The following is a 115,343-nucleotide window of genomic DNA, read 5'->3' as shown; positions in this document are numbered from 1 at the left end:
GAGGTTGAGTGAGCGCGGCGGCGATTGGTGGCCGCCCACGGGTCTTGCCTTTGGCAAGCCCGAGGACAGGCTCCGCGGCCGGAGAGGGGGACGGTTGTGCGACCCTCCACCATTCGAGACGTTCAAGTCAGCTCCTCCTCGGTTTGTCGGCGCAGACCCCCTCTCCGTCTCGGCTGCGCCGAGCCACCTCTCCCCCGCTTCGCGGGGGCGAGGAACCGAGCGCCTCGAAAATGACGAACAAATCAATTTGCCTGTGGCAACACCCCCGCCTATCGTCCCACCCCATGACAACCGGAGCCATTGATGACATCTCAGGCTGAATGGCTGCGCGGAACGCTTTTGGCGCTGGCTCTCGTGATGACCGGCCCGGTTCTGGCCGACAACAAGCCGGACGACGGCAAGGTGACGAATTTCCTGCTCGACAACGGCATGGAGGTTGTCGTCATTCCCGATCACCGGGCGCCGATCGTCACCCATATGGTATGGTACAAGATCGGCAGCGCGGATGAGCCGCCCGGCAAGTCCGGCATCGCCCATTTCTTCGAGCATCTGATGTTCAAGGCGACGACCAATCAGGCGGCCGGCGCGTTCGACCGCGCCGTCTCCGCCATCGGCGGTTCGAACAACGCTTTCACCTCCTATGACTACACCGCCTTTTACGAGACGGTGGTGCCGCAGGCGCTCGAGCAGATGATGGATTTCGAGGCCGATCGCATGCGCAACCTCATCCTCAACGACAATGTCATCGCCACTGAGCGCGACGTGATCCTCGAGGAACGCAGCTCGCGCATTGACAGCAATCCGCAGGCGGTGCTCGGCGAGGAGGTCGATGCCACGCTCTGGCAGAACCAGCCCTATCGCATTCCGGTGATCGGCTGGATGCAGGAGATGGAGAAGCTGAACCGCGCCGACGCCAAGGCTTTCTACGACAAGTATTACACGCCCAACAACGCCGTGCTGGTGGTCGCCGGCGATGTCGACCCGGAGGTGGTCAAGGCGCTGGCCGAAAAGACCTATGGCAAGATTGCGCGTGGTCCGGACCTGCCGCCGCGCATCCGTCCGGTCGAACCCGAGCAGAACACCAGGCGCACGGTGACGCTCACTGACGCGCGTGTCAGCGTGCCGAACTTTTCGACGCAATGGGTGGTTCCCTCCTATCACACTGCAAAGCCGGGGGAAGCCGAAGCGCTGGACCTCCTGGCGGAGATCCTCGGCGGCGGTAGCCGCAGCCGGCTCCACCAGCAGCTTGTCGTCAAGCAGGGTATTGCCGCCGAGGCTGGCGCCTTCTTCCAGGGCACTATGCTCGATGCCACCAACTTCACCGTCTATGGCGCGCCGCGCGGCGACGCCAAGCTGGCCGATGTCCAGGCGGCGATCGAGGTCGAGGTTGCCCGCATCGCCAGGGACGGCGTCACATCAGGCGAGTTGGAGAAGGCCAAGGATCGTTTCGTCCGCTCGATGATCTTCGCCCGCGACAAGCAGGATTCGATGGCCAACATCTACGGCGCGACGCTCGCCACCGGCGGCAGCGTCCGGGACGTCGAGGAATGGCCGGGCCGCATCCGCAAGGTCACCGCCGACGAAGTCAGGGGCGTTGCCGCGCGCTATCTCAATCTCAACCATTCGACATCAGGCTATCTCTTGCCGCAGACACAGGCAGGGAATTGATCGATGACGAGCTTGAGCGTTTGCGCTGCCCCTCACCTGCCTGCCGGCATCCTCTCCCCGTATAGTGACGGGGAGAGGGGCGCTCTCGTCGGCGGTTTCGCCAACCACCAGCGTTGCAGAAACAGCGCCTGGGTTGCGGCCAGTCCCGTTCTCCCCGTCACTATACGGGGAGAAGTGCCCGGCAGGGCGATGAGGGGCGGCGCTAACACCGACAGCTATTCGTCTCGAACATCAGTTGGAAGCTACCATTTGTCCGAAGCGACTGTCCTGAAGCGTGTCGCCACCCGACTGGCCACCCTGCTCCTCTCATTGCTCTTCCTCGTCCTGCCGGCGCTTTCCGCTCGCGCGGCCATGAGCATCCAGGAGGTGACCTCGTCAAAGGGCATTACCGCCTGGCTGGTGGAGGATTATTCCGTGCCGCTGGTCGCCATCCGCTTCGTCTTCGATGGCGGCACGACGCAGGATCCCGCCGGGAAGGAAGGACTTGCCAATTTGATGAGCGGCCTGTTCGACGAGGGCGCCGGCAATCTCGACAGCGAAGCTTTCCAGATAAAGCTGGACGACGTTGGCGCCGAGATGAGCTTCGAGGCGGGGCGCGACGGCACCTACGGCTCGATGCGCATGCTGGCCGAGCAGCGGGACGCAGCGTTCGACCTGTTGCGGCTGGCGGTCACAGAGCCGCGTTTCGACCAGGCGCCAATCGACCGCATCCGCGCGCAAGTGCTGTCCGGCATCATCGCCAACGAGCTTGACCCCGACACGCTCGCCCAGCGCAAATGGCTGGAGGCACTATACGGCACCCATCCCTATGCGCGGCCCGACCAGGGCACCAGGCAAAGCATCGCCACGATCACGTCGGACGATCTCATTGCCTTTCACAGGGCGAACTTTGCTCGCGATGGCCTGCATGTGGCGGTGGTCGGTGCCATCGATGGCGAAACGTTGAAGAAAAAGCTCGATATGGTCTTCGGTGGCCTGCCGGAACATCAGGCGCTCGCGCCCGTCGCCGATGTCGATCCGAAACTCAACCAGCAGCTCGAGGTCAATTACGACCAGCCCCAGACGTCGCTGCAATTGGCCTATCCCGGCGTCAAGCGGAGTGCGCCGGATTTCTTCGCTGCGGTGCTGATGAACGAGATCCTCGGCGGCAGCGCCTTCACCTCGCGGCTGTTCGACGAGGTGCGCGAAAAACGCGGCCTGGCCTACAGCGCCAGCTCCGACCTGGTCGACCACGAGCACGCCAACGCCCTGGCCATCACCACAGCGACCCGCGCGGACCGGGCGGCCGAGACGTTGGCTGTCGTGCGCGAGGTGGTGAAGCGCATGGCGCAAGAGGGGCCGACCGAAGCGGAACTGGCGGCGACCAAGAAATACTTGATCGGCGCCTATGCCATCAACAATCTGAATTCCTCAGGCGCCATCGCCGCGACGCTGCTCGAACTGCAGCTCGACAAGCTCGGCATCGACTACATGCAGCGCCGCGCCGCCCTCATCAACGGGGTGACGCTGGATCAGGTCAAGGCGGCGGCGAAAAAACTGCTCTCCGCCGAGCCGGCCATCATGATCGTCGGGCCGAAGCACGGCGAGGCCAAGGAGGAATGAGCCCAAATGGGGGGCAAGGGATGAGCCCGAGCTTCGGCATCGCCTTCGGCGGCGGCGGCGCGCGCGGGCTGGCGCATATCCATGTTATCGAGGCGCTGGACGAGCTGGGTATAAGGCCGGTCGCGATATCAGGCTCATCGATCGGCGCCATCATGGGCGCCGGCATGGCTTCGGGCATGGCCGGCAGCGACATTCACGACTACATGCGCTCGATCCTCGGCCGCCGCGCCGAGGTGGCGGCGCGCATGTGGCGGGCTCGGCCAGGCACCTTTGCCGAGGCGCTGCAGGGCGGGCTGCGTGTCACCCAGTTCAATGTCGAGCGCATTCTCAAGGCATTCATGCCCGACGCCATACCCGAAAATTTCGCCGAACTGAAAATACCGCTGAAGGTGACGGCGACGGATTTCTTCGGCCATAAGCTCGCCGTGCTTAGCGACGGCGACCTGCATTCGGCGCTTGCCGCCTCTGCGGCTATTCCCGCGGTATTCCGCCCGGTGATGCGCGACGGCAGGCTGCTGATCGACGGCGGCATCTACAATCCGGTGCCGTTCGACCTGATCGAGCACGACGCCGACATCATCATCGCCGTCGACGTCGTTGGCGCGCCGACCAAAGGCGGGCGCAAATACCCGACCTCCGTCGACCTGATGTTCGGTGCCACGCAATTGATGATGCAGTCGATCATCGCCGCCAAGCTGAGGCAATGCCAGCCGGACATACTGGTCAGGCCGGCGGTGTCGAAATACCGCGTACTCGATTTCATGAAGATCGACGCCTTGATGGCCGAAACGGCTGATATCAAGGACGAGCTGAAGCGGGAGATCGAGAAGGCGGTGGAGGCGCGGGCCAAGGTCGACACGGGCAAGCGCACTAAGCAGGTGGGGGGCGTGGTGCGGAAAGTCTGACGCCTGGTGGCCTCAAGCGCAAGCGTCTGAACGTCTGGAACATCCTCACTCCGATAAGCCCAGCAGACCTTCTGCGGCATGACTATCCCGTCGCGGCCTGAACCGTTCGCCGGGTCGATCGAACGGTTGAGGATCAGCGCCCCGGCATCCGAAGCGCACGCATTTCGCCTGCGCGCCGCCGCCCAGGGGCGACGAGCCGTTCGATCGCAGCATCGACAGCCGCATCACCCGGCTGCGCCGCCGGCTCGAAAAGGACCCGGCCAAGCCGGAACTGATCAAGACGATCCGCGGCGCTGGATACCTGTATCCAAAGCGGTGAACGAGTGCGGTTCAGGGACCAGGCTGCCCCGCAGGCGGAACGATCTGCATGACAAGGCGCATCAGATCGGCCTGGCGGGAGGCGCCGGTCTTCTGGAAGATATTGTCGAGATGCGTCTTGGCGGTCGCGTTGGCAATGTGAAGGCTGGCGGCGGTCTCGGCCAAGGTGTGCCCGGCCACAAGGCTGGCGAGCACGCGGGTTTCGGCCAGCGTAAGCCCAAAGGCTCGCGCCAGCATTCCGGCGGCGTCATGCTCGTCCGGTGCATTGCCGATGAACACCGCGGCTACCGCCGCGGGTTCCATGCCGGCGCGCAGGTCGCCGCCGGCCATCGGCAGCACGCGGGCGAAGACGGGCGGCAGGCCGGATTCGCTGAGGAGGACGGCAAGCCCTGTCTTGCCGATGCTGACCTCATCCTGAGCCGCAAGCATGATGGCGCTGTGAAGCTCCCTGGAAGCCGACGGGATCTTCGCTTGCAGAATGCCCCGGACATCCTGGATCGGGCCGCCGCTCCGCAGCATGTGCTTGGCCGAGCGGTTGGCGTGCAGGACTGCGCCACGTTCATTGGTGAGGACCACGGCGCATGTGAGCGCATCGAGCGCCTCGGCCATTCCTGCGCGCTCGACAGTGCCGATGTCCAGCATGTTGCTGATTATCACCGAACGGCGCACATGCGGCAGCAACAGTCTGCCAAGCTTGATTTCGCGCTCGGTGATAATGCCTTGCCGCTTATGTCGGGCAACGGCGAAGCCGGCAAGGCGGGTAGGGGTGTGGATCAGGAAGAACGACATGACGTCGACCAGGCCTTGCGGCTTCAGGAACTCCTGAAAATATCGGGAGGTCTCCAGGTAGGTTTGAGGGATATGGCGTGAGACCACATGCGGCATATCGAGCGAAGGCCATGTCGAGAGATCCTCGAGCAGCCGGGCGTGGATCTCGGGGATATATTTCGCCTGTTGCTCCAGCCAGTATGGGTCTATTCCCACGGTCCTGTAGATCAGCAGCCGGTCGTTGGCGAGGTCGTCAAGCTGCAGGACCGCAGTCTGGGCATCGAACGCATCCCTGATCCCGGCAAGCGCGTGCTCCCATCGCTCCGGGTCGAGTGCGCAATCGTAGATCGAGCCGATCAGCTTCGACAGCTCATGATGCGACAATGCCTTGGCCATCGACGGCCCCTCGCATGTCGACAGCGCGTCCGATGCGGGCGGAAAGCCGCGCCCTCTCACAGGTGCTCTCGCTTCTCCAACTTTAGCGATCGCTTAAATTCGGATTATCTCCCCCAAACAGGGGATGCGCAAGGACCCGGGCGGTGAAATACTCTCGCCCCAGAAGATAAGGTCACACTTAACTGTGACAACCAGTGGGGTTCAGCGCGTTCCTGGCTCGCGGGCCTTCGCCACTGTGATGCAGCCGGGGGGAATAATCAAGAATTCTGCCTGCGTGCGCCGACTATCACGGCGCGCGACCGCCTATTGCTGAAACTTAAGCCGGGTTCGACCCGGACAATTCGGGATGGAGCAGCATTATGTACAGATACATTGCTTTTGCAGCACTTTGCATGGCGGCGATGCCCGCGCATGCCGACGAGCTTGGAGCCATGAAGGCTGAAAGCATCGATCTCGCCGGCTTCCTTGGTGTCGTCTATTATACACCTCAGGAGGACGGCTATCGGGTGGTCACCACAATCGCGCAGGGCGAGGCTGGCTTGCCAGTGCGTTTCGTGGCGACACTGACCGAGAACCAGATGGTCGCGGTCTCCGTGCCGGGCAAGCTGGGAGAGTCGGACCAGATCATCGAGATATCGCGTGTCGGCGGCAAGCTTGTCGTCAGCCCACAACCGATAGATGGGATCGTGGTTTCTTCTCCGAAGCCCGCCGTCGACTGATGACCGCCGTCGAGTGATCCAAGGTCGAGTGATCCGGGGGCATGCGCGTTGCGGCGGTGCTGGATGAGCCTGCAACGTGGGCGACAGACGATGTCCCTGTGGCTCGTCCTCCCGTCTGTCGTCGTCTTTATCGTCGGCGCCGGCTTCGCCGCGTCTTCGCAAGCTGAGCTGGCCACGGGCAAGTTGGCCACGGGCAGGTTCTACAGGATAGTCGACGGCAAGGTCGATGCGCGAACCTACAACGGTTTCCGTCGCTACCATGGCAGCTGCAACCACTGCCATGGCCCCGACGGCATGGGCTCGACCTTCGCCTCGGCCCTCGTCGACCGGCTGCCCGGCATCGAGGTCTTCCGCAGCAACGTCCGCGACGGCGTGCGCAGCGGTGCTTCGGTCATGAAGGGCTTCGCCGACGACCCCAACGTCGCTCCTTACATCGACGACATCTACGCCTATCTGCAGGCCCGCGCCGACGGTGCGCTTGGCCGAGGACGGCCCGAGAGGCTTGAAAATTAGTGCCGCTGGCTGCTGACCGCAGGCGCTTCACCATAGGACAATGAGACGGTCGTCGCTCCCGAGCGCCACATGCGTGCCGAAAGGCGAGCACTCGCGCTCAAGCATGGCCGCGAGCCAGGCGGCATCTTCGGGCGAGGCGCGGTTTAGCCGGAACTTGGCGAGCTGGAACGGCACCAGCTCGAGCGAAAGTAGCGTGCCCTCCGGGATAGTGAGCCGCGGCAGGTAGATCAGCGCAAGCTCGCCGCGAAAGGTTTCGTACCCTGTTATCCCCTCATAGTCGGTGAGGAAGTCGCCGCATCCATAAAGGATCAGCCGGCCGTTGTGGATTTCGATCGGCTTGGGATGGTGGGAGGAGTGCCCATGCACGACGTCGAACCCTGCAACATCGATGAGGGCATGAGCAAGCGCGCGTTCTTCCGCCGAGACTTGGTAGCCCCAGTTGCCGCCCCAGTGGATCGAGGCTACCGCGAGGTCGCCGGGCTGTTTTATTGCCGCCACGGATCGGGCGATCTGCTCGAGCGACCTGGCCGAAACATCCGCCAGCAGGTTGACTCCTGGCTTGTATGCTCCGGCTGCCCATGAGGCTGGAACGCCGCTCGTCCCGAGCGCGAAGCCGAACACGAGCACGCGGCCTGCACCTGCCAGTTCAATGACGGCAGGCGCCGCCGCCTCATCCGCGTTAAGCCCGGCCCCGGCATAGGCGAGGCCGGCAAGCCGGAGCGTATCGAGGGTTTCGACGAGGCCAGGCTCATCCCAGTCGAGCACATGGTTGTTGGCGAGCACGCAGCAGTCTACCCGCGCCGCCGCCAGGCAGCCGATGTTTGCCGGGTTCATTTTGTAATTGATGCCCTTGGGCGCCAAAGACAGGCTGGTGGTAATGCTGGTCTCGAGATTGATGATCCGCGCGTCGGGCGCTTCACGGTCCAATTCGGCGAGCGCATCACCCCAGACATACGCATCGTCGACCTTTCTCGGGACCGGGCCATTGATGCGTTCGGCAAGCTCGACATAGGTCGTCGCCGATTTGACATAGCGCTCGCTGAGGTGCGGATCGCCGGGACTGGCGAGGATCTGGTCGATGCCGCGCCCAAGCATGACATCGCCGCACAGGAACAGTTTTACGCTGCTTCGAACGCCGGCGGCGGCATTGTTCGCGATCTGCGGCATCCCAGACCTCCTTCCCCCGCCAACACCCGGTGAGCCAAGGGGTTCCAGCCCAGTTTGCGCGGATCGGATCGCGCGCCCAGTCGTTAATGCAGGAGAAACCGCCCGCCGAGGCCCCAAAAAATGACCGACACAGCCTTCTCCTTCATCCCGCGCGCCGCGCGCTCTTCCAAGCCGCGCAAGACCGGCCTGACCGAGATTCGCGGGCCCTATTACAGCGCCTATGGGCCGCGCCATCTGGCCGACCTCCTGGAAACCATGGGCAACTGGATCGACGGCATCAAGTTTGCCGGCGGATCATTCGCCCTGATGCCGCCCGAAGCGGTGAAATCGATCAACAAGCTGGCACACGATCACGAGGCCTACGTCTCGACAGGCGGCTGGATCGAGAATGTCCTGCGTTTCGGCCCGGACGCCGTCGACCGCTACATCGAAGAAGCCAAGGCGCTGGGGTTCGACGTGATCGAGATCTCCACCGGTTTCATCAGCCTGCCGACGGAGGCGTTGCTGCGCCTGGTCGAAACGGTGAAAAAGGCCGGGCTCAAGGCCAAGCCGGAGCTCGGCATCCAGTTTGGAGCCGGTGGCGACACATCGGCCGAGGAGCTCGAAGCCGAAGGCACCAGCGATGTCGGCTGGCTGGTCGCGCAGGCCAGGCGTGCCCTCGATGCCGGCGCCGACATCATCATGATCGAGAGCGAAGGGATCACCGAAAACGTGACGTCCTGGCGCACCGACGTGGTGGCCCGCATCGTCAACGAGCTCGGCCTGGAGGCGGTGATGTTCGAAGCCGCCGACCCGGCGGTCTTCGAATGGTACGTCAAGAACTACGGCAACGAGATCAATCTGTTCGTCGACCACAGCCAGATCGTGCAGCTCGAGGCGCTTCGCTCCGGCATCTGGGGAACCAAGAGCACCTGGGGGCGGATTCAGAATGTTGGGTGAGGGATGTTTGAGGCGACCGCGAAGGGCAATCGCTCCAGGTTTGCGCCGCCCCTCATCGCCCTGCCGGGCACTTCTCCCCGTATAGAGACCAGGGCTATCGCAGGTGGGCCGAGGCTTTCGCTCTACGATGTACCCCCACCCCTAACCCCTCCCCACAAGGGGGAGGGAGACTTCTGTTGGCGCTGACCTCGGCAAATTGCCTGTCTTTCCAGGGGAAGTGAGGGCGCGCGGCAGCATTCCCTCCCCCTTGTGGGGAGGGTTAGGGTGGGGGTCCATCTTCGCAAGAATCCCTATTGGATCGCGGCTTCATTCCAGCTTGGGTTCCTCGCCCCACGAAAGTGGGGAGAGGTGGCTCGGCGAAGTCGAGACGGAGAGGGGACTGCGCCTTACGAAAGCCCCCTCTCCGGCCGCGTCGCGGCCACCTCTCCCCCGCTTCGCGGTGGGCGAGGAACCCAGGTCGTGCCTCAGCCCCACTTCATCTCGCCGGTGGCGACCTTGGAGCCGATGTCGAGCGCCACGCCCATGCCGAGGCCGGGGAAGCGGGCCTCCATGGCGCCCTTGAGCGCGGCGGCGTCCTTGGCCTTGGCCAGTTCTTCCTCGAAGGCAATGAGATAGGTTTTGGTGTGCTCGACGCCCGAAAGATCGGTGGCGGCCTGCGGCATCATGTGGGCGGGCACGACGATTTCAGGCTTGGCGGCCGCGATCTTTTCGAGATTGGCGAGCCAGGCGGCGCGCTGCTCCCTGGTCGGCGTGTCGGCGGTCCAGACATGCACGCCGGAAAAAATCATCACTCCGCCGAACACCGCATTCAGCGACGGCACCGAGAGATAGCGCCGGTTGGCGAGGCCTTCCGCGTCGACGATCTCGATGGTCTCGCCATCGACGCTGAGCGTTTTGCCGTCGAACACCTCGGGGATGACGACATCCGCGAGCGCCTGCGGGCCATTCTCCTTGAGCTGCGGCCCCCAGACGGCGATTTTCTTGTCGACGCTGCCGTTGATGGCCGCCACCGTATCGGCCGCGGCGATCACCCGTGCCTGCGGGAACGCCTCCTTGATCGGCTTGAGGCCGAAATAATAGTCCGGGTCGGACTGGCTGACATAGATGGTGGTGAGCGTCTTGCCGGTCGCCTTGATCGCCTCGGCCACGGCTTGGCCGTCGGAATAGGTGAAACCGCCATCGATCAGCAGCGCCTCGGAGGCGCCGGTGATCAGCACAGGGGCGCGAAAGAAGCCGTTTTCCCCGGCAGGAAAATGTTTCCAGGAAAGGCCCGCGGCCGCATGGCCAAGCCCGGCGGGAGCGAAGACTGCAGCGGCGCCGGCGGCGAGGGTGGTTTTCATGATGGCTCTCCGTGTGAACATGACTGTCTCCTGGGCTTGGGAATGCGGAATTCAGGCGAGGCGGGCGCATCTCCCGCCCAGCCTCGATCTCAGGAAGATGGCAAAAGCGGAATGCGTATTGAAGGCCAACAAAATAGACGTAATGTATGCTATTGGCTGACAATGAGGTCGCACCTGCCATGAGCAAAGCATGAACCTGAACCGGCTGGCCTATTTCGCCGCGGTGGTCGATGCCGGCTCCTTCACGCGGGCCGCCGAGCGACTGGGCATCACCAAGGCGGTCGTCAGCCAGCAAGTGGCGCGGCTGGAGCGCGATGTCGGAATGACGCTGCTGATCCGCACGACGCGGCGCGTCCATCCGACCGAGGCCGGCCGGACATTCCATGCGCGGTGCCTAAAAATCCTGCAGCAGGCTGAGGATGCCTTCGACGAGCTCGCGCAGGCCGCCGCCGAGCCGACCGGCACGCTGCGCATCGCGGCGCCCAACGACTACGGCACGTCGGCGGTGGTGCCGGTGGTCGCCGCCTTCAGCGCGCGCTATCCCGCCTGCCGGGTGGAACTGACGCTGGGCGATGAGACCATCGACCTGGCTTCTGGTGGAATGGACGTGGCGATCCGCGTCGGCTGGCTGGCCAATTCCAGCCTGCAGGCGCGGCGGATCGGCACATTTAGGCAATTCATGGTGTGCGGCGCCGAGTTTGCCGGCCGCTTCACGGCTGGCGAACCGCAAGACTTGGCCGGGCTGCCCTTCGTCGCCAACATGGCGCTGCGCGAACCGCTGCTATGGCAATTTTCGCGCGGCGAAGCCGAGCACCGCGCCGTGCGCATGCGGGCAACGATCGCGATCGACGCGACGCCGGCCGTGCTGGCGGCGGTGCGCGCCGGCGCCGGCCTGTCGGTGCTGCCGGACTTTTTGGTGCGGGACGAGCTGGCCGCCGGGCGGCTCGTCCACATCCTGCCCGAGTGGCGGCTGCCCTCCGGAGGCATCTACACAGTCTACCCGGCCGCACGTTTTCGGCCGCCCAAGGTGACGAGGTTTGTCGAGATGCTGGTCGCGGCTGAGCAGGAGATGGGGTGAAGCGGGGGAGGGACGGGCCGGCGGAGATGACGCCGGAGGTCACGGAAATCCATGACCGGGCGCGCGAAAAGCTCAGCGGCATTGGAAAGGGAGGACCGAACATGGCATCTGTCGCGCGGATCGCCACATGGACGACTAGCACGAAGTGCTGTGGTGCGCTGCAAGTATGGATTTTCAGAGAGCTGCAGCGAGCGTTTCCAGTAGATTTGTGTGGTGTGCGGACATATCCTGCAACTTTAGGACCGAATGCGGGAGGACCATCATGCCAAAGAAGGACGTAAGCTTTTCTCGACGCACATTTCTCGGCGGCAGCGCCCTGGCGCTTGCCAGCGGCACGATTTCGATGCCGTTCGTGCGGACCGCGCGCGCCCAGGCGGCGACTTTCAAGGCCGGCGTCATCACGTCTCTGTCGGGCGAGAATATTTCGGGCGGCAATTTGACCAAGAACGGTTACGATCTCTGGGCCGAAGCGGCCAACGAGAAGGGCGGCGTCGAGGTCGGCGGCGAGCGTTTCATGGTCGAGATGTTCTATGGCGACGACCAGAGCAATCCGGCTACCGGCGCCGACGCCGCCGAACGGCTGATCGTGCAGAACGAGGTCGATTTCCTGCTCGGCCCCTACACCAGTGGCTCGACAATCGCCGTTCAGCCGATCTGCCAGAAATACCAGGTGCCGATGATTTCGGGCTCGGCCGAGTCGCCCAATGTCTGGTTGGCCAAGCCCGAATTCAATTTCGGCATCATCCCTTCCGTCGACACGACATCCGGCCAGTCGCTGGGCGTGCTGGCGGCGCTGTCAAACCCGAAGGCGAGGACGATCGCGGTGATCGGAGTCAACGAACCCTTTTCGAAGGAGACCGGCGAAGGCTTCCAGCGCGGCGCCAAGGAAGCGGGGCTCGAAGTCGTCGCCTACGAGCTCGTTCCGGCTTCCGGCGATCTCACCCCGGTAATGTCCAAGATCGCCGCCCTCAACCCTGACATCGTCGCGGTGGGCGGGCATGAAGAGCCGCTGATAAATGTGATCAAGACGTCGAAATCGCTGAATTATCGGCCGAAGGCCTTGATCATGCATTACGGCGTGACCAATCCGGCCTTCGCCGAAGCGCTCGGCGCTGATGCGAACGGCACCTCCGGTGTCGCCGTATGGCTGCCTACGGTGCCCTACAAGGACGACCTGTTCGGCACCGCACAGGACTATGTCGCGCGGGCCCAGGCTAAGTTCGGCCATGAGCCCGACTACACGGAAGCCGCCTGCTCGGCCAGCGGCCTCGTCTTCGCCGACGCGGCCAAGCGACTGGGCAAGAAGCCTTCGCTCACCCCCGAGGATCGCGTCGCTCTCAAGGATGCCATCGCCGACACCGACATCACGACTTTTTACGGACCGATCAAGTTCGAGAAGGAAGGCGACCACTATCACGACAACATCCAGCCGGTGCCAGTCGTGATCCAGATCCAGGATGGAAAGACCGTCGCTGTCGGCCCGAAGGAAGCGGCCGCGGCCGAGATCATCTACCCGTTGCCGTCCTGGAAATAATCGCGACTTGAGGCGAGCGGAGGCGCTATTCGCCGTTGCCTGCTACGGCAGCGGCAGCATGATGGCGGCCGGCTCTTCCAAAGGCCGGCTGTAGGTTGGGCTTTATACTGCGGGCGTCAATTCGCACTCGCGCCAAAAGCATGTTGCGGATTTCTTGGACTGACGGACAGGTTTGCCATTGGATCTTTTTCTTCAAACCCTGCTCAACGGCCTGCTGATAGGCGGTGTCATCGCCACGTTTTCGATCGCCTTCCAACTGACCTTCGGCGTGCTCCATGTCATCGACTTTGCGGTCGGCGCGTGGGTCGTGCTCGGCGGCTACTTCGCCTACTACATGGCGGCCCTTCTCGGCATAGACGGGTTCCTCGCCATGCCGATGGCCTTCGTCCTGTTCGGCGCGATCGGCTATCTCATGGGGCCGATGATCTACAATGTTCGAAACAGCCGCACGGCGCGACCCGAACTGATGGCGCTCGCGCTGACCTTCGGCATCTTCACCTTGCTGCGCGGCGGAATGCTGACCGTCTGGGGTTTCAATACGCATAGCGTGCCGACGGCGCTCAGCGGTCACAGCATCATGATCGGCCCGGTCACAGTTCCCCTGATCCGGGTGGCGGCGGCGGCGTTTGCGGTACTCATCGCCGGCGGGCTGTTTTTCTTTCTCTTTCGCACGCGCTACGGGCTGGCGATCCGAGCGACGGCCGAAAACCGCCAGAACGCCGCCTTGATGGGGGTCAACATCCGGCGTCTCAGCGCCAATGTTTACGGGCTCTACGCGGGGATCACGGCGATGTCGGGCGTTCTGATGGGAGGCATCTATTCGGTCAATCCGGAGATCGGCCTGCGCTATACGCTGTTCGCCTTCTTCGTCGCCGTGCTGGCAGGGCTGGGCTCGCTGGGCGGCGCGCTTGTGGCTGCCCTGCTTCTGGGCGTCATCGAAGCCTTTGTCGCGACGTATGGCGGAGCCAGCTACTCGCATCTCGCGATCTTCGCAACGCTCTTCCTTGTCCTGTTGGTTTCCCCGCGCGGCATCCTGCGGCGCGGACTGTGAGATGGCCCAGACCATGAAAAATCGTTGGGCCGGCCTGCTTCTCCTCGTCGTCATCCTCGTCGTGCTGGCGTTGCTGCCGGTGCTGGTCAACAATTACTGGCTGCGCATCGCCACCGGCGCGCTGATGTGGGCGGGGCTCGCCTGTTCCTGGAACATGCTAGGCGGCTATGCCGGCTACATCAATTTCGGCCATTCGGCCTTCTTCGGCATCGGCGCCTACGCCACCGCCCTCCTGATGGGCGCGGATTTCGCTGTGCCGTTCCTCGCCACCATTCCCATGGGCATGATCGTCACAGCCCTGTTTGCGGTCGTCATCGGCGCGCCGACATTGCGGCTGCGCGGCGCTTATTTCGCCATCGCCACCTGGGCCTTCGCCGAAGTGCTCATGCAGTTCGCCACCGTCGTCGACTTCACCGGCGGAACCGGCGGTATCGGCCTGCCTCCCTTCCTCAACGAGCGCTTCTTCTATTTCGCCATGTTCGCGGCCGCCGTCCTGACCTATTTCCTCACCTGGTTGCTGTTCGAGCGCTCCCGCTTCGGCTTGAAGGTCAAGGCCTTACGGGACCACGAACCGGCGGCCGAAGCCATGGGCATCAACACCTCGCTGGTCAAGTTGCAGACCTTCATGCTCAGCGCCGTCGTCGCCTCCGTGTTCGGCAGTATTTTCGCCTACTGGGTGACCTTCATCAATCCAAAGAGCGTGTTCGGCGGCGACATCACCGACCAGATGGTCGTCATGGTCCTGCTCGGCGGGCTCGGCAGCCTGTGGGGGCCGGCCATCGGCGGCGTCGCGCTGTTCTTCGTCAACCGGCTTATCTGGATGTACTATGGCGATACCGCCTTCTATATCGCCATTCTCGGCGCCGCCATCATCCTGGTGGTGCTGTTCCTGCCCAACGGCATCGCCGGCCTGTTTGCGCGGCGAAGCGGGAAATCAGGCAGCGTGCTCGACACGGTGCTCGGACGCCTGCTCGGCTCCCGCCAGGGAGGACGCTCGTGAGCATGACTGCGCAAGTGCCCGCGCCAGGCGACCAGCCCATCCTCTTCGTTCGCGACGTGCACAAGCATTTCGGCGGCATCCAGGCAGCCGCCGGCGTCGACCTGGAGGTCGGACGCGGCGAGATCGCCGGCCTCATCGGCCCCAACGGCTCGGGCAAATCGACCCTGTTCAACCTCGTGGCCGGCATGGAGACGCCCGATCGCGGGCAGATCCTGTTCGACGGCCATGAGATCGGCGGCAAAAAGGCCTATACGATAGCCCGCCTCGGCCTCGCGCGCACCTTTCAGATCCCGGCGTTGTTCGAGAACATGACAGTCAGTGGGAACCTTCTGGCCGCGGCTGCCGAGGGTCATTGGCATGGCGCGCACCAGCGGGCGGACGAGACGCTGGCGCTGCTGCATCTCGAACCGGTCGCCAACAACCGCGCGTCCGACTTGTCCGGCGGCCAGCAGAAACTGCTCGAATTCGGCCGCGTGATCATGCGCCAGGCGTCCCTCATCCTGCTCGACGAGGTGACGGCCGGCGTCCACCCCAACATCCGCAAGATCATACTGGAAGCGATCGCCAGGCTGCGCGAGCAGGGAACCAGCTTCTTCGTCATCGAGCATGACATGGAAATGGTGCGCAATGTCTGCGACCGCATCATCGTCATGGATTCGGGGCGGGTGGTGACCAGCGGCGCGTTCGAGGACATCGTGCAAAATTCCGAAGTCATGCAGACCTATCTAGGGCGTCCGCAATGAGCACGTTGGTCGCAGACAGCGTCGTTGCGGGCTACGGCAAGCAGGAGATCGTCCATGGCGTCTCCCTTGTCGCGGAAGCCGGCAAGATCACCTGCATCTTCGGCCCCAATGGCTGCGGTAAGTCGACTTTGCTGAAAGCGATCGCCGGCGCGCTGCCGGTATGGGGCGGCACAATCGGGCTTGGCGGCGAAACGATCGGCAATTTGCCGGTCCATGAAGTCGTGCGCCAGGGCCTGGTGCTGATGCCGCAGGGCGGCGGCGTGTTTCCACGGCTGACGGTGATGGAAAATCTGCGCATGGGCGGCTACGCCATTGCCGACCGGAAGCTGGTGGACAGGCGCATCGAGGCTCTGGTCGACCAATATCCATCGCTGGCGCGGCGGCGCAAGACCACGGCCGGAGCCCTTTCGGGCGGCGAACAGGCGATGCTGGCGCTGGCGCGCGCGCTGGTGTCGGAACCGCGTTTCATCCTGCTCGACGAACCGTCCGCCGGCCTTTCGCCGGCCATGGTGAGCGAGACGCTGGAGCGCATCAAGGTGCTGACCGCGCGCGGCGTCGGCATTCTCATGGTCGAGCAGAACATTCGCGAGGCCATGCCGATCGCCGACCGGCTCTATATCCTGGCCGCCGGAGAAAAGCGCTTCGAAGGCACGCCCGGAGATGTCCGCAACGACCGACAGATCATGGACATCTATATGGGCGGCGCCTGATGCCGCTTGGCGAAGTCTCCGGTTTCCTCAGGCCAGGAGCCGGCAAAAATCTCATAGGTCGTGCGCCCCAGAAGCATGGCGCCGCTGTCGGCAAGCTCGTCCTCCTTGAACCTTTGCATTTCTTCGTTCCAGGTCACGCTGGGCAGCTTCTCGACCTCGGCGATGCCATCGACGCTGATGAATTCGGTGACGATGAGTTTTCGCATGGCGCTCTCCTTTTGATGGAGGACGGATGGCGCGGGACTTCTGCGACACGCTCCGTGAAAAATAGCGCGGCGCTTTGTTAGCCTTTTGGTCGATGTCAGACACAAGCGTCGATCTCAGTCGACCTGGTGCCCGGCGCCAATTCCAACCGGCAGGAGAAGCGCGAAGCGGTGGTGGGCGGTCGGTGCTTGTTTGTCTGCGATGGCCGCTTTTGACCCTTTCGAGACCTTCCGGAGTCGAATTCTCTTCTTGAAAGCCGACATTGGCCGGAACCAGCACTCGCGACCCGAAGCAGTCATTGACTGTTGAAGGCTCAATGTCCCGAAAGGGGTAGGAGACCATCATTCCACCCAGGTAGCCGTTCTCGTTGCTGGCCACGATGGACTCCTACGTGCGGCGCAAATACAATCGATCCAACCAGTGAGGCGATCACTTAATGGCTGATGAACGCGTCAAGCGCCGTCTTGCCGCCATCGCTGTGGCCGACGTGGTCGGCTACAGCCGAATGATGGAGGCGGATGAGGCGGGTACGCTGGCGGCACTGAAGGAGCGGCGCAAGGCGATCCTGGAGCCGATCGTTCGCGATCGCGGCGGGCGGATCGTCAAGCTTATGGGCGACGGCGTGCTGATGGAGTTCACCAGCGCGGTGAACGCGGTCGAGGCTGCAGTCGAACTACAGGCCAAAATGGCGGAGGCCAACCAATCCGTCACCGAGCACCGCCGCATATTGCTGCGTATCGGCATCAACCTGGGCGACGTGATCGGTGAGGGCTCGGACATCTATGGCGACGGTGTGAACGTTGCGGCTCGCCTCGAAGCCTTGGCAGAGCCAGGCGGGTCTGCGTCTCGGCCAAGGTTCATGAGGAATTGCGAGGCAAAGGCAACGCTGCCTTCGAGGACATGGGCGAGGTGGCGCTCAAGAATATCGTCAGACCGGTGCGGGTTTACCGTGTGGAAACGAGTACTGGTCAAGTGGGCGGGCGGGCCGCAACGACGTCTGCTGCCAGGCCCTCCATTGCCGTTTTGCCATTCGACAATCTGAGCGGCGATCCCAGTCAACAATACCTTTCGGACGGCATCACGGAGGACATCACCACCGAGTTGTCGCGGTTCAGAAATCTTACCGTCGCGGCGCGTCACGCTTCGTTCCATCTTGCCAGGATGGGCATCAACCCAATGCAGGCCGCCCGCGATCTGGGCGCGAACTACGTCATCGAAGGTAGTGTGCGGAAGGCGGGCGAGCGGATTCGCATTACTGCACAGTTGATCGACGCAAGGACAGGCAACCACGTCTGGGCGGAGCGGTATGATCGCGAATGCGACGACATTTTTGCTGTGCAGGACGAAGTCGTGGCAGCAATCGTGACGACGCTCGAGGGGCGAATGGTGGCCGCTGCTGCTCTTCAGGTGCGCAAGCGGCCAACGTCGAGCTGGACGGCCTATGACTTTTTCCTGCAGGGCCGGGAGCTGGCCGACGCCAACATTGAGAAGGAGGCCGTTCCGCTTTTTTCCCGCGCGACGGCGATCGATCCCGATTTTGCGCACGCTCACGCCTGGCTGGCGATCGCTCTCCTCGGCCGCTACTGGTTCGACACCGATCCACGAACGCTGCACGAAGCGTCACTTGCCGCACAAAGAGCCATGGAGTTGGACAGCAACGATCCGACGGTCCACCACGCCAACGGCATGGTCATGGTGTGGCTCCGCGAATACGAACGGGCCGGCGTCCATTTCGACCGCGCCGTCGCTCTCAATCCGGCCGATGCGCAAATTCGCGCGGACCGAGCGAATTGGTTGCGATACGCCGGCCGGCCGGAGGAAGCTCTGGCTTCAATCGACGACGCGCTGAAGAGAACCCCGTTTCCACCACACTGGTTCTGGGTAATTCGCGCCAAAATTTTGTTGGAACTGAGGAGATATGGCGAAGTCGTAGCGGCCTTGGACAACATGCCAAAAAAGGATCACCCCGCTTGGCTCACACTGGCGGCCGCCCATGACCATCTCGGCCATGCCGCTCTCGCTGCGCATGCGCTGGCGAAGGCTCGCGAACTTAGACCCAGCATCTCATCGCGGGAACTGATCGCTGTGAATCCTTATGCTCACCGAGATGCGCTCAAACCTCTGCTCGATGGCCTGCGCAACGCCGGATTGCCGGAGTAAGTAGGCCGCCAATGGGACATTGAAAATTTACACCACGCGGCGAGTTCACCGGAACGCATGCGGATGGCTTCGCGGTCGCAAACGATAGTTCGTCCCTTGAGGTTGCGAAACACCGCGCCTCTTGCCCCGGCCGTAGGCTACGCGCGGAGTGGGTGACGAATGCGGCGTTTCGCGTTCGTATCGTGAATGCACCCAAAGATGGCGCGACCGAGCCGGCGGTAGGATTCGGCTCTGCCGTACAGCCGCGGAGCGTTCTACGTCGCCGTTGGGTGGAGGACCGCCCTTCAAGTGTGGCTCTCGGAATGACGTGGTTGCCGGACATTCCGGTCTTTCAGCTTCAGTCGACGGCCAAAGGAGGCTTTTCCCGACGGCGGAATGACAATGCGCGCGGCTATACGGCCGCGCGCTTCAGTTGTCGGGGGTCCGACTGATCAGATCGCCTGACCACCCGAAACCTCGATCCGCTGTGCCGTAACCCAACGGTTATCCTCGCCCAGAAGGCTTGCCACCATCGGCCCGATGTCGTCGGGCAGCCCCACGCGGCCAAGCGCGGTCATCCCTGCGAACTGCGCGTTGACTTCGGCATTGTCGCGCACCAGCCCGCCACCGAAATCGGTCTCGATCGCTCCGGGCGCGACCGTGTTCACTGTGATCCCGCGCGCACCCAGCTCTTTCGCCATATAGACGGTCAAGATTTCGACCGCCCCCTTGGCGGCCGCATAGGCCGAGAAGCCCGGATAGGACACGCGGGTCAGGCCCGAAGAAAAGTTCACGATCCGCCCGCCATCTGCGATGAGCGGCAGAAGCGCCTGCACGAGGAAGAATACGCCCTTCACATGGACGTCGAACAGACCGTCGAACTGCGCCTCGGTGGTATCGCCGATCATGGTGAATTCGCCGTGGCCGGCATTGTTGATCAGGTAATCGAAGCTGTCGCGGCCCCAGGTCTCTTTCAGCGCCGCGCGCAGGGTCTCGGCAAAGGCCGCGAAGCTGGCGACCTCGCCGAGATCGAGCTGCAGGGCAACCGCCTTACGGCCCAGGGCTTCGATCTCGGCCACAACCTCGCGAGCCTGAGATGCGTTGCCGCGATAGGTGACGATCACGTCGCGGCCATGCTGCGCGATGCTGACAGCGGTGTTGCGGCCGAGGCCGCGGTTGGCGCCGGTGACAAGTGCGATCTTGGTCATGCGGGAAGTCCTTTCATCCGAAGCGATGGGGACAACATGCGGCAAGAGCGTCTCCAGTTGTTGCCGATGCCTCGCGTAGTCTTGCCTGTTCCTGCAAATCTGGATCGGCCTTGCCGCACAGGATTTGCCAGAATGTCCGGATTTCTTGCCTGATCCTTCTTTAGTTCTTGCCTGAAACGCCACCACCCTTCAACTTGCCCCCATGAGCCGAACGCTTCTCGACCTTGTGCGCAGCTTTGCCGACACTCATGCCGACCGTTTCGGGGCGGCGTCGACGCCTATTCCCGGCCTGACCGCGATCCGCGCCACGCAGCCCGGCGAATTGCAGGTGGCTGTCAATCGGCCGCTGGTGGCCATGCTGTTACAAGGTGTCAAGCGGGTCACGATAGGGGCCGAGACATTGGAATTCGGTCCGGGCGAGTCGCTGCTGATCTCGGCCGATGTGCCCACGGTCAGCCAGATCACGCAGGCAAGCCTCGGCGCGCCCTACTATTCGCTGGTGCTGGAACTCGACCCCGTCCTTATGCGGGAACTCGCGGTCGAGATGGCGGCGGTCCCGGGCGATCCGTGCAAGCCTGTCCGAGTGGAGCCGACCGACGCAGATGTCGCCGATGTGGCCCTGCGCCTGATGCGGCTTCTGGACCGTCCCTCTGCCCTCCCGGTCCTGCAAGGGCCGTTGCTGCGCGAGATTCATTTCTGGCTTCTGGCGGGACGGCACGGATCGGCCCTCCGCAGCCTCGGCGGGGCCGATGGCCATGCACAACGCATCGCCCGTGCGGTCGCTATGATCCGCGAAAGCTATGCACGGCCGATCCGCATCGAGGAACTGGCCGAGGCCGCGGGGATGAGCACCTCGTCCTTCCACCAGCATTTCCGCCAGACCACCACGCTGTCTCCCTTGCAATTCCAGAAGCAGTTGCGCCTGATCGAGGCTCGGCGCCAGATGCTGGCCGATGGCATGAGCGTGAGTTCGGTGGCTTATGCGGTGGGCTATGAGAGCGTGCCTCAGTTCACCCGCGAATATGGCCGTCTGTTCGGCAAACCACCGGCCCGCGATATACGACAGGCACAGATGGATGCGTAGTCTGACTCTGCTTCAGAAGAAAGCGAGCGTCCGCTGTGGGCTCAATTGAGCCGTTCGTCGCGTCCGCCGCCGAGGACCGGAAAGGGTCGACACCTGCCGGAGCGTGAACGTCCCGTTCGGAGAACCGTCGGGAACGGCGGCTTATGGCGCAAAGCGGTCGTAGATCACGGCACCCAGCAAGAAATCTCAGACACGCCCAAACCAAATCTATCCCTCTTGCCATCCCCGCATCCTTCCCCTAATCTCTTCTGAGAAAACCTTTTCCCAACTCGCCCCGCATCCGCTGACCTCACCAATCAGCACATCGCAGGGTAACAAGAGAAAACCTTTTTCCAACTAAGGAATTCAGTGCCCAACCATGGCTTCTGACACCTCGCCAGCGCCCGCCAAGACCCCAGTCACCCTGCGTGAGGTGGCCTCCCTTGCCGGCGTCAGCGTTGCCACGGCCTCAAAAGCGCTGAACGGGCAGGGGCGGATGACTGCCGAGACGCGCGAGCGTATTCGCGAGACGGCGCAGCGTCTTGGCTTTCGCCCGAACAGCCTGGCGCAGAGCCTGTTGCGCCGGCGCTCCTTTACCGTCGGCCTTTTGACCAACGACACCTACGGCCGGTTTTCGCTGCCGGTCATGTCGGGCATTTCGGACGCGCTGGTCGACAAGGGCGTCTCAGTGTTTTTGTGCAATGTCGAGGATGACCAGCGCCTCGGCCAGCTGCATGTCGATGCCATGCTCGACAAGCGCGTCGACGGCATCATCGCCACCGGCAAGCGCATCGATCGCCATCTGCCGGTCGATCTGTCCAATCTCGGCGTTCCCGTGATCTACGCCTTCACCCAGCCCGATCCCGGCGCCATCGCTTTCGTGTCTGACGATGCCGGCGGCGCGCGCCTGGCGGTCAAACACTTTTGGCGGCTTGGCCGGCGGCGCATCGCCCATGTCACAGGACCAGCGAGTTTTGCGGTGGTGCATGCGCGGGCCCAGGCCTATCGTGACGTGCTGACCGAGAAAGGCTTGCCGGTCATGGAACCATTGCTCGGATCGTGGTCGGAAGCGTGGGGTCACGAGGCGGTGAAGCAGCTCTTCGACGGCAAGCTCTCGAAGAGTGGGGACGAAAAGCCCGATGCCGTCTTTTGCGGCAACGACCAGATCGCGCGCGGCGTCATCGACGCGCTGCGCGAGCGCGGGCTTGATGTGCCGGACGATGTCGGCGTCATCGGTTTCGACAATTGGCAGATCGTGGCCGAGGCAACCCGGCCGCCGCTGACCTCCGTCGACATGAACCTGGCGGCACTCGGGCGCGAGGCCGGTCTTACGCTTCTTTCGCTCGTCGGCGGCGAACCCGCCGAGCCGGGCATAAGAAAACTGCCGTGCCGGCTGGTGGTGCGTCAGTCATGCGGCCGTCCGCCGGGCGGCTGAGACCATGCATGTCGCCCAAAAGTGCGTAGCGGTTTTGGGATCACGACATGCATGAATCAGAAGTGCATGTCGCCCAAAAGTGCGCAGCGGTTTTGGGATAACGACATGCATCAAAGCGAAAGGTCGCGCGCGCCTGCAGGGCAGTGCGGCCGAATGAGGAGAAAAACATGAGGAGGAGAACATGAGGACCATTATTACCGGGCTCGCCTTTGCCGCGAGCATTTTTTCCACGCTAGCAGCAGTCGGGCCGGCCGCAGCCGCCGAGACCGCTAACATCTGGGTTCGCGCCGACGGCTCGAACTTCATGCCGCGCATCGTCGATGCCTTCAACAAGGGGCATGAGAACCAGGTGAAGCTGGACATCATCCCCAATGCCGAGATCATCCCGAAATACGGCGCTGCCGCCGCCGGCGGCACAGCACCCGACGCGCTGTCGCTCGACCTGATCTACACGCCGTCCTTCGCTGCCGCCGGCCAGTTGGAAGACATCACTGACTGGGCGAAATCGCTACCTTATTTCAACAGCCTGTCGCCGGCGCACGTCAAGACCGGCACCTACAAGGACCGCATCTACGGGCTGCCGTTTTCCGCCGATAGTTCGGTGCTGATCTGGAACAAGAAGCTGTTCAAGCAGGCCGGCCTCGACCCTGAAAAAGGCCCGACCAACTGGGCCGAGATCGAAGCCTATGCCGAAAAGGTCAACGCGCTCGGCGGCGACACCAAGGGCTTCTATTTCTCCGGCAATTGCGGCGGCTGCAACATCTTCACCTTCACGCCGCTGATCTGGGCCTCGGGCGGCGACATCCTCACCGAGGACGGCTCGAAGGCGACGCTCGACAGCCCGCAGCTGCGCGGCGCCATCGACCTCTACCGCTCGATGATCAAGAAGGATCTGGTGCCGGCAGGCGCGCAGACCGACACCGGCTCCAACTTCTTTGCTGCGTTTGCCGGCGGCAATATCGGCATCTCGCCGTCCGGCGCCTTCGCCATCGGCGCGCTGAACACGGAATATCCTGACATCGACTATGGCGTCACCTTCCTGCCTGGCAAGGATGGCGGCTGGTCGTCCTTTGCCGGCGGCGACAATTTCGTCGTCACCAAGGGCACCACGAAGATCGCGGTGGTCAAGGAGTTCCTCGATTTCGCCTACTCGCTGGAAGGCCAGACCATACTGGCGAAATACGGCAGCCTTCCCGTGCGCGGCGATATCGCCAATGAGGCGCTGAAGGATCTAGACCCGCGCTACAAGATCGCCGCAGAGGCCATGGCCAAGGGCCGCACACCCTATTCGGTGGTGTTCAACGACCTGATCAACTCCGCCAACGGTCCATGGAACCAGATGGTCAACGAGGTCTTCTTCGGCGAAGACGTCGATGGCGCTATCGCCAACGCGCAGGAAACCATGCAGTCGATCATAGATTCGGCGCCGCAGCAGTAGGCGCCGGCTCCCCTTGAGGGGAGGTCGGACCGCAGGTCCGGGTGGGGTCGCTGCGGCAGTGCTCGACGTTCTTTTTCCGTTGGCGCGCGTCAGAGACGACCCCACCCCCGGCCTTCGGCCGGACCCTCCCCTCAAGGGGGAGGGGGACGTCGCGCTAACAGCAAGGCTATCGCATTGAGAAAAGACCCCCTCATCCGGCCGCTTCGCGGCCACCTTCTCCCCGCTGGGGAGAAGAGGCTGGCGTCAACGCTGGCGACCTCCTCTCCACTCGGGGAGAGGTCGGATTGCCCCGAATTGCCCTTTGCAATTCGTTTGGCAATCCGGGTGAGGGGGTCTTTTGCCGTTGCGGTTGCCCTGAACCCAGTGAGCGGCCAGCCATGACCTCCATCGCAGCAACCTCCGCCCCAGCCCGCCGCCGCAAACTGGTCGGCGCCGGCCGCCGGCAGTGGATCGGCCTGCTCTATGTCGCGCCGGCCGTCGCATTGGTCGTCGTCTTCTTCATCATCCCGCTTTGCATGACGGCGTGGATGTCGCTGCACAATTGGCCGCTGATGGGCGCGCACTCCTTCATTGGCCTCGACAATTACTGGGCGATCCTGCGCGATACCAGGTTCTGGAACGCGCTGCGTTTCACCGGCTATTACACAGTGGTGGTGACGATCGCGATCTTCGTCGTCGCCTTTCCGCTGGCGCTGTTCATCGAAAGGCCGCGGCCGCTGACCGGCTTCTACCGGACGTCGTTCTTCATGCCGGCCGTCATCGGTTTTGCCTCGGCCAGCCTGCTCTGGTCGTGGCTGCTCAATGTCGATTCCGGCCTGTTCAGCCCCGCCGCCTTCGAACTCGGCCTGACCGAGAAGAAGGTCAATCTGCTGGCGACGTTCCAGCCGGCGTTCTGGTCGATCATCGCCATGGTCGTCTGGAAGGTGGCGGGCTTCACCATGATCATCCTGATGACCGGCCTGCAATCCATCCCGCCGGATCTGCAGGAGGCGGGGATGATCGACGGGGCAGGGCCGCTGGCGCGGTTTCGCGCCATCACTCTGCCGCTGATGCGCCGCACCCTGGCGTTGGCGCTGATCCTGTCGGTTGCCGGTTCGGTGCTCGCCTTCGACCAGTTCTACATCATCCTGCGCGGCGGGCCGCGCAACCAGACGCTGACCGCCGTCTACTGGATTTTCAACCAGTCATTCGTGTCGTTCAAGCTCGGCTACGGCGCCGCACTGTCGATGATCCTGCTGGTCATCCTGGTCGCGCTCAGCCTCATCCAGCTGCGGCTGCTGCGCCAACCCGAGGGAATTGACTGATGGCGCAGGCACGCAGCCGCAAAAGACGCATCGGCATGCAGATTGCCGAGCATGCGACGGGCATCATCGCCTCGTTGCTGTTCCTGGCGCCGATCGTCTGGACCGTGCTTTCGGCGTTCAAGCCGGCGCAGGAGTCGCGTCAGCCGCCGCTGCCGCCCTGGCCGACGACCGGCTTTTCGGTCGAGAATTACGCCACGCTTAACACGTTCGGCGACGGCCTCTGGCTGCCGGCGCAAAACAGCATCTATGTCTCTGCCATGACGGTGGTGCTGTCGGTGATCGTCAGCGTGCTGGCCGGCTACGGTTTCTCGCGCTTCCGCTTTCCGCTGAAGAACCTGCTCTTCGTCGTCATCCTGTCGACGATCATGATCCCGTTCCAATCGATCCTGACGCCGATCTTCCTGGTGCTGACCAAGATCGGCCTGCACAACACGCTGACCGGGCTGGTCTGCGTCTATGTCACGCTGCAGCTGCCGTTCTCGATCTTCATGATGCGCAACGCCTTCGACGCGGTGCCGCGCGAGATCGAGGAGGCCGCCCGCATGGACGGCGCCAACAATGTCACCATGCTCTTGAGGGTGATGCTGCCGCTGGTCTGGCCGGGCATCGTCACCATCGCGCTGTTCGCGTTCCTCGGCGCTTGGAACGAGTTTCTGGCAGCGCTGGTGCTGATGACCGACCAGTCCAAATTCACGCTGCCGATCATGATGACGGCGCTGCAGTCGGGCCGCTTCGGCGCCATCGACTGGGGCGCGGTGCAGGCGGGCGTCACCGTGATGATGGTGCCGTGCCTGGTGCTCTTCCTCCTGCTGCAGCGCTTCTACATCCGCGGCCTGATGGCGGGGGCCGTGAAGTGATCCCTATTCGAACGGAGTAAATTCATGACCGCATCGCAATCCGCTAAACCGGCCGCCAAGCCGAAGCTCGCCTTCCGTCCGCTGCCGGTGCCGCAGGTCGATGTGCGCGGCTTCTGGGGCGACCGCGTCGATGCCGTCGCCACCAGGACCGCCGACATCCTCTACGAGCGCTGCGTCGAGGCGCGCATGCTGGAGCAGATCGATCCGGACCGGCCGTCGCCCGGCGTCGTCATTCCGTTCCACTCACCCTCGCCGGACGAGGCCGCCACCGCCGGCAACGAGTTCACGGGATCGACTGTGACCACCCAGATGTTCTGGGACTCCGACTGGGGCAAGACCATCGAGACCGCCGCCTACTCGCTGTATCGCCGCCGCAATGACGAGCTGGAGAAGAAGATCGACGCCGTCATCGACATGTACGGCAGACTGCAGCAGCCCGACGGCTATCTGTCGAGCTGGTACCAGCGCATCCAGCCCGGCCTTCGCTGGACCAATCTGCGCGACTGCCACGAGCTCTATTGCGCCGGGCATCTGATCGAAGGGGCGGTCGCCTACTACCAGGCCACGGGAAAGCGCAAGCTGCTCGACATCATGTGCCGCTATGCCGACCATATCGCCGATATGTTCGGTCCCGAACCCGGCAAGAGGAAGGGCTATTGCGGCCACGAGGAGATCGAGCTGGCGTTGGTCAAGCTGGCGCGGGTCACGGGCGAGAAGAAGTACATGGACCTCGCAAAATACTTCATCGACCAGCGTGGCCTTGAGCCGCATTATTTCGACGAGGAGGCGCGTGCCCGCGGCGTGGACCCCAGAGCGTATCATTTCAAGACCTACGAATATAGCCAGTCGCACAAGCCGGTTCGCGAACAGGAAAAAGTCGTCGGCCACGCGGTCAGGGCGATGTATCTCTATTCGGGCATGGCCGACGTCGCGACCGAATATGGCGACGACTCGCTGCGGGTGGCGCTCGACCGGCTGTGGGACGATCTCACCACCAAGAACCTCTACATCACCGGCGGCATCGGGCCGTCGTCGCACAATGAGGGTTTTACCGCCGACTACGACCTGCCCAATGAAACCGCCTATGCCGAGACCTGCGCTTCGGTGGGACTGGTGTTCTGGGCCAGCCGCATGCTCGGCATGGGCCCCAATGCGCGCTATGCCGACATGATGGAGCGAGCGCTCTACAACGGCTCGATCTCGGGCCTGTCGCTCGACGGCTCACTGTTCTTCTATGAAAATCCGCTGGAAAGCCGGGGGAAGCACAACCGCTGGAAGTGGCATCGCTGCCCGTGCTGCCCGCCCAATATCGGACGCATGGTCGCTTCGATCGGCAGCTATTTCTACAGCCTGTCCGACGATGCACTCGCCGTCCATCTCTATGGAAACAGCACGGCTCGTTTCGATATCGCGGGCCGGCACATGGAACTGACCCAGGCCAGCAACTATCCGTGGGACGGGGCAGTCTCGATCGGCGTCGAACCCGAGGCACCGACGACATTCACCTTGCACCTGCGCCTGCCGGCCTGGTGCCGCAAGGCGGCGCTCAAGGTAAACGGGGAGGCGGTCGATCTGGAGGCGGTTACCAGCGACGGCTATGCCGCGATCCGGCGCGAGTGGCGCAAGGGCGACCAGGTCGAGCTCGAGCTCGAAATGGCCGTCGACCGGCTCTATGCCAATCCGGAGGTGCGGCAGGACATCGGCCGCGTCGCGCTTGCCCGCGGCCCGTTGATCTATTGCGTCGAGGAGACCGACAATGCCGGCCAGCTGCACCGCATCGCCTTGCCACGCACGGCAAACATCGAGGCGCATAAGCAGCCGAACCTATTGGGCGGCGTCGTGACGCTTTCGGCTCTGGCCAGGAAAGAGGCGTTTGAGAGCTGGGACAACGGCCTCTACCGCACCGAACCGCCGGCGGTTGAGGAAGCAAAAGTCACCGCCGTTCCCTATTTCGCCTGGGACAACCGCGATGCCGGCGAGATGCTGGTCTGGCTGAGAGACTCGTGATCCGGGGACGAAGATGATGCCGCCGACGAAAGGGGTGTCTTGAATTTGCCCCGGCGGCGCTAATTTTAGAGGGGGAGAGTGGCGCCAGCCACTCGAATGGGTGGAGGCAGAGTTGGCGCTCGAAGATGTCGCGCGTCCGAGCGCTGGCGGTCGCGCCATGGTCCTGACCGTCGCAGCGGTGCCGTTGCTGTTCGTGCTCAGCGGTCTGGCCATTCGCTATGCGGCATTTGCTTCGGTGTCGGAGGAACCAGGTTTCGCGGCCTATGCCCGCGCGCTTTGCCGGTGGGATTGCGCCTGGTATATCGGCATCAGCGAACAGGGTTACGAGCGCTTTCCCATTCCAGACCACAGCAATGTCGGTCGCTGGGGCTTCTTCCCGCTCTATCCGATGCTGGTGGCGGCGATCCGGTCTGTTTTTCCTTTCCCGACTATACTGGTCGCCACCATCATCTCCATTGTCTGCAGCTACGCCGCCTGTCTGGTGGCGTGGCCGCTGCTCGAGAAGAACATGCGCGCCTATGTGCTGTATTGCGCGTTTCTGCTCAGTGGCCCGTTCTCCTTTCACTTCACGACCTTCCTGAGCGAACCGCTTTTCGTGCTTCTGACCTCGTGCGTTTTTCTGGCGCTCAAACGCTCCAGCTACCTCGCCGCGGGCGTTTCATCCGCGCTCCTGTCGGCGACCAGGCTCGTCGGGGTCTTCGTCGTATTTGCGACCGTCATTCAAATGTTCAGGGAGCACCGCCAGCAGGGCGGACCAGCGATGTCTTTCCCGCGTTGGGTGCTTGGCCGGCCGGATCTGCTGGTCGCTGTCCTCATCTCGCCGGCCGGTTTGTTCGCTTACATCCTGTTTCTTTACCTTACGGTCGGGGACGGCTTTGCGTTCCTGCATGTCCAGCGCGCGTTCGGACGGGTGGCCGGCAATCCCCTGGTCTTTCTATGGGACGGGCTCTCAGCGGTTCCGACCACCGGATGGCTACCCACGGCGCCGCAATGGAGCGCGCTCGCCGCGATCACCGGATTGGCGCTGTCGGCCGTTCTGGCGGCTCGAAGGCAATATGGCGCGGCACTGTTCTGCGCGCTCGGTATTATCCTGCCGCTGATTACCAACCTGGCCTCGATGGTCAGATATGTCGTTGGGCTTGCGCCTCTGACAATGATGCTCGTCGTCCTGTTGTCGGCGTCGAAGCTCATTTGGCTCGCGGCTTTGGTTCTCTTCCTGGGCGCCTGCTATTTCATGACTGTGGCGTGGATCGGAGGCTACCTTGCCCTGGTCTGACCTTTGGGAGCCTTTCAGACGCGCCGCCTCGATCGGCGGCTACGCACTTGTGGCAGTTCTGGCCGGGTCCGAGACCTTCATCCTTGCGCTTGCTCTCAATCCAAACGTCAATGCCGATTATCGCGCCTATTACATCGATCGGACGACCACCTGTCTCAATCGCAATGCCGTCGGCAGCTACACACTTGGCCAGACGATATCGTTCCGGAACGACGGCGCCAAACTGGCAGCCAGCATAAAGGTCTGCGGCTGGTCGGGACCCGTTGCCGACGGCACCCATTCCGTGGGGGAGACCTCCCGGCTTCGCGTGAAGATACCGCCGCTGCGCAACGGGCTGATGGCCACGCTGCAAATGGCCGCCGTCATTCGTCCACCGCAGATCACGCAAAGGGTGGTGATCTCGGTGAACGGGTTTCGGGTGCATGCGGAGACGCTGTCTGGCAAAGAACCACGAACGGTCTCGTTCGTCGTTCCACCGCCGGCTCTTGGCAAGGCCGATACACTCGAAATCGCCTTCGACTATCTCGACGGCATTCCGCCAACGCCGGCCGCCAGCAACATCTACAAGCGATCCATCAAGCTGGTGTCGTTCCGGCTCGATGCGATTGACACGGATTAGGTGGAGCGGTCGCCGTGCCGGTCGGGTCTTCGCTGCGCAAAAACCCATCGGTCGAGCATGAGAAGATTGACCGCCGGAATAAGCAGGCATGTAACCAGAATGGCAATGATGGGCGGCAGCCCGAGTTTCGCCGTCAAAAGCGCCGGCGCCGCGTAAGCCACGGCGAAGCCTGTCGCCGTCAGCAGCAGAAAACGCGCAGCTTCCGATCGGTGCGATCCGCTCGACATGAAGGTTACTGATTTGTGGGCGAAATACGAAAACACGGCAGCAATGGCGTAAGCCGCAAGCGACGCCTGGACAGGCGAGAAGCCGATCCATTTCGATTCGACCAACGCGATAGCCAGGACGGCATACAGGATCGTCGCGGCGATGCCGACCAAGCCGAAGCGCGCCAGCAGCTTCAGCCCGGCGCCGGCAGTCGAACGGTCCTCAGACATGCGCGCTGCACGCAAACTGGGCTCCGAGCGGTAGGGGCGCGAGCAGGCGCTCGAGTCTTCTGACGAAGGGCCTGGCCGACGGCAGCAGCAGGAAGTGCTCGGATCGGATATCCCTGAATCCCGTCTCCTGAAAGAGGGACCTTGCCTTGGCAGCGTTGAGCAGGACCGCATCCTGATCGAACGGACACCGCAACACCGCAAGACGCGTCAGCGGATTATAGGGATTGTGCTCGATGATGCAGGCGACGCCGCCCGGCCGCACGACGCGCCGCATTTCCCGGAAGAAATCGAGCCAGGAAACGGGCGGAACGTGATGGACGACGCAACTGGCGAAAGCCAGATCGAACGCCCCGTCCTCATAAGGCAGGCTCGGCGTGGTGCAGGCCCTGTAGCTCACACGCGGATTGTCCTGGCCGGCGCGCAGGATCGATTCTTCCGAGACGTCGCAGCCATCCAGGCTCTCGAAGACGCCTTCGAGATAAGGGTGGAGCGATCCGACGCCGCAGCCGATATCCACCGCCCGCACACCGGCACCATCCTGCCGAAGCCTTCGCTCGACGACAAGATGCTGCAGCAGGTCGGCTTTGGCGATAAGAAAGAAGTCGTGCCTGAGGCCGGAAAACCGGATGGATCCTGCGACCGCCTCGCCATAATTTGATTTATAGCTGTCGAAGAGTTCGGCCATCAGCCGAGGCTCCGTTCCTGGGTTTTCGAAACGATCGACGGCTCTCACCCGGGGTGGCGGAACGCACTGCCGTGTCGAAGCCGGCGACCCTGTCGATCACGTAAAGCGGACGGCGTTTGACCTCGGCGTGGATACCGCCGACATAGAGCCCGACCACGCCGGTCATGAAAAGATTGATGCCGCAAAGGAGCGACACGATCACCACGGTGGATGTCCAGCCGGCAATGATGCCGGTTTCAAAAATCCAGGCGAAGATAGCGTAAGCACCGAACACCACCGCAAGCGCGGAGATGGCCAATCCGCCCCACAACGCGATGCGCAGCGGCTTCTCGGAGAAGCTGACGATGCCGTGAACGGCAAGGTGCATCATCTTCCAGAATGGGTATTTGGTCTGGCCAAGGGTCCGCGCGGGACGTTCGAAAGGCACCGCCGTCTGCTTGAAGCCCATCCAGGCGAACATGCCCCTGACGAAGCGGTCCTGTTCGGGCATTTGCTTGAAGGTTTCCAGTGCCTTGCGGCCGACCAGGCGGAAATCGCCGACGTCGCGCGGGATGTCGACCGACGTCATTTTCTCCAGCAGACGGTAGAAGAGGCTCGCCGTAAAGCGCTTGAACCAGGATTCGCCCTCACGCTTGACGCGGCGGGCATAGACGATCTCGAAGCCTTCCTTCCACTTCGCCACCAGATCGAGAACCACCTCCGGCGGGTCTTGCAGGTCGGCATCCATGACGATGACGGCATCACCAGCAGCAGCGTCCATGCCGGCCGTGATCGCGACCTGGTGGCCGAAATTGCGGGAAAGCTCGATCAGCCGGAAGCGCTGCTCGACGCCGACCACTTTTCGAAGGTATTCGACGCTTCCATCGAGGCTTCCGTCATCGACGAAGATCGCCTCAGCCTCTCCATCCAACCGGCAGATCAGGGAACTGATCCGCTCGATCAGTCGAGGCAGCACCTGTTCTTCATTGTATATGGGAAGGACCAGCGAATACCGCGGCGGCGACTCGTTCACCGCAGTCCTAATGCCTTGGATCACAGAGTCTCGCATGCCGTTGAAAATGGAACGCAAGCTACAAAGTTCCAAGGATACACAAGAAATCGCTAAATTTAGCGGTTTCGGGCAGGTGACGTTCATGAGTGGAACGGACATAGGCGGCGTTACCGCAATCGAACGTCCGCATGTGATCGAGACACGGCATCAAAGAGGTTGTCGACCAGTCCAAACCTGGCGCGAAGCAGCCTTTGACGCACCGTTTCGATCATGCCGCCTAACGCCGATCTCTGCTGGCCGATCTATCCTGCTTGCGACTTCTGCCATTGCACAAGCCACATCGGAGCAATAGATGGTGCGGAACGGCCGCCCTTTTATGTCAGGCGGAAAAACAGGAACATGCGCATGACCGATACGCTCGACTCAGCGAAATTGACCGACCGCGTCGCGGCCCTGGTCGAGGCGGCCAAGCGGGCCGGCGCCGACGCCGCCGACGCGGTTGCCGTGCGCGGCCGCTCGACCGGCGTGTCGGTGCGGCTTGGCAAGGTCGAGGGCACCGAGGCGTCCGAGAGCGAGGATGTCTCGCTGCGCGTCTTCGTCGGCAAGCGGGTGGCGAGCGTCTCGGCAACCGCTGCCTCCGACCCCAAAGCGCTAGCCGAGCGCGCCGTGGCGATGGCGAAAGTCTCGCCGGAAGATCCCTATCAGGGCCTCGCCGATCCGGCCTTGCTGGTCAAGAAGCCGCGCGACCTCGATCTGTTCGACGCGACGGAAGTCTCGGCCGACCAGTTGAAGGAAGCGGCGCTGGCGGCGGAAGCGGCGGCTCTTGCCGTCAAGGGCGTTACCAATTCCGCCGGCAGCGGCGCCAGCGCCGGGCTTGGCGGGCTGGTGCTCGCCACCTCGCACGGCTTTGTCGGCCACTATGTCGCGTCGCGCTTTTCGCGCTCGACCAGCGTCATCGCCGGCGAGGGCACCGGCATGGAGCGCGATTATGAATTCTCCTCGCGCCAGCATTTCTCCGACCTGGACGCACCGGAGGACATCGGCCGCAAGGCCGGCGAACGCGCCGCGCGGCGCATCGGCGCGCGCAAGGCGACGACCGGGCCGGTCGATGTGGTGTTAGACCCGCGCGTCGCCCGCGGCATCGCCGGCCATCTTGCCGGCGCCATCAATGGCGCGTCGGTCGCGCGCAAGACCAGCTTTCTGCGCGACATGATGGGCAAGCAGGTAGCGGCGGTCGCGATCACCGTCACCGACGAGCCGCTCCGGCTCCGTGGCCAGGCGTCGCGCCCGTTCGACGGTGAAGGCATCGAGGGCGAAAAGCTGCTCATGGTTGAGAAGGGCGTTTTGAACCACTGGTTCCTATCGACCTCGGCCGCGCGGGAATTGGGGCTGACCACCAACGGGCGCGGCTCGCGTAACGGCTCCTCCGTCTCGCCGTCATCGACCAACCTCGCCATCGAGCCGGGCGAGGGGACGCCCGAAGACCTCATCAAGTCGCTCAAATCAGGTTTTTACGTCACCGAAGTGTTCGGCCAGGGCGTCGACATGGTGACCGGCGAGTACAGTCGCGGCGCTTCCGGTTTTTGGATCGAGAATGGCGAGCTCGCCTATCCGGTTGCTGAAGTGACCATCGCCTCGAACCTGAAGACCATGTTCCTCAACATGGTTGCGGCGAGCGACCTCGATCGCAATTTCGGCACCGCTGCACCAACGCTTCTGATCGAAGGCATGACCCTTGCCGGAGCTTGACCAGGTCACTTCCGCCGGGGCTCGCGAGGATCTGCCGCTGCTGCGCGAAGCTGCCCGCGAGGCGGGCGCCATCGCCATGCGCTATTTCGGCAACAATCCGCAAGTGTGGATGAAGGGCGGCACCTCGCCGGTGAGCGAGGCCGATCACGCCGCCGACGCCTATCTGCGCGAAACCTTGCTTGCAGCGCGGCCGGACTATGGCTGGCTGTCGGAGGAAACGGCCGACGATCCGGCAAGGCTTGCCGCCCGCCGCACCTTCGTCGTCGATCCGATAGATGGCACACGCGGGTTCCTCGAAGGCCTGCGCTCCTGGTGCGTCAGCGTCGCGGTGGTCGAGGACGGCCGCACGCTTGCCGGCGTGCTCGAATGTCCCGCCACGGAGGAGACCTATTGGGCGCTGCCCGGTGAGGGGGCGTTCCTGAATGGCCGTCGCATTGCCGTGCGCCGCCCGGCAGCAATGGTCGAAATTGGCGGGCCGAAGCCGTTGATCGCTTTGATGCCGGCGGAATGGCAGGGCCGGCTGAGCCGCGTGCCCTATATTCCCTCGCTCGCCTACCGGCTGGCGATGGTCTCCAATGGCAGGCTCGACGCGACGTTCGTCAAACCCAATGCACATGACTGGGACATCGCCGCGGCGGATCTCATCCTGCGCGAGGCCGGCGGCGCATTGCTCGACCAGAGGGGCCGCGCGCCGCGCTATGCCGGTGAAGTGATCCACCACGGCGCGCTGGTCGCCGGCAGCGGCGAACTGCTCGCCGTGCTCTCCGGCATCATCGCAGGGCTGGGCGGTTGAACATATCATCAATGGTTCCAAAGTCGGCGGCTTTGGTCTAGACCTGTCACAAACTCACGATATGTGAAGGACCGACATGACCGCGGAAGACGGAAAGAAGCAGCTTTTGCACCTGGTGTTCGGCGGCGAACTGAAGACGCTGGGCGGGACAGAATTCCGTGATCTCGACGCGCTCGATATCGTCGGCATCTATCCGGATTATCAATCCGCGCAAACGGCGTGGAAAGCCAAGGCCCAAGCCAGCGTGGACAACGCCCACATGCGTTATTTCGTCGTTCACCTGCACCGGTTGCTTGACCCCGACAACAAGGCCGCCGGTTGACATTTGATGGATCATGAAGCCGTGAAAGGGCCGGCCACGAGGTCCGCGGTCAGAGGGCGCCGCGGTGGCACCTCGAAGACATTCTGGCGCAAAATACGCGAACCGCTGGCGCAATCGCGATTCGTCAAGAACGCCATCGCCAGCCTGTTTGCTCAGTTCGTTCGCCTCGTCCGCCTGACCAACCGTGTTGTCGACGGATCGGCGCAGATGTCGGGCGGCGCCTACTCGGAGTTCGAACCCGGCATCATAGCCCTGTGGCACGGCCAGCATCTTCTGACTCCAGCCTACTATCCCAAGGGACGGCCGCTGGTCGCCATGGTGTCGCGTAGTGCCGATGCCGAGCTCAACGCACTGATGATCGAGAAATTCGGCATCGAGGCGGTGCGCGGCTCGGGCGGACGCGAAAGCTCGAAGCGTCGCGACAAGGGCGGCGCCAAAGCGCTGATCGCCCTGAAAAAGTCACTCGCCACCGGCAAGAACGTCGCCATGATCGCTGACATTCCGCATGGCACGCCGCGCGACGCGGGACTTGGCATCGTTCTCCTGGCGCGGCTTTCGGGCCGGCCGATCCTGCCCGCCGCCATCGCCACCAGCCGCCGCAAGGTGTTGGAGCGCAGCTGGGACAAGACCACGATTAACCTGCCGTTCGGCCGCTCCTCGATCGTTCTGGGAACGCCGGTTTTCGTTCCGGCCAATGCCGATGAGGCCGAAATGGAACGCAAGCGCCAGGAGGTCACGGCCGCGCTCAACGCCGCGACTGCCGAGGCCTACCGCCTCGTGGATGGCTCGAAATGAGCGAGCGCTGGGCGCGCACCTTCCTGACGGCGTATCGTTTCGCTGGCGCAGCCGCCTACCCGCTGATCGGGCCCTATGTCGCCTGGCGCACCTCCAGGGGCAAGGAAGACCGAATTCGCCGGCGCGAGCGCTATGGCATCGCCGGGCGCGAGCGCCCCGACGGGCCGGTGATCTGGATCCATGCGGCGAGCGTCGGCGAGACGATCGCCGTCGTGCCGCTGGTCGAGAGCATTCTCGACTACGGCGTCAACATCGTGCTGACGACGGGGACTGTCACCTCCGCTCAGGTTGCCGACGAACGGCTCGGCGACCGCATCATCCACCAATATGTGCCGCTCGACCTCAAGCCGGCGGTCAGCCGCTTCCTCGACCATTGGCGGCCGGACCTGGCGATCATCGCCGAATCGGAGATCTGGCCGATGACCATTCTGGAGCTCGGCGCGCGCCGTGTGCCGCAGGTGCTGGTCAATGGCAGGCTATCCGACCGTTCGTTCAAATCCTGGAAGAAGCGCGCCAACATCGCCGAGGCGCTGTTCGAGAATCTCGCTCATGTCGTCGCCCAGTCGGATGTCGACGGCGAGCGCTTCCTCTCGCTCGGCGCCCGGCCGGTCACCGTATCCGGCAATCTCAAGGTCGACACCACGCCGCCGCCGGCCGATGAAAGGACGCTGTACACGCTGAAGCGCCAGCTCGGCGCCCGCCCGACCTGGGCGGCAATCTCGACCCATGACGGCGAGGAGGTGGTCGCTGCCGAGGTTCACGCGATGCTGCACAAGCGTCACCACGGTCTGTTGACGATCGTCGTGCCGCGCCATCCCGATCGCGCAGAAATTCTTGCCGCGCAGATTTCCGGCATGGGCCTGAAAGTCGCTCGGCGCAGCAAGGGCGACCGGATCACCGCCGATACGGACATTCTGCTCGGCGACACGATGGGCGAGATGGGGCTTTACCTCCGGCTGACAGAGATCGCCTTCGTTGGCCGTTCGCTCACCTCGGAGGGCGGCCAGAACCCACTGGAGCCGGCCATGCTCGACACGGCGGTGCTGGCCGGCCGCAATGTCCAGAACTTTCGCGAGACCTATCAGCGCCTGCTCGACAGCGGCGGCGCCAAGCTGGTGCGCGACCGCGACATGCTGGCCGGCGCCGTCAATTTCCTGTTGAGCAACGAGGTGGCTCGCCATGAGATGATGGCGGCCGGCGCGGCGACCGTCGACGAGATGCGCGGCGCGCTGGCGCTCACCTTGAAATCGCTCGAACCCTACATTCAGCCGTTGGTCGTCAAGTCGCGCCTCAAGGGCGCCAACGGCCGCTAAGATGGCCAGCGAAGCGCCCCCCTTCTGGTGGGAAGAACCGGACTGGCGGGCGCTGGCGCTGGCGCCGCTGTCGGCGATCTATGCTCTCGTTGCCGGCCGCCGCATGCGCTCGGCAGCGCGCGAAAAGGTTGAGGCGCCGGTGCTGTGCGTCGGCAACTTCACCGTCGGCGGCACCGGCAAGACGCCGGTGGCGATCGCCCTGGCCCGGCAGGCCAGGCGCATGCAGCTCAATCCAGGTTTCCTGTCGCGCGGCCATGGCGGCTCCTTCGCGCAGCCGCATGTCGTCGATCCGCATCACGACGCCGCGAAGCATGTCGGCGACGAGCCGCTGCTTTTGGCCGAGCACGCGCCGGTCGCAGTGACGCCGAACCGTGCCGCCGGCGCGCGCCTTCTACTGGAAAAGCATGGCTGCGATTTCCTGATCATGGATGACGGTTTCCAGAGCGCCCGCATCCATATCGACTATGCGCTGGTCGTCGTCGATGCACGCTACGGCGTCGGCAACGGCCACGTCATTCCTGGCGGTCCGCTCAGGGCTGATATCGTCGACCAACTGGTTTTCACCAGCGCGCTGCTGAAGATGGGCGAGGGCCTTGCTGCCGATGCGGTCGTCCGCCAGGCGGCGCGTGCCGGCCGGCCGATTTTCGAGGCGCGTACACGGCCAAGCAGCAAGGCGGGGCTGGCCGGCAAGCGATTTCTCGCCTTTGCCGGCATCGGCCATCCCGACAAATTCTTCGACACGGTCCGTCAGGCCGGCGGCGAGGTTGCGCTGACCCGGTCGTTTCCGGACCACCATTTCTATGGCGAGGACGAGCTTGCCGAACTGTCAGCGACAGCGCGAGGTGCCGGACTTGGGCTCATCACCACCGCCAAGGACGCCGCCCGGCTGCGCCACGATGCCGCGTCCGCCGATTTCCTAGGACAGCTCGATGTGCTGGAGATCGACACCGTGTTCGATCCCGCCCACGTGCCTGAACGCATCATCGACGAGACGCTGGATGCCTGGCGGCAGCGCAAGCTGCAGGGGTGAATCAGAGAACCTTCGAGCGCCGCGGCGGTCGAATTTTTGCGGAGATGCCGGCGAAGGATCGCTACAGATCGGGTCTCATTCTGCGTAACCGGTTTAGCGCCGGCTGCGCATTTCGGGATGTGCCTCGATCTCGCGGCGCAGCGAGGCCGCGGCACTCACATAGGGCTCCTGCCTGGCGACGCTCCAGTATTTGAGCTCATCGAGCGGGATGCTTTCGCCGGTGACCGCACAGCGCACGAAGGCGCCGGGGCTGGTCACCTGGAAGTCGCCGTCCAGGTAGCGGATACGGGCTTCCTTGCCGCCGGGGCCTTCGAAGCGGTTCATCATGACATGGAGCCAAGGTTCATGACGATGTCATCGCCACAAAATGCCGGCAAGGTCAAGCTTGGAGCGAGACAAGATTGGCTCTGGTCGGCTCTGTTTCAGACGACAACTAGCCGAGCAAGCCGGCAAAGTGGATGTCCGGCATCCTACTGCTCGGCTACGATGAACTCCTCGATCTTTTCCGCCGCCAGCCCGGCCTGGGCCGCGATGCGCCGGGCAAGCTCGGCTGCGGCGGCGCGCGGTCGCCCTGTAGGCCGGTCGAGCCAGTAGGATATCGGGCTGAGAACGATGCGGTCGTCCACAGCGACGATGCGGCCTGACTTCAGTTGATGCTCGATCATCGGCGGCCGCGCCAGCGCGATGCCGAGACCATGGGCTGCGGCGTCGAGCACCAGATTGTAGTCCTCGAAGCGGCGGTCCTGCGGACGCGGGCGATAGTCCATGTCCTGCGCGGCAAACCAGGCGCGCCAGGCCGAGGCGTCCGAATCATTGATCAACGGGAATTTGAGCAGGCGGGCAGGGTCGCCACGGCCGATCTCGCGGGCGAGGTCCGGCGAGGCGACCGGAAACACATGTTCCTCGAACAGCTGCACCGAGACGCGGCCAGGGATGCGGCCGCGACCGCAGCGGATCGACAGATCGATACCGTCGTCGCCAAGGTCCGCCTGGCGGATGTCGACGTCGAGCACGATGCGCAGCCTGGACGGATTGTTTTCCAGCGCCGCCATGCGCGGCATCAGCCACAGCCCGCTAACCGAAGGGATCGAGGTCAGCCGCACCACGGCGGTGCCGCGCGGTTCGACCCAGCGGTCCGAATTGCTGGATATCAGCGCGAAGGCCTCAGTGGTGCGCAGATGCAGGCGGTTGCCTTCGATCGTCAGCGACACCCCACGCGCGCCGCGATCGAACACTTTCAGCCCGAGCCAGTCCTCGAGCTTGGCGATCTGCCGGCTGACGGCGCCATGGGTGATGTTGAGTTTTTCGGCAGCCGCCGAAAAGCTGCCCGTCCGCGCCGCGGCGTCGAAGGCGCGCAGGGTTTCGAGCGGCAGTATTGCGTCAGAGCTGTGATCCATAGTCACAGCTGACCCTCGATTTGGTCGTTTGTCAACCGATCAGGAAAGGCGTTTTGTGTGTTTGAGGACATGAAACGCGGGAATAATGATATGAACGCCTGTACCGGCACGTTGAATACGACACAGCGGATAGATACCACGGCGGCCATTGCGGTGGCGCTGACAGTGGTCGGCTGGGCCTCCGCCTTCCCGGCGATCCGCGCCGGCCTCGTCGCTTTCGGACCGCTGGAACTCGGCGCGCTGCGCTTCGCCATCGCCGCGGTGCCGGCGGCGATCTTCCTCGCCGTCAAGCGGCCGGCGCTGCCCCGGCTCGATGAATTCTGGCGCTTTGCCTTCGGCGGCGCCGTCTTCGTTGCGCTGTACACGGCAATGCTCAATTTCGGCGAACTGACCGTTTCGGCGGGTGCTGCCGGCTTCATCATCAACGTCAGCCCGATCTTCACCGCGATCATGGCGATGGCGCTGCTCGGCGAACGCTTCTCAGGCCTCGCCTGGGCTGGAACGTTCCTGTCCTTCGCCGGCATCGGCATCATCGCCATGGGCGAGGGACAAGGGTTGTATTTCGACAATGGTGCGCTGCTGGTCCTCGGCTCGGCGCTGTGCTCGGCCGTCAACACCATCGTGCAAAAGCCGTTGTTTGCCAGCCATCATCCGCTGACCATTTCGGCCTCGAACATGGTGCTCGGCGCGCTCTGCCTGTTGCCTTTCCTGCCGAGCGGCCTGGCGCAGGCGGCGGTTGCCGACAACGCCGGTCTCGGCGCCGTCGTCTTTCTCGGCATCGTGCCGAGCCTCATCGCCTACGCCGCCTGGGCGACAGCGCTTTCGCGGCTGCCGGCGGCGCGCGCCTCGAACTTCCTCTATCTGGTTTCGCCTGTGGCGACGCTGATCGGCTTCTTCTGGCTGGGCGAGGTGCCGACGCTGCTCGGCATTCTCGGTGGCGCACTGGCGCTGGGCGGCGTGATCGTGGTGAATTTGAAGAGGTAAATCAGAGGGTGGGCCGTCTCTTGACTCGAAAAGAGCCGCTATACAGCGGCTCTTTTCGGACCCCCACCCCGCTGCTCCGCAGCGACCCTCCCCTCCTCGCGAGACGTCCGCGGCCAAGCTCCCTACCTCCCCCTTGTGGGGAGGTCGGACCGAAGGTCCGGGTGGGGGTCTGCGCCCTGCGCCTCCTTACCGCCTGCCAAACAGCCGCTCGATATCAGCAAGCTTGAGCTCGATATAGGTCGGGCGGCCGTGGTTGCAGGTGCCGGACCCCGGCGTCGCTTCCATCTGGCGCAGCAGTGCGTTCATCTCCTCTGCCTTCAGCAGGCGGCCGGAACGCACCGAGCCGTGGCAGGCCATGGTCGCGGCTATCCTGTCCAGCCGCTCTTTCAGCGTGTCGACCGTGTCGTTGTCGGCGATCTCGTCGGCAAGGTCGCGCACCAACTGCTGGACATTGGTTTCGCCGAGCATCGACGGCGTCTCGCGCACGGCGATAGCACCCGGGCCGAAACGCTCTATGCCGAGGCCGAAGCGAGCCAGCGTTTCGGAATGCAAGGCAAGCCGCTCGGCGTCCTCTTCCGGCAGATCGACGATCTCGGGCAAAAGCAGCATCTGCGACGGCACGGCGCGCGCATGCAGCGCGTTCTTCAGCGCCTCGTAGACCAGCCGCTCATGCGCCGCATGCTGGTCTACGATGACCAGCGAATCCCTGGTCTGCGCGACAATGTAGTTCTCATGCACCTGCGCGCGTGCGGCACCCAGCGCCATGCCGAGCAGCGTTTCCGCCGCCTCAGTCTGTCCGGCACGCGCGTCGGCGCTGTGAAGCGGTCCGGCGTCGAACGCCACCTGATCGTTTTCGCCGAAGCCGCCGTTTCCTGGTTCCGTGTCCTGAAGTCCCCCGCCTTCCAAGCCCATGTCCAGCGGCCGCTGCGGCGAGCGGGCCGGATCGAAACCGGCGAAGCCGGAGGCACGGTAGGCCGCCTCATAGCTGCGATGGCCGTTGGCTGGACCGGCATGGGCATAGGACGCTGCGCCCGGCCGGAACGCCGCCATCATGCCGGCCGCCCCTGATGTGGCGGCACGGATGCCGGCATTGGCGAGCGCCTCGCGGATGGCGCCGACGATCAGCCCGCGCACCAGCCCCGGATCGCGGAAGCGGACGTCGGCCTTAGCCGGATGGACATTGACGTCAACGATGGCCGGATCGAGCGTCAGGAACAGCACCGTCACCGCATGCCTGTCGCGCGGCAGCACGTCGGCGAAGGCGCCGCGGATGGCGCCGGCAATCAATTTGTCGCGCACCGGCCGGCCGTTGACATAGGCGTATTGCTGCAGCGCATTGGCGCGGCTGAAGGACGGGATCGAGACGTGGCCGGCGAGATGCACACCGTCACGCACGGCGTCGATAGCGATGGCATTGGCCGGAAAGTCGGCGCCCATCACTTGCGCAACGCGGCGCAGCCGGCCTTCCGCACTGTCGTCGGTCGCCGGCAGTTCAAGCGTCGAGCGGTCGGAACCGGCCAGCGTGAAGCGCACGGCGGGGAAGGCGATGGCGATGCGCTTGATCACGTCGCTGGTCGCCGAGCTTTCGGCGCGCTCGCCCTTCATGAATTTGAGCCGCGCCGGCGTGGCGAAGAACAGGTCGCGCACCTCGACCGTTGTGCCGCGATTGGCGGCCGCCGGCTTGACGGCAGATACGCGGCCGCCTTCGATGCCGATCTCGGCGGCGCTGTCGCCCGACGCCGTGCGCGAGCGGATCGACAGCCGCGCCACTGAGCCGATCGACGGCAGCGCCTCGCCGCGAAAGCCGAGCGAGCGGATGTCGTGGATGTTGTCCGCGAGCTTCGAGGTGCAGTGCCGCGCGATCGCCAGCGCCAGTTCCTTCTCCGGGATGCCCGAGCCGTCATCGGTGACGCGGATCAGGTTGAGCCCGCCGCCGGCGGTGACGATCTCTATTCTGGCAGCACCGGCGTCGAGCGCGTTCTCGACCAGTTCCTTGACCACGCTTGCCGGACGCTCGATGACTTCGCCGGCGGCGATCTGGTTGATCATCGTTTCGGAAAGCTGGCGGATAGGCATGGGGGTACTATACGCGGATTCGTCGCCCATGCGGGAGGGGCGAATTCAGGAATCCGCGCCGCTCACCGTGCTCCTGCATTTCACGTCATCAGCCTGGGCAGTGCCGCTGCCAGCGCGTCGACGGCAAGGCGAACCTTCAGCGGTAAGTGAGGCGTCTGCAGCCAGAGCGCATAGGCGTCGTAAAGAAATCCCGGCTGGTCAGATAACAGCGGGACAAGTGCGCCGGCCTGAATGCGCTCACGGACCAGCCAGTATGGCAGCCAGGCAAGCCCCATGCCGGCTGCCGCAGCATCGGCAATCGCAGCGAGGTCGTCGAACCGCAACCGGCTGACCGGCATGACTTCCAGCGCAGGCTGGCCGCTGCGCGGAAACAGCCATGGCTGAACGGCACGCCCGGAACGGCGGTAGATGATCGCGTGATGGCTGCCGAGGTCATCTATCTCCTGCGGCTGGCCGTGCCTGTCGAGATAGGATGGCGACGCGCAGACGACCATGCGCTGGCGCGCGACGCGACGCGCCATCACGCCGGCCTGATCCTCCAGATTGCCGGTCCGGATGGCAAGATCGCAGCCATCCTCTGCAAGATCGGCGATGGGATCGCTGAACGACAGGTCGAGTTCCAGAGCGGGATATCGCTGCGCAAGCTCCAGCAGGATCGGGGCAACGCAGCGCCGGCCGAAGTGCACGGGCATGATGACGCGCAGCTTTCCGCGTGGTTCGGAAAGTTGATCGGCCGCGAGTGCATCCGCAGCTTCGGCTTCAGCGAGTACCATCCGGCAGCGCTCATAGTAGGCGCGCCCGAAGTCGGTCAGGCTCTGGCGGCGTGTGGTCCGGTTGATGAGGCGCACGCCCAGACGCTCCTCGAGAAACCGGACATGCTTGCCGACCATCGGTCCGGACAGGTCGAGAGCGGCAGCAGTCGCCGCGAACGAGCCGAGATCGACGGTTTTGACGAACACGCCCATGCTCGTAAGGCGATCCATATTCAAAACTCCCAGTTTCTACTGTCTTGCCCAATCAACCATTTATCTGCCGGATGGCCGCTGGCATAGCGTATTCGGTTCAAATATTTTGGAGTTATGACCGCATGGCACGTGTTGTTCGCTTTCATGAGCATGGTGGTCCCGAGGTTCTGCGCATCGAGAATCTCGATATTCCCGCGCTCGGTCGGGGCGAGATTCAGATCCGGGTCAAGGCACTGGGTCTCAACCGGGCCGAGGCGCTGCTGCGTTCGGGCACTTATATCCAGACGCCGCCGTTGCCTTCCGGTCTTGGCCTTGAGGCAGCGGGTGTCGTCGAAGCGGTCGGCGTAGCCATGCGCGGTTTTGCGCCAGGTGACGCCGTCAGCGTCGTGCCGCCATTATCGATGGCCCGCTGGCCCGCCTATGGTGAGATTGCCACATATCCCGCCGAGCTCGTGGTCAAGCACCCGCCATCGCTTAGCTGGGAAGAGGCGGCAGCCGTCTGGATGCAATATCTCACCGCCTATGGCGCACTGATCGACATTGCCAAGCTCAGCAGAGACGACTTTGTCGTCATCACCGCGGCATCGAGCAGTGTCGGACTTGCCGCGATCCAGATTGCCAATATCGTTGGTGCGACCGTGATCGCGGTCACGCGGACATCTGCCAAGAGAGAGGCCCTGCTCAAGTTCGGCGCGGCCCATGTCGTCGCTTCAGCGGACGAAGATCTGGAAGCCCGGCTGAAGGAAATCGCCAGTCCGGACAACATCCGAGTGGTGTTCGACGCGGTCGGCGGCCCGATTTTCGAGCCTCTGACGGCGGCGATGGCACGGGGTGGCATTCTCATCGAATATGGCGGCTTGAGCCCCGAGCCGACGCCGTTCCCGCTGTTCGCTGTGCTGGCCAAGACGCTGACGCTGCGCGGCTATCTCGTCCACGAGATCACTGACGATCCGGTGAAGTTGGAAGCTGCCAAGGCGTTCATCCTCGACGGATTGATGTCAGGTTCGCTAAAGCCGGCAATCGCCAAAACCTTTCCATTCGAGCAGATCGTCGAAGCGCATCGCTTTCTCGAGTCGAACGAGCAATTCGGCAAGATCGTCGTGACGGTTTGACCGGGTATTATTGGGATGGCCTCACGCCTGCGCGGCTAGCCAGTCCCGCACCTTACGGGCATTGTCGCTGAGCTCGCGGTTTCTCGACCAGATGACATGAAAGCCCTTGCCGGTCTTCATCGTGTGGCCGGTCGCACGCACCAGCAGGCCCGACGCCAGCAGCCGCTCGGCCAGGTGCCGCCAGCCAAGCGCGATGCCTTGCCCCTCCATGACCGCCTGGATCACCAATGCGTAGTCGTTGATGCGCAAGCCCCGCCCGGCGTCAGCCTCCTTCAGACTGGCCCCGGCTGACGCGAACCACTCCTCCCAGCTGGCAGCCTCGCGAAACGGCTCCTCAAGATGGATGAGGCGATGTGACGCCAATTCCGCGACGGTTTCCGGCAGCCCGAACCGTGCCACATAGCTCACGCCGGCGACGGGGAATATCTCCTCGTCGGCCAGTGGCAGTGAATGATAGTCCGGCCATTCCCGGGGCTCGCCACCGCGCACAGCGAGCGGGATGCCCTCGGCGATGATGTCGAGATCGCGGTCGGCGGTCTGGATGCGCAGGTCAATGCCCGGCAGTTCGTCGCGGAACTGCTGCAGACGCGGCATCATCCAGAAGGAGCCGAAAGCGGTCGACGCGGCAAGCGTCACATGGCCGCCGGTCGCCTGTAGGCGCAAATCCTCCGCCGATTTGCGGATGTGCGACAGGCCAAGCGAGACGTCGGCGTGAAAGCGGTCACCGGCTTCGGTCAGGCTGACCTGACGATGCCGGCGCTGGAAGAGTTTCGCGCCGAGCTGCTCTTCAAGCCCGCGGATCGCATAAGACACGGCAGCCTGCGTCATGCCAAGCTCTCGCCCGGCGGCGGTAAAACTCGACAGCCGCCCGGCGGCTTCGAAAACGATCAGGCTGCCGGCGGACGGCAGCAGGCGGCGCAGGCTTCGCATAAGCTGAACTTATACAAGAGATCAGGATTTTCCAGCGTCACAGCTGTATTTTGTCTCGCTAAGTTGACTGGCTCTGGGGGGATGGAGTTGCCATGAACGTACCGGCCGCTGAAGTGACCGAACACGCCAACCGCCGAAGTGGCGGCCGCCTGGGGCGCAAGGCGCTGCGGGGAACTCCCATGGCGTCGTTTCCGACCCTGGTCCGTAAGATCCCGGTATATCAGATGGTGCCGGACGAGGCGGTGGAACTGATCCACCAGGAGTCGCTCTCCATCCTCGAAGAGGTGGGATGCGAGTTCCGCGACGACGAGGCCATTGCAATGTGGAAGGCGGCGGGAGCCGAAGTCTCGGACACAAGAGTCCGGATCGACCGTGCCCTCCTGATGGAGCTCGTATCGAAGGTCCCGTCGGAGTTTACGCTCAATGCGAGGAATCCACAGCGTTCGGTGCGCGTGGGCGGAAACAACTCCATCTTCGTGCCGATGTACGGGGCGCCTTACGTGCGCGACCTCGACAACGTCAGGCGCTATGGCACGCTGGCCGACCTGCAGAATTTCCACAAGCTCGCCTACATGGCCCCGGCGCTGCATTCGTCGAGCTCGATCATCTGCGAGCCGATGGAAATCCCGGTCCCGAAGCGTCACCTCCACATCATCCATTCAGCGCTGAAGCATTCCGACAAGCCGTTCATGGGCATCGTGACGTCCAAGGATCGAGCCGAAGACACGATGGCGATGGCAGGCATCGTTTTCGGCGAGGACTATGTCCGTGACAACCCTGTCCTGGTGGCGATCACCAACTGCAATTCGCCGCTCGTGTGGGATGCCACCATGTTGGACGCGATGAAGATCTATGCGCGCCACAACCAGCCACTGATCCTTGCGCCCTTCGCTCTCTGCGGCGCCTCGACTTCCGCCTCTGCCGTGGGAGCGGTCGCTCAGGTCAATGCGGAAGCGCTGGCGGGCGTCGCGTTCACACAGCTGCTGCGTCCGGGTTCGCCGCAGATCTACGGACAGTTCATGGTCACGGTGGACATGAAGACCGGTGCACCGATGGGCGGCACGCCTGAGGCGGCCCAGATGATGTATCTGATGGGGGCGCTGGCGCGGAAATACCGGCTGCCGTGGCGCACGTCGGGCTTCCATGTCGGATCGAAGCTGAATGACGCCCAGGCGGGCTACGAGGCGAACATGCTGATGCATGCCGCCATCCTCGCCGGCGCCAACTACATCTGGCACTCCGCCGGATGGCTCGAGGCCGGCCTGACCTGCGGCTATTCAAAATTTGCGACGGACTGCGAACAGCTTGTCGGCTGGTACAAATATGCAGGCGGCCTGCCGTTCGACGATTTCAAGGAAGCGATGGCGGCGATCCGCGAGGTGGGGCCGCAGGGCCACTTCCTCGGCACCCAGCACACGCTTGAACATTTCGAGTCCGCCTTCTTCATGCCGAGCATCATGGACTTCAATTCGTACGAACAGTGGAAGGCCGAAGGGGCAAAGGACCACGACACGCGCGGCCGCGAGAAAGCGCGCAACATGCTGGCGGACTATGAGGAGCCGAAGCTCGATGAGGGCATCGCCGATGGTCTCGAAGATTTGATCGCGCTGCGCGAGGAGAAGCTGCCCGACAGCGTTAGTTAATAGGACAGGCGAAGACCTGACGGGAACCAGACGGGAGGAAAAAATGGCACTCTTCAGAAGCAACGGTGATCGCGTGCCGAATGCGATCGAGGCGATGGCGGCAGCGACGCGTGCAGGTCGGATGGACCGGCGCGAGTTTCTGGCGCTGGCGAGCGCCTTCGGGGCATCGACTGCGCTTGCCTACGGTATGATCGGCCTCGCCGTGCCGGAACGGGCGTTGGCCGAAGAGCCGAAGAAAGGCGGAACGCTGCACGTGTCGATGTCGGTGAAGGCGCAGAAGGATCCGCGCACCTACGACTGGGTGGAGATGGCAAACATCACCCGCACCTGGCTCGAACCGCTTGTCCGCTATACGCGCGAATTCACATTCGAGCCGGTCCTGCTCGAGAGCTGGGACGTCAACGACGACGCCACCGAATATGTGCTGCATGTGCGCAAGGGCATCACCTGGAACAACGGCGACGCTTTCAACGCCGATGATGTCGTCTACAATCTGACACGCTGGTGCGAGAAGGATGCCGCCGGCAATTCAATGGCCGCGCGCGTCGGTGCGCTGATCGACACAAAGACCGGCAAGGCCAGGGAGGGATCGATCACCAAGGTCGACGACAATACGGTCAAGCTGAAGCTGAACGAACCTGATATCTCGCTGATCCCGAACTTCACCGACTATCCGGCGCTCGTCGTCCATCGCAAATTCGACGCCGACGGCGCCGATCCGATCGCCAAGCCGATTGGCACCGGGCCTTTCGAACTTGTGTCTTATTCGGTCGGCGAGAAAGCGGTCGTCAAGCGTCGTGAGAATGGCAAGTGGTGGGGCGGTGAAGCGCCGCTCGACAGTGTCGAATTCATCGACTACGGCACCGACTTCAATGCTTCGGTGAATGCCTTCGAATCGGGCGAAATCGACGTCAATTTCGAGACACCCGCCGACTTCATCGACATCCTCGACCAGATGGATCTGGTGAAATCGGAGGTCGCGACAGCGACGACGCTCGTTGCCCGGACCAACATCACGCACAAACCTTATGACGACCAAAAGGTCCGCAACGCGCTGCAGATGGCCGTCGACAACAATGCGGTGCTCGAACTTGGCTACGCCGGGCGGGGCACCCCAGGTGAAAACCACCATGTCAGCCCGATCCATCCGGAATATTTTCCGCTGCCTAAGAAGACACGCGACGCGGCGGGCGCCAAGGCGCTGATGGCCGAGGCCGGACAGGCCGACTTCGAGCATGAACTGATCACCGTCGAGGACGATTGGCAAAGGAACACCGGCGACGCGATTGCCGGGCAGCTGCGCGATGCCGGGATCAAGGTGAAGCGCACGGTGCTGCCGGGGTCGACCTTCTGGAACGACTGGACGAAATATCCCTATTCCATGACCATCTGGTACATGCGCCCGCTCGGCGTTCAGGTGTTGGCGCTCGGCTATCGCACCGGCGAGGCCTGGAATGAGACGGCGTATTCGAATCCCGATTTCGACGCCAAGCTCAAGCAGGCTCTCTCGCTGATCGACGTGGAGAAGCGCCGCGAGGTCATGAAGGACGTCGAGCAGATCCTGCAGGATTCGGGCGTCATCATTCAGCCGTTCTGGCAGAAGCTGTACAGCCACATGAACAAGAAGGTGAAGAATTACGCTGTCCACCAGACTTTCGAGATGGATCTCCAGAACGTCTGGCTGGACGCCTGAGTGAACGCCCAAGGGCGCCTGAGTTAACGCCCAAAGGGATTTCATGGGCTGCAAAAGCCGGGATGCAGGATTCGTGGTATTGATCGGTTCCCACCACGAAAGCCTGGAGATTATCGGATGAGACTGACTGTGCTTGCCGTCGCCCTCTCGATCGCAGCGCCTGCGGCCGCCCTGGCCGGGCCGGCATCCAACGCGGTGAAGTTCTTCTACATGCCCGAGGTCAAGTTCGAGGCCGACGCGAAATACCGCGACCGTTTCACCGAGCCGGTGACCAAGCTGTTCGACCTCAACGACCAGGCGCAGAAGAACAAGCCGGATGAGGTGCCTTGCATCGATTTCGCCCCCGGTCTCGACGCGCAGGACTATGACGAGAAGACAGTCGCCAAGACGCTGCGGCTGTCTGAAGCGGTGGATGGCGACAGCGCCAGCGTGACGGTGACCTTCAACCTTTTCCCGGAAGGCGAGGATTCCAAACGCGAAATGGTCTGGTCGCTGAAGAAGATCGACGGCAAATGGAAGATCGCCGACATTACCTCGAAGAGCAGCGGCTGGACGCTGAGTGCGCTCGAATGCCTGGCTGGCCAGACTCCGGAGTGATGCCATGGCCCGCGCCCTGGCCCTGGCGACTGTGTGCCTGCTGGCGGCGGGGTTGAGCAGCACCGCCGCTCAAGGCCTGATCGGCGCGCCGCCCGCAAATGCGCCGGCCGCGTCCCTGCCGACTGATGAGGCCCCGGCCGCCCCGGTGCAGCCGGGCTCGCCAACGGCGGTGGTGAAACCGTTCTACGAGCATGTCGGGCTTGAGCTCGATCCGGCAGAGCGTAGTCACTTCGCCGATCCCGCGAAGTCGGTGCTCGACAAGAGCGATGCGCTGCGGAAATCAGGGCAGGGCGAGTGTCTCGATCCCAACATGGCGCTCGACAATGCGGCGTATGACAGGGCCGAGATCGACAAGAGCCTGAAGACCATTGAAGCGGTCAAGGGCGACGAAGCCAAGGTCGTCGTCGCCTTCGTCGTCGCTGGCAATCCGCACCGGCTGGAGTGGAAATTCAGGAAGGTCGACGGCGATTGGAAGATCACGGACCTTCTGTCGGTGACCGGCGAATGGGCGCTCAGTCAGTATCAGTGCGAGTGAGAACCGATGAAGATCACCAACATCCGCGTCACCCATGTCAATGTTCCGTTAGACGCCCCATTCTGGTGGACGGCCGGGCTTTATCTCGGCGCCTCGAAGTCGATCATAGAGGTCGAGACGGACGAAGGCGTGGTCGGACTGGGCGAGGCGCCTTGGTGGCATTTCGGCGAGGTGATCAAGGCCGAGATCGCGCCGGCGCTGATCGGCGCCGATCCGCTCGACATCGCCGACTGCGAGGCGCGCTGCGTGCCGCCCTGGCAGATCACCGCCAACACCGGCGAGAATGCCGCCTCGGTGGCGTTCGGCGCCGTCGAACTGGCGCTGTGGGACATCAGAGGCAAGGTCTTCGGCATGCCGCTCTACAAAGTCCTCGGCGGCGCCGTGCGCAAGGACATTCCGTTTTCGGAATATTTCTCGTTTCGCGCCGCGCAGGGCGGAACGGGTGGCGAGATGACGTCCGAAGCGATCGTCGAGTACTGCCTGAAGATGCGCGAGGAGCATGGCTCGACCATCTTCGAGGGCAAGCTGATCATGGGCGATCCCGAACTCGAGATCAGGACCGTGCGCATGCTGCGCGAGGCGCTTGGCGACAAGGCGCAGATCAGACTCGATTCCAACATGCAGTGGTCGCTGACCACCGCGCGCTGGGTGCTGCGCGAAATCGAGCCGTTCAACATCCGCAATTACGAGGATCCGGTCGCGACCTTCGAGGAAATGGCGGCGCTGCGCCAGCATTCGCGCATTCCGTTCTCCACGCATATCCCGGATCTCAGACGGGCGGTCGCGCTCGGCGCGCCGGATTACTTCGTCTGCAATTTTGCAGCCCTCGGCGGCTTGTCGAAAACCCTGAAATTCATCGCCGCCTGCGAAGCGATGGGCAAGGGGTTTTGGTGCTACTCGAACGATCTCGGCATCATGACATCGGCCTATCTGCATGTCGTGGCGGCGACGCCGTGGATTACCGAAGCATCGCAATCGCTGTTTCGCTGGCAGATCGGTGACGTCATCAAGGACGGTCCTTTCCGGCAGACCGGCAACACGGCGCGTGTGCCGGAGGGCAACGGACTTGGCGTCGAACTTGACCCCGCTGCAATGAAGCGCTGGGCGGGGCACTTCGCCGAACACGGGCCGATGGGCCATTTCAGCGACCCGAACAATCCCGGACGCTACCGGCGGCTGCCGCTCAACTGATGCAACGTGCGTTCCTTAGAAACTCAGGCTCACCCGCGCCCGCGATAGGGCGCAACACCGGTGTCGGGCAGCCATGCGCCTTCCGGCGGCGCGCCGGTCTGCCAGAACACGTCGATCGGAATGCCGCCGCGCGGATACCAATAGCCGCCTATGCGCAACCACAGTGGTTTGGTCGCGGCGATGATGCGGCGGCCGATCATGACGGTGCACTCTTCATGGAAGGCGCCATGGTTGCGAAACGAGGTCATGAACAGCTTCAGCGACTTCGATTCCACCAGCAGCGTGTCGGGTGCATAGTCGATTACGATATGGGCGAAGTCCGGCTGGCCGGTGACCGGACAGAGCGAGGTGAATTCCGGGCAGGTGAAGCGAACGATGGCCGGCGGCCCGTCGCCGCGCGAAAACGGCACGGTTTCCAGGACTGCCGCTTCAGGGCTCTGTGGCGCCTCGACGTTGGTGCCGAGCTGGGTAAGGTTTTTCGTATCGGTCATGGGCGGGTTCCTTACTGCATGTCGCCCAAAAGCCTGCCCACGGGCCTGACCCGCGCGGTTTTGGGATACGACATGCGCAAAACAAAAATTTGCCGCTCATTAGCACAATTTGAAACAGGAAGACGATGACCACTAACGATCCGCTTCTCCAGCCCTATCAGCTCAAACATTTGACGCTGAAGAACCGGGTCATGTCGACCAGTCACGAGCCGGCCTATTCCGAGGACGGCATGCCGAAGGAACGCTACCGGCTCTACCACGCCGAAAAGGCCAAAGGCGGCATGGCGCTGACCATGACAGCCGGCTCGGCGATCGTCTCGCGCGACAGCCCGGCCGCATTCGGCAATCTGCATGTCTATGACGACCGCATCGTGCCCTGGCTCACCGAACTCGCCGATGCCTGCCACGAGCATGACTGCAAGGTGATGATCCAGATCACCCATCTCGGCCGCCGCACTGGCTGGAACAAGGCCGACTGGCTGCCGGTGCTGTCCGCGTCGCCGGTGCGCGAACCGGCGCATCGCGCCTTCCCGAAGACGATCGAGGACTGGGACATCGAGCGCATCGTCGCCGACTATGCCGCCGCCGCCCAGCGCTGCCAGGCCGCCGGCCTCGACGGCATCGAGTTCGAGGCCTATGGCCACCTGATGGACGGTTTCTGGTCGCCGGCCACCAACCAGCGCGACGACGATTTCGGCGGCACGCTCGACAACCGCTTGCGCTTCACCGGCATGGTGCTCGATGCGGTGCGGGCGGCGGTCGGCCAAAAGTTCGTCGTCGGTATTCGCATGGTCGCCGACGAGGATTTCGAAAAAGGCCTTTCGAAACAGGAAGGCGTGGAGATCGCCAGGAGGCTGGCCGGCTCCGGCAAGGTCGACTTCCTCAACATCATCCGCGGCTCGATCGAAACCGATGCCGCGCTGACCAAGGTCATCCCGGTGACCGGCATGCGCTCGTCGCCGCATCTCGACTTCGCCGGCGAGGTGAGGGCGGCGACGAAATTCCCGACCTTCCATGCGGCGCGGATTGCCGATGTCGCCACCGCGCGTCACGCCATCGCCACCGGCAAGCTCGACATGGTCGGCATGACCCGCGCCCACATGGCCGATCCGCATATCATCCGGAAGGTGATGGAGGGCCGCGAGCACGAAATCCGCCCTTGCGTCGGCGCCACTTACTGCCTCGACCGCATCTATGAGGGCGGCGAGGCGCTGTGCATCCACAATGCGGCAACCGGCCGCGAGGCTGATATTCCGCACATCATCTCGAGAACCGAGGGACCGAAGCGAAACGTGGTCGTTGTCGGCGCTGGGGCCGGCGGTCTGGAGGCGGCGCGTGTCGCGGCCGAGCGCGGTCACAAGGTGACGGTGCTGGAAGCGTCGAGCCAGGCCGGCGGGCAGGTGCGGCTGGCGACGCAAAACCCGCGCCGCAAGGAGTTGATCGGCATTATCGACTGGCGGCTGGCCGAACTCGGCCGGCTCGGCGTCGATATCCGCTATGACATCTGGGCGGAGAAGGACGATGTTCTGGCGCTGTCGCCCGACGTGGTGGTTGTCGCCACCGGCGGCCTGCCGCAGAACCCGCCGCTGGTGGCGGGCGACAATCTCGTCACTTCGAGCTGGGAGATCATGGCCGGCAGCATCAAGCCGGCCGAACACGTGCTGCTCTATGACGACAATGGCGGCCATCAGGGCATGGGTGCGGCCGAATTGATCGCCAATAGCGGTGCAAAGCTTGAGCTGGTTTCGCCCGAACGCTTCTTCGCCCCGGAAATGGGCGGCATGAACCACGTGCCCTATATGCGCGCCTTCCAGGAAAAGGGCGTCACCATCACCATCAACACGCGGCTGCGTTCGGTGCGGCGCGAGGGCAATCAACTGGTTGCGGAGCTCAGCTCCGACTTCGCTGACGGCTGGCGCGGCGAGCGGCGGGTCGATCAGGTGGTGGTCGAGCACGGCACGCTGCCGCTCGATGATCTCTATCTCGCACTGAAACCGCTGTCGAAGAACGGCGGCGCGGTCGATTACGAGCGGCTGGTCAATGGCGGCGACATTTTTCCGGCGCGCAATCCGCAAGGCGGTTTCGTGCTTTTCCGCATCGGCGATGCGGTAGCCTCTCGCAACATCCACGCAGCAGTCTATGACGGCATCAGGTTCGGATTGCGGATCTGAAGATCACTTCGGATTGATTGGTGGCGCGCAGCCGAACCTCCGCACGGAGAGCCATCAGGCACGTCGGTCCGATCTGCGCGCCGCGCACGCTGTCGGCTTGCCGCCAGACACCGTACGATCTCTTGAACCGTGATTGCGGCAGGCCCCACTCAGAACATCCTGGCGGTAGCCATACAAAGTATGGTGATGACCAGCAGCCCACCAGCGATGCGTTCGCCCCTTGTCATTTTCGCGCGCAACTGCATTTCCGTCGCCGCGTCAGTGCCGGCAAGCCGCCTGCTGGCAGAGCCGACCAGCGCGCCCTGAATACCGGCGGCAACCAGCGCCGTCGCGATACCCAGGGCCAGAATGATTTCCATCGAACCGAAATAGCCGCTGTGGAAGAAATGCCAGAGCAGAGCGCCGGTCAGGAAAACCATGCCGGCCGCACCCATTTGCGGCCGGAAAAACCGTTCGATCCGAATCTCCGGATCGCGGGCGACCGCGATGGTCGTTCCAGCCCAGAACACACCGGCCATGACGTGAAGGCCGAGGACGACGATGTAGACATATTGCATGACCGCATTTTCTCCTTTCCCACCGCTTTCCATAGGATTAGATATCGAATGATTAGATGTCAATGTAAAGTCAAGGGCCAGTTCCATCGGCCTTTCCCTTGCTCTAGTGTCGGATCATGACGCTTTTTGACCGCCCGCCAGTCGGGATGAATCTCGCCCGCACCGCAAAGCTTGTCGCACAGGCCTTCGACTCCGCCTTGGTCGAGGCTGGCGGCACGCTGCCGGTCTGGGTCACTCTGTTGTCGATCAAGTCGCGCGAACTGGCCAACCAGCGCGAGCTCGCCGGCATGATCGGAATCCAAGGCGCGACGCTGACCCACCATCTGAACGCGATGGAGACGCAAGGCCTGCTGACCCGGCGCCGCGATCCGGAAAACCGCCGGGTCCATCAGGTCGAGCTGACCGAAGTGGGAGAGGCGCTGTTCCTGAAATTGCGCACGGCAGCACTCGCCTTCGACAAGCGGCTGCGGACCGGGTTGTCCGACGAGAGGCTGGCGGAGTTCGCGGAAGTCCTGGCGGCGCTGCGGGCGAATGTCGATTGATCCCAAACTGCCGAACGCATTGTTTCAGTGGCCCAAGGAAAGAGGGTTCTTCCCTTCGATTTGCGCGCCGCACATGCCGCCGGGTCCATCCGTGATCAGGCAAGGGCGCATCGGCCAGGGTTCGAAGACATAGCGATCGCCGCTACGGGCGAGGTCCACGGTTTGACGATACTGACGGACAACGAGCGTCATTTTGCACCGCTCGGGGTGCCGATGCTCAATCCGCTGAAGAATTTGCCGCCATTGCGACAGTCGGCGGCACCTTAGCCGGACTTACCCGTCAGGCCGCCATTTCCGAAGCGGCATGTCAAGGTTGGCGCCTTACGCCCGGCTTCCCCGCAGCAGCGTTAGCCTGGCTTTCTTCGGCGCCCGCGCGACCAGCCATTCGCGTGCCGTGTCCTGCGGCATCGGGAAGGCGATGGAGTAGCCCTGAACCTGGTCGCATCCGATCGCCATCAGCGAATCGAGCTCGGCCTCGGTTTCGGCGCCCTCGGCGACGATCGAGATGCCGAGGCCGCGGGCGAGTTCGGTGATGGCCCGCACGATCTTGGTGTTGTCGTCGTTCTCATTGATATTTTGGACGAAGCGTCGATCGATCTTCAGCCGGTCGATCTCGTTCGGGTTGACGTGGCTGAGCGACGCGTAGCCGGTGCCGAAATCGTCGAGTTCGAGATGAACACCGGCGGCGCGGATGTGCCGCAGCTTTGCCGCTATGCCGGTCTTCTCGTCGTCGAGAATGACGGATTCGACGATTTCCAGCGAAAGCTTTTGTGGCGGCAGGCCAGTTTTTTCCAGCACGCCGAAGAGGAAGGCGTCGAAATCGGGCTCACGCAGTTCGGAGCCGGACACGTTGACGGCGAGCCGTCCAAAGGCAACACCGGCGCGGCTCCACTCGGCCGCCTCGCTGATTGCTTTGGCGATGACGATGCGGCCGATCTCCGGCATGAGTCCGCATTTTTCGGCGACCGGAATGAATTCGCCCGGTGCGATCATGCCGCGCTCGGCATGTTTCCAGCGAACCAGCGCCTCGATGCCGCCGACCGTACCGTTCGACAACGAAACCTGCGGCTGGAAATAGACCTGGAACGCCTTCTCCGCGATCGCGATCCTAATGTCATGCTCGAGCTGCTTGCGGAAATCGAGTTCATGCCGCAACTCCTCGGAGAAGAATGAGAGGCTGCCGCCACTCTGCTTCTTGGCGGAGTGGAGCGCGAGGTCGGCATGGACGAGCAGATCTTGCGCATTGTCGGCGTCGACCGGATAGACGGCGACGCCGGCGCTGGCGCCCGGAAGGATGGTCGTGCCCCGAAAGACGATCGGTTCGTTGATCTGCGTCAGGACGCGCCTGGCGACCATGTTGATGTCCTCGGTGCCGCCGGCACCATTGAGGATCATTACGAACTCATCGCTGCCGAGACGCACGCAGAGATCCGAAGCCCGGCAGGAATCGCGCATGCGCTGCGCCGTCACCACCAGCACATAGTCGCCGGCGGCGTGGCCAAGCGTGTCGTTGATCTGCTTGAACCGGTCGAGGTCGAGGTGGACCGCCGCAAGCCGCTCTCGCCGGCGCTGTGCCCCCTTGATCAGCGTATCGAAATGGTCGGTCAGGAAGGTGCGGTTGTGCAGGCCGGTAAGGCCGTCATGCACGGCGATGAAGGCCATGGAATTGCGGGCATCGATCAGTTCATGCGTCTTGCGCAGAATGGCGTTCGACATCGGCCTGAAGATGAAAAGTGCCACCAGCACGATGACGCCGATGGTGGTGTAGAACAGCGTTCGATGGAGATCGAGAAGTGTTTCCGATCGCGCATCGGCATGGGCGCTGATGCGCTGGCCGAGTGCCGCATAGCCCGACAGGGTCGCATTGGCGATGGAAGCGTCGAGGTTGACGCGTTCGCCGCCGCCCTTGTAGCCGCCATTATCGGCCATACCGAGTCGTGATTCGAACGCCGAAACCAGGCGTTGGCCGTTGGCGATAAGCCCGACCGAGAAGTAATCGAGATGAAACGGCTTGGCGAAAAGCACGCTCTCGACTGACTTTGGATCGAACCTTGCCGATGACGCCGGGTCGGCGACGACCCGCTCGAGCAGAAGGTCGTAGTTCCTCTCGAACTCCGCCGTGGCCTGTTTGAATGCGGTGACCAGAGCCGGTTGTTGGTTGCGCGAAGCAGCACCTGCAGCGTTTGCAAGGAAGACAATGCGTTGCGACAGCGTCTTTTGCATGCCGACAATATCGAGCAGCGTATCGTCGTGCCGCTGGGCAGCCATCATCTGCTGGAGAAGGATGAAGGAGGCCATCACCATGGCTGCAATGATCAGCAGCGCCAGCCAATAGCCGGCCTTGATCAACAGTATGAGCCTGCCCGAAATGGATTGCGCCGGTTTCTGCGACATTTTCTGGGGCGGTCCCTCTCGCCGACAGATTGTTAGGTGTGAGAACCATTGGCTTGAAAGTGTTAACAGCTCCGGAAGTCGACAGAGCTGCGATAGCGACAGCGGTGGAAAGCTCGCGAAATGGTTATCGCGTTCTTTCGCGCCGCAGCTGCATTTGAATATCCGCCATTTGGCGTCATTCTGGCCAACGGCCGTCGCGTCACCGAAGCGGTCGCTTTTGCGGTGGATTTTTCGCCCGCGCGGGGCGACAGTCCATTCAAATCTCAACAGGGCCTGATCATGAGCGCGGCATTCCTCTCCCATATCGACAGCGAACTTCAAGGGCTGAAATCGGCCGGCCTCTACAAATCCGAGCGGGTGATCACCTCGACGCAGTCGGCAGAGATCGAGGTGGGCGGCGAAAAGGTGCTGAATTTCTGCGCCAACAACTATCTCGGGCTCGCAGACAGCGCCGAATTGCGCGACGCGGCCAAGCAGGCGCTTGACCGATACGGGTACGGCATGGCGTCGGTGCGTTTCATCTGCGGCACGCAGGAAGAGCACAAGCAGCTCGAGGCGACGATTTCTGGCTTCCTCGGCATGGAGGATACGATCCTCTACGGCTCGTGCTTCGACGCCAATGGCGGCCTGTTTGAGACGCTGCTCGGTGAGGAGGATGCGGTCATCTCCGACGCGCTGAACCACGCCTCGATCATCGACGGCGTGCGGCTATCGAAGGCGAAGCGCTACCGCTACGCCAACAACGACATGGCCGATCTGGAGGCGCGGCTGAAGGAGGCAAGGGATTGCCGTTTTCGGCTGATCGCCACCGATGGTGTATTTTCCATGGACGGCATCATAGCCAATCTGAAGGGCGTCTGCGATCTCGCCGAGAAGTACGATGCAATGGTGATGGTGGATGACAGCCATGCAGTCGGCTTCGTTGGCAAGAACGGCCGCGGCTCGGCTGAGCATTGTGGCGTCGAGGGCAGGGTGGACATCATCACCGGCACGCTCGGCAAGGCATTGGGCGGCGCATCGGGCGGCTACACATCAGCCAAGAGCCAGGTGGTCGACTGGTTGCGCCAGCGCTCGCGTCCCTATCTGTTTTCCAACACGCTGATGCCGGCGATCGCCGGCGCCTCGATCCGGGTTTTCGAACTGATCGGCAATGGCGATGCGCTGCGCCAGCGTCTCTATGCCAACGCGGCGCGCTTCCGGTCTGAAATGGGTAAGCTCGGCTTTACGCTTGCCGGCGCCGATCATCCGATCATCCCGGTCATGTTGGGCGACGCGACGCTGGCGCAGGAGATGGCGGCGCGCATGCTGAAGCGCGGCATCTATGTCATCGGCTTCTCGTTTCCGGTGGTGCCGAAGGGCCAGGCGCGCATCCGCACGCAAATGTCGGCCGCCCATTCCAGCGCCGATATCGACCGCGCCGTGGCAGCATTTGGCGACGTCGGAAAAGAGCTGGGTGTAATCGCTTGACCCTATCGCAGGAAGCCGGCCATGACGATCGACGTGACGAGCAAGATCGAGATCGCCAGGCCACGCGCGGTCGTCGCCGACTTTTCCGCCGATCCGGACAACGTTCCCCGCTGGTACGTCAATATCAAATCGGTGGAATGGAAAACGCCCCGACCTGCCCGGGCAGGATCGAGAATTGCATTCGTGGCGCAGTTCCTCGGAAGGCGGCTTGTTTACACCTACGAAATCGTCGAGCTCGTGCAGGGCGAACGGCTTGTAATGCGAACCGCCGAAGGGCCGTTTCCCATGGAAACGAGTTACGCGTGGCGGGATGCTGGCGAAGGCCGTACCCATATGGCGCTCAGGAATCGCGGCGCGCCAACCGGCTTTTCCCGTCTGGTTGCCCCGTTCGTGGCTTTGGCCGTCCGGCGTTCGACCGATCGAGATTTGCTGCGACTGAAGAGAATCCTGGAAGCGGCCGCCTGATGCAGCCGATCCGTCAAGACAGGCAAGATTTTTGAGGAGCGTCTGATGTCCAACATGATGAAGGCGCTGGTCAAGGCCAAGGCCGAGCCGGGCATCTGGATGGAAGAAGTGCCAGTGCCGGAAATCGGCCCCAACGACGTTCTGATCAAGATCAAGAAGACCGCGATCTGCGGTACCGACGTCCACATCTACAATTGGGACCAGTGGGCGCAAAAGACCGTGCCGGTGCCGATGGTGACCGGGCACGAGTTCGTCGGCACGGTCGCCGATTTCGGCGCGGCGGTCACCGAATACAAGATCGGCCAGCGTGTTTCGGGCGAAGGCCACATCGTCTGCGGCCACTGCCGCAACTGCCGGGCGGGCAGGGGACATCTGTGCCGCAACACGCTCGGCGTTGGCGTCAACCGGCCGGGTGCCTTCGGCGAATATCTGGCGATCCCGCAGCACAATGTCGTGCCGATCCCCGACGACGTGCCCGACGAGATCGCCGCAATCTTCGATCCCTTAGGCAATGCGGTTCACACCGCATTGTCCTTTGATCTCGTCGGCGAGGACGTGCTGGTCACCGGCGCCGGGCCGATCGGCATCATGGCTGCACTCGTCGCTCAATGCGTCGGCGCGCGAAAAGTGGTCATCACCGACATCAACCCGGTGCGGCTGGCGCTGGCGAAAAAGCTCCGCGTCCAGCATGTGGTCGACGCGTCGAAGGAGAAGCTGCGCGATATCATGCCGGCGCTCGGCATGACCGAAGGTTTTGACGTCGGCCTCGAAATGTCAGGTGCCGCACCCGCCTTCCGCGACATGATCGACGCCATGAACAATGGCGGCAAGATTGCCATTTTAGGCATCGCGCCGACCGGCTTCGAGATCGACTGGAACAAGGTCATCTTCAAGATGCTGCATCTCAAGGGCATTTATGGCCGCGAGATGTTCGAGACCTGGTACAAGATGATCGCACTGGTGCAAGGCCCGCTCGATGTCAGCGGCCTGATCACCCACCGCATTGGCATTGACGACTATATTACCGGCTTCGAAGCGATGAAGAGCGGCAATTCCGGCAAGGTGGTGATGGACTGGTAGCGCCAGCCCATTTGTCTTCACGTTGGGGGCCGAGATGGCGGAAAACGAGCACGGACGTATCATTGCTTCGCAGGCAAAGATCGCATTGCAACCCGCTGGATTTCGGCGGAAGGGTCAGTCGCGAACATGGATTGCCGATCGTGGCTTCTGGCTAAGTGTTGTCGAGTTCCAACCCAGCTCATGGTCAAAAGGCTCTTATCTGAACTTAGCGGTTCACTGGCTTTGGGGTTCACTACCGAGCACATTGACCTTCGATCGCGTTGAGCGCGTTGGCTCGTTTGCCAAGTTTGAAAGTCCTGAGCAGTTTGTCCCCTTGGCAAGTCAAATGGCCAGGACGGCAGCCGAAATTGACCAGATTTATCGATCGACGTTCCCTTCTGTAGCTGCAACTGCCACGGTCCTGGTGAACGAATTGAAATTGGGCGACCACGGCGTGTGGGCTCCTTTCCATGCCGGTGTTGCGGCGGCTTTGGCTGGGGATCAAGGCACGGCAAGACTGATGCTGGGGAGCGTACGGGAGCCTGCTGCTTCGCGAGCGCACGAGGTCTTGGCTCACGTCGATGACCCGGTTGCGTTTCGACGCCAAATAAGGCGCATGATTGAGACCGAACGCACTTACTTCGGGTTGGGCGCACTACCGACCACTATAGCTATTTAACCCTTGCCCAAGGCGAAGTTTATTTCGAGTGCATTCAGTCCGTTCGTGATTGCTGCGCGCTCGCTGGCATTCAGCTTTCCCAGCAATTCCTGCTCGAATGCCTTCGCCAACGGCACCATCTCGCGATAGGCGGCAAGGCCCGCTCCGGTCAGCGTCAGATGCTCGATGCGGCGGTCTTTTTCATCCGGTGTTCGCGTCAGCCAGCGGCGCCGTTCGAGCTCGGCGACGGCGCGCGAAACCTTGGTCTTGTGCATGGCCGACTGTTCGCCGAGCGCTGTTGCGGTCATGCTGCCGTGCTGGCCGAGACCGGCCAGCGTTCGCCATTCGGGCCGCGTCAGGCCGTGGCGATCTTTGTAAATCCTGGAGAATTCGCGGCTGACAGCGTCGGCGAGCCGGTAGAGCCGATAAGGCAGGAAGCTTTCGAGTTCAAGGATTTCCGGTTCCATGTTCCGCGTCCGCGCAGCATGCATTGCTGGTTGATAGTTACATTTTCGATGGTTACAAATGAAACCAGTTTGGTCAATTCCGGAGCGCCGCGCGTCCTCGTGGGCGCACAAAAGACGCTCTGGCAGTGTGAATCCGGGAGGAAATCATGGCATTTTCCTACATGCCGGGGTTCGGCAACGACTTCGAAACTGAAACCTTGCCCGGTTCGCTGCCGCAAGGGCGGAACTCACCGCAGCGGCCAGCCTACGGTCTTTATGCCGAGCAGCTTTCGGGCTCGCCCTTCACCGCGCCGCGCGGCACCAACGAGCGTTCCTGGCTCTATCGCATCAGGCCGAGCGTCAGGCACACCGGTCGCTTCAAGGCGGCGAACTATCCGCTGTGGAAGAGCGCGCCGAATGTTAGCGATCACGAACTGGCCCTCGGCCAATATCGCTGGAATCCGGTGCCGATGCCGAAGGAGCCGACCGACTTCATTGCCGGCATGCGCTCGATCACCACCGCCGGCGACGTGCTCGGCCAGACCGGCATGGCGGCTCATGTCTATGTCGCCAACCGCTCGATGGTCGACGACCATTTCTTCAACGCCGACGGCGAGTTGCTGGTCGTGCCGCAGGTCGGCAGCCTGCGCTTCGTTACCGAAATGGGCGTCATCGAATTGCGACCCGGCGAGATCGCGGTGCTGCCGCGCGGCCTCGTGTTCAAGGTCGAACTGGTCGATGAAACAGTGCGCGGCTATGTCTGCGAGAATTACGGCGCGAAGCTGACGCTGCCGGATCGTGGCCCGATCGGCGCCAATTGCCTGGCCAATCCGCGCGATTTCAAGACGCCTTGCGCCTGGTTCGAGGACAAGGAGACGCCGTGCCGGCTGATGGTGAAATGGTGCGGCCAGTTTCATGTCGCCGAACTCGACCATTCGCCGCTGGACGTGGTGGCGTGGCACGGCAATTATTCGCCCTATAAATATGATCTTGCAACGTTTTCGCCGGTCGGGGCGATCCTGTTCGACCATCCCGATCCGTCGATCTTCACGGTGCTGACCGCGCCGAGCGGCGAGGAGGGCACCGCCAACATCGACTTCGTCATCTTCCCGCCGCGCTGGCTGGTGGCCGAAAACACGTTCCGTCCGCCCTGGTACCACCGCAACATCATGAGCGAGTTCATGGGCCTGATCCACGGCCAATACGACGCCAAGGAGGAGGGCTTCATTCCGGGCGGCATCAGCCTGCACAATCTGATGCTGGCCCACGGACCTGACGCGTCTGGCTTCGAAAAGGCCTCGCGCGCCGAGCTGAAACCGGTCAAGCTCGACAACACCATGGCCTTTATGTTCGAGACGCGATTCCCGCAGATGCTGACCCGCTACGCCGCGGAGGTTGAAACCCGGCAGGAGAATTACATCGACTGCTGGGCCGATCTGAAGAAGCGCTTCAACGGCAGGCCCGAGGGCGACTGGTCTTGAGCGCTGATCCTACGCGGGATCGGCTGGTGCTGCTGGGCTCGAAGGGCGGCCCGGCGCTCCGGCCGGGCGGGCCGTGGCCGACCTCGTCGCTGCTGGAGATCGGCGGCCGCAACATCGTCGTCGATTGCGGGCTTGGCGTGACGCGCGGGCTGGCCGACGCCGGCATCAGCCTGAAGGCGCTCGATCTGGTCTTCATCACGCATCTGCATTCCGACCATGTGCTGGAACTCGGTCCGCTGATCCACACCGCATGGACGGCGGGTCTGGGGACACCGGTCACTGTGTTCGGCCCGCCCGGCACTGGCCATTACTGGCAGCGCTTTTGCCAGGCGATGGAATTCGACATCGAGATACGCATCGCCGACGAAGGCCGGGCGGATATTCTCGACATGGTTTCGATCATCGAATTCGGCCAAGGCCGGGTGATGGAGGAGCGCGGCCTGAAGGTTTCAGCGCTGCGCGTCGACCATCCGCCGGTGACCGACTGCTTTGCGCTGCGCTTCGAGCATGCCGGACGAAGCGTCGTGTTCTCGGCCGATACGGCGTTCTTTCCGCCATTGGCCGATTTTGCCAAAGGCGCCGACATCCTCGTCCATGAGGCCATGCTGGAAGAAGGCATCGAGCGGCTCGTTGCGAAGACCGGCAATGGCGAAAGGCTGAGAGAACACCTGCTCGCCAGCCATACTTTTGCTGAGGAGGCGGGGCGCATCGCCAGTGATGCAGGGGTCAAAAGACTGGTTCTCAACCACCTCATTCCGGCCGACGATCCCGAGATCGGCGAGGCCGACTGGATTGCCGCCGTCAGGAAAACATGGGCCGGCGACTTGACGATCGCCCGCGACGGCCTTGTTGTGGGGCTGGAGGATGATCCCGAACCGAAGGACCGCGTTAGCGAAAAATGGAAACCAGTTTTCGGAAGAGATCATGCGTAAAGCAAAAATTCAAAGCGGCAACAAAGCCGCATCAGGAGAGGAAACCACATGAAGCTTGCCACATTGAAGGACGGGTCGCGCGACGGAAAGTTGGTCGTCGTCTCGCGCGACCTGACGCGCTTTACCGACGCCTCGTTCTTGGTACCGACACTGCAGGCGGCACTCGACGACTGGGGCCGGATCGCGCCGCATCTCGCCGCCATGGCGGAATCGCTGGAGAATAATGCGGTGCCGTCAGCGCGCTTTCACGAGCATGACGCCCATTCGCCGCTGCCGCGCGCCTACCAATGGGCCGATGGCTCGGCCTATGTGAACCATGTCGAACTGGTGCGGAAGGCGCGCGGCGCCGAGATGCCGGCAAGCTTCTGGACGGATCCGCTGATCTACCAAGGTGGTTCGGACAGTTTCATCGCGCCGCGTGGCCCGATCCGCACGGTCGACGAGGCTCTTGGCGTCGACATGGAAGGGGAAGTCGCTGTCGTCGTCGACGATGTGCCGATCGGGGCAAGCCTTGATGAGGCTCGGGCCGCGATCCGGCTGGTCATGCTGGTCAATGACGTCACGCTGCGTTCCCTTACCGCGCCAGAGCTTGCCAAGGGCTTCGGCTTCTTCCAGTCGAAACCGTCCTCGGCCTTTTCGCCGGTCGCGGTAACGCCGGACGAACTCGGCGATGCCTGGGATGGCGGCAAGGTCAGCCTGCCGCTGCTGGTCGACCTCAACGGCAAGCCGTTCGGCCGGGCGAATGCAGGCATGGACATGACTTTCGATTTTCCGGCGCTGATCGCGCATGCCGCAAAAACCCGGCCGCTGGCCGCCGGCACCATCATCGGTTCGGGGACGGTCTCCAACAAGCTCGACGGCGGTCCGGGCAAGCCTGTCTCGGCGGGCGGCGCCGGCTATTCCTGCATTGCCGAACTGCGCATGATCGAAACGATCGAGGCCGGCGAACCGACAACGCCGTTCCTGCGCTTTGGCGACACGGTACGCATCGAGATGAAGGACAGGACCGGACATTCGATTTTTGGTGCGATCGAGCAGAAGGTCGAGAAATACGCAATTTGAAGCAATTCTATATCTAGCGTCGTTCCGAAACGCTGGCAGGATCAGGATGCCGTACACTGCTACTTATCTCTGGTTTGTGGGAGTTTGCGGCATCGCTACTGCCTGGCGTCTAATTTCGGCAATCCGACTTTGCCATCAGGTTGAGAACCGATCTGAAAGACTCCGCAACTTCAGCAGAGTTGCGCGTCGGGCGAAGCTTATCTACGTCGCTTTGAACCGGGACGTTGGAAGCGATGTTGAAACGCAAGCGCTGCGGCGTGGCATGATCGCTCGTCTGCTAGCCATAGGTGCTATCGGTATTGCTGTGAACTTGATTGCCTGGGCTGGTTGGGCGAGTATGTGACGTGGACCTGCTGGACCATAATCGCCGCATGGCACGCAACAATCTCTGGTCGAACGACCGGCTCTACCGCGCCGTGCTACAGCTTGAGCCCGGTGAATTCGAAGCCGAGCGAACCAGCTTCTTTCCCTCGATCAAGGCAACGCTCAATCACATCCTGGCTGTCGATCATCTCTATCTCGATTTTCTCGAGCAGGGTGGCGTTGGCGCCGCGGCCCATGACGATTTCGTGCCGTTCGATGAATCACCAGCGCTGTTTGCCGCCCAGGTCGCGGCCGACCGGGGGCTGATCGCCTTCTGCGACGGTCTGTCGGCGGCCGATCTAGACCGCCGTGTCGTCACTGACCGGCGCGAGGACGGAAAAATACCGGAGCGGATCGGCGACCTGCTCGCCCACCTCTTCATCCACGACATCCATCATCGCGGCCAAGTGCACGCCATGCTGTCCGGTACGTCGGTGAAACCGCCGCAACTCGACGAATTCTTCCTCGACTATGATCTGAAACTCAGGAAAGAAGAGGTCGAGCGACTCGGTTTGTGACCGTTGCCGCCGTCCCTCATCCGCCTGCCGGCACCTTCTCCCCGTGAACGGGGAGAAGCCCGCTGGCCTTACGCTCGGCGTTCATTTCTGCAACCCTGCCGATTGGCCAAAGCGTCGAGGAGAGCGTCCCTCGCCCCGTTTACGGGGAGAGGATGCCGGCAGGCAGGTGAGGGGCAGCTCGGCGCTCGTAATCTTTGGCTTACGCCGCCTTGTCGTCCACCTTCAGCACGCCACGCTTGATCTGGTCCTGCTCGATCGATTCGAACAGCGCACGGAAATTGCCCTCGCCAAAACCCTCGTCGCCCTTCCTCTGGATGAATTCGAAGAAGATCGGGCCGATCACGGTTTTCGAGAAGATCTGCAGCAGGATCTTGGTTGTGCCACCGTCAACCACGCCTTCGCCATCGATCAGGATGCCGTGCTTTTTCATGCGCTCGATCGGCTCGTCATGGCCGCGCACTCTGCTATGGGACATGTCATAATAGGTTTCGGGCGGGCCGGGCATGAACTTCAGTCCGTTGGCGGCCAGCCTGTCGGTGGCGCCGTAGATCTCGTCCGTGCCGACGGCGATGTGCTGGATGCCTTCGCCATTATACTTCTTCAGGTATTCGGCTATCTGGCTGGTCTCGTCCTTGGACTCGTTGAGCGGGATGCGGATCTTGCCGCAGGGCGAAGTGATGGCGCGGCTGACCAGTCCGGTGATCTTGCCGTCGATATCGAAGAAATGGATCTGCTTGAAGCCGAACAGGTCGCGATAGAAATCCCACCATTTGTCCATGTTGCCGCGGTAGACATTGTGGGTGAGGTGGTCGAGATAATAGAAGCCGACGCCTTCCGGCTTCGGGTCGCGCGCGCCCAGCCAGTCGAACTCGGCATCGTAGGCCGAGCCCTTTTCCCCATAAGTATCGATGAAATAGAGCAGTGAACCGCCGATGCCGACGATTGCCGGCACGTCGAGCGTTTTATCTTTGCCTTCATAGGGCGTCGCGCCCTTGGCGACGGCATGGTCGAACGCATGCTTGGCATCGACGACCCGCCAGGCCATGGAGGAAGCGCAGGGGCCGTGCTTGTCGACGAATTTCATCGCATGCGAGCCGGGTTCGGCATTGACGACATAGTTGATGTCGCCCTGCCGCCAGACGGTGATGTCCTTGGTGCGGTGCTTGGCTACCGGCACATAGCCCATGCGGGTAAAAAGCTCGGCGAGCTTTTCCGGTTCGGGATGCGCGAACTCGACGAATTCGAAGCCGTCGGTGCCGGCGGGATTGGTCTTGCTGATCTTTGCGGGCGGTGCGTCGTGTGGGAAGGGGCCCATGGTGTTGTCCTCCAAAAAGCTCTGTGGCCGGAAAGGGCCATTTCCGCATAATCATAGCGCGGAACGGGCGCATGGTGCTTGCATTCAAACGCTTTAAATGATCGAGTGATGCGCGAACTGTGCACGTATGGAGAAGATTCTATGGATGATGCGCGCATCGACCAGTTTGACCGCAAGATAATGGCTCTATTGCAGGGCGACGCACGGCTGACCAACAACGATTTGTCGGAACGGGTGAACCTGTCGGCGTCGCAATGTTCGCGCCGCCGCCAAAGGCTGGAGGAGGACGGCTACATCAGGGGTTATCGCGCGGTGCTCGACCGCGACAAGCTCGGCTTCTCGCTGGTCAACGTCATCTCGGTGACGCTGGCCACCCACAACCGCGACAATGCGCAGCGCTTCGGCGAACTGGTGGCGCGGCTGCCGGAAGTGCAGGAGGCGCACGCGCTAACCGGCGAGATGGACTATATCCTGAAGGTGGTTACGCCGGACCTGAAGTCGCTGTCGGAATTCGTCAACGGCGTGCTTCTGCCGCACGAGTCCGTGCAGCATGTGAAGACGGCGATCGTACTCGAAACGCTGAAGGAAACCGGCGCGCTGCCGATCTAAATTAGCCCATCGACTGCCGGATCAGCCCGTAAAGATTGGTGCAGCGTGCGCCGGAACGGCAATAGGCGAAGATCGGGCCTTCGAGTTCGTCGAGCGCCTCGGCCTGGTCCCCGACATTCTCGGCCGTGATCTGGCCGCTGATGACCGGGATGTAGCGGAAAGCGAGCCCGGCAGCTTCGACCGCTGCCTTGACACTGTCCGCTGATGGCTGGCCGGGCTGCTCGTCATCCGGCCTGTTGCAGATGACGCTCTTGAAGCCGGCGGCCTTGATGGCGGCGATCTCTTCGGGCTGAATCTGGCCCGAGACCGAATAGTCCTCGCTGATCTGACGATATTCCATGATGGCGTCCTCGCAATGTTCGATGCCTGCTGGCCAGGGGCGGAGTCTTGCCACTCCCAGGGCTGGACGGCAATCCGCCCAGAAAGAAATCCCGCTGCGCAGATAGACATTCTCATGCGGGAAATCCAGCCGGGCTACCTACAGTACCGCGCATCCTTGGATCCACAAAGGACGCTGTAGCAGTTTGTTGCCTACACGTGCGCAAGCCGACCAAGTGGTCGGCGTCTCACCCTCCGAATATCGCGCCTTTGATCTGGGCGATGTTGTTGTGCATCAGGTCGATATAGGTCGAGGCCGGGCCGTCGGGCTGCGACAGCGCGTCTGAATAGAGCGTTCCGCCCACCTTGACCCCGGTCTCGCTGGCGATCTGCTCGATCAGCCGCGCGTTGGCGATGTTCTCGACGAAGACCGCCGCCGCCTTGTCCTGCTTAACTTGGCTGACCAGCTTTGCGACGTCCGCAGCGGACGGCTCCGACTCGGTCGACACCCCTTCGGGGGCCAGGAAGGTGAGGCCATAGGCCTTCTCGAAGTAGCCGAACGCGTCATGCGAGGTGATGACGACGCGTTTCTCTTGCGGGATCGACTGGATCGCCATCTGCACTTCACCCTCGAGCGCGTCGAGCTTCTCGGTGTATGCGGCGGCATTGGCCTTATAGGTGTCGCAACCCTCGGCGTCGGCGGTGCAGAAGGCGTCGGCGATGTTCTTCACGTAGATCCTGGCATTGGCGACCGATTGGAAGGCATGCGGATCGGTATCTTCGCCTTCAGCGGCGTCGGCATCGGCGAATTCGGGTTTGAAGTTGATCGGCGTGACGCCTTTGGTCAGAACGGCGATTGTCGCGTTGGTGGCGCTGGCGTCGACCAGGCGCTGCAGAAAGCCTTCGAAATGCAGGCCGTTGACCAGCACCACATCCGCACCCGCCATGGCCACCGCGTCGGCCGGACTCGGCTCGTAGACGTGGGCATCGCCGTCCGGCCCGACGATGGTGGTCAGATCGATCCGGTCGCCGCCGACATTTTTGGCAAAATCGGCAATGACCGTGAAGCTGGCGACCACTTTCAACGGCTCCGCGAGGGCCGATGATGCGCCAAAGGCGTTTAATGTTATAACGCTCATTGCCAAGGCAATGCGGATCGATTTCAGCATGGAAAGGTCACCTCTGTTGGGATCAGGCGGTTCTGTGGCGGTGATGGATAATACGGGCGCGCAGGATGCCGCGCGTGCCGAACAGGATCGAGGCAAAATAGACGACGCCCGCAGACAGGATGATCGCCGGGCCGGATGGCAGCGACACGTGGTAGGACAACAGCAGCCCGGCGACGCAGGAGGCAAAGCCGATCAGCACCGCCAGCACGCACATCGGCTCGACGCGCATGGTCCAGAAGCGGGCGGCGGCCGCAGGCAGCATCATCAGCCCGACGGATAGCAGCGTGCCGAGCGCCTGGAAGCCGCCGACAAGGTTGAGCACGACGAGGCCGAGGAAGATGAAATGCACCGGGCTGCCCAGCCGGCTGACCGAACGCAGGAACAGCGGATCGAGACATTCGGCGACCAGCGCCCGCCAAAAAATGGCGAGGTTGACCAGCGTGACCAGCACGATGCCGCCGATCAGCGTCAGCGCTTCATTGTTGAGCGCCAGCACGGTGCCGAACAGCACATGCATGAGATCGACGCTGGAGCCGCGGATCGATACCATCAGCACACCGATGGCCAGCGAAATCAGGTAGAAGGCCGCCATCGAGGCGTCCTCGCGCTGGATGGTGAAACGCGAGACGGCGCCGGCGCCAAGCGCGACGATGATGCCGGCAATCAACCCGCCGATGGTCATCGGCAGGATCTCCAGCCCATAGAACAGGAAACCGGCGGCAGCACCCGGCAGGATGGCGTGGGCCATGGCGTCGCCGGAAAGGCTCATGCGCCGCAGCATCAGGAAGACGCCGACGGGGCAGGCGCCGAGCGACAGCATCAGCGACCCGGCAAGCGCCCGCTGCATGAAGGCGAAATCGGCGAACGGAGCGATGAGAAGACCGTAGAGCGTTTCCATCATGCTGCCCGCGGCCCGGAGCCGTGATGATGGTCGTGCCCATGGTCGTGAGCGTGACCACCATGCTTGTGGTCGTCGGGCTCGCACCAGGGCGCGTTCTCCTCCCAGGCTTCGTGGAAGCGGCGCGCGCGCAACAGGTTTTCCGGCCGCAGCGTTTCCTTTGTCTCGCCCCAGGCGATCGGCTGGCGCGCCAGCAGCAGCGTTTCGGGGAAATTCTGGCGCACCAGATCCAGATCGTGGACTACGACCATGATGGTGCGCTCCTCACCATGCCAGCGCTTGATCAGTGCGATCAGGTCGCCGACGGTCTTGGTGTCGACGGCGTTGAACGGCTCGTCGAGCAGGATGAGATCGGCATCCTGCAGCAGCACGCGGGCAAACAGCGTGCGCTGCAGCTGGCCGCCCGACAGCGTGTCGATCGGGCGCTTCTCGAAGCCGCCGAGGCCGACGGCCATCAGCGCCTGGCTGACCGACTCGCGATCTTCCCTGGTGTAGCGGCCGAGCAGCCCGCGGCGTGGCCACAGCCCGAGCGAAACCAGATCGACGACCCTGGCCGGAAAGGAGCGGTCGAGCTCCGACTGTTGCGGCAGATAGGCGGCGCGCACGCCGGGCGCCCGGACAACCGTTCCGGCCATCGGCTTCAACACGCCGACGATACCCTTCATCAGGGTCGACTTGCCCGAGCCGTTGGCGCCGACGACGGCGGTCAGCGATCCCCGGTGGATCGTGCCGTCGAGATGATGGATTGCCGGATGGCTGTTGTAGCCCAGCGTCAGGTCGCTGAAGGTCAGGCAGGTTTTGGTCATGTGACGATCCGGTGGCACGACTGGTACGGCGGCGGCGATTGGATATGTGATGTTATTACATTAGTCAACAAGTCAATCGGGCGGAATTGCGGCGACTAAACCATTTGGCGTGTCCTGTTTGGCCCCATGCCCTGCTGGCTCAAGAGGATTCACTCAGTCGACCTTGCCCCCGGCAGACGGCGACTCTAAAGAGGCGCAACCGACAACAGAAGGAAACATCCCATGAGCATTCGTCGCATCGATGTTGGCCCGCGCATGAGCCAGATCGTCATCCACGGCAATACCGTCTATCTGGCCGGTCAGGTCGGCGAGCCGGGCGGAAACGTCGGCGCCCAGACAAGGGACATTCTGGCGGCCATCGACGAATTGCTGGCCAAGGCCGGAACGGACAAGACCAAGATCCTGCAGGCGATCATCTGGCTGGCCGACATGAGCACCTTTGCAGAGATGAACGCGGAGTGGGACAAGTGGGTGCCGCAGGGCCATACCCCGGCCCGCGCCACCGGCGAGGCCAAGCTTGCCGGACCGGAATATCTGGTCGAGATCATCGTTACCGCTGCCATCTGAGATGCGGCTCTTAACCCTCCCCCTTGAGGGGAGGGTCGCGGAGCAAAATGCCGCAGGAGCGGCAATTTTGCGAGGCGGGGTGGGGTCGGTGCAACTTCGCCGACCCCACCCCGTCTCGCAATCTCCGCTGCGCTCCGACTGCTCGCCGACCCTCCTCCCCTCGAGGGGCCTCGAGGGGGAGGTTTACCCCTGCGAGGGCGTGAACCGCGCGACCAGCGTGTGGTTCTCGGCCGCATAGGTGAAACGGACATGGGTGACGGGGTGCTCGGCGCTCCATGTCCGCCGCTCGACCACCAGGCACGGTGCGCCGGCCTCGATATCGAGTGCGGCGGCAATGTGTCCGTCGGCGGCAACAGCGCGGATGCGGTGCTCGGCGGCACTCCACGGCACCCGGGCGATCAGCCACGGGCCGGGCGCTATGGCATGAAACTCCTCGTTGGCGGCCTCGGCCACGGCGGCCAGGTTGATCAGCCGCTGTTCGTGGGCGAACGGCCGCTTGCCGGCGAAATGCCGGCATTCCAGCGCCAGCACCGGTCCGTTGGAGTCGAGTTCCAGCAAGGCGCGATCCTCGGCGTTGCTGCGCCTTTTGTGGCGCGCCACACGCTCGTAGCGATAGAGCAGACCGAGCGCCTCGACCTCGATCCTGATGTCGTGGATTTCCAGCACCGCGGCTTGCGACTGCGGCCGCCGGACAAAGCTGCCCGAGCGGCGGCGGCGCTCGATCAGCCCGGCTTTGGCAAGCTGCGACAGCGCCTTGTTCACCGTCATGCGCGAACATTTGTACTCGGCCGTCAGTTCGTGCTCGAACGGGATGCGGTGGCCAGGCGCCCAGGCGCCGGACAGGATCCGCTCGCTGATGTCGGACAGGATGCGCTGATGCAGCGAGAGAGATTCGCCGAGGTCCACATCCAATGCCTCAGTCATGCTCATCCCGAAAGCGCCGTCATCACTTTGCGAAAACGCTCGGCAATGGCATCGCGCCTTGCATGCCTGCCGCCGCTGACCAGTTTCTTGCCATGCACCCAGACGCAATCGATATTGGCGCCGTTGGCGAAGATCCAGGCATCGAGCACCGCATCGCCCGTCTTGCTTGCCAGCGAGGGATGCTTGCCATCGAGCGACACGAAATCGGCTGAGGCACCAGCGGCGATCTGCGAGGGCCCGGCGCCAAGCGCCGCACTGCCGCCGTCGAGCGCTGCATCGAATAGCGCGCGGCCGGTCGAACTGCCCGCCACCGCCAGCACGTTGCGGGCGCGGTGGGCGAGGCGCTGCGAATATTCGAGCTGCCGCAATTCGTCCGGCAGGCCGATCAGCACGTTGGAATCGGAGCCGACGCCGAGGCGGCCGCCATGTTGCTTGAACAAAGGTGCGGCAAAGGTGCCGTCGCCGAGATTGGCCTCGGTGATCGGGCAGAGGCCGGCGACTGCTCCGCTTTTCGCCATGGCCGCCGTCTCGGTCTCGGTCATGTGGGTGGCGTGGATCAGGCACCAGCGGTCATCGACCTTGGCATTGGCGAGCAGCCATTCGACCGGCCGCACCCCGGACCAGGCAAGGCAGTCCTCGACCTCCTTCACTTGCTCGGCGATATGGATGTGGACCGGTCCGCCCGGTACCATTGTCGCGATGTTTTCCAACTCCTCCGGTGTCACCGCGCGCAGACTGTGTGGGGCGACGCCAACGACGCCTTGATTCAAGGTGCGAACGGATTCGCGGCATTCCTCAATAAGCCGCGAGAACCGATTCACATCGTTGATGAATCGCCGCTGGCCTTCGTTCGGCGCGGCGCCGCCGAAAGTGGAATGCGCATAGAAGACCGGCAGCAGCGTCAGCCCAATGCCGGTGTCGGCAGCTGCGGCAGTGATGCGTTCGGCCATTTCGGCGATGTTGGCGTAGGGCTGGCCGTCGCGGTCGTGATGCAGATAGTGAAACTCGCCGACGCGTGAGAATCCAGCCTCCAGCATCTCGACATAGAGCTGCGCGGCAACCGCCTCGACCTGGTCCGGCGTCATCGACAGCGCAAATCGGTACATCACCTCGCGCCAGCTCCAGAAACTGTCGGCGGAAGGGCCGCGCAGCTCGGCAAGGCCGGCCATGCCGCGCTGGAAGGCGTGGCTGTGCAGGTTCGGCATGCCTGGCAGGAGGATGGCATGGCGTTCGTCGCCGGGCTGGGATGCAGTGTTCGGCTCGACAGTAGCGATGCGGCCTTCACTGACGACGATCCGGGCATTGGAATGCCAGCCGTCGGGCAGAAGCGCCTGTTCCGCAAAGATCGCCGTCACGTTTTTCTCTCCTATTCCCTGTGTCCCGTGCAATGATATCACTTGCAGTGTGTTTCAATATGTATATACATAATCGCCGCCGATTGAAACGGAAAAGATAATGGCTGGAGAGAGCAAAAGCCGGGCAGGGGAGGTTCGCCTCTGGCGCAATGCGCGCCTGGCAACCATGGCTGAAAGCGTCGCCGGACTTGGCATCGTCGAACACGGTGCGATCGCCGCACGCGATGGCGTGATCGTCTATGCCGGCCCGGAAGCCGACATGGCGGCAGCACTTTTGCAAGACGCCGAGATTGTCGATTGCAAGGGCCGCTGGATCACGCCCGGCTTGATCGACTGCCACACCCATCTGGTCCATGCCGGCAACCGTGCCAACGAATTCGAGATGCGGCTGGCCGGCGCCACCTATGAAGAGGTCACCAAGGCCGGCGGCGGCATCGTCTCGTCGGTCAAGGCGCTGCGCGCTGCCAGCGAGCACGAACTGGTTACGCAGTCGCTGCCGCGCCTCGATGCGCTGATCGCCGAGGGTCTCACCACCATCGAGATCAAGTCGGGTTACGGGCTCGATCTCGAAAACGAGCAGAAATCGCTGCGTGCCGCGCGGCTCCTGGGCGAACATCGTCCAGTCACAGTAAGGACGAGCTTCCTCGGGGCTCACGCGCTGCCGCCCGAGGCGAAAGGCGACAAGGACGCTTTTATCGACCGGGTCGCAAAAGAGATTTTGCCGGCCGTCGCTGCCGAGGGCCTGGCCGATGCCGTCGACGGCTTTTGCGAAGGCATCGCCTTTTCGCCCGAGCAGATTTCTCGCGTGTTCGACGCGGCGAAAGCAGCAGGCCTGCCGGTCAAGCTCCATGCCGACCAGCTGTCCAATCTGCATGGCGCGGAACTCGCCGCACGATATGGCGCGCGATCGGCAGACCATCTCGAATACACTGACGAAGCGAGTGCGGCGGCGATGGCGAAGGCAGGAACCGTGGCGACGATCCTGCCCGGCGCCTATTATTTCATCCGCGAGACCAAGAAGCCGCCGATCGGCCTGTTTCGCCAGCACGGCGTCAGAATGGCGGTCGCCACCGACTGCAATCCCGGCACTTCGCCGCTGACCTCGCTACTGCTGACCATGAACATGGCGGCGACTCTGTTCGGTCTGACCGTCGACGAATGCCTTGCCGGTGTCACCCGCGAGGCCGCACGCGCGCTCGGACTGCTCGGAAAAACCGGCACGCTGGAGGCTGGAAAATCAGCCGACATGGCGATCTGGGACATCGAGCGCCCGGCCGAGCTCGTCTACCGCATGGGCTTTAACCCGCTGCATGCCCGCATCTGGAGAGGACGATGAGCGAACTCAAACTCAAGCCGGGCAACACAACGCTGGCCGACTGGCGCGAAATCTATCGTGGTGCCGTGCCGAAGCTGGACGCTGCCTGCCGGCCAAAAATCAAGGCCAGCGCCGAGGCGGTTGCGCGGATCGTCGACCGGGGTGAGCCGGTCTATGGCATCAACACCGGCTTTGGCAAATTGGCCAGCGTCCGCATCCCCGCCGCCGACCTCGAGACCCTTCAACGCAACATCGTGCTGTCGCATGCTGCCGGCGTCGGCGAGCCTATGCCGGTTGCGATCACCCGGCTGATGATGGCGCTGAAGCTGGCCAGCCTGGCGCAGGGCGCTTCCGGCGTGCGGCCGCAGACGATCGAATTGCTGGAAGCAATGCTGGCCAATGACGTCATTCCGGTGGTGCCGGCGCAAGGCTCGGTCGGCGCCTCCGGCGACCTTGCTCCGCTGTCGCATATGACCGCGGTAATGATCGGCGTCGGCGAATGTTTTACCCCGCATGGCCGGTTCCCGGCCAAGGTCGCCTTTGTCTCGCACGGGCTGGAGCCGGTCACGCTTGGCGCCAAGGAAGGGTTGGCGCTGCTCAACGGCACGCAGTTCTCGACCGCCTACGCGTTGGCCGCCCTGTTCGACGCCGAAGTGCTCTACCAGTCGGCGCTCGTCGCCGGTGCGCTTTCGACCGATGCCGCCAAAGGCTCCGACGCCCCCTTCGATCCGCGCATCCATCTCCTCAGGAAGCATCCTGGCCAGATCGAGGCGGCCGAGGCGCTGCGCAACCTGATGGCCGGCAGCGCCATCCGTGAATCGCACCGGGTCGGCGACGAGCGCGTGCAGGATCCGTACTGCCTGCGCTGCCAGCCGCAGGTGATGGGCGCTGCGCTGAGCGTGCTGCGCCAGGCCGCCGACACGCTGGGCACCGAGGCCAACGGCGTCACCGACAATCCGCTGATCTTCGCCGAGGACGACACCGCGCTTTCCGGCGGCAATTTCCACGCCGAGCCGGTGGCCTTCGCCGCCGACATGATCGCACTCGCCGTCTGCGAGATCGGCTCGCTGTCGGAACGGCGCATCGCCATGCTGGTCGACCCGGCGTTGTCGGGCATGCCGGCCTTCCTGACGCCGAAGCCCGGGCTGAATTCCGGCTTCATGATCCCGCAAGTGACGGCAGCGGCACTCGTCTCGGAAAACAAGCAGAAGGCCTATCCGGCCAGCGTTGATTCGATCCCGACCTCGGCCAACCAGGAAGACCACGTCTCGATGGCAGCACATGGCGCGCGCCGGTTGATCGGCATGGTTGAGAATGCGACGGCGGTCGTCGGCATCGAATTGCTGGCCGCCGCGCAAGGCTGCGATTTTCATGCGCCGCTGGCGTCGAGTGCGCCGCTCGAAGCGGTGCGCAGGCTGGTCAGGGCCGAGGTGCCGCATCTCGACAATGACCGGCATTTCCACCCCGACATGGAAAAGGCCATCGCTATGGTGCGCAATGGCGCTGCGGTGAAGGCGGCGGGGGCGGTGGCGCTGCCGGGAATTGCGTCGTGAGAGCGCACACGTCGATAGGTCGCGATCCTTCGCGCCGTAGAGCGCCAGCGCGGGGGGATTTCTCATGACTTTACCCTCCTGGCTCACCGTCACCCAAGGCACGGCACCCCTGCTGGTCTCGATCCCGCATACCGGCATCGATCTCGCCGGTCTTGAGGACCGGCTGGTGTCGCCCTGGCTCGGCCGCCGCGACGCCGACTGGTGGATCGACAAGCTCTATGACTTTGCCGAAGACCTCGGCGCGACGGTGGTGCATACGGCGATCTCGCGCACCGTCATCGACGTCAATCGTGACCCGTCCGGCGCCTCGCTCTATCCCGGCCAGGCGACGACCGGGCTCTGCCCGACCGAAACGTTCGATGGCGATCCGCTTTATCGCGCCGGAGAGGAGCCTGGACCGCCGGAGGTCGACGAGCGCCTCAAGAAATACTTTGTGCCTTACCATGCCGCCCTGCAGGCCGAGATCGACGGGCTACGCGCCCTGCATCAGAAGATCGTCGTCTATGACTGCCATTCGATCCGCTCGGTGCTGCCGCGGCTGTTCGAGGGCACGTTGCCGGTGTTCAATCTCGGCACCAATGACGGCAAGAGCGCCGATCCTGCCTTGCAGGCGATGGTCGACGAAATCCTCGCCGGAACCGGCGAGACATACGTGGTGAATGGCCGCTTCAAGGGCGGCTGGATTACGCGCAATTTCGGCCAGCCGCAAAACGGCGTCCATGCGCTGCAGATGGAACTCTCCAACCGCGGCTATATGCACGAGCCTGAGGGCAAAGGGACGCCCGACAATTGGCCGGTGCCTTACAACCCCGCATTCGCCGCGCCGATCCGCGCCACGCTGAAGCGGATCCTGGAAAGCGCGATTGCCTGGGCCGGGCGCTGACGCTCCGTCGCACAGCTCATTCGAAAGGGACAGTGACGCCATGACCGATCCTCGACATAACATCCGCGAAGTCCGCAGCCCGCGCGGCAGCGAGCTCAACGCCCGCACATGGCTGACGGAAGCGCCGTTGCGCATGCTGATGAACAATCTCGATCCCGACGTCGCCGAAAACCCCAACGAACTGGTTGTCTATGGCGGCATCGGCCGGGCGGCGCGCACCTGGAACGACTTTGATCGCATCGTCGCCTCTCTGAAGACGCTTAGAGATGACGAGACGCTTCTGGTGCAGTCCGGCAAGCCTGTCGGCGTGTTTCGGACTCACACCGATGCGCCGCGCGTGCTGATCGCCAATTCCAATCTCGTGCCGCACTGGGCGACATGGGAGAAGTTCAACGATCTCGATAAGAAGGGCCTGATGATGTACGGCCAGATGACGGCCGGCTCGTGGATATACATCGGCACGCAGGGCATCGTGCAGGGCACCTACGAGACCTTCGTCGAGGCCGGCCGCCAGCATTATGGCGGCAATCTCAGGGGCAAATGGATCCTGACCGGCGGCCTCGGCGGCATGGGCGGCGCACAGCCGCTGGCTGCGGTCATGGCCGGCGCCTGCTGCCTGGCAATCGAATGCGATCCCGACCGCATCGATTTCAGGCTGCGCACCCGATATGTCGACGAACGCGCCGACACACTCGACGAGGCGCTGGAAAAGATCGAGCGCTGGACCAGGGCCGGCGAGGCGAAATCGGTCGGCCTGGTCGGCAACACCGCCGACATCGTGCCAGAACTGGTGCGGCGCGGCGTGCGCCCCGACTTGGTCACCGACCAGACGTCGGCGCATGATCCGCTCAACGGCTATCTGCCCAAGGGCTGGTCGCTCGCCGAGTGGCGCGAGAAGCGCACCAGCGACCCGAAGGCGGTCGAAAAGGCAGCGCGCGCGTCGATGCGCGAACATGTCGAGGCGATGGTGGCGTTCTGGAACGCCGGCGTGCCGACGCTCGACTACGGCAACAACATCCGTCAGGTGGCAAAGGAGGAAGGATTCGAGAACGCCTTTGCCTTCCCGGGTTTCGTGCCGGCCTACATCCGACCGCTGTTTTGCCGCGGCATCGGCCCGTTTCGCTGGGCAGCCCTCTCAGGCGATCCCGAGGACATCTACAAGACCGACGCCAAGGTCCGCGAATTGACGCCCGGCAACACCCACCTGCACAACTGGCTCGACATGGCGCGTGAGCGCATCGCGTTCCAGGGTCTGCCGGCGCGCATCTGCTGGGTCGGTCTCGGCGACCGCCACCGGCTCGGCCTCGCCTTCAACGAGATGGTGGCGAAGGGCGAGCTCAAGGCGCCGGTGGTCATCGGCCGCGATCATCTTGATTCCGGCTCGGTTGCCTCGCCGAACCGCGAGACCGAATCGATGAAGGACGGCTCCGACGCCGTGTCCGACTGGCCGTTGCTCAATGCGCTGCTCAACACCGCCTCCGGCGCAACCTGGGTATCGCTTCATCATGGCGGCGGCGTCGGCATGGGTTTTTCGCAGCATGCCGGCATGGTCATCGTCGCCGACGGCACACGCGAAGCGGCCAAACGCCTGGAGCGGGTGCTGTGGAACGACCCCGCAACCGGCGTCATGCGCCACGCCGATGCCGGCTATGACATCGCGATCGACTGCGCCAGGGAGCACCAACTCAACCTGCCCGGCATTCTCGGCTGAGCCGCGCCTTGCGCATTCTCCGGGCAGCCGAATACCGGTCTATGCCGTGGAAGAACGGCGGCGGGGTGACGACGGAAATCGCCGTCTCGCCCGCAGGTGCTGCGCTCGACGATTTCGACTGGCGCATCTCCATGGCTCGCGTTGAAAGCGGCGGGCCATTCTCCGGGTTTGCCGGAGTGGACCGAACCTTGGCCGTGCTGGAAGGCGAAGGGATCATCCTTGATATCGCCGGCCGCCCGGCGGCTACGGTGACCAAATCTTCCGCCCCACTTTCCTTTCCGGCCGATGTGCCGACGCAAGCGGCGCTGATCGCCGGTCCGATCACCGATCTCAACGTCATGACGCGGCGCGGACGGATGACCCACGCAGTCGAGCGCGTGGTGATTTCGGCCCCGACAGATATCCAGTCGGTGGCCGACGCGACCCTCATCCTGTGTTTTGACGGCGAGATCACGGTGGCCGGCGCGACACCTGTCCGCATCGGGCCGCGCGACACGCTGTTGCTCGGGCCGGACGCCCTAAAATGGCGCCTGGAGCCTGCCCGAACGGCGACGCTGTTCGTGATCAGGATCGAACGGGTTGCTGCAAACGATTAACGCCTGTTTCGAAACATGATCGCAACACCGGCGAAATATGCCGTAAGCTCAAGCCCACATCACGAAAAAGCCCGAATCCTTCCGTCGATCAAGTCCCGACGGCAGCGAGGGGATGATCGTCTGAAAGTTGTGGTGCGAAAACAAACTTTCGGCCCGTGTTTCGATGCAACCAATTGCATTTGAATCGGTTTTAGGGACATTGCCGTGGCGGTGACGCCGCTATGCGTCCCTCATACGGAATTTTCAATGAATATTCAGACGGCCCCCACCCAAATGGAAAAAACGAGCGCGGGCTTCCCGGCCATTACAGAAGAGCCGATACGCTCCAATTTCCTGCCGGAAGAGCGCCTGCGCACGTTGGGTGCAAGCCTCGCCAAGGGTGACGTCAAGGATCTGTTCGGCCTGGAGTCGTTCGATTTCCAGCCACGCGTCCGCGACAGCGCCAGCAAGATCCTCGAAGTCTACCGCTCGACCAATGCCGCGCAGGCGAGAGGCGAGACGATCACGCCGGCGGCGCAATGGCTGCTCGACAACAACTATCTGGTCGAAGAAACCATCTTCCAGGTCAAGCGCGACCTGCCGCGCCGTTTCTATCGGCAGTTACCGACCCTGAAACTGTCCGACGGCGCCAGCGTGCCGCGCGCGCTTGCGCTGGCCTGGACCTATGTCGCGCATTCGGACAGTTCCGTCTCAGCGACCATGTTCAAGGCGATCGTCGAAGGCTTTCAGTCCGTCGAGCCACTGAAGATCGGCGAACTGTGGGCGCTGCCTTCGCTGCTGCGCTTCGTTCTGATCGAAAATCTTCGCCGGATCGCGGTCCGGGTCAGTCGTACCCGCCAGATGCGCCAGATTGCCAACGAGGTCGCCGACCGCGTGCTGGCGATCGACGACAGCGCCGACCGTCAGGCGATCCTGTCGAACTACGTCGCCCATGCACAGGACACCACCTTTGCCACCCAATTGCTCTACCGCCTGCGTGACGGGTCGCAAAATGCCGGCAGGGCGTTGGAATGGCTGGAGGGCGAGCTTGAAAAGTCCGGCTCCGATGCCGAGGAAATCATCATCAGCGAGCATCGCACGCTGTCCGGTGGCAATGTAACCACCGGTAACATCATCCGCGGCCTCAGGCTCATCAACGATATCGACTGGACGGTTTGGTTCGAAGGTGTCAGCCGCATCGACACCTTGCTGCGCGAGCGCACCGATTTCGCCGCGCTCGATTTCTTCTCGCGCGACCAGTACCGGACCGCGATCGAGGAAATGGCGCGCCGCTCCGATCGTTCCGAATTCCGCGTCGCTGAAAAGGCGATCGAACTCGCCGGCCATGCCGCTGTCGCCAATACCACCGGCACCGGTCCGACCGCTCTCTCCGACGTCGGGTTCTTTCTCGTCGGCCCGCGCCGCCTGGAACTGGAAAAAGCGATCGGCTATCGGCCGACCGTCAGCGTCACGATCAAACGGGCGTTCGGCAAGACCGGATGGCTGGGCATTGTCGTGCCGGTGTTCGCGCTGACGGTCCTGCTTCTGGTCCTCTCCGGCAACGCCCTTGCCAATCTCGGCCTGGCCATACCGTCGATCGTCTTGATGCTGGCGCTGTTTGCCGTGCCGGCCAGCGAAGGCGCGCTTGCCTTCTTCAACACCGTCGTATCGTTGTTCCTGAAGCCCACCCGCCTCGTCGGCTACGACTACAGACGCGGCATGCCGCCCGAGGCGCGCACGCTGGTGGTGGTGCCGTCGCTGATCGGCTCGCGCGACGACGTCGAGGAGAACATCCGCAACATCGAAGTGCATCACCTGGCCAACACCGCGGACGAAATCCATTTCGCTCTGCTTTCGGACTGGCCGGACAGCAAAACCGAAATCGATGCGGCGGATATTGAGATCCTCCAATATGCTCGCGACGAGATCGCACGGCTGAACGCCCGCTATCCCAGCGAAGGCGCGCCGCGTTTCTACGTCCTGCATCGCCGGCGGCTCTACAATGAATCCCAAGGCGCCTGGATGGGCTGGGAACGCAAGCGCGGCAAGTTGCACGAACTGAACCTTCTGCTGCGCGGTGACAGCGACACCACCTTCCTGCCGCTGGATGTACCGTTGCCTGAAAACGTCATCCATGTGATGACGCTGGACGCCGACACGCGCACCACCCGCGATGCCGTCGCCAGTTTGGTTGGCAAGCTTTGCCATCCGCTCAACCGCCCGCATTACGATGCGGCAAAGCGCGTTGTCACCGCCGGCTACACCATCCTGCAGCCGCGCATCACCGCCTCGCTGACCAGCGGCGACGACGCATCCTTCTTCCAGCGGGTCTTTTCCGCCAATCGCGGCCTCGATCCCTACGTATTTGCCGTCTCGGATATCTACCAGGACGTCTTCGGCGACGGCTCCTTCACCGGCAAGGGCCTCTATCACGTCGACGCCTTCGAAGCGGCGCTGAAGGGCCGCATCGAAGAAAACACCATCCTCAGCCACGATCTGCTCGAAGGCGCCTTGGCACGCGCGGCGCTGGTCACGGACGTCGAACTGGTCGAGGACTATCCGACCCGCTATTCGGTCGACGCGTCGCGCCACCATCGCTGGGCACGCGGCGACTGGCAGCTTCTGGGCTTCATTCTCGATCCACGCTCCGGCGTGCCGGCGCTGTCGCGCTGGAAGATGGTCGACAATCTGCGGCGCTCGCTGACGCCGATCTTCTGGGTGATGGCGGCGATCGCCGGCTGGACATTGCTGCCTTTCACGCAGGCCGCGCAATGGCAAGCGCTGTTGATCCTCACACTGTTCATGGCGCCGACATTCGACATCGTCCACGCCATCCTGCCGAAAAGCGGCGACCAGACGCCGCGCGGCCATTTCTCGGCGCTGGCGCGCGACGTTGTCTTCGGCACCGCCCTGGTAGCGCTGAAGATCGTGCTGATGGCGCATCTGGCCTGGATGATGGGCGATGCCATCATTCGCACGCTCTACCGTTTGTTCGTCAGTCGCCAGAACCTGCTCGAGTGGCGCACTGCCTCGCAGGCGCAGAAGAACGGCGACAACGATCTCGGCTCCTATTACGGCATAATGTATGGCGCAGTGATTGTCGGCGTCGTCGGCCTTGCCATCCCTGTTCTGGCCGATTCCACCGGAGCTTTCGTTGCCTTCTTCTTCGCGCTGTTCTGGATCGGTTCGCCGGCCTTCGCCTTCTGGATCAGCCGCTCGGCCGAAACCGAGGACCGTTTGCGCATATCGGCGGCGGACATCCATGCGCTGCGCACGGTTGCGCGGCGCACATGGCATTATTTCGAGACCTTCGTGACGGCCGAGCATCACAATCTGCCGCCCGACAATTTCCAGGAAAGTCCGGCGCCTGTCGTGGCGCCCCGCACCTCGCCGACCAATATCGGCGTCTATCTCCTGTCGGTGATTTCGGCGCGCGACTTCGGCTGGATCAGCCTGTCCGACGCGACCACCCGCATCGACGCGACGATGTCGACTATCGAGAGCATGCCGCGTGAGCGCGGCCATCTCTTCAACTGGTATGACACGACGACGCTGAAACCGCTCTATCCGCTCTACATTTCCGCCGTCGATAGCGGCAATCTTGCCGGCCATCTGGTGGCGGTGGCGGCCGCCTGCGCCGAATGGGCGGAAGCGCCTGCGGTCCACCTTCAGGGCGACTTCGAGGGTATTCTCGATACGGTGACGATCCTCGACGAAAGCCTGGCGGAGTTGCCTGACGACCGTCGCCAGTTGCGGCCGTTGCGCCAGCGGCTCGCCGATCGCCTCGACGGCATGCGGCGGGCGGTCGAATCGATCAAGGCACAGCCCGAGATGGCATCGATCCGCACCATCAACCTGGCTGTTCTGGCCGGCGAGATTCGCAAGCTCGCCATCGCCATCCATACCGAGGCCGTATCGACACAGAGCGACACCATCGCGGACTGGGCGGCGAGACTGGAAGCCACCTGCGAAGCGCATGTCCATGACGCGCATAGCGACGACAATGCCGTCGAAGCCTTGCGGGCCAAGCTTCTTTCGTTGCGCGAGCGCACGCGTCGCTTCGCCTTCGAGATGGATTTCTCCTTCCTCATGCGGAAGGAACGCAAGCTTCTGTCGATCGGCTACCGGGTCGAGGAGCATCAGCTCGACGAAAGCTGCTACGACCTCCTGGCTTCGGAGGCGCGGCTGACCAGCCTGTTCGCCATCGCCAAGGGCGATCTGCCGACGGAGCACTGGTTCCACCTCGGCCGGCCGATCGTCGAGATCGGGTTCAAGGGCGCGCTGATGTCCTGGTCAGGCTCGATGTTCGAGTATCTGATGCCGCCGTTGGTGATGAAGGAGCCGCAAGGCAGCATCCTCAACCAGACCAGCAAGCTCATCATCAAACGACAGATCCAGTACGGCCGCTCAAAGAACGTGCCCTGGGGGATTTCGGAAGCGGCCTACAATGCCCGCGACCGCGAACTGACCTACCAGTACACCAATTTCGGCGTGCCCGGGCTGGGCCTGAAGCGAGGTCTTGGCCAGAACACGGTGATTGCGCCTTATGCGACCGTGCTGGCGGCGCAGTTCACCCCGCGTGAATCGGTGCAGAACCTGGCCAGGCTGAGGCAGCTCGGCGCCCTTGGCCGGCACGGCTTCTACGATGCGGTCGATTTCACGCCGCAGCGCGTGCCGGAGGGCACCGACCATGTCGTTGTGCTGAACTACATGGCCCACCATTCCGGCATGTCGATCGCCGCCGTTGCCGACGCCATCTTCGAAGGACGCCTGCGCGACCGCTTCCACAGCGATCCGGTGATCGAGTCGGCCGAGTTGCTGCTGCAGGAAAGGGCGCCGCGCGACATCCCGACCGCCACCGTCAGGACCGAGGCCGACGAACGGTCGAAGGACGAAACGGAAGTCGAGAGCCCCGACACGCGCATCGTGCTCAATCCGCTCAAGGCGCTGCGTTCGACCAGCGTCATGTCCAACGGCCGCTACTCGGTCATGGTCACCGCGACCGGCTCCGGCTATAGCCGCTGGGGCGAGCTTGCCGTCACGCGCTGGCAGCCGGATCCAACCGAGGATCGGCTTGGCTCCTATATCTTCCTGCGCGACGCCGGCACCGGCGACTGGTGGTCGGCCACCGCCGAGCCAAAGCGTGCCACCGACGAAGAAGTGCAGACGCTGTTCTCCGACGACAAGGCGAGTTTCATCAAGTCGGTGGGATCACTGCGTTCGGAGGTCGAATGCATCGTCATCTCGGAAGGAAACGGCGAAGGCCGGCGGGTGACGCTCTACAATGACGGCCCCGTCGATCGGCATATCGAAGTGACCTCCTTTGCCGAACTGGTGCTGGGCTCCGACGCATCCGACAATGCGCATCCGGCCTTCTCGAAAATGTTCGTGGAAACCGAAATCGCTGCGAATAACGGGGCGATCTTTGCCACAAGACGCAAGCGGGAAACGGACGAGCCTGATGTCACCATGGTGCATTTCGTCACCGACCCGTCTGGGTCGACGCGCGACGCCGAAGCCGAGACCGACCGGCGCGCCTTCATCGGCCGCGGCCGCACCATCGTCGCGGCCGCCGCCTTCGATCCCGGCGCCAAGCTTGGCGGCCATTCCGGCTTCACGCTGGATCCGGTCGCAGCACTTCGCCGACAGGTGCGCGTGCCGGCCAACAAGAAGATATCGCTGACCTTCTGGACTGCCGTCGGCGCCAACCGTGCCGAACTCGAAGATGCCATTGCGCGGCTCGATCATCCGGAAGCCTTCGCCCGCCAGGCGATGCTCGCCTGGACCCGCTCACAGGTGCAGACCCGTCATCTCGGCCTCAGCCTTGCCGATGCCGCCAATGTGCAGAACCTGGCGCGCTATCTGATCTATCCTGATCCGTTCCTGCGCCTTCCGGCCGAATCGATCGCTTCCGGGCTCGGCAAGCAGTCGGGCCTGTGGCCGACCAGCATATCCGGCGACTTTCCGATTTTCCTGGTCAGGATCGGCGATGTCGCCGATCTCGAAATCGTTGCCCAGGCGCTCCGCTTCCAGGAATATATGCGCGCCCGCGGCATGATGATCGACTTTGTCGTCGTCAACGAACAGGCTTCATCCTACGTGCAGGATCTGCAACGGGCAGTCGAGACGCTGTGCGAAAACAGCCGCCTGCGCGGCAAGGAACTCGGACCCCGCCAGCACATCTTCGCGGTGCGCCGCGATCTGATGGACGAGACGACCTACAAGACGCTGCTCGCCGTCGCCCGCGTCGCCCTGCACACGCGAAACGGCACCATCTTCGATCAGATCGAGCGCGCCGAGGCCGCTGCGCTGCAAGCGCGGGACGCTTTGCAGCCGGCAGGTGCAGCAGCGCTTCGTGAACCGTCTCCGCCGGCGCCACAGACATGGGCTGCCCAGGCCTCGGTCGAAGGCAGCGCCGACGGCAGCGGGCTCAACCAGTGGAACGGTTTTGGCGGCTTCGAGGGCGACGGACGCCACTATGTCGTGCGCCTTGCTGGCCGGCGCACGACGCCGCAGCCCTGGATCAACGTCGTCTCCAACGCCTCGTTCGGTTTCCATGTTTCGGCTGAAGGTGCTGCTTTCACCTGGAGCCGAAACAGCCGCGACTATCAACTGACGCCGTGGGCGAATGACCCGGTCACCAACCGGCCCGGCGAGGGCATCTATATCTACGATCATGCCAACGGCCGGGCGTTCGCGCCGCTGGCCGCAGTGGTGCGCGATCCCGCCATGACCTACGAAACATGGCACGGACAGGGTTTTTCGACCTTCCGTTCGAAGCGCGGACCGCTGTCGATGGACCTGACCCATGTGGTGGATCCTGTCGATCCGGTGAAAATCTCCCGATTGCGCATCCAGAATTCGGGTTCGGTGCCGGCGCGCCTGCGCGTTTATGCCTACGCGGAATGGGTTCTTGGCAGCCATCGTTCGCGCACGGCGGCGACCATCGTTCCATCCAGGGATGCTGCGACGGGCGCGTTGCTGGCGCAAAATCCCTACGGGCTCGACTTCAGCGAGCGGGTCGCCTTCCTGGCCGCCGACGGCGCGGCACACTCGGTGACGGCCGACCGCGGCGAGTTCATCGGTCGCCACGGCACCAGCGAACTTCCGCATGCCGTACTCAGCGGCGCAAGCCTGTCGGGCCGCGTCGAGGCGGGCGACGATCCTTGTGCTGCAATTGCACGCGACGTCGACATCCCTGCCGGCGGCGACGTGACGCTGCTCTGGCTGCTCGGCGATGCAGCCTCTGCCGAGGAAGCCAGCGCGCTGGTACAGCATCATTGCAGCAAGGATTTCGATCAGCGGCTGGCTGACAATGAACGCACCTGGCGAGGGTTTCTCGGCACCATCCAGGTCGAGACGCCGGACAAAGCCCTCAACGCCATGGTCAACCACTGGCTGCCCTATCAGAGCCTTGCCTGCCGCATCCGCGCCCGCTCGGCGTTTTACCAGGCGAGCGGCGCCTTTGGCTTCCGCGATCAGTTGCAGGACACGCTGGCCCTGCTTGTCCATGATCCGAAACTGGCGCGCGACCAGATCCTCAACGCGGCGCGGCGGCAATTCCCCGAAGGCGACGTGCAGCATTGGTGGCTGCCGCGCACCGAGGCAGGCGTCCGCACCATGATTTCCGACGACGTGGTCTGGCTCGCCCATGCCACGGCACACTACTTGCAGGTGACCGGCGATACCGCGATCCTCAGGGAACAACTGCCCTTCATCGACGGGCCGCCTCTGGAAGAAGGCGAGCACGACGCCTTCTTCACCCCGGAGATATCGAAGAAGACCGCTTCACTCTATGATCATTGCGCACGTGCACTTGACCTTGCCATCAAGCGCAGCAGCTCCGCCGGACTGCCGCTGATCCTCGGTGGCGACTGGAACGACGGCATGAACCGTGTCGGCGAGCACGGAAAGGGCGAGAGCGTCTGGCTGGGCTGGTTCCTGCTGAAGACGCTGGGAGACTTTGCACCTGTCGCCAAGGCGGAAGGCGATACCAAGCGTGCGCAAGCCTGGACAAAACACGCCGACGTGCTGAAGCGGGCGTTGGAAAGCACCGCCTGGGATGGTGAATGGTATCGTCGCGGCAGTTTCGACGACGGCACGCCGCTGGGGTCGCGCGGTTCGCAGGAGTGCAAGATCGACTCGATTGCCCAGTCGTGGAGCGTGCTGTCGGGAGAGGGCGATCCGGCGCGGTCGACGACGGCGATGCAGCAGGCATTGAAAATGCTCGTCGACGACGAGCTCAAGATCGTCAAGCTTTTCACCCCGCCCTTCTCCAGGACGGAACAGAACCCAGGCTACATCAAGAGCTACCCGCCGGGTGTCCGTGAAAACGGCGGCCAGTACACCCACGCGGCGACATGGTTCGTCATTGCGCTCGCCGAAATGGGGCGCACCGACGACGCCTACCGCTGTCTCTCGATGCTCAACCCGGTCAACCACGCGCTCGATGAAGCCGCTGCCGAGCACTACCGCGTCGAGCCTTATGTCGTCGCGGCCGACGTCTACGCCGGGCAAGGCAAGGGCGGCCGCGGCGGCTGGACCTGGTATACCGGCTCGGCCGGCTGGCTTTACCGCGCGGCGGTCGAGGGCATCCTCGGCATTGAGCGCAGGGGCGAGCGCATCCAGTTCAGGCCGAAACTCCCCAGCCATTGGGATGGTTATACAGCAACGCTCAAGGTGCTGGGGGCCGAACTCAGGGTTCGCGTTGTCCGCGACGCCAAGGTCAAAGCCATCTCGCTTGAGGTAGATGGTAAAAAGACGAAGGCTTCGTCTTTCGAACCGAAAGCCGGCGACAATGCTGAGGTGGTCGTCAGGATACCGGCGTAGTTTCAAGGATTTGGAGCGTCTTTGCACGTCTTGGGGGCGCGCGTTGTTTAAGCGTGCTCTAGAAATTCTATTGCGCATGAGCTCTCCAAAAAGCCGATGCAGGCTTTTGTGATCCGTACATAACCAGTTGCTGATTAAAATTGCGGCAGTGCTTGCAGCCTGCCACGATTCTGCCGCAAGGCTGACATTTTACCTTTTTTCTCAAACCGTTAGGTGATCACGACAGATTTCGCAGCGTCGCCATCTTTTGTTCGCGAATTGGGAACTGAAGGGGTACACGAGCATTGTTTCGCGACACGTCAACAGGTACGAGTCAGAAAATGATGCAGTGCACAATAACAATTTGCCGGAGTAGCTGAAGTGTCCCTTCTGCAGATCTACTGGAGAGCGCTTGGTTATCTCGCCGCCGACAGGAAACGCGTAGCGTTTATCTGCGGAGCGAATGTCGCGCTTGCCATTATCGCCATCCTTGAGCCGATCATGTTCGGACGGGTGATCGATGCTATTTCGGACGGCGGCTCGGTCTTTTCGACGCTCGCCGTATGGGCCGGTATCGGCGTCTTCAACGTCGTCGCCTTCGTTCTGGTGGCGCGCGGCGCTGACCGCTTTGCCCATGCACGGCGCAGCGAGGTTCTTTGCCAGTCATTCGAGCGCGTGATCACCATGCCGCTTGCTTGGCATCATCAGCGCGGCACCTCCAATTCCCTGCATACGCTTCTGCGCGCGGTCGAGACCTTGTTCAGTCTCTGGCTCGAGTTCATGAGGCAGCATTTGTCCACCGTTGTCGCACTGGTTCTGCTGGTGCCGACGGCGCTCAGCATGGATATTCGCATGTCGATGGTCCTGCTGGCGCTGGGCGCGCTGTACGTCGGGATCGGGCGGCTAGTGATGCGTCGTACCAGGGAAGGCCAGGCGTCCGTGGAACGGCACTTTCACCAAGTGTTCGCACATGTGAGCGACTCGGTCAGCAATGTCGCCGTGCTGCAGAGCTACAATCGCATCGGCCACGAGACCGACGCCTTGAAGCGTTATGTCAAGAATCTGCTTGATGCCCAGTATCCGGTGCTCGACTGGTGGGCACTGGCCAACGCTCTGCACCGCCTGTCGTCGACCATTTCGATGATGGTCGTGCTGTTGATCGGCTCCTATCTGGTCATGCATGGCCAATTGCGTATCGGTGACGTCATCGCCTTTACCGGCTTTGCCACGCTGCTGATTGCCCGGCTCGACCAGATGTCGGCCTTCGCCAACCAGATTTCGGAAGCCAGGGCCAAGCTCGAGGAATTTTACCGCCTTGAGGACTCCGCGGCCGACGCCGCCGAGCCGGACGGGTTGCGTGATCTGGTCAACGTCACTGGTCATGTGCGTTTTGAAAACGTCAACTTCGAATTCGCCAATTCGGGGCAGGGCGTGAACGACGTGTCATTCGAGGTCCATGCCGGCCAGACCGTGGCCATCGTCGGTCCGACGGGCGCAGGCAAGACCACGCTCATCAATCTTTTGCAGCGCGTCTTTGCGCCGTCGAGCGGCCGTATCCTGATCGATGGCATCGATACCCGCACGGTGACCCGCAAGTCGCTGCGCCACTCGATCGCCACCGTTTTCCAGGATGCGGGCCTTCTCAACCGCTCGATCGAGGACAATATCCGGGTCGGGCGCGCCGAGGCGACCTATGATGAGGTCCACGCCGCCGCCAACGCCGCTGCCGCGCAGGATTTCATCCTGTCGAAGAGCAACGGCTACGATACGGTCGTCGGCGAGCGCGGCGGACAGCTTTCGGGCGGCGAGCGCCAGCGTATCGCGATCGCGCGCGCCGTTCTGAAGGATTCGCCCATCCTGGTGCTCGATGAAGCGACCAGCGCGCTTGACGTCGAGACGGAAGACCGCGTCAAGGAAGCGATCGACGAATTGCGTCGCGGCCGCACCACCTTCATCATCGCCCACCGCCTGACCACCGTTCGCGATGCCGATCTGGTCGTGTTCATGGACAAGGGCAAGGTGGTCGAAATGGGTGGGTTCGCCGAATTGTCGATGCGCAATGGCCGCTTCGCCAGCCTGCTGCGCGCTGGCGGCCTGCTCAACGACGAGGAAGTCCGCCGCCTCAGCCGTACCATCACCGACGAGGCCGCCTGAGCGGCCAAGCTCGCCCTTCTCCCCTTGTGGGAGAAGGTGGCCGCGAAGCGGCCGGATGAGGGGTGCTCCAGCTTAGCGCAACCCTCCATCCAGAATCGAAATTCAGGCGCACGGCAGATAGGATCATTCGCGCCTCGATCCTTCCAGCACCCCTCATCCGGCTCGGCGCTAACGCGCCGATCTACCTTCTCCCACAGGGGGCCCACAGGGGGAGAAGGAAGGCCCCGCCTGCGACACGGCGCTGTAGTTGCCCCAAACCCATCGCCGGTTTATGTAAAGCCGCATGAGTGACCTGACTTCACGCCTCAGCGGCTGGATGGATTTCGCCAACCCGACGCGGTTTGTCGGTTTGGCCGACAAGGTGGTGCCGTGGCTTGCGACCATCGCCACACTCATCCTGGCCGCCGGGCTCTATATGAGCTTCACTGCGCCGGAGGATTTCCAGCAAGGCATCACCGTGCGCATCATGTATATCCATGTGCCCTTCGCCTGGCTGGCCATGATGTGTTTCACGCTGATGGCGGTTTTCGCGTCGGGCACGCTGGTATGGCGCCATCCGCTGGCCGACGTCGCGCTGAAATCGGCGGCACCCATCGGCGCCGTCTTTACAGCGCTCGCGCTGATCACCGGTTCGATGTGGGGCAAGCCGATGTGGGGCACCTGGTGGGTGTGGGACGCGCGGCTGACGTCGGTGTTCGTGCTGTTTCTGATGTATCTCGGCATCATCGCGCTGACGCGGGCACTCGATGACGCGGCGCGCGCCGCCTGGGCCGCCGCAATCATCACCCTGGTCGGCTTCATCAACATCCCGATCATCAAATTCTCGGTCGACTGGTGGAACACGCTGCATCAGCCGGCTTCGGTGCTCCGGCTCGGTGGGCCGACGATCGATCCCAGCCTGTTGCGGCCGTTGCTGGTGATGGCTCTGGGCTTTACCGTGCTGTTCTTCGCGCTGCACCTGATGGCGATGCGCACGGAAATCCGACGTCGCCGGGTCATTTCCATGCGCCGTGTCGCAGCGAGGCAGGCCGAACGGCAATCGGCCTGACCAATTCAGATTTGCCCGGCCCTTCGCAAGCTCAGGGCGTTCGAAGCTCGAAAAGCCAAGCAATTGGCTTTCCGTCCGCACCGCGCACCGATTCTCACCCCATGCGGCCGCGCGCCGCCACCGGCAGCGTCTCGAGCACCCGTTCTCCGGCGATCAGGTGGACCTCGTCGAACAGGTTGGTGACGACGCAGCAATGGTCAGGCACGACGCGCACGCGCTCACCGATACGTAGCCTGGCGTCGCCGGAAAGCGTGATGTTGCCGTGTTCCTCGCTGAGGCCGGTGACGGTGGCGCCCGGAACGCCCAGCAATTCGCCGAAATCGGGCAGCCCCAGCGTGTCGCTGGACAAGGCCTTGCTGCCGGCATCGAGGATGGCCCGTGTCGGCGTCGGATGGCTGACCACCGTCGACAGCACCGTCAGCGCGCAATCGTCGAGGCTTCCGACGCCCTTGGCGACCTGGTAGCGGTCGAGATAGATATAGGTGCCGGGGCGGTACTCGGTGATAACGGAAGCCTCGCTCGAGCGCCACATATCCGGCGTGCCGCCGCTGGAGATGCGTTGGCAGGCGAGGCCGGACGCGGCGAGCGCGTTGCGCGCATCGGCGAGCCACGCCTCGGCCTCGGCAGCGCGGCCTGCTGCCGGATAGGTCATCAGCCCGCCGAAGGCGAGTCCCTTGGCCTTGTCGATCTCTCTGGCCAATGCGACCGCCTCGCTGGCCGACTGGACGCCGCAGCGGCCCTTGCCGGTGTCGCATTCCACCAGTACCTGTAGCGGCTGGCCTCGATCGGTGAAGGTGGCGTCGAGCCCGTTAAGCGTTTCCATGCTGTCTGATGTAACCGACAGCGTCACACGGCCGTGCAGCGCCTTGAGGCGCCCCAGCTTGGCCCTGCCCAGAATGTTGTAAGGCAGAAAAATGTCGGTGAGCCCGGCATCGGCCATCACCTCGGCTTCACCGATCTTCTGGCAGGTGATGCCGACGGCACCCGCCGCGATCTGCTTCTTTGCCCAGTAAGGCAGTTTGTGGGTCTTGATGTGCGGCCTGAGCTTCAGCCCATGGCGGTTGGCATGGGCCTGCGCTCGCGCGATATTGGCTTCGGCGCGGTCGACATCGATCAGGATCGCCGGCGTGTCGAGGTCGTCTATGCTCAGCATGGAATGCCACCATCAGGAAACTGGTTGCCGTTATGACCTTGATCGAACCGGATGTCATGAGGCCAGCTCATGCGGTTTACGTCGACACCGGATCGGCGTTCGGCTATTCGGTTTGGAGATCGCCTAGGCCGACGGGAAGGAAACCACGACCATGAAACGCTCCACCATCAATGATATCATCCGCGACGCCGATGCCTTCATCCGTTCGTTCGGCTACATCATGCCGCCCTTCGCCTACTGGACCCCGGAACAGATGAAGGCGCGCCGGCAGGATTCGTCGGCCATCTTCTCCTCCCGGCTCGGCTGGGACATCACCGACTACGGCCAGGGCAAGTTCGACGAGCTCGGCCTCTTCCTGTTCACCGTTCGCAACGGTCGCTACGAGGACATGAAGAAGGGCATGGGCATGCTCTATGCCGAAAAGATCATGATCTCGCGCAAGGATCAGCTGTCGCCAATGCATCGCCACAACATCAAGGCCGAAGACATCATCAATCGTGGTGGCGGCAAGCTGGTGCTGGAACTGTTCATGCACGATCGCGATGGCGGCATCGATCCGACGGCCGAAGTATCGGTGCCTGTCGACGGAACCATCCACAGGCTGCCGGCGGGCGGGCTGCTGAAGCTCGATCCGGGCGAGAGCGTCACGCTTTTGCCAGGCGTCTGGCATGCGTTCTGGGCCGAGGGCAAGGATGTGCTGATCGGCGAGGTGTCGACCGTCAACGACGATCTCACCGACAATGTCTTCCGCGAACCGATCGGCCGCTTCGCGGATATCGACGAGGATGTCGCGCCGCTGCACCTGCTCGTGTCGGACTACGAGAAGTGGGTGGGTTAGGAGGCAGCCTTGCTGCCTTCTAATTTGCTCGATTGAGGAGCGCGCGGAGTCTGCGCATTTCGGCGATCAGGCGAGGAACATCCTGACGCGCGGCGGCCATGAAATCCTGGTCCGCGAGCATCGCGCCGGTCATTTCGATGTCCTCGCCGCGGTCCGCCCCTTGGCCGGTCTGGATGAAACTTGAGCCGCCAAGAAAGTCCCGGCCCTCGACCCATGATTTCCACGGGCCAGGTTGGGCCGCGGCAGCTCGGGTTTCCATCTCTTGAAGTTCAAGCTCGGATAGAGATGTGTTCATGGCAGCCTCGTTGGTCCAGCGTTGCTACCGCGCGCGTGCTTGTCGGCCTTGCGGGTGCCGAGAAGAAGCTTGCGTTCGAGATGCGCCCTGAGATCCCCGTAATACGCCGTCAGGAACGGGCGGGCGTCATGCGCCTGCGGCGTTGAACCGATCTTGCGTCCGATCGTTTCAGCCACCGCCCGCAGCGCGAAGTAGTCGTCGCGGCGCAGCACTTCCTCCAGCTTGTGCAGTTCGGCGATGCCATAGGCATCGAGCTGCGCGTGGCTGAACTGAAAAGTCTTGGCGACCGGATCCTGCCTTGCCGACAGATCTTCCATCAGCGTGCGCTTCGGCGCCTCGACGACCCAGGTTCCCGCCAGGAGGTCGCCAATCCGCAACCGGTCGCCATTGAAAAGCGGGAACAAAGCGAACAGCAGCGTCCACACCAGTCCGAAGACCGTCGTCAGCGTATCGGCGATGCCCATCCCGCCCCGTCCGGCAATAATCGACAGCGGCAGAAAGACTTCGATCTCGCGCATCAGGTTGCGGGCGATGATCTGATCGACCGACAGGCCGGCTCCGTTGCGCGATGCTACCCTGATGCCGACGATCCGCTTGCCAGGCGTCGACGCGCGCCGGCCCGCCTCGAAGGCGATGAAATAGACGTTGCGCAGAAAGAAGATCGCGATGATCCAGACGATGAAAAGCGGCTGCATTTCATCTCTGCCAAGGCCTGTCACCCCGAACAGCGCGACAATCGTGACGGCGATTGCAGCCGTGGCGATAAACACGACATCGAGCAGGAAAGCGGCAGCCCGTGTGCCGGCGTCGGCCAGCTTTATCTGGAGATCGATACCTTCTGGCGTGATCAGCGAGCGCATTGTCGCCAGCGCGGAGCGTCTAGCGGTCGCCATTCCGCACCACCTGGAACAGGTAGAAATAGCCGATCCACAGTGCGAGCATGCCGCCGCCGATGGCATAGCGCGTGACTTCGCTGGTGATCGTCTGCCTGCCGATGCCCTCGAGCAGTCCGGCAAACAGCAGCATGACCGAAACGCCGACCATAGCGGTCGCCGCGACGCGTCCGGCATGGGCCGCTGCCGCCATGCGGGTCAACTCGCCGGGAAAGGCGATGCGTGTGCCGATGCGCATGCCGGCAGCGCCGGCCAGCGCGATGGCGAACAATTCGGTGGTGCCGTGAATGGCCAGCCAGCCGCCAAGTTCCATGCCAAGCCCCTTTGCCCAATAGACTTGGAACAGCGCACCCAGCATGCAGCCGTTGAACAGCATCAGCAGCACCGTCGGCGCGGCGAAGGCAAATCCAAGGGCGAAGGCCAGGATTGCGACCTGGACGTTGTGGGTGAAAAGATAAGCGGCAAAGCCTGAGAGAAAGCCATTGTCGCCATCATAGAGCATCCTGCGCAGCAGCTCGGCCGAAGCGTCGGGACCACGGCCGGCGGCCAGGCCCGACGGGATGATCGCGTCGAACCAGCCCTTGTCGGACGCGACCAGCCAGGCGCCGGCGCCGATGCCGACAAACATCAGCGCCACCGACACCAGCGTCTCGCGCCACAAATCGCGGATGGCGCCGGGCCAGTCATGCAGGAAAAAATCGCCAACACGCTGCCGCAGTCCGCGGCGCGCCCTGTAGAGATAGAAGTAACCTCGCAACGACAGGGATTCGAGATAAGCGATCAGCGCGCTGTCGAGGGATGTCGCTCTCGCCACCGAAAGGGAAGACAATGCCGAACGGTAGAGCAGCGGCAGCGACAGCAGTTCTTCTTCCGACAGCGTCCGCGGCGCTCGTTTCTCGACGCGGGCGAGAAGCGCCTCGAACGCCTTCCAGTCGGCCTCGCGCTCCCGGCGGAAGCTGGCCAGCGACTGGCGTACAGCATCGCCGGGTACTGGCGCGTTCACAACAGATCCTCCCGCTTGAACTGCAGGTAGCGCTCGACCAACGCCGGCCCCAGCCTTTGATGGTCGGCTTCGATCACATGCGCGCCAAGCAGCCGCAACCGGCCGATGACGACCTGCCTTTCGCGCAAAAGCCCGCCGGCGACGACGGCGCGGGCCACATCCTCGCCGGACCGGGGCGGCATGTCGGTCAAGCTCTCCAACTCGACATCCCTCATCATCATGAACAGCACCAGGTGCCGCTCGGTGAGCCGGCCGACGGTGCGCAGCATCAATTCCGCGCTGATCGGATCGACGAAGTCGGTGAAGATGATCACCAGCGAGCGCCGGTCGAGCCGCGCCGCAAGCGTGGTCAGCGCCAGGGTGAAATTGGTCTCCTCGTTGGAATAGTCGATCTCCGCCGCCCGCTTCTGGATCATCGCGAAGCTGGCCGAGCCGCGCACCGCGCCGCTCGTGACGCGCGGCCGCGCATCGAAGCCGAACAGGCTGACCATGTCGCCGCCCTTGAGCGCAACGAATGCCGACAGCAAGGCGGCCGCCACCGCCCGGTCCACCTTCGGCACACCGTCGACCGGCTCGCACATCAGGCGTCCGCTGTCGATCGCCAGCACGATGTTGTTGTTCTCCTCGATGCGGAACTCGCGCGCCAGAAGCCTGCCATGGCGGGCGCTGCGTTTCCAGTCGATCATCCGCCGGCCCATGCCGGGCTGATAATCCTTGAGCGCCTCGAATTCCCGGCCTTGGCCGGCCCGGCGCTGGGCGTGCCCGTCGGGCAGCGCGTCGCGCTGCAGCAGGGTGATCGCCTGGTCACGGGCGCTGCGGACGTCGGGCAACACTGCCACCTTGCTTTCCATCGGCAGGACGACCTGGTTCCAGACCAGTCCGAACGGCCCGCGCCAGCGCACCCACAAACGATCGAAGCTGGCGATGCCGCGCCGCAGCGCCTGGAACCGAAGGTCGAGCGATCCGCCGTCGCTGGTGGGGGCCAGGGCTCCGCCGGTTCCGCCCATCGGCGCTAGGCGCGCATCATGGCCGACGCGCGCCTCCAGGGTCCGCGTCCGGCTTGAAAAATACGCGGCGACATGAACAGTGAAGTGCCCGCCGACGCCGACCTGCGGCGGCGCGTGGAGGCCGGCGTCCAGCGATGCCCGCCCGCGTCCTGCCGCGGCGTCCACCGCCAGGAAGGCGAGGAGCACGCAGATCCACAGCAATCCGAGATACCAGAGCGACGGCAGCGCCAGCGCGACCAGGAAGGCCGGCACCGCGCCCGCCGCTGCCGTCCACACTGCTCGGCCGCTTGGATAGATCAACGCGGCGCTTCCGTCTGATCGACCAGGTCGGAGACGATCTGCTCGACCAGCCGACCATCGATCTGCGCGGCCGGGGACAGGATGACGCGATGGCGCAGCGCCGGCACCGCCAGCGCCTTGACGTCGTCTGGGATCACATAGGCGCGCCCGTCCAGCGCCGCCCGCGCCCGCGCTGCCCTGGCCAGCATCGCGCCCGCGCGCGGACTGGCCCCGACTTCCAGGTCCGGGCTTTCGCGTGTGGCGCGCACCAGTGCCGCGATGTAGCCGACGACATCGTCGACAAGGGTGACGGAGCCGACGGTTCCGAGCGCATTCTCCAGTGTCTTGCGGTCCGCCTGGGCCTTGATGCCGTATTGCGCGATGTCGTGCGAGGCGGAGCCGCCGCCGTGGTGGATGATGATGGCCCGTTCCTCCTCGGGGCCGGGATAGCTGACCCGGTGCTTGAACAGGAAGCGGTCGAGCTGTGCCTCGGGCAGGGGATAGACACCCTGATGCTCGATCGGGTTCTGTGTCGCGACCACCATGAAGTTACGGCCGAGCGAATGTGTGGTGCCATCGAAGGTGACCGCATGCTCCTGCATCGCCTCCAGGAGCGCTGCCTGCGTCTTGGGCGGCGTGCGGTTGATCTCGTCGGCAAGCAAAAGATCGCAGAAGATCGGACCGCGCGTCAGCGTGAACTGTCCGGTCTGGAAATTATAGATGTTCGATCCGACGATATCGCCAGGCATCAGGTCCGGCGTGAACTGGATGCGCCCGTAGGCGACACCCAGGGCCTGGGCGAAGCAGCGCGCGGTCATTGTCTTGGCCGTACCAGGAGGGCCTTCCAGCAGGATATGCCCGCCGGCGAACAAGGCGATCAGCATCAGGTCGACAGTGTCGTGCTGCCCGGTGATCGCCTTGGCCACTTCTTCCCTGATCCGTGTCGCCAGGGCCTTCACGTCATCGACGTTCACCGAGCCTCCTTGCCGTCCAATCGTGCAGCTGTTCCGCTGCCTCGTGCATTTGCGTCAGGTTTTTCGCCTCGCCGGCGGCTTGCGCCCGCGCGGTGAATCCGCTGGCTTCGTCCTTATCGCGAGAATCGAGCCAGCGGTCGAGCGCTTCTCCCTGCAGCCCTTGCGGCGCTCCCAGCAGTGCGCCGGCGCGTACCCGCATCAAGGCCGCATAACGGCCTCCCAGTTCCTCGAGCCGCCCGGCGCGCCGCAACAGCATCGCCGTCGTATCCACCAGCGCGCGCTTGCCAAAGGCAATAGCACGCAATTCGGCGCGCGGTGGGCCGAAACGGCCGAGGCCGTGCAGGAAAGCCAGCGCCGCCGCAGCCAGGATCGTCAGTGTCAGCGCCAGAAACGGCGGTTCGACCAACAGCTTGGCAAGGTCATATTTTCGCCCCGCGCCATGCAGCGTGAGATCGAACATGACCGGCTGTGCGCGGCCTCTCTTATTTGGATTTTCGGATGCGGCGTCGCCGAGTTGGTCAGGGTCGGGCAGTTTGAAATTGGACCGGGACGGACTGATTCCGGATTGAAGCCGGCTGATCAGAGCGAGCGCGGCTGCCGCCTTGTCGGGATTCCCAAGGGCGGCGTTGTTGATCAGGTCGGGGTCGGTCAGGACATAAAAAGGCTTGCCATCCACTTCGGTGAGCACAGCCTTGTCGTTGCCGGCTGCTATGATTGGATGCTCGTCCGCCACCCACTGCAATTCATCGGGGGCGGCAACAAGCCGGCCCTCGATGTCGAGTTGCTGCATCGTGCTTTGGCCGACGCCGATCTTTGCATTGGCGATCCGGCCGAGCCATTGGTTCACCACGGGATCGGGCAATCGCCCGAATTTCATCTTCCATCCCTCGTGCTCCTCCAGCGGCAGGGTCTGCCATTTGGGCAGCACGAAGAGGGTATCCTGGTCCTGCCGAAGTTCGAGAATGTGGTCGAGCGCCGCGGGATCGCTCTCGGGCGAAATGGTGACGATCAGCAACATGTCGGCACCGAGATCGTCCTCGGTTCGTGCCATGGCCGGCGTCTCGCCGGTGAGCCGCAACCATTCCGCCAGGCCGGCATAGCCGACGCCGCTTTTCGACAGTGGCGTGGCGCCGCCGTTGCCGGGTTGCCGGAAGTCGGGAGCATAGGTGGACAGCAGGAAGAAGCCCGCTGCCGCAAGTAGGCTGGCGAAAATGCCCCAGAATAGCGTTCTTCGACTGAACGGTTCCTGTGCTGCGGGCTCGGCCGTCGCAGCACTCATGTCCAGGCATCCCGGAAGACGAAACGCTCATAGGCGCCGCGTGCTTCCCGCCAGCCTTCGGCGCCGACGGGCCGGCGTGCGAACAGCGCGGCTTCGACGATGCGTGCGATCTCGGTAAACGCTGCGCGGGCCCTGGCGGGAACCGAAGCAGCAGCGGCGATGTCGCGCGCCGTGAGCGACGGGCGCAGAAAATCCGGCAGCCGGCCGGCAATATCGGCGACGCTGCGGCGAAGCAGGAGATGGACCGCTTCGTCATAGTCGCCTCGCGCGGCAAGCGCGTCGGCTTCCGACAGCAGGATCTGCGCGGCGCCGGCGTCGGGACGCCATGCTTCCTCCGCCTCGGCCTCGGGCCGCGCGCGCTGCCAAGGCAGGCGCCAGGCGATACCTTTCATCTCGAGAAAGACCAGGAGCAGGATGATCGCGGCACCTGATATCACCGCCCCCCAGAACAGATAGATCATGTAGGGGCCGAGCGACGACAACAGTTCCAGCAGCGGCTTCAGCCAGTCAGGCGGCTGCGGCGGCACATAGGCCGGCAGGTCGAACTGGATCGACTTGTCCGAGATCAACTGCTCATGCGCTTTTGCCAGCCATTCGGCTTCCGCTGTGCCTGGCTGTGCCACTGCCAACCGCTCCCCTGCAACCTGTGGTTCCCCAGCCGACACTGACAATGCACAACGGCAATTGCAAGTGGACTAGACGCCGACCTCCAATGTTGGCACATTTAATGCGGGGATCACCAGCCGATTGCGGTGATTAAGCGGGGGACGCATCATGGTTTCAACGACATTGGAACGGCCGGACAAGTTCCGCATCGGCAGAGTTTTCAGCAATATTTTTGGGGTCATCGGCCGCAATCCGGGTCTGTTGGTCGGACTGGCGGCTCTTTTTTCCGCCCTTCCGGCACTGGTGCTTAACCTTTGGAATTACAGAAATTTTGCCAACCTCGATTTTGCCAATCCCGAAAGCATGGCGGTTACCGATCCCTCGGCGATTCTAGGCAACTCGTTAATATCGATGGCTTTTGGCTTGATATATTTTGTACTGGCTTTGTTGTTTCAATCGTCACTGGTGAGGGCGACGATAGAAGACTTGAACGGCAAGCGCCCGGCAATCGGTGACTGCATCCAGATCGCTGTGCGTTGCATATTCCCGACGCTCGGGATTGGCCTGGTTGTCTTCCTCACCATGATCCTCGCGATGGTGGTGATGATGTTCGTGGCTGGTATGCTTATGCCCGTTTTTGGAGCCCTCATTGCGTTCATAGCGTTCATAGCGTTGCTGGTTCCAGGCATCAGGCTGCTCCTCGGTGTATCGGTTTCCGTGCCCGTGCTGATCCAGGAGCGCCTTGGCGTGTTTGGTTCGATGTCGCGTAGCCGTGCTTTGACGAAGGGTAGCCGCTGGTCACTATTCGGTCTTTTGCTGATTCTGTTCTTGGCGGCGATTGCCATCCAAATGGCATTCGCTTTGGTGTTTGGATTGGCTTTCGCCCTTACCGGCAGCCTCTCGACGGTTGGCCTGATTGTCGGCGCGATTGGAAGCGCCGTTGTGTCGACAGTGGTATCTACATTGATATCGGTTGCCATCGCGGTCAGCTATGTCGAACTCCGGCAGGTCAAGGAAGGCACAGGCATCGACGAACTGGCGGAGATTTTCTCATAGCGGGGAGGTTCGCGCCGCCTTCGTCGCATCAGCAATGGCCTGAACTGGACAGGGGACATCATGGCTTCAGTGACACTGGAACGACCGGACAAGTTTCGCATCGACAGGGTGTTCAACGACAGCTTTGCTGTCATCGGTCGTAACGCCGTGCTTTGCCTAGGACTTGCGGCATTGTTTTCGGGTTTGCCGACTTTTGTGTTTCAACTTTGGGCGTTGAGACAGGACCCGGCCGTCCCCTTCGACCCGAGCACTTTCGGCGAGCAGAATCTGGTATTCGGCTATACCGCCGTCACGATGGGCGCCGGCCTTGCTTCCTATATCCTGTCGCTGTTGCTTCAGGCGTCGCTGGTGCGCGCCACCATCGAGGATCTGAACGGCAAGCAGCCTTCGTTCGGTGACTGCATCGCGAAAGCAGTCTCCTTTCTCCTGCCGACGTTCGCCATTGCCCTGTTGGTTGGTTTAGGCGTGGGCCTCGGTTTTATGCTTCTTATCGTGCCTGGCATCATGTTGGCGCTGCGTTGGTCGGTCGCGGTACCGGCACTGGTGCAAGAGCGGCTCGGCGTATTCGGCTCGATGGCGCGCAGCCGCGATCTGACCAAGGGAAGCCGCTGGGCGCTGTTCGGCCTGTTCATTATCCTGATCATTATCGCAATTGCCATCGAGTTGGCGCTCGGCACTGTAGCCGCACTGTTTGGAGGGGGGATAGTGGGTGCGGTGGTGGACGCATTGGTGACGAGTGTAACGTCTATGGTGATGTCGATCGCCACCGCAGTCAGCTATGTCGAGTTGCGGCAGGTTAGGGAAGGCACCAGCGTCGACGAACTGGCGGAGATCTTTTCCTGACGCGAGAGGTCGCTCCCGCCTTCCACATCATGAACGAAGCGACATCCGCGTCGGAGACCTTGCCTGCGGTCACGTCGGCGATTGCCTGATCGACGATGGCCGCGCCCTCAATGACTTCGTCCTCGGTCAGCGTCAGCGGCGGCATGAATTCGGGATGTTGTTGAGAGCGGCGCCGGTAGTGAAGACAGCGCAGGCGGGGTTGTAACGCCGGTGGGCAGCATCCCCCGCGGCAGGGGTGACAGCGGCAGACAAATCCCGTATATTGACATAAAGATGTCTTTATGTCGCTTAAACGCGGCTGTCGCCCTGAGGACGAAATATGTCGCAAAACCCTTCATCGCTGGACGACCTGTTCGGCCCAGTCGCGGCCAAGCCCGATGGCTCGGAAGTCCTTGCGGCACTGACGGCGGCGGCGCGCGAACGCATCCTCATCCTCGACGGCGCCATGGGCACGCAGATCCAGGGCCTGGGCTTCGACGAGAGCCACTTCCGTGGCGACAAATTCGCGGAGTGCGCCTGCCATCAGCAGGGCAACAACGACCTGCTGATCCTGACGCAGCCTAGGGCGATCGAGGAGATTCACTATCAATACGCCATCGCCGGGGCGGATATCCTTGAAACCAACACCTTCTCCTCGACCTCTATCGCCCAGGCGGATTACGGCATGGAGGACGCGGTCTACGCGCTGAACCGCGACGGTGCGCGGCTGGTGCGCCGGGCGGCGGTGAGGGCTGAGCAGCAGGACGGCAGGCGCCGTTTCGTCGCCGGTGCGCTGGGGCCGACCAACCGCACCGCCTCGATGTCGCCGGACGTTAACAATCCCGGCTACCGCGCCGTGACGTTCGACGAATTGCGCCTTGCCTATGGCGAGCAGCTGCGCGGTCTCATCGACGGCGGCGCCGACATCATCCTGATCGAGACCATTTTTGATACGCTGAATGCCAAGGCGGCGATCTTCGCCTGCAACGAGATCTTCATCGAGAAGGACGTGCATCTGCCGGTCATGATCTCCGGCACGATCACCGACCTGTCCGGCCGCACGCTGTCTGGCCAGACGCCGACGGCGTTCTGGCATTCGGTCCGTCACGCCAACCCGTTCACGATAGGCCTCAATTGTGCGCTGGGCGCCAAAGCCATGCGCGCCCATCTGGACGAAATATCAGGCGTCGCCGAAACCTTTGTCTGTGCCTATCCGAATGCCGGCCTGCCCAATGAATTCGGCCGATATGACGAGAGCCCGGAATTCATGGCAGCGCAGATTGAGGATTTCGCGCGCGACGGATTGGTCAACATCGTTGGCGGCTGCTGCGGCTCGACGCCGGACCACATCCACGCCATCGCACAGGCGGTGAAGAAATATCCGCCCCGCGCTGTTCCCGCCGTCGAACCGAAGATGCGCCTGTCGGGGCTCGAGCCCTTCACGCTGACCGACGAGATTCGGTTCGTCAATGTCGGCGAGCGGACCAATGTCACCGGCTCGGCCAAGTTCAGGAAGCTGATCACGGCGGGCGATTATGCTGCCGCGCTCGACGTCGCACGCGACCAGGTCGCCAATGGCGCGCAGATCATCGACATCAATATGGACGAAGGCCTGATCGATTCGAAGAAGGCGATGGTCGAATATCTCAACCTGATCGCCGCCGAGCCGGATATCGCCCGCGTTCCCGTGATGATCGACAGCTCCAAATGGGAGATCGTCGAAGCCGGCCTGCAATGCGTGCAAGGCAAGCCGCTGGTCAACTCCATTTCGATGAAGGAAGGCGAGGAGGCTTTTCTGCACCATGCGAAGCTCGTCCGCGCGTATGGCGCGGCGGTGGTCGTGATGGCCTTCGATGAGGACGGTCAGGCCGACACCCAGGCGCGCAAGGTCGAAATCTGCACCCGCGCCTACAAGCTGCTGACCGAGCAGGCCGGATTCCCGCCCGAGGACATCGTTTTCGACCCGAACATCTTTGCCATCGCCACCGGCATCGACGAGCACAACAATTACGGCGTCGACTTCATCGAAGCCGCACGGCAGATCACCGCGACGCTTCCCCATGTCCACATATCGGGCGGCGTATCGAACCTCTCCTTCTCGTTTCGCGGCAACGAGCCGGTGCGCGAGGCCATGCATGCCGTGTTCCTCTACCATGCCATCCAGGCCGGCATGGACATGGGCATCGTCAACGCCGGACAGCTTGCCGTCTACGAGTCCATCGATCCGGAACTGCGCGAAGCCTGCGAGGATGTCGTCAACAACCGTCAGCCGAAGGGCGGCGGTACGGCGACCGAACGCATGCTGGAACTCGCCGAACGCTTCAAAGGCACGGCGGGCAAGGAAGCGCAGGAGCGCGATCTCGCCTGGCGTGACTGGCCCGTCGAGCAGCGCATTTCGCACGCACTGGTCAACGGCATCACCGAATTCATCGACGCGGACACGGACGAAGCGCGACGTGCCGCCGAGCGCCCGCTGCATGTCATCGAAGGTCCTTTGATGGCAGGAATGAATGTCGTCGGCGATCTGTTCGGCGCGGGAAAAATGTTCCTGCCGCAAGTGGTGAAATCCGCCCGCGTCATGAAGCAGGCCGTTGCCGGCCTGCTTCCGCACATGGAGGCGGAGAAGTTGGCGAACGCCGCCAATGGCGTCGACACCGGCGAGCGCCAGACCGCCGGAAAGATCCTGATGGCGACGGTGAAGGGCGATGTCCACGATATCGGCAAGAACATCGTCGGCGTGGTTCTGGCCTGCAACAATTACGAGATCATCGACCTCGGCGTCATGGTGCCGGCCGCGAAGATCCTGCAGACGGCGCGCGAGCTAAAGGTCGACATCATTGGCCTGTCCGGCCTGATCACGCCCTCGCTCGACGAGATGGCGCACATGGCCGCCGAGATGGAGCGCGAAGGTTTTGACATTCCGCTGTTGATCGGCGGCGCGACGACCAGCCGCGTGCACACGGCGGTTAAAATCCATCCGCGCTATGCCAGGGGCCAGACGGTCTACGTCACCGATGCCAGCCGCGCGGTCGGCGTGGTGTCGGCACTTTTGTCGAACGAGACCAGGGGCGGCTATGTCGACAATGTTCGTGCCGAGTACAAAAAGGTCGCCGATGCGCATGCGCGCAGCGAAGCCGACAAGCAGCGCCTGCCGCTCGCCAAGGCGCGGGCCAACGCCCACAGGATCGACTGGGCGGCCTACGCGCCGCCAAAACCGTCGTTCCTCGGCCTGAAAGTCTTCGAAGGCTGGGACCTGGCCGAGCTCGCGCGCTACATCGACTGGACGCCGTTTTTCCAGACCTGGGAGCTGAAGGGGCGCTACCCGAAAATCCTCGACGACGAGGCGCAAGGGCCGGCGGCACGCCAGCTCTTCGAGGACGCCCAGGCGATGCTGGCCAAGATCATCGCGGAAAAATGGTTCGCGCCGAAGGGCGTCATCGGCTTCTGGCCGGCCAACGCCGTCGGCGACGACATCAGGCTGTTTGCGGACGATAAGCGATCGCAGGAACTGGCGACCTTCTTCACGCTGCGCCAGCAACTGACCAAGCGCGACGGCAAGGCGAACGTCGCCCTCTCGGATTTCGTCGCGCCCTTGGACAGCGGCGGGGCCGACTATCTGGGCGGCTTCATCGTTACAGCCGGCATCGAGGAGGCAGCGATCGCCGAGCGCTTCGAGCGGGCGAACGACGATTACTCGTCGATTATGGTCAAGGCGCTGGCCGACCGTTTCGCCGAGGCCTTCGCCGAGCGCCTGCACGAACGCGTGCGCAAGGATTTTTGGGCCTATGCACCGGACGAGGATCTGGCACCGGACGAGCTGATCGGCGAACCCTATCGCGGCATCCGCCCGGCGCCCGGCTATCCGGCGCAGCCCGATCATACCGAGAAAGCGACGCTGTTTCGCCTGCTCGACGGCGAGCGCAATGCCGGCGTCAGCCTGACCGAAAGCTTTGCCATGTGGCCGGGCTCCTCCGTGTCCGGCATCTACCTGTCGCATCCCGAAAGCTATTATTTCGGCGTCGCCAAGGTCGAACGCGACCAGGTCGAGGACTATGCACGGCGCAAGCGGATGCCGCTTGCCGAGGTCGAGCGCTGGCTCGGGCCGATACTCAACTACGTGCCGGCGCAGGGGCTGGATGCGGCTGCGTGAAATCGTGCCGCGAGGCTGATAGGGCGAGAAGCCGGCACCTCCATGACAGCAGCCTTGTCCTGATTGCGCGCTCGTTCTGCACAGACACGTGATTGGCACGTCTGCCTTGGCCAGGGCGGTGGTGAGCCTGGCCTGCAGCGGTGGTGCACCGGCCCGCCTCGGATTGACGCGCGACACTTTAGCTGCAAAGTATATTAACGTTCTGTTTACCAAATATTAGTCTCGGCAGGGGGGGCAATTTGGAACCGTTTCTGGGTGTGAACCGCCTTAATTGGGATGATCGGGCCGAGCTGCATTCGACTGACACGACGGGCAGCTACCACATAGAAAATGTACTGGCTGGCGGATCCAATCTCTATGAGCTGGAAACGCGCGAGGTCGGTGACATTGTCGGCAAGGATATCGTCCATTTGCAATGCCATATCGGGCTCGACACAATCAGCTTGAAGAATCTGGGCGCGGGCAGCGTGACCGGCCTCGACTTTTCACCGACGGCGATCGCAGCGGCGCGGGATTTCGCTGCAAAGGCAGGCACTGATGTGCGCTTCGTGGAGGCGCCACTGTTCGAGGCAGTCGAGGCGCTCGGCCGAACCTTTGACATCGCTTACGTTACCTGGGGTTCGGTAAACTGGCTGGACGACGTGTTCCGCTGGGCGCGGGTGGTTGCCGATCTCCTGCGGCCCGGCGGCCGGCTCTATCTGGCCGAGGGCCACCCGTTGATGTTCCAGTGTGACCGCAAGGCTGCGGCGCTGGAGTTCAAGCACGACTGGCGAACGCCAATAGCTCGACCACTCGCATGGAACGAGGAACTCACCTATACCGGCGACGACCGCATCTTGAAACATCCTCGCTACTACGAGTGGATTCATCCGGTCAGTGACGTGGTGAACGCGCTGATTTCGGCTGGGCTGACGCTTGATTTTCTCAATGAGCATGACACCGTTTCGTGGCAGCACTTTTCATTTGCCGTGAGGGCTGGCAAGGATATGTACGCCTTGCCAGAGAACTCTCCCAAGATCCCAATGGCCTATTCCATTGGCGCGACGAAGCGTAGCGTCGGCAAGATACCATACCTGGTTACCCCCAAGGCGATTGAGGGCCACTAGGTCGTGAACTCATAAATGCGGAACGACCAAGATGGGTGAAATGGGAAGCTGTCCTTAAAGGTTGCGGAGGTTCAGCCGGGGATAGGGGTGTGGAAGCCGTGAGTGTCGCAAAGCTTTTTGGCCCTGCCATCGATTTTGGAGTCACTATCAATTTCTTCGACTTCGACGGCCCCATCTGTCTTATGCGCAAAGAAGAGAATGGAGGTCGACACGCTGCCACCATCCGTAAGCCCACAAAGGTAGACACCCCCACTTACTCCTATGCGAGCCATCGCGATCCACACTGTTGGTTCCGTCGAGATGGCAAGGTGCTTCCGGATTGCAAGCTTCAAGGGAGCTACATCCCTAAGCGTGATGTCGTGGGGAAAGGTTTTCTCGATGGCATCTTGAGCTAATGCCGAGCTAGTCCACGCTCCGACGACAATCCATGCAAGAAGAATCAAACCTCGCGTCATCCGAACTCCACCGGTCCCCCGTGCGCCAGCGCCATGATATCTCAAGAGAAAAGGACACATTCATGTGGCCGATCTGGATTAACCTTTATTACAACAATATCTTCCTCATACTTGGTCCTAGTTTCTTTCCTGTAAAAATTACTCGCTACAGACTCGTAAATTTCTCCATTGAATGCATATCTTACCTTTATCTTATAAGAAATCGGGTCTGAAGACGCATACAACCTATCAATCACAGTTGCATCGACCACTGGTCAGTCCTTTGCTGCCAAGGCGAATCTATTCTGCTGCAAAGTTGCAAGTATATATCCAATAATTATTATTACAAATGCAAAAACCACAATAAGAGCGAAAAGTGACGGATAATCTCTCATTGCGTTTCCCTCGACTCGAAACTGTTGTTCAGACAGATTCTTCTGTGATCAGGATGTTTGCGAAGGGAAGGTATTACAAGTCGGAAAGCGTCCGCAATGGGTCGCTTTCCGACTGAGGCTTTCATATTGCGGCGGAATCTGATTCACGCTCCGCATGAGCCGATATGATCTGACTGACTTCGAATGGCGAGTGATCGAGCCGCTGTTGCCCCAACAAGCCGCGAAGCGTGCCACGTGTCGATGATCGGCGGGTGCTCAACGGCATCTTCTGGGTGCTGCGATCCGGCGCACCGTGGCGAGACCTGCCCGAGCGATACGGCCCACCCACCACTTGCTACAACCGCTTCGTCCGATGGCGGAAAGAAAGCAGGTCTGTGGGACCGCCTGATGGACGCCATCACCAAAGCCCATGACAGCAAGGTGCAGATGATTGATACCTCCATTGTTCGCGTCCATCAGCAGGGTGCGACGGCAAAAAGGGGGATCGAGATCATTGTCTCGGTCGATCCCGCGGCGGGCTGACAACCAAAATCCATGCTCTTGTCGACGCCAAAGGCAGGCCGATCAAGCTGATGCTCACAGCAGGTCAGAAGAGTGACATCGCCTCCGCGGCGGACTTAATCACGGATTTACCCGAGGGCGCCATGCTGCTCGCCGACAAGGGCTATGATGCCAACACCTTGCGCAATGCCGTCATCGAACGAAAGGCATGGGCCAACATCCCGCCCAAGGCCAACCGCAAGGGCCCGATCTGCTTCAGCCCCTTCCTCTACAAGGCGCGTAACCTGATCGAGCGCTTCTTCAACAAGACCAAACAGTTCCGTCGCATCGCAACCCGATACGACAAGCTGGCAGAAACTACCTCGCTGCCCTCAAACTCGTCGCAATCCGCATCTGGCTACGCGCTTAGGCTACGTGCTAGTCCTACTATTGATCCCGTTTTGCATTGTCATCTCGTCGATCTGATGCCGGAAAGGTGAGCACGGTTATCCCTCGACGGTGGGGATCGCCGAGCTTTTCCTGCTCGCAGCGGCGGTCGAGTCGATCGCCCGAGGGCAACCCATGCACCTTCAGCGATTGCAAGCAGCTCTAATGCATGTCGCGCAAAAGTGCGCAGCGGTTTTGCGATAACGACATGCATAAAAACGAGAACTTAAAGCGCGTCGCATGAATCCATTCAAACGCGACGCGCTTTAAGGTGTCAGCCGGAGCCGCAGGTCCGTGTCAACCACTCCGGCCACCTCAGGGGGTTGGAAAGTGCAAAAATTTTAGGACCCGTGAAGGTCAAAATTAAATATTGATAGCTAATATTCCTTGGTCGGGTTGGCACGAGAACCTGAACAGCAGCTGAGGAATCGCCTATTGGCTCTTTTCCGCGCTAGGTTCGGCGGCATTAAGAAGGCTGTTTTCTCGTCGGCAAATATCCCGGCGGCAATGGCGGTGATAGTTATTGCCGTTGGCGCAGCGTTCGCGGACCACCAGAACAAAGTCGTCTCGGATCAAGCCGCCCGTGCGGATGTCCTGGCCAAGGTCAATCTTATCCGCGCCAAGCTTGAAGGTAACATCAACGGGAACCTTCAACTGGTGCAGGGACTGGTCGCGACGGTCGTGACCGAGCCCTATATGGGACAGCAACGCTTCGCCTCGCTCGCGAGCAACCTGTTTGGCCGGGGCTCGCAATTGAAAAATATTGCCGGCGCGCCCGATCTGGTCATTTCCCTGATGTACCCGATCGAGGGCAACGAGAAGGCGATAGGCCTCGATTACCGCAAGGACGAGCGGCAGCGTGTGGCCGCGCTAAGGGCGCGAGACGAGCGCGAGCTAATTCTTGCCGGTCCCGTCGACTTGAGGCAGGGAGGGCAAGGCTTCGTCGGTCGTATCCCGGTTTTTGTACGGAGTGCGGGCAACACCGAAAGGTTCTGGGGCATCATTTCGGCCGTTGTCGACGTTCAGCGCCTTTATAAGGCGAGCGGCCTGCTTGACGATGATCTCGGGATTGACATAGCGCTGATCGGTAAGGACGCTCTCGGTCCAAGTGGAGATCAATTCTTCGGCGATGAGAGCGTCGCCAAAAGCAATCCGGTGACAGCCGACGTTCTGCTCCCGTCCGGTTCGTGGCGGATCGCAGCCATTCCCAAAAACGGCTGGCCTTCGACGCCCGACAACGCGTGGTTCTTGCGCGCAATCATGGCGGTGGCCGGGGCTTTGGTTGTGATCCCATTCCTGGTTACGGGTCGCCTGATTGGCGAGAGACAGCGCAACTATGCGGAACTGAGTCGATTGTCGAGACGCCTGGAACTCGCTCTGGAAGCGTCGGCTATCGGCGTTTGGGAACACGATCTCGCGACCAACGAACTTACGTGGGACGACCGCGTCAATGAAATATACGGCAGACCGATTGGGGAGCGCCGCGGCTACCTGGACTGGGCGGGATCAATCCACCCGGATGATTTGGCTGGCGCCCACGCCGATTTCGACAGCGCGATGGCCGGTGGCGGGCCATATTTGTCGGAGTACCGGATTATTCGGCCGGATGGCGAGATTCGCCATGTCCGATCCAAGGCGGTAATTTACCGGGCCGCAAACGATACCCCAAAAATGATTGGCGCCGAATGGGATGTGACAGCCGATGTCCTGCTGAACAAGGACCTGGTTCGCGCAAAACAGCTTTCCGAGTCGAAAAATGCAGAACTCGAGTCGGCCAAGGCGCGCATAGAGCACATTGCGCTCCACGATTCGCTGACTGGTTTGCCCAACCGGCGTTACCTCGACCAAGTGCTGGAAGATTACGCTGCAAACGCCAGGCGCGCCGGCGGGTATGCGGCACTGCTTCACATAGATCTGGATCGGTTCAAGCACATCAACGATACGCTTGGCCACGCCGCAGGCGACGCAATGCTTGTTCACGCGTCAACTGTCCTCCGATCCAAGGTCGATGGTGAGGGATTCGTCGCTCGGATCGGAGGAGACGAATTCATCGTCCTGTGCGAGGCGCATGACGATATCAAGCAACTGGGGCTGCTCGCTGACCGCGTCATCAGCCAGATGCGAGAACCGGTCTACTATCAGGGCCATCGATGCCGTTTTGGCGTGAGTGTGGGAATTGCAGTCGATAACGGAAAAGATGTCGAAGCCAAACACCTGCTGGTTAACGCTGATATCGCGCTCTACCGAGCAAAGAGGCGTGGGCGCAATCGATACGAATTCTTCACCGAGGCGATGCAAAGCGAAATCGTCGACACAAAACGAATTGCCGACGAAATTCTCGGCGGCCTTGAGCGCAACGAGTTCATTCCCTTCTACCAGCCGCAATTTGACGCAAAAACACTTGAAATTGTTGGGGTTGAGGCGTTGGCGCGATGGAGACATCCGGAGAATGGGATTTTGGCGCCCGACGTCTTCCTAAGGATTGCGGAAGAATTGAATGTCGTCTCGATCATCGATCGAAACATATTAGAGCAATCGCTTTTGGATCTCGATGGGTGGTCTGCTGCGAATCTTCACATCCCGCGGGTGTCAGTCAACGTTTCGGCACGCCGCCTTCAGGATGAGGAACTCATAAAGAGTCTTAGGAAACTAAATATCAAGAAGGGAGCAGTTGCATTCGAGCTCGTTGAATCAATTTTCCTTGACGAAAATGATGATTTTGTTACCTGGAACCTTGAGCAGATAAAAGAGCTCGGTATTGACGTAGAAATAGACGATTTTGGTACGGGCTACGCCTCTATAGTCAGCTTGCTCAAGCTGCAGCCTCGCCGGCTGAAGATAGATCGCCAACTGGTCATCCCAATTGTCAAATCGCCGCAACGAAGGCAGGTCGTCTCGTCGATCATTGAAATCGGCAAGTCCCTGGGTATCGAGGTCGTAGCGGAAGGTGTCGAGACGATGGAGCACGCACGGATACTCAAGAGCTTGGGCTGCGACATACTGCAGGGCCATGCCTTCGGGCATGCGCTGGATTCCGACGGACTAAAGGCCTTTGTTCGATCTCGGCGTTTGCGCACGGAACGGATTTTGGATGAACCGCTCCGGTTGGGTAGAGTATAAGCGCATACGCCTCACATCACAGTGTAGCGCTTCGCTTGAGTCTTAGGATTTGGAGATTGGCCGATCACGGCAGAGGAGTTCTGGGGGCCTATGCACCCGATGAGACCCCGCCCCGGACGAGCTGATCGGCGAACCCAATCGCGGCATCCGTCCGGGGCCGGCTATCGACGCAGCCCGATCACACCGAGAAGGCGACGCTTTCCGCCTGCTCGACGGCGAGCGGAATGCCGGCGTCAGCCTGACCGAAAGCTTTGCGATGTAGCCCGGCTCCTCCGTCTCCGGCATCTACCTGTCGCATCCCGAAAGCTATTATTTCGGCGTCGCCAAGGTCGAACGCGACCCAGGTCGAGGACTACGCGCGGCGCAGGTGCATGCCGCTCGCCGAGGTCGAGCGCTGGCTCGGCCCGATACTCAACTATGTGCCGGCGCAAAGGCTTGACGCAGCCGTGTGAGGCGGGAAATTACGCTGCCTAACTGATGGGGCGAGGAACCCCATGAATCATCAAGGGGCGTCGGAGGATCGTCGGTCGACCTCCTCAAACGCCGCTGAGAACCGTTCCGAATTGGTCAGGGCTTCGCCAAGACGGCCTACGGCTTGTTTCAGTGCCTTTTCCGCGGAATCCGTCAGCGATTTGGCGCCTCCCGCGCAAACGGCGCCAGCATCGCCTTGCGCGTTGCCTCTAAATTTAGCGGAGACGGCCCAGCGGCTTGGTTGCGAGGGGGACTGGCAGCTGGAGGCCGCTGGGCCTTGACCACCAGCGAGCGTAAGAGAAGGCGCTGTGGTGGCCTGACCAAAAACTGCGCTCAAGGCAACGGAATAGCATCATTCGAACGAACACTGTGAGGGAACCTATTGTTCTGTCGGCAGTGGCTCATGGTCAGAATCTGCATGGTTGGAGCACCTGGCCGAGGTCACGCATGTCGAATGTCTGGCCACAGACGGGGCAGAACTGGAAATGCCCTGCTTCGTCGTTGGCCGGCGGCCCGTGGCGCCTGCCCTTGATGCCGGTTGCCGGGGTTGCTGGTTCGATCTCGTCTCACGTTGGTCAACACCGCGCTTTTGATAGGACGGCCCGACAGCCTATCGGGGGGTGACCAGCGGGCCACCGGGCCTAACCGGCGTGAGGGGAATGAGAGCGGCGCCGGCTGGGGTGGCATTCTAATCCCTTCATGCGCTACTGCTAATATAGTAAGGCGGATGCGGCATGCGAGATCCTTCTCCCATTGCAGGTGCCGGCTACCCCCAATCTCCAAGTTGATCAAACGACAGTTGCTCCCTTAGCCTGCAAAAATTGTAGGTGTCAGCAACGCCGGGTGTTGGAACCCGGCAATTGGGGGCAATTGGGGAGACGCATCATGACCGATCCCATCATGGACTTAGTCGAAACGGCCATCATCCCCGATGTCTTCATTTCAGGGATGGCCGACATGGAAAATTTGGGAGACGGGAATTTCCGGTGCATATTTTACAGCCGGCAGCGAGCGATCTACGAGCGTGGAAAGTTCGAACACGTGATTGTGTGCCGCCTCGTCATGTCGGCTGGCGCGGCTCATGCGATGCTGAAACAAATCGCACATGCCGTTGAACGAGGATCGGATAACACAGATTCCATCGGCTTTCCTGGTGGGGCACTTCAATGACAATCCTTCGTCTGCACCCCGCCATCGCCTAAAGGAATTAACGAGCCCCTGCTTGAAGTGCACACCGAGCACTTGCCGAAGCGCCTGATGACCCATAAGCCGATGAAGGTGGTGGGTTCCAAAAAACGTGGTTCACCGAACGATTTCGGGGGTGATTTTGTGAGCGACTGTCAGTCGCTCGCGGGGGGGTGGCCGGCGCCACGCTCAGTCCTTTGCATCGTCACCGTCTTGCACAGAGCCATCGTTTTCATCTGCCGGGCTTTCTAACCCGGCTAGTTGCCTGTCGGCCATTTCTTTAGCGAGGCCCACCAGGGCATCGACCTCTTGCATCTGGTCCACGTGACCGCCATTGGCGACGCGTTTCCGGATCCTCTTCAGTTGGTCAGAGGTAAGTCGCAATATTCCGGCGATGGACAGCTTCTTGGCCACGCCTGCATCTCCTGCACCTCAACCCACGAGACAAGCAAGCGTTCCGGCTCGGCGGTAATTCCGCTGTGTAGAAGCCATAAGGTGCCTCGCAATGGGTCAATACGTCTGGCACCGCAATTGCATGGTCAAGTATGGGGGGAATGGGGTGGAGGCCCGTCGCTTCGCAAATGTAGCGGCGGGTCTTCTCCATAAAGGTCGCGCCCCAGCCTACGCGTTGCCGTCCGTCTCGCTTTCCTCGTCTATCGTGCGCACAGGCAGATAGGCGTTGGTTTTTAGCCATTCGCGCAGCACGATCTGAATGAGGTCGGACCGACCAATTTTCATTTCAGCCGCGATGGAATTGAGCGCGTCCTCCGTTGCGGGCCCAAGCGGCACGCCTGAGACGTTTCTGAGCATCAATACGGCGCGACGCAGGATGATCTGTAGATCCGCGCGCGACATGTCCGCGATGCGATCGGCAGCGTTAGTCCGCGATGATGCAACCACCGCCATGGCCTTCGCGTTTAACCGCCTTAATCCTGGCGAGCGATAAAAATGGCGGCGCTTATTCCGATTACAGTCTACCTGAATCACAAGCCGATGGTGGTCGCTTCGATAGCCGACGCCGAGATGGCGCTTCAGCAACCATGGCCACTCGTGGAAAAGCCGTCCCGGCTTGAAGCAATCCGAATGATCGAGGAATGCCTAGCCGGACATTGCAGTCACCAAGCTGCGTTCGCTGCTTTCAAGGCGGCCGCATCTGAACAGGGACTTCTTAAGCGAAAGCGTCCAAGCGCAGGCCTTAAGAAGTTTGACGGGGTTGCTGAAGACCTGATGTAATGAGGTGGAACGGCCCGCTCCATGCTGCTATCGCGATTTCCCGCAACCCTTACCAATCGTTACAAATCAATGACTTATGTTGCTGTTCGTTACACGCCTTTAGCAACATGGTTTTTAGCCGTTTTGGGTAACCGGGGCAAAACCGGTGGCGGGCGCGGCGTTATGACTCGGGTGTATCGGGTTGGATTGGGTGGCGGTTTGGCGGGCGGCGTGATTCTGTCGGGCCATGGCGGAGCCACCAGATTCTCGAACGCCGACCCCTGC

99 protein-coding genes and 4 pseudogenes (1 of these 103 running past the window's edge) are annotated in these 115,343 nt (G+C 62.6%); 68 read left to right on the top strand and 35 right to left on the bottom strand.

Going from position 1 to position 115,343, the window contains the following annotated elements; all coding sequences use genetic code 11:
* The 5 genes and pseudogenes from rsmD to AC0L3L_RS23825 all read left to right on the top strand — a co-directional run.
* Positions 1-12 carry the end of a 16S rRNA (guanine(966)-N(2))-methyltransferase RsmD gene (rsmD, locus tag AC0L3L_RS23845; RefSeq protein ID WP_473639288.1) on the top strand. 543 nt of this gene lie to the left of the window's left edge, so 12 of the gene's 555 nt are visible here — the last part of the coding sequence; its start codon lies beyond the left edge, outside the window; the stop codon is at positions 10-12.
* Between the two features lie 291 nt (positions 13-303).
* Positions 304-1,668: a M16 family metallopeptidase gene (locus AC0L3L_RS23840; RefSeq protein WP_473639287.1), complete on the top strand. Its 1,365-nt coding sequence runs from the start codon at positions 304-306 to the stop codon at positions 1,666-1,668.
* A 249-nt stretch (positions 1,669-1,917) separates the two neighbouring features.
* Positions 1,918-3,270 (top strand): M16 family metallopeptidase, encoded by a 1,353-nt coding sequence (locus AC0L3L_RS23835; RefSeq protein ID WP_473639286.1) that lies wholly within the window; start codon positions 1,918-1,920, stop codon positions 3,268-3,270.
* A gap of 20 nt (positions 3,271-3,290) precedes the next feature.
* Complete coding sequence (locus tag AC0L3L_RS23830; protein WP_473639285.1) at positions 3,291-4,175, top strand: patatin-like phospholipase family protein; 885 nt, start codon at positions 3,291-3,293, stop codon at positions 4,173-4,175.
* A 178-nt stretch (positions 4,176-4,353) separates the two neighbouring features.
* Positions 4,354-4,494, top strand: a pseudogene (locus AC0L3L_RS23825) (winged helix-turn-helix domain-containing protein); the annotation flags it as partial.
* A gap of 11 nt (positions 4,495-4,505) precedes the next feature.
* On the opposite strand, the gene AC0L3L_RS23820 reads toward AC0L3L_RS23825, so the two are convergent.
* Complete coding sequence (locus AC0L3L_RS23820) at positions 4,506-5,657, bottom strand: helix-turn-helix transcriptional regulator (protein ID WP_473639284.1); 1,152 nt, start codon at positions 5,655-5,657, stop codon at positions 4,506-4,508.
* Positions 5,658-6,016: 359 nt separating this feature from the next.
* On the opposite strand from AC0L3L_RS23820, the gene AC0L3L_RS23815 reads away from it, so the two are divergent.
* Together AC0L3L_RS23815 and AC0L3L_RS23810 are read left to right on the top strand one after the other, a co-directional pair.
* Positions 6,017-6,376, top strand: a complete 360-nt coding sequence (locus AC0L3L_RS23815) for a hypothetical protein (RefSeq protein WP_473639283.1) — start codon at positions 6,017-6,019, stop codon at positions 6,374-6,376.
* 90 nt (positions 6,377-6,466) lie between these two features.
* Complete coding sequence (locus tag AC0L3L_RS23810) at positions 6,467-6,889, top strand: cytochrome c family protein (protein WP_473639282.1); 423 nt, start codon at positions 6,467-6,469, stop codon at positions 6,887-6,889.
* A 27-nt stretch (positions 6,890-6,916) separates the two neighbouring features.
* On the opposite strand, the gene AC0L3L_RS23805 is transcribed toward AC0L3L_RS23810, so the two are convergent.
* Positions 6,917-8,056, bottom strand: coding sequence for a CapA family protein (locus AC0L3L_RS23805; RefSeq protein ID WP_473639281.1), 1,140 nt, complete (start codon positions 8,054-8,056; stop codon positions 6,917-6,919).
* A gap of 120 nt (positions 8,057-8,176) precedes the next feature.
* Between AC0L3L_RS23805 and AC0L3L_RS23800 the strand changes: the two genes are divergently transcribed.
* Positions 8,177-8,995: a phosphosulfolactate synthase gene (locus tag AC0L3L_RS23800; RefSeq protein ID WP_473639280.1), complete on the top strand. Its 819-nt coding sequence runs from the start codon at positions 8,177-8,179 to the stop codon at positions 8,993-8,995.
* A gap of 464 nt (positions 8,996-9,459) precedes the next feature.
* On the opposite strand, the gene AC0L3L_RS23795 is transcribed toward AC0L3L_RS23800, so the two are convergent.
* A complete protein-coding gene (locus tag AC0L3L_RS23795; RefSeq protein WP_473639279.1) occupies positions 9,460-10,356 on the bottom strand; it encodes an MBL fold metallo-hydrolase in 897 nt (298 codons plus the stop codon).
* 169 nt (positions 10,357-10,525) lie between these two features.
* Here AC0L3L_RS23795 and AC0L3L_RS23790 point away from each other — a divergent pair, with 169 nt between their 5' ends.
* From AC0L3L_RS23790 to AC0L3L_RS23765, 6 genes are all read left to right on the top strand, one after another.
* Positions 10,526-11,413, top strand: coding sequence for a LysR family transcriptional regulator (locus tag AC0L3L_RS23790; protein WP_473639278.1), 888 nt, complete (start codon positions 10,526-10,528; stop codon positions 11,411-11,413).
* Positions 11,414-11,675: 262 nt separating this feature from the next.
* Positions 11,676-12,947 carry an amino acid ABC transporter substrate-binding protein gene (locus tag AC0L3L_RS23785; RefSeq protein ID WP_473639277.1) on the top strand — a complete coding sequence of 424 codons (1,272 nt, stop codon included), beginning with the start codon at positions 11,676-11,678 and terminating at the stop codon, positions 12,945-12,947.
* Between the two features lie 178 nt (positions 12,948-13,125).
* Positions 13,126-13,998, top strand: a complete 873-nt coding sequence (locus AC0L3L_RS23780; protein WP_473489868.1) for a branched-chain amino acid ABC transporter permease — start codon at positions 13,126-13,128, stop codon at positions 13,996-13,998.
* Positions 13,999-14,011: 13 nt separating this feature from the next.
* On the top strand, positions 14,012-14,998 hold the full coding sequence (locus AC0L3L_RS23775) for a branched-chain amino acid ABC transporter permease (RefSeq protein WP_473489867.1): 987 nt from the start codon (positions 14,012-14,014) through the stop codon (positions 14,996-14,998).
* 2 nt (positions 14,999-15,000) lie between these two features.
* Positions 15,001-15,741 carry an ABC transporter ATP-binding protein gene (locus AC0L3L_RS23770; protein WP_473639313.1) on the top strand — a complete coding sequence of 247 codons (741 nt, stop codon included), beginning with the start codon at positions 15,001-15,003 and terminating at the stop codon, positions 15,739-15,741.
* Positions 15,738-16,451, top strand: a complete 714-nt coding sequence (locus AC0L3L_RS23765; RefSeq protein ID WP_473639276.1) for an ABC transporter ATP-binding protein — start codon at positions 15,738-15,740, stop codon at positions 16,449-16,451. The genes AC0L3L_RS23770 and AC0L3L_RS23765 overlap by 4 nt, the downstream gene beginning before the upstream one ends.
* On the opposite strand, the gene AC0L3L_RS23760 is transcribed toward AC0L3L_RS23765, so the two are convergent.
* A complete protein-coding gene (locus AC0L3L_RS23760; protein WP_473489866.1) occupies positions 16,433-16,657 on the bottom strand; it encodes a dihydrofolate reductase family protein in 225 nt (74 codons plus the stop codon). The genes AC0L3L_RS23765 and AC0L3L_RS23760 overlap by 19 nt on opposite strands.
* Positions 16,658-17,091: 434 nt before the next feature.
* Between AC0L3L_RS23760 and AC0L3L_RS23755 the strand changes: the two genes are divergently transcribed.
* On the top strand, positions 17,092-17,697 hold the full coding sequence (locus AC0L3L_RS23755; protein WP_473639275.1) for an adenylate/guanylate cyclase domain-containing protein: 606 nt from the start codon (positions 17,092-17,094) through the stop codon (positions 17,695-17,697).
* Between the two features lie 1,549 nt (positions 17,698-19,246).
* On the opposite strand, the gene AC0L3L_RS23750 is transcribed toward AC0L3L_RS23755, so the two are convergent.
* A complete protein-coding gene (locus AC0L3L_RS23750; RefSeq protein ID WP_473528837.1) occupies positions 19,247-20,002 on the bottom strand; it encodes an SDR family NAD(P)-dependent oxidoreductase in 756 nt (251 codons plus the stop codon).
* A 202-nt stretch (positions 20,003-20,204) separates the two neighbouring features.
* Between AC0L3L_RS23750 and AC0L3L_RS23745 the strand changes: the two genes are divergently transcribed.
* The 8 genes from AC0L3L_RS23745 (at position 20,205) to AC0L3L_RS23710 (ending at position 30,001) form a co-directional block, all read left to right on the top strand.
* Positions 20,205-21,086 carry an AraC family transcriptional regulator gene (locus tag AC0L3L_RS23745; RefSeq protein ID WP_473488221.1) on the top strand — a complete coding sequence of 294 codons (882 nt, stop codon included), beginning with the start codon at positions 20,205-20,207 and terminating at the stop codon, positions 21,084-21,086.
* Between the two features lie 358 nt (positions 21,087-21,444).
* Positions 21,445-22,500: a LacI family DNA-binding transcriptional regulator gene (locus tag AC0L3L_RS23740; RefSeq protein WP_473639274.1), complete on the top strand. Its 1,056-nt coding sequence runs from the start codon at positions 21,445-21,447 to the stop codon at positions 22,498-22,500.
* A 181-nt stretch (positions 22,501-22,681) separates the two neighbouring features.
* On the top strand, positions 22,682-23,938 hold the full coding sequence (locus AC0L3L_RS23735) for an ABC transporter substrate-binding protein (RefSeq protein WP_473639273.1): 1,257 nt from the start codon (positions 22,682-22,684) through the stop codon (positions 23,936-23,938).
* Between the two features lie 377 nt (positions 23,939-24,315).
* On the top strand, positions 24,316-25,242 hold the full coding sequence (locus tag AC0L3L_RS23730) for a carbohydrate ABC transporter permease (protein ID WP_473639272.1): 927 nt from the start codon (positions 24,316-24,318) through the stop codon (positions 25,240-25,242).
* Complete coding sequence (locus AC0L3L_RS23725; RefSeq protein WP_473639271.1) at positions 25,242-26,099, top strand: carbohydrate ABC transporter permease; 858 nt, start codon at positions 25,242-25,244, stop codon at positions 26,097-26,099. The genes AC0L3L_RS23730 and AC0L3L_RS23725 overlap by 1 nt, the downstream gene beginning before the upstream one ends.
* A 24-nt stretch (positions 26,100-26,123) precedes the next feature.
* Positions 26,124-28,106, top strand: a complete 1,983-nt coding sequence (locus AC0L3L_RS23720; protein ID WP_473639270.1) for a glycoside hydrolase family 127 protein — start codon at positions 26,124-26,126, stop codon at positions 28,104-28,106.
* Between the two features lie 112 nt (positions 28,107-28,218).
* Entirely contained in the window at positions 28,219-29,382 is a 1,164-nt protein-coding gene (locus AC0L3L_RS23715) for a hypothetical protein (protein ID WP_473639269.1), read from the top strand.
* Complete coding sequence (locus tag AC0L3L_RS23710; RefSeq protein ID WP_473639268.1) at positions 29,369-30,001, top strand: hypothetical protein; 633 nt, start codon at positions 29,369-29,371, stop codon at positions 29,999-30,001. The genes AC0L3L_RS23715 and AC0L3L_RS23710 overlap by 14 nt, the downstream gene beginning before the upstream one ends.
* Here AC0L3L_RS23710 and AC0L3L_RS23705 read toward each other — a convergent pair.
* Genes AC0L3L_RS23705 through AC0L3L_RS23695 form a run of 3 tightly spaced genes read right to left on the bottom strand, consistent with a single transcriptional unit; the run spans position 29,998 to position 32,078 of the window.
* Positions 29,998-30,438, bottom strand: coding sequence for a GtrA family protein (locus AC0L3L_RS23705; protein ID WP_473639267.1), 441 nt, complete (start codon positions 30,436-30,438; stop codon positions 29,998-30,000). The genes AC0L3L_RS23710 and AC0L3L_RS23705 overlap by 4 nt on opposite strands.
* On the bottom strand, positions 30,431-31,123 hold the full coding sequence (locus tag AC0L3L_RS23700; RefSeq protein ID WP_473639266.1) for a class I SAM-dependent methyltransferase: 693 nt from the start codon (positions 31,121-31,123) through the stop codon (positions 30,431-30,433). The genes AC0L3L_RS23705 and AC0L3L_RS23700 overlap by 8 nt, the downstream gene beginning before the upstream one ends.
* Positions 31,098-32,078, bottom strand: a complete 981-nt coding sequence (locus tag AC0L3L_RS23695; RefSeq protein WP_473639265.1) for a glycosyltransferase family 2 protein — start codon at positions 32,076-32,078, stop codon at positions 31,098-31,100. Before AC0L3L_RS23695 ends, AC0L3L_RS23700 begins: the two co-directional genes overlap by 26 nt.
* Before the next feature lie 441 nt (positions 32,079-32,519).
* Here AC0L3L_RS23695 and AC0L3L_RS23690 point away from each other — a divergent pair, with 441 nt between their 5' ends.
* The 6 genes from AC0L3L_RS23690 to lpxK all read left to right on the top strand — a co-directional run bounded on the left by AC0L3L_RS23690 (position 32,520) and on the right by lpxK (position 38,116).
* On the top strand, positions 32,520-33,863 hold the full coding sequence (locus tag AC0L3L_RS23690; protein ID WP_473639264.1) for a TldD/PmbA family protein: 1,344 nt from the start codon (positions 32,520-32,522) through the stop codon (positions 33,861-33,863).
* Complete coding sequence (locus tag AC0L3L_RS23685) at positions 33,850-34,656, top strand: 3'(2'),5'-bisphosphate nucleotidase CysQ (RefSeq protein ID WP_473639263.1); 807 nt, start codon at positions 33,850-33,852, stop codon at positions 34,654-34,656. The genes AC0L3L_RS23690 and AC0L3L_RS23685 overlap by 14 nt, the downstream gene beginning before the upstream one ends.
* A 76-nt stretch (positions 34,657-34,732) precedes the next feature.
* A complete protein-coding gene (locus tag AC0L3L_RS23680) occupies positions 34,733-34,978 on the top strand; it encodes a DUF4170 domain-containing protein (RefSeq protein WP_029354097.1) in 246 nt (81 codons plus the stop codon).
* Between the two features lie 6 nt (positions 34,979-34,984).
* Positions 34,985-35,773 carry a lysophospholipid acyltransferase family protein gene (locus tag AC0L3L_RS23675; protein ID WP_473639262.1) on the top strand — a complete coding sequence of 263 codons (789 nt, stop codon included), beginning with the start codon at positions 34,985-34,987 and terminating at the stop codon, positions 35,771-35,773.
* Complete coding sequence (gene waaA / locus AC0L3L_RS23670) at positions 35,770-37,086, top strand: lipid IV(A) 3-deoxy-D-manno-octulosonic acid transferase (protein ID WP_473489309.1); 1,317 nt, start codon at positions 35,770-35,772, stop codon at positions 37,084-37,086. The genes AC0L3L_RS23675 and waaA overlap by 4 nt, the downstream gene beginning before the upstream one ends.
* Position 37,087: 1 nt before the next feature.
* Positions 37,088-38,116 (top strand): tetraacyldisaccharide 4'-kinase, encoded by a 1,029-nt coding sequence (gene lpxK, locus AC0L3L_RS23665; RefSeq protein WP_473639261.1) that lies wholly within the window; start codon positions 37,088-37,090, stop codon positions 38,114-38,116.
* 93 nt (positions 38,117-38,209) lie between these two features.
* Here lpxK and AC0L3L_RS23660 read toward each other — a convergent pair whose 3' ends face one another.
* Positions 38,210-38,443, bottom strand: coding sequence for a DUF2093 domain-containing protein (locus tag AC0L3L_RS23660; RefSeq protein ID WP_095496171.1), 234 nt, complete (start codon positions 38,441-38,443; stop codon positions 38,210-38,212).
* Positions 38,444-38,586: 143 nt separating this feature from the next.
* On the bottom strand, positions 38,587-39,513 hold the full coding sequence (locus tag AC0L3L_RS23655; RefSeq protein ID WP_473639260.1) for a LysR substrate-binding domain-containing protein: 927 nt from the start codon (positions 39,511-39,513) through the stop codon (positions 38,587-38,589).
* Positions 39,514-39,603: 90 nt separating this feature from the next.
* On the opposite strand from AC0L3L_RS23655, the gene AC0L3L_RS23650 reads away from it, so the two are divergent.
* On the top strand, positions 39,604-40,497 hold the full coding sequence (locus tag AC0L3L_RS23650; protein WP_473639259.1) for a DMT family transporter: 894 nt from the start codon (positions 39,604-39,606) through the stop codon (positions 40,495-40,497).
* 186 nt (positions 40,498-40,683) lie between these two features.
* Here AC0L3L_RS23650 and mutL read toward each other — a convergent pair whose 3' ends face one another.
* The gene (gene mutL / locus AC0L3L_RS23645; protein WP_473639258.1) at positions 40,684-42,573 is read right to left on the bottom strand and encodes a DNA mismatch repair endonuclease MutL; all 1,890 of its coding nucleotides are present in this window, start codon (positions 42,571-42,573) and stop codon (positions 40,684-40,686) included.
* Between the two features lie 80 nt (positions 42,574-42,653).
* The gene (locus AC0L3L_RS23640; protein ID WP_473639257.1) at positions 42,654-43,556 is read right to left on the bottom strand and encodes a LysR family transcriptional regulator; all 903 of its coding nucleotides are present in this window, start codon (positions 43,554-43,556) and stop codon (positions 42,654-42,656) included.
* A 104-nt stretch (positions 43,557-43,660) separates the two neighbouring features.
* Between AC0L3L_RS23640 and AC0L3L_RS23635 the strand changes: the two genes are divergently transcribed.
* A complete protein-coding gene (locus AC0L3L_RS23635) occupies positions 43,661-44,650 on the top strand; it encodes a zinc-dependent alcohol dehydrogenase family protein (protein ID WP_473639256.1) in 990 nt (329 codons plus the stop codon).
* A 21-nt stretch (positions 44,651-44,671) separates the two neighbouring features.
* Here AC0L3L_RS23635 and AC0L3L_RS23630 read toward each other — a convergent pair whose 3' ends face one another.
* A complete protein-coding gene (locus tag AC0L3L_RS23630) occupies positions 44,672-45,580 on the bottom strand; it encodes a LysR substrate-binding domain-containing protein (RefSeq protein WP_473639255.1) in 909 nt (302 codons plus the stop codon).
* Between the two features lie 92 nt (positions 45,581-45,672).
* Between AC0L3L_RS23630 and AC0L3L_RS23625 the strand changes: the two genes are divergently transcribed.
* The 5 genes from AC0L3L_RS23625 (at position 45,673) to AC0L3L_RS23605 (ending at position 51,239) form a co-directional block, all read left to right on the top strand.
* A complete protein-coding gene (locus AC0L3L_RS23625; RefSeq protein WP_473639254.1) occupies positions 45,673-47,223 on the top strand; it encodes a trimethylamine methyltransferase family protein in 1,551 nt (516 codons plus the stop codon).
* 43 nt (positions 47,224-47,266) lie between these two features.
* Positions 47,267-48,916: an ABC transporter substrate-binding protein gene (locus AC0L3L_RS23620; RefSeq protein WP_473639253.1), complete on the top strand. Its 1,650-nt coding sequence runs from the start codon at positions 47,267-47,269 to the stop codon at positions 48,914-48,916.
* A gap of 117 nt (positions 48,917-49,033) precedes the next feature.
* Positions 49,034-49,513 carry a DUF3828 domain-containing protein gene (locus AC0L3L_RS23615; protein WP_473639252.1) on the top strand — a complete coding sequence of 160 codons (480 nt, stop codon included), beginning with the start codon at positions 49,034-49,036 and terminating at the stop codon, positions 49,511-49,513.
* 4 nt (positions 49,514-49,517) lie between these two features.
* Positions 49,518-50,048 (top strand): hypothetical protein, encoded by a 531-nt coding sequence (locus AC0L3L_RS23610; protein ID WP_473639251.1) that lies wholly within the window; start codon positions 49,518-49,520, stop codon positions 50,046-50,048.
* Between the two features lie 6 nt (positions 50,049-50,054).
* A complete protein-coding gene (locus AC0L3L_RS23605) occupies positions 50,055-51,239 on the top strand; it encodes a mandelate racemase/muconate lactonizing enzyme family protein (protein WP_473639250.1) in 1,185 nt (394 codons plus the stop codon).
* Between the two features lie 29 nt (positions 51,240-51,268).
* Here AC0L3L_RS23605 and queF read toward each other — a convergent pair whose 3' ends face one another.
* Positions 51,269-51,730, bottom strand: a complete 462-nt coding sequence (gene queF, locus AC0L3L_RS23600) for a preQ(1) synthase (RefSeq protein ID WP_123151602.1) — start codon at positions 51,728-51,730, stop codon at positions 51,269-51,271.
* A gap of 125 nt (positions 51,731-51,855) precedes the next feature.
* Between queF and AC0L3L_RS23595 the strand changes: the two genes are divergently transcribed.
* Positions 51,856-53,901, top strand: coding sequence for an oxidoreductase (locus tag AC0L3L_RS23595; protein ID WP_473528812.1), 2,046 nt, complete (start codon positions 51,856-51,858; stop codon positions 53,899-53,901).
* Between the two features lie 149 nt (positions 53,902-54,050).
* Here the strand turns inward: AC0L3L_RS23595 and AC0L3L_RS23590 are convergent, their stop codons facing one another.
* The gene (locus AC0L3L_RS23590; RefSeq protein WP_473489321.1) at positions 54,051-54,458 is read right to left on the bottom strand and encodes a hypothetical protein; all 408 of its coding nucleotides are present in this window, start codon (positions 54,456-54,458) and stop codon (positions 54,051-54,053) included.
* 116 nt (positions 54,459-54,574) lie between these two features.
* On the opposite strand from AC0L3L_RS23590, the gene AC0L3L_RS23585 reads away from it, so the two are divergent.
* Complete coding sequence (locus AC0L3L_RS23585; protein ID WP_473489322.1) at positions 54,575-55,000, top strand: MarR family winged helix-turn-helix transcriptional regulator; 426 nt, start codon at positions 54,575-54,577, stop codon at positions 54,998-55,000.
* A gap of 39 nt (positions 55,001-55,039) precedes the next feature.
* Positions 55,040-55,267 (top strand): annotated as a pseudogene (locus tag AC0L3L_RS23580) (PIN domain-containing protein); the annotation flags it as partial.
* 54 nt (positions 55,268-55,321) lie between these two features.
* Here the strand turns inward: AC0L3L_RS23580 and AC0L3L_RS23575 are convergent.
* Complete coding sequence (locus AC0L3L_RS23575; RefSeq protein WP_473639249.1) at positions 55,322-57,394, bottom strand: putative bifunctional diguanylate cyclase/phosphodiesterase; 2,073 nt, start codon at positions 57,392-57,394, stop codon at positions 55,322-55,324.
* 279 nt (positions 57,395-57,673) lie between these two features.
* On the opposite strand from AC0L3L_RS23575, the gene AC0L3L_RS23570 reads away from it, so the two are divergent.
* The 4 genes from AC0L3L_RS23570 to AC0L3L_RS23555 are packed head-to-tail and all read left to right on the top strand — an operon-like array spanning position 57,674 to position 61,064.
* Positions 57,674-58,861: a glycine C-acetyltransferase gene (locus AC0L3L_RS23570; RefSeq protein ID WP_473639311.1), complete on the top strand. Its 1,188-nt coding sequence runs from the start codon at positions 57,674-57,676 to the stop codon at positions 58,859-58,861.
* Between the two features lie 21 nt (positions 58,862-58,882).
* On the top strand, positions 58,883-59,326 hold the full coding sequence (locus AC0L3L_RS23565) for an SRPBCC family protein (protein ID WP_292180100.1): 444 nt from the start codon (positions 58,883-58,885) through the stop codon (positions 59,324-59,326).
* 45 nt (positions 59,327-59,371) lie between these two features.
* Positions 59,372-60,406 (top strand): L-threonine 3-dehydrogenase, encoded by a 1,035-nt coding sequence (gene tdh, locus AC0L3L_RS23560; RefSeq protein ID WP_473639248.1) that lies wholly within the window; start codon positions 59,372-59,374, stop codon positions 60,404-60,406.
* Positions 60,407-60,440: 34 nt separating this feature from the next.
* Positions 60,441-61,064 carry a DUF4304 domain-containing protein gene (locus AC0L3L_RS23555; protein WP_473639247.1) on the top strand — a complete coding sequence of 208 codons (624 nt, stop codon included), beginning with the start codon at positions 60,441-60,443 and terminating at the stop codon, positions 61,062-61,064.
* On the opposite strand, the gene AC0L3L_RS23550 is transcribed toward AC0L3L_RS23555, so the two are convergent.
* Positions 61,061-61,510 carry a MarR family winged helix-turn-helix transcriptional regulator gene (locus AC0L3L_RS23550; protein WP_473639246.1) on the bottom strand — a complete coding sequence of 150 codons (450 nt, stop codon included), beginning with the start codon at positions 61,508-61,510 and terminating at the stop codon, positions 61,061-61,063. The two genes, AC0L3L_RS23555 and AC0L3L_RS23550, sit on opposite strands and share 4 nt — an antisense overlap.
* A 146-nt stretch (positions 61,511-61,656) precedes the next feature.
* On the opposite strand from AC0L3L_RS23550, the gene hmgA reads away from it, so the two are divergent.
* The 4 genes from hmgA (at position 61,657) to AC0L3L_RS23530 (ending at position 65,845) form a co-directional block, all read left to right on the top strand.
* The gene (hmgA, locus tag AC0L3L_RS23545; protein WP_473639245.1) at positions 61,657-62,970 is read left to right on the top strand and encodes a homogentisate 1,2-dioxygenase; all 1,314 of its coding nucleotides are present in this window, start codon (positions 61,657-61,659) and stop codon (positions 62,968-62,970) included.
* Positions 62,967-63,902 (top strand): MBL fold metallo-hydrolase, encoded by a 936-nt coding sequence (locus tag AC0L3L_RS23540; protein WP_473639244.1) that lies wholly within the window; start codon positions 62,967-62,969, stop codon positions 63,900-63,902. Before hmgA ends, AC0L3L_RS23540 begins: the two co-directional genes overlap by 4 nt.
* 48 nt (positions 63,903-63,950) lie before the next feature.
* Positions 63,951-64,964 (top strand): fumarylacetoacetate hydrolase family protein, encoded by a 1,014-nt coding sequence (locus AC0L3L_RS23535; protein ID WP_473639243.1) that lies wholly within the window; start codon positions 63,951-63,953, stop codon positions 64,962-64,964.
* A 344-nt stretch (positions 64,965-65,308) separates the two neighbouring features.
* Positions 65,309-65,845: a DinB family protein gene (locus AC0L3L_RS23530; protein WP_473639242.1), complete on the top strand. Its 537-nt coding sequence runs from the start codon at positions 65,309-65,311 to the stop codon at positions 65,843-65,845.
* Positions 65,846-66,044: 199 nt separating this feature from the next.
* Here AC0L3L_RS23530 and hppD read toward each other — a convergent pair whose 3' ends face one another.
* Entirely contained in the window at positions 66,045-67,160 is a 1,116-nt protein-coding gene (gene hppD, locus AC0L3L_RS23525) for a 4-hydroxyphenylpyruvate dioxygenase (RefSeq protein ID WP_473639241.1), read from the bottom strand.
* A 141-nt stretch (positions 67,161-67,301) separates the two neighbouring features.
* On the opposite strand from hppD, the gene AC0L3L_RS23520 reads away from it, so the two are divergent.
* A complete protein-coding gene (locus AC0L3L_RS23520; protein WP_029354039.1) occupies positions 67,302-67,769 on the top strand; it encodes an Lrp/AsnC family transcriptional regulator in 468 nt (155 codons plus the stop codon).
* 1 nt (position 67,770) lies between these two features.
* Here AC0L3L_RS23520 and AC0L3L_RS23515 read toward each other — a convergent pair whose 3' ends face one another.
* The 4 genes from AC0L3L_RS23515 to aztA all read right to left on the bottom strand — a co-directional run bounded on the left by AC0L3L_RS23515 (position 67,771) and on the right by aztA (position 70,960).
* Positions 67,771-68,109, bottom strand: coding sequence for a protein tyrosine phosphatase family protein (locus AC0L3L_RS23515; RefSeq protein WP_473639240.1), 339 nt, complete (start codon positions 68,107-68,109; stop codon positions 67,771-67,773).
* A 226-nt stretch (positions 68,110-68,335) separates the two neighbouring features.
* On the bottom strand, positions 68,336-69,256 hold the full coding sequence (gene aztC, locus AC0L3L_RS23510; protein WP_473639239.1) for a zinc ABC transporter substrate-binding protein AztC: 921 nt from the start codon (positions 69,254-69,256) through the stop codon (positions 68,336-68,338).
* Positions 69,257-69,278: 22 nt separating this feature from the next.
* Complete coding sequence (aztB, locus tag AC0L3L_RS23505; RefSeq protein ID WP_123147614.1) at positions 69,279-70,154, bottom strand: zinc ABC transporter permease AztB; 876 nt, start codon at positions 70,152-70,154, stop codon at positions 69,279-69,281.
* Positions 70,154-70,960, bottom strand: a complete 807-nt coding sequence (gene aztA, locus AC0L3L_RS23500) for a zinc ABC transporter ATP-binding protein AztA (protein WP_473487772.1) — start codon at positions 70,958-70,960, stop codon at positions 70,154-70,156. Before aztA ends, aztB begins: the two co-directional genes overlap by 1 nt.
* A 222-nt stretch (positions 70,961-71,182) precedes the next feature.
* Here aztA and AC0L3L_RS23495 point away from each other — a divergent pair, with 222 nt between their 5' ends.
* Positions 71,183-71,527, top strand: a complete 345-nt coding sequence (locus AC0L3L_RS23495) for a RidA family protein (RefSeq protein ID WP_095496140.1) — start codon at positions 71,183-71,185, stop codon at positions 71,525-71,527.
* Positions 71,528-71,710: 183 nt separating this feature from the next.
* On the opposite strand, the gene hutC is transcribed toward AC0L3L_RS23495, so the two are convergent.
* Both hutC and AC0L3L_RS23485 read right to left on the bottom strand, forming a co-directional pair.
* Positions 71,711-72,457 carry a histidine utilization repressor gene (gene hutC / locus AC0L3L_RS23490; protein ID WP_473487770.1) on the bottom strand — a complete coding sequence of 249 codons (747 nt, stop codon included), beginning with the start codon at positions 72,455-72,457 and terminating at the stop codon, positions 71,711-71,713.
* On the bottom strand, positions 72,454-73,806 hold the full coding sequence (locus tag AC0L3L_RS23485) for a formimidoylglutamate deiminase (protein ID WP_473487769.1): 1,353 nt from the start codon (positions 73,804-73,806) through the stop codon (positions 72,454-72,456). Before AC0L3L_RS23485 ends, hutC begins: the two co-directional genes overlap by 4 nt.
* A 100-nt stretch (positions 73,807-73,906) precedes the next feature.
* On the opposite strand from AC0L3L_RS23485, the gene hutI reads away from it, so the two are divergent.
* From hutI to AC0L3L_RS23445, 8 genes are all read left to right on the top strand, one after another.
* Positions 73,907-75,142, top strand: a complete 1,236-nt coding sequence (gene hutI / locus AC0L3L_RS23480; RefSeq protein ID WP_473639238.1) for an imidazolonepropionase — start codon at positions 73,907-73,909, stop codon at positions 75,140-75,142.
* Positions 75,139-76,674, top strand: coding sequence for a histidine ammonia-lyase (gene hutH / locus AC0L3L_RS23475; protein WP_473639237.1), 1,536 nt, complete (start codon positions 75,139-75,141; stop codon positions 76,672-76,674). The genes hutI and hutH overlap by 4 nt, the downstream gene beginning before the upstream one ends.
* Positions 76,675-76,738: 64 nt before the next feature.
* Positions 76,739-77,557, top strand: coding sequence for an N-formylglutamate deformylase (hutG, locus tag AC0L3L_RS23470; protein ID WP_473639236.1), 819 nt, complete (start codon positions 76,739-76,741; stop codon positions 77,555-77,557).
* Between the two features lie 40 nt (positions 77,558-77,597).
* Positions 77,598-79,268 (top strand): urocanate hydratase, encoded by a 1,671-nt coding sequence (gene hutU, locus AC0L3L_RS23465; protein WP_473487765.1) that lies wholly within the window; start codon positions 77,598-77,600, stop codon positions 79,266-79,268.
* A gap of 8 nt (positions 79,269-79,276) precedes the next feature.
* Positions 79,277-79,864, top strand: a complete 588-nt coding sequence (locus tag AC0L3L_RS23460; RefSeq protein ID WP_473639235.1) for a HutD/Ves family protein — start codon at positions 79,277-79,279, stop codon at positions 79,862-79,864.
* Positions 79,865-80,110: 246 nt separating this feature from the next.
* Positions 80,111-88,672 (top strand): glycoside hydrolase family 94 protein, encoded by an 8,562-nt coding sequence (locus AC0L3L_RS23455; RefSeq protein ID WP_473639234.1) that lies wholly within the window; start codon positions 80,111-80,113, stop codon positions 88,670-88,672.
* Positions 88,673-89,032: 360 nt separating this feature from the next.
* Positions 89,033-90,805 carry a glucan ABC transporter ATP-binding protein/ permease gene (locus AC0L3L_RS23450; RefSeq protein WP_123147604.1) on the top strand — a complete coding sequence of 591 codons (1,773 nt, stop codon included), beginning with the start codon at positions 89,033-89,035 and terminating at the stop codon, positions 90,803-90,805.
* Between the two features lie 283 nt (positions 90,806-91,088).
* Complete coding sequence (locus AC0L3L_RS23445) at positions 91,089-91,853, top strand: heme ABC transporter permease (RefSeq protein ID WP_473639233.1); 765 nt, start codon at positions 91,089-91,091, stop codon at positions 91,851-91,853.
* Positions 91,854-91,947: 94 nt separating this feature from the next.
* On the opposite strand, the gene AC0L3L_RS23440 is transcribed toward AC0L3L_RS23445, so the two are convergent.
* Positions 91,948-93,006 (bottom strand): D-TA family PLP-dependent enzyme, encoded by a 1,059-nt coding sequence (locus AC0L3L_RS23440; protein WP_473639232.1) that lies wholly within the window; start codon positions 93,004-93,006, stop codon positions 91,948-91,950.
* 151 nt (positions 93,007-93,157) lie between these two features.
* Here AC0L3L_RS23440 and AC0L3L_RS23435 point away from each other — a divergent pair, with 151 nt between their 5' ends.
* Positions 93,158-93,844: a D-lyxose/D-mannose family sugar isomerase gene (locus AC0L3L_RS23435; protein ID WP_473639231.1), complete on the top strand. Its 687-nt coding sequence runs from the start codon at positions 93,158-93,160 to the stop codon at positions 93,842-93,844.
* A 291-nt stretch (positions 93,845-94,135) separates the two neighbouring features.
* On the opposite strand, the gene AC0L3L_RS23430 is transcribed toward AC0L3L_RS23435, so the two are convergent.
* The 6 genes from AC0L3L_RS23430 to AC0L3L_RS23405 are packed head-to-tail and all read right to left on the bottom strand — an operon-like array spanning position 94,136 to position 100,197.
* Entirely contained in the window at positions 94,136-95,032 is an 897-nt protein-coding gene (locus AC0L3L_RS23430) for an RDD family protein (RefSeq protein WP_473639230.1), read from the bottom strand.
* Complete coding sequence (locus AC0L3L_RS23425) at positions 95,019-96,035, bottom strand: stage II sporulation protein M (protein WP_473639229.1); 1,017 nt, start codon at positions 96,033-96,035, stop codon at positions 95,019-95,021. Before AC0L3L_RS23425 ends, AC0L3L_RS23430 begins: the two co-directional genes overlap by 14 nt.
* Positions 96,032-97,342 carry a DUF58 domain-containing protein gene (locus AC0L3L_RS23420; protein ID WP_473639228.1) on the bottom strand — a complete coding sequence of 437 codons (1,311 nt, stop codon included), beginning with the start codon at positions 97,340-97,342 and terminating at the stop codon, positions 96,032-96,034. Before AC0L3L_RS23420 ends, AC0L3L_RS23425 begins: the two co-directional genes overlap by 4 nt.
* On the bottom strand, positions 97,339-98,295 hold the full coding sequence (locus AC0L3L_RS23415) for an AAA family ATPase (RefSeq protein WP_473639227.1): 957 nt from the start codon (positions 98,293-98,295) through the stop codon (positions 97,339-97,341). The genes AC0L3L_RS23420 and AC0L3L_RS23415 overlap by 4 nt, the downstream gene beginning before the upstream one ends.
* Positions 98,282-99,574, bottom strand: coding sequence for a DUF4350 domain-containing protein (locus AC0L3L_RS23410; protein WP_473639226.1), 1,293 nt, complete (start codon positions 99,572-99,574; stop codon positions 98,282-98,284). The genes AC0L3L_RS23415 and AC0L3L_RS23410 overlap by 14 nt, the downstream gene beginning before the upstream one ends.
* On the bottom strand, positions 99,571-100,197 hold the full coding sequence (locus AC0L3L_RS23405) for a DUF4129 domain-containing protein (protein WP_473639225.1): 627 nt from the start codon (positions 100,195-100,197) through the stop codon (positions 99,571-99,573). Before AC0L3L_RS23405 ends, AC0L3L_RS23410 begins: the two co-directional genes overlap by 4 nt.
* 151 nt (positions 100,198-100,348) lie before the next feature.
* Here AC0L3L_RS23405 and AC0L3L_RS23400 point away from each other — a divergent pair, with 151 nt between their 5' ends.
* From AC0L3L_RS23400 to AC0L3L_RS23385, 4 genes are all read left to right on the top strand, one after another.
* A complete protein-coding gene (locus AC0L3L_RS23400; protein ID WP_473639224.1) occupies positions 100,349-101,236 on the top strand; it encodes a DUF7847 domain-containing protein in 888 nt (295 codons plus the stop codon).
* Between the two features lie 60 nt (positions 101,237-101,296).
* Positions 101,297-102,079 carry a hypothetical protein gene (locus AC0L3L_RS23395; RefSeq protein WP_473639223.1) on the top strand — a complete coding sequence of 261 codons (783 nt, stop codon included), beginning with the start codon at positions 101,297-101,299 and terminating at the stop codon, positions 102,077-102,079.
* A 319-nt stretch (positions 102,080-102,398) separates the two neighbouring features.
* Complete coding sequence (gene metH / locus AC0L3L_RS23390) at positions 102,399-106,208, top strand: methionine synthase (RefSeq protein WP_473639222.1); 3,810 nt, start codon at positions 102,399-102,401, stop codon at positions 106,206-106,208.
* Between the two features lie 257 nt (positions 106,209-106,465).
* Entirely contained in the window at positions 106,466-107,314 is an 849-nt protein-coding gene (locus tag AC0L3L_RS23385; RefSeq protein WP_473639221.1) for a class I SAM-dependent methyltransferase, read from the top strand.
* Positions 107,315-107,385: 71 nt separating this feature from the next.
* Here AC0L3L_RS23385 and AC0L3L_RS23380 read toward each other — a convergent pair whose 3' ends face one another.
* Both AC0L3L_RS23380 and AC0L3L_RS23375 read right to left on the bottom strand, forming a co-directional pair.
* Complete coding sequence (locus AC0L3L_RS23380) at positions 107,386-107,769, bottom strand: hypothetical protein (protein WP_473639220.1); 384 nt, start codon at positions 107,767-107,769, stop codon at positions 107,386-107,388.
* Between the two features lie 41 nt (positions 107,770-107,810).
* Positions 107,811-108,005: a hypothetical protein gene (locus AC0L3L_RS23375; protein ID WP_473639309.1), complete on the bottom strand. Its 195-nt coding sequence runs from the start codon at positions 108,003-108,005 to the stop codon at positions 107,811-107,813.
* Between the two features lie 292 nt (positions 108,006-108,297).
* Between AC0L3L_RS23375 and AC0L3L_RS23370 the strand changes: the two are divergent.
* The 4 genes and pseudogenes from AC0L3L_RS23370 (at position 108,298) to AC0L3L_RS23355 (ending at position 113,831) form a co-directional block, all read left to right on the top strand.
* Positions 108,298-109,053, top strand: a pseudogene (locus AC0L3L_RS23370) (IS5 family transposase).
* Positions 109,054-109,577: 524 nt separating this feature from the next.
* On the top strand, positions 109,578-112,190 hold the full coding sequence (locus tag AC0L3L_RS23365; RefSeq protein WP_473639307.1) for a bifunctional diguanylate cyclase/phosphodiesterase: 2,613 nt from the start codon (positions 109,578-109,580) through the stop codon (positions 112,188-112,190).
* A gap of 121 nt (positions 112,191-112,311) precedes the next feature.
* Positions 112,312-112,629 (top strand): annotated as a pseudogene (locus tag AC0L3L_RS23360) (vitamin B12 dependent-methionine synthase activation domain-containing protein).
* A 917-nt stretch (positions 112,630-113,546) separates the two neighbouring features.
* Positions 113,547-113,831, top strand: coding sequence for a hypothetical protein (locus AC0L3L_RS23355; protein ID WP_095493788.1), 285 nt, complete (start codon positions 113,547-113,549; stop codon positions 113,829-113,831).
* Between the two features lie 204 nt (positions 113,832-114,035).
* Here the strand turns inward: AC0L3L_RS23355 and AC0L3L_RS23350 are convergent, their stop codons facing one another.
* Both AC0L3L_RS23350 and AC0L3L_RS23345 read right to left on the bottom strand, forming a co-directional pair.
* Positions 114,036-114,260, bottom strand: a complete 225-nt coding sequence (locus tag AC0L3L_RS23350) for a hypothetical protein (protein ID WP_123147588.1) — start codon at positions 114,258-114,260, stop codon at positions 114,036-114,038.
* A gap of 207 nt (positions 114,261-114,467) precedes the next feature.
* Positions 114,468-114,752, bottom strand: a complete 285-nt coding sequence (locus AC0L3L_RS23345) for a hypothetical protein (RefSeq protein ID WP_473639219.1) — start codon at positions 114,750-114,752, stop codon at positions 114,468-114,470.
* Positions 114,753-114,794: 42 nt separating this feature from the next.
* On the opposite strand from AC0L3L_RS23345, the gene AC0L3L_RS23340 reads away from it, so the two are divergent.
* Together AC0L3L_RS23340 and AC0L3L_RS23335 are read left to right on the top strand one after the other, a co-directional pair.
* Positions 114,795-115,079 (top strand): DUF982 domain-containing protein, encoded by a 285-nt coding sequence (locus tag AC0L3L_RS23340; RefSeq protein WP_473639218.1) that lies wholly within the window; start codon positions 114,795-114,797, stop codon positions 115,077-115,079.
* 21 nt (positions 115,080-115,100) lie between these two features.
* Positions 115,101-115,343, top strand: a 243-nt coding sequence (locus AC0L3L_RS23335; protein WP_473639217.1) for a hypothetical protein, incomplete at its 3' end; no start/stop codon positions are given.

The organism is Mesorhizobium sp. WSM4849 (assembly GCF_055811385.1).
This window is presented reverse-complemented; position numbering and strand designations above follow the sequence as displayed.

Coding starts and splice junctions, on each gene's coding strand:
- AC0L3L_RS23615 (WP_473639252.1), top strand. CDS start 49,034: ATGAGACTGACTGTGCTTGCCGTCGCCCTCTCGATCGCAGCGCCTGCG.
- AC0L3L_RS23395 (WP_473639223.1), top strand. CDS start 101,297: ATGGCTTCAGTGACACTGGAACGACCGGACAAGTTTCGCATCGACAGG.
- AC0L3L_RS23730 (WP_473639272.1), top strand. CDS start 24,316: ATGACCTCCATCGCAGCAACCTCCGCCCCAGCCCGCCGCCGCAAACTG.
- AC0L3L_RS23435 (WP_473639231.1), top strand. CDS start 93,158: ATGAAACGCTCCACCATCAATGATATCATCCGCGACGCCGATGCCTTC.
- hppD (WP_473639241.1), bottom strand. CDS start 67,160: ATGGGCCCCTTCCCACACGACGCACCGCCCGCAAAGATCAGCAAGACC.
- AC0L3L_RS23785 (WP_473639277.1), top strand. CDS start 11,676: ATGCCAAAGAAGGACGTAAGCTTTTCTCGACGCACATTTCTCGGCGGC.
- AC0L3L_RS23610 (WP_473639251.1), top strand. CDS start 49,518: ATGGCCCGCGCCCTGGCCCTGGCGACTGTGTGCCTGCTGGCGGCGGGG.
- AC0L3L_RS23725 (WP_473639271.1), top strand. CDS start 25,242: ATGGCGCAGGCACGCAGCCGCAAAAGACGCATCGGCATGCAGATTGCC.
- AC0L3L_RS23550 (WP_473639246.1), bottom strand. CDS start 61,510: ATGGAACCGGAAATCCTTGAACTCGAAAGCTTCCTGCCTTATCGGCTC.
- AC0L3L_RS23815 (WP_473639283.1), top strand. CDS start 6,017: ATGTACAGATACATTGCTTTTGCAGCACTTTGCATGGCGGCGATGCCC.
- AC0L3L_RS23705 (WP_473639267.1), bottom strand. CDS start 30,438: ATGTCTGAGGACCGTTCGACTGCCGGCGCCGGGCTGAAGCTGCTGGCG.
- AC0L3L_RS23770 (WP_473639313.1), top strand. CDS start 15,001: ATGACTGCGCAAGTGCCCGCGCCAGGCGACCAGCCCATCCTCTTCGTT.
- AC0L3L_RS23735 (WP_473639273.1), top strand. CDS start 22,682: ATGAGGACCATTATTACCGGGCTCGCCTTTGCCGCGAGCATTTTTTCC.
- hutI (WP_473639238.1), top strand. CDS start 73,907: ATGGCTGGAGAGAGCAAAAGCCGGGCAGGGGAGGTTCGCCTCTGGCGC.
- AC0L3L_RS23575 (WP_473639249.1), bottom strand. CDS start 57,394: ATGTCGCAGAAACCGGCGCAATCCATTTCGGGCAGGCTCATACTGTTG.
- AC0L3L_RS23640 (WP_473639257.1), bottom strand. CDS start 43,556: ATGGATCGCCTTACGAGCATGGGCGTGTTCGTCAAAACCGTCGATCTC.
- AC0L3L_RS23650 (WP_473639259.1), top strand. CDS start 39,604: ATGAACGCCTGTACCGGCACGTTGAATACGACACAGCGGATAGATACC.
- AC0L3L_RS23795 (WP_473639279.1), bottom strand. CDS start 10,356: ATGTTCACACGGAGAGCCATCATGAAAACCACCCTCGCCGCCGGCGCC.
- AC0L3L_RS23410 (WP_473639226.1), bottom strand. CDS start 99,574: ATGAGTGCTGCGACGGCCGAGCCCGCAGCACAGGAACCGTTCAGTCGA.
- hmgA (WP_473639245.1), top strand. CDS start 61,657: ATGGCATTTTCCTACATGCCGGGGTTCGGCAACGACTTCGAAACTGAA.
- AC0L3L_RS23515 (WP_473639240.1), bottom strand. CDS start 68,109: ATGGAATATCGTCAGATCAGCGAGGACTATTCGGTCTCGGGCCAGATT.
- AC0L3L_RS23625 (WP_473639254.1), top strand. CDS start 45,673: ATGAACGTACCGGCCGCTGAAGTGACCGAACACGCCAACCGCCGAAGT.
- AC0L3L_RS23805 (WP_473639281.1), bottom strand. CDS start 8,056: ATGCCGCAGATCGCGAACAATGCCGCCGCCGGCGTTCGAAGCAGCGTA.
- AC0L3L_RS23355 (WP_095493788.1), top strand. CDS start 113,547: ATGACCGATCCCATCATGGACTTAGTCGAAACGGCCATCATCCCCGAT.
- AC0L3L_RS23400 (WP_473639224.1), top strand. CDS start 100,349: ATGGTTTCAACGACATTGGAACGGCCGGACAAGTTCCGCATCGGCAGA.
- AC0L3L_RS23455 (WP_473639234.1), top strand. CDS start 80,111: ATGAATATTCAGACGGCCCCCACCCAAATGGAAAAAACGAGCGCGGGC.
- AC0L3L_RS23635 (WP_473639256.1), top strand. CDS start 43,661: ATGGCACGTGTTGTTCGCTTTCATGAGCATGGTGGTCCCGAGGTTCTG.
- AC0L3L_RS23430 (WP_473639230.1), bottom strand. CDS start 95,032: ATGGCGACCGCTAGACGCTCCGCGCTGGCGACAATGCGCTCGCTGATC.
- AC0L3L_RS23440 (WP_473639232.1), bottom strand. CDS start 93,006: ATGCTGAGCATAGACGACCTCGACACGCCGGCGATCCTGATCGATGTC.
- AC0L3L_RS23565 (WP_292180100.1), top strand. CDS start 58,883: ATGACGATCGACGTGACGAGCAAGATCGAGATCGCCAGGCCACGCGCG.
- AC0L3L_RS23655 (WP_473639260.1), bottom strand. CDS start 39,513: ATGGATCACAGCTCTGACGCAATACTGCCGCTCGAAACCCTGCGCGCC.
- AC0L3L_RS23495 (WP_095496140.1), top strand. CDS start 71,183: ATGAGCATTCGTCGCATCGATGTTGGCCCGCGCATGAGCCAGATCGTC.
- AC0L3L_RS23740 (WP_473639274.1), top strand. CDS start 21,445: ATGGCTTCTGACACCTCGCCAGCGCCCGCCAAGACCCCAGTCACCCTG.
- AC0L3L_RS23520 (WP_029354039.1), top strand. CDS start 67,302: ATGGATGATGCGCGCATCGACCAGTTTGACCGCAAGATAATGGCTCTA.
- AC0L3L_RS23595 (WP_473528812.1), top strand. CDS start 51,856: ATGACCACTAACGATCCGCTTCTCCAGCCCTATCAGCTCAAACATTTG.
- AC0L3L_RS23365 (WP_473639307.1), top strand. CDS start 109,578: ATGGCGGTGATAGTTATTGCCGTTGGCGCAGCGTTCGCGGACCACCAG.
- AC0L3L_RS23765 (WP_473639276.1), top strand. CDS start 15,738: ATGAGCACGTTGGTCGCAGACAGCGTCGTTGCGGGCTACGGCAAGCAG.
- AC0L3L_RS23700 (WP_473639266.1), bottom strand. CDS start 31,123: ATGGCCGAACTCTTCGACAGCTATAAATCAAATTATGGCGAGGCGGTC.
- AC0L3L_RS23745 (WP_473488221.1), top strand. CDS start 20,205: ATGAGCCGAACGCTTCTCGACCTTGTGCGCAGCTTTGCCGACACTCAT.
- hutC (WP_473487770.1), bottom strand. CDS start 72,457: ATGAGCATGACTGAGGCATTGGATGTGGACCTCGGCGAATCTCTCTCG.
- AC0L3L_RS23570 (WP_473639311.1), top strand. CDS start 57,674: ATGAGCGCGGCATTCCTCTCCCATATCGACAGCGAACTTCAAGGGCTG.
- AC0L3L_RS23630 (WP_473639255.1), bottom strand. CDS start 45,580: ATGCGAAGCCTGCGCCGCCTGCTGCCGTCCGCCGGCAGCCTGATCGTT.
- AC0L3L_RS23535 (WP_473639243.1), top strand. CDS start 63,951: ATGAAGCTTGCCACATTGAAGGACGGGTCGCGCGACGGAAAGTTGGTC.
- queF (WP_123151602.1), bottom strand. CDS start 51,730: ATGACCGATACGAAAAACCTTACCCAGCTCGGCACCAACGTCGAGGCG.
- AC0L3L_RS23620 (WP_473639253.1), top strand. CDS start 47,267: ATGGCACTCTTCAGAAGCAACGGTGATCGCGTGCCGAATGCGATCGAG.
- AC0L3L_RS23750 (WP_473528837.1), bottom strand. CDS start 20,002: ATGACCAAGATCGCACTTGTCACCGGCGCCAACCGCGGCCTCGGCCGC.
- hutU (WP_473487765.1), top strand. CDS start 77,598: ATGACCGATCCTCGACATAACATCCGCGAAGTCCGCAGCCCGCGCGGC.
- aztA (WP_473487772.1), bottom strand. CDS start 70,960: ATGACCAAAACCTGCCTGACCTTCAGCGACCTGACGCTGGGCTACAAC.
- AC0L3L_RS23555 (WP_473639247.1), top strand. CDS start 60,441: ATGGCGGAAAACGAGCACGGACGTATCATTGCTTCGCAGGCAAAGATC.
- AC0L3L_RS23675 (WP_473639262.1), top strand. CDS start 34,985: ATGGATCATGAAGCCGTGAAAGGGCCGGCCACGAGGTCCGCGGTCAGA.
- AC0L3L_RS23345 (WP_473639219.1), bottom strand. CDS start 114,752: ATGGCGGTGGTTGCATCATCGCGGACTAACGCTGCCGATCGCATCGCG.
- AC0L3L_RS23585 (WP_473489322.1), top strand. CDS start 54,575: ATGACGCTTTTTGACCGCCCGCCAGTCGGGATGAATCTCGCCCGCACC.
- AC0L3L_RS23445 (WP_473639233.1), top strand. CDS start 91,089: ATGAGTGACCTGACTTCACGCCTCAGCGGCTGGATGGATTTCGCCAAC.
- AC0L3L_RS23680 (WP_029354097.1), top strand. CDS start 34,733: ATGACCGCGGAAGACGGAAAGAAGCAGCTTTTGCACCTGGTGTTCGGC.
- lpxK (WP_473639261.1), top strand. CDS start 37,088: ATGGCCAGCGAAGCGCCCCCCTTCTGGTGGGAAGAACCGGACTGGCGG.
- aztB (WP_123147614.1), bottom strand. CDS start 70,154: ATGGAAACGCTCTACGGTCTTCTCATCGCTCCGTTCGCCGATTTCGCC.
- AC0L3L_RS23340 (WP_473639218.1), top strand. CDS start 114,795: ATGGCGGCGCTTATTCCGATTACAGTCTACCTGAATCACAAGCCGATG.
- AC0L3L_RS23810 (WP_473639282.1), top strand. CDS start 6,467: ATGTCCCTGTGGCTCGTCCTCCCGTCTGTCGTCGTCTTTATCGTCGGC.
- AC0L3L_RS23840 (WP_473639287.1), top strand. CDS start 304: ATGACATCTCAGGCTGAATGGCTGCGCGGAACGCTTTTGGCGCTGGCT.
- AC0L3L_RS23830 (WP_473639285.1), top strand. CDS start 3,291: ATGAGCCCGAGCTTCGGCATCGCCTTCGGCGGCGGCGGCGCGCGCGGG.
- AC0L3L_RS23720 (WP_473639270.1), top strand. CDS start 26,124: ATGACCGCATCGCAATCCGCTAAACCGGCCGCCAAGCCGAAGCTCGCC.
- tdh (WP_473639248.1), top strand. CDS start 59,372: ATGTCCAACATGATGAAGGCGCTGGTCAAGGCCAAGGCCGAGCCGGGC.
- AC0L3L_RS23690 (WP_473639264.1), top strand. CDS start 32,520: ATGACCGATACGCTCGACTCAGCGAAATTGACCGACCGCGTCGCGGCC.
- AC0L3L_RS23800 (WP_473639280.1), top strand. CDS start 8,177: ATGACCGACACAGCCTTCTCCTTCATCCCGCGCGCCGCGCGCTCTTCC.
- mutL (WP_473639258.1), bottom strand. CDS start 42,573: ATGCCTATCCGCCAGCTTTCCGAAACGATGATCAACCAGATCGCCGCC.
- aztC (WP_473639239.1), bottom strand. CDS start 69,256: ATGCTGAAATCGATCCGCATTGCCTTGGCAATGAGCGTTATAACATTA.
- AC0L3L_RS23660 (WP_095496171.1), bottom strand. CDS start 38,443: ATGATGAACCGCTTCGAAGGCCCCGGCGGCAAGGAAGCCCGTATCCGC.
- hutH (WP_473639237.1), top strand. CDS start 75,139: ATGAGCGAACTCAAACTCAAGCCGGGCAACACAACGCTGGCCGACTGG.
- metH (WP_473639222.1), top strand. CDS start 102,399: ATGTCGCAAAACCCTTCATCGCTGGACGACCTGTTCGGCCCAGTCGCG.
- AC0L3L_RS23820 (WP_473639284.1), bottom strand. CDS start 5,657: ATGGCCAAGGCATTGTCGCATCATGAGCTGTCGAAGCTGATCGGCTCG.
- AC0L3L_RS23790 (WP_473639278.1), top strand. CDS start 10,526: ATGAACCTGAACCGGCTGGCCTATTTCGCCGCGGTGGTCGATGCCGGC.
- waaA (WP_473489309.1), top strand. CDS start 35,770: ATGAGCGAGCGCTGGGCGCGCACCTTCCTGACGGCGTATCGTTTCGCT.
- AC0L3L_RS23590 (WP_473489321.1), bottom strand. CDS start 54,458: ATGCAATATGTCTACATCGTCGTCCTCGGCCTTCACGTCATGGCCGGT.
- AC0L3L_RS23760 (WP_473489866.1), bottom strand. CDS start 16,657: ATGCGAAAACTCATCGTCACCGAATTCATCAGCGTCGATGGCATCGCC.
- AC0L3L_RS23380 (WP_473639220.1), bottom strand. CDS start 107,769: ATGACGCGAGGTTTGATTCTTCTTGCATGGATTGTCGTCGGAGCGTGG.
- hutG (WP_473639236.1), top strand. CDS start 76,739: ATGACTTTACCCTCCTGGCTCACCGTCACCCAAGGCACGGCACCCCTG.
- AC0L3L_RS23755 (WP_473639275.1), top strand. CDS start 17,092: ATGGCTGATGAACGCGTCAAGCGCCGTCTTGCCGCCATCGCTGTGGCC.
- AC0L3L_RS23775 (WP_473489867.1), top strand. CDS start 14,012: ATGAAAAATCGTTGGGCCGGCCTGCTTCTCCTCGTCGTCATCCTCGTC.
- AC0L3L_RS23605 (WP_473639250.1), top strand. CDS start 50,055: ATGAAGATCACCAACATCCGCGTCACCCATGTCAATGTTCCGTTAGAC.